Source organism: Nocardia sp. NPDC050717 (genome assembly GCF_040654275.1).
Classification (GTDB): Bacteria; Actinomycetota; Actinomycetes; order Mycobacteriales; family Mycobacteriaceae; genus Nocardia.
The window spans coordinates 170541-282828 of the sequence record NZ_JBFAHR010000005.1 but is presented as its reverse complement, the minus strand read 5'-3'; the positions used below and the strand labels follow the sequence as shown (position 1 = coordinate 282828).

Below are 112288 nucleotides of genomic sequence, written 5' to 3'. Positions count from 1 at the left end.
CTCGCGGGGCGCGTTGGTGGCCGACTTGCGCGCGGCCGCCCGATCCCGGACGGCGCCGCGGTCATCGGCGGCCGGACCACGCCGGCCCGCCGGGCGATGGCCGCGTCCGCGGCCGGCGCCGCGCGGGGTGCCCGGTCTGCCACCGGCCTGCGCCGTGTCGGGCACGGCGGCCAGTTCCACGATGTGGCGCACACCGTCGCCGTCGACCGCGACGACCAGATCGGAGCCGGGAGTCCAGCGCCGATCGGCGACACCGTCGAGCGCGCCGGCCACCGGCTGCGGGCAGCGCAGATCCGGGAGCACGGCGGTGCTGCGGAACCGGTGCACCCCGGCGCGGCCGTCGCCGTCGACCACCAGCCGAACCCTGGTACGCCAGCCGCCGGTCTCGGCGGCGTCGCCGATCGGCTCGACCGTCACCTCGCGCTCCACCCCGGCGAGCCTGCGCAGCTGCTCGGCCACCACCGTGGCCTTCAGCGCCCGCTGCGCGGCGGGCGTGGCGAAGGAGAAGTCACAGCAGCCGGCACCGCCGGGCCCGGAGACCGGGCAGGTCGCGGGCACCCGATCCGGGGACGCCTCGATGATCTCGACGGCGTCGGCCCGGCAGAACGAGCCGCCACGGTCCTCGGTGACCAGGGCGCGCACCAGCTCGCCGGGCAGTCCGTGCCGCACGAACACCACACGGCCCTCGTGACGACCGACACAGAATCCGCCGTGCCCGGGTGGCCCGAGCCGGATCTCGAATTCCTGTCCGCGCCACTCGCTCATCGCCGGCGTCCCGGTTGTTCGAAGCCGCGCCGCACCGAACCGGGCGCGTTCACGTCGGCGGGCTGCTTGGCCCGCGTCGAGGAACTCAGCTGCCACGGCACGCTGGTGACCATCACACCGGGCTCGAACAGCAGCCTGCCCTTGAGCCGCAGCGCCGACTGGTTGTGCAGCACCTGCTCCCACCAGTGGCCGACCACGTATTCGGGGATGAACACGGTGACGACATCGCGCGGAGAGTCCTTGCGCACCCGCTTGACGTATTCGAGGACCGGCTTGGTGATCTCGCGGTACGGCGATTCGACCACCTTCAACGGCACGTTGATCTCGCTGTTCTCCCACTCGCGCACCAGCTTGCGGGTGTCGGCGTCGTCGACGTTGACCGTCACCGCCTCGAGCGTGTCGGGCCGGGTCGCGCGGGCGTAGGCCAGCGCGCGCCGGGTCGGCAGGTGCAGCTTGGAGACCAGCACGATGGAATGGGTTCGGCTGGGCAGCACGCCGTCCCAATCGGATTCGTCGAGCTCGCGCGAGACCGAGTCGTAGTGCTTGCGGATGAGCTTCATCACGATGAAGATCGCCACCATCGTCAGGATCGCGATCCAGGCACCCGCGAAGAACTTGGTGATCAGCACGATGATCAGCACGGTGCCGGTCGCGGTGAGACCGATCGCGTTGATCACCCGCGAGCGCTGCATCTTCGACCGCTGCGCCGGATCGGTCTCGGTGCGCAGCAGGCGCGTCCAGTGCCGCAGCATGCCGGTCTGGCTCAGCACGAACGAGACGAACACGCCGACGATGTAGAGCTGGATGAGCTTGGTCACCTCGGCGCCGAACAGCACCACGAACGCGATGGCCGCGCCGGACAGGAACAGGATGCCGTTGGAGAAGGCCAGCCGGTCGCCACGGGTGTGCAGCTGACGCGGCAGGTACCGGTCCTGCGCCAGGATCGAGCCGAGCACCGGGAAACCGTTGAACGCGGTGTTGGCGGCCAGCACCAGGATCAGCGCGGTGACGATGGTGATGAAGAAGAAGCCGATCGGGAAGCCGTGGAAGACGGCCTCGGCGATCTGCGCGATCAGCGTCTTCTGGTGGTAGTCGGCGGGCGCGCCGACCAGATTCGACGCGTCGTGGGCGTACACGACGCCGATCTTCTGGGCCAGGATGATGATGCCCATCAGCAGCACGATCGCGATGCTGCCCAGCAGCAACAGCGTGGTCGCGGCATTGCGGGACTTGGGCTTACGGAACGCGGGCACGCCGTTGCTGATCGCCTCGACACCGGTCAGCGCGGCACAGCCGGAGGAGAAGGCCCGCGCGATCAGGAAAGCGAAGGCGATGCCGTAGAGGTGTTCGTCCTCGGCCTCGAGCCCGAATCCGGCCGAGGCCGCCTGGATGTCGTCCCCGAGCACGTACGTCCGGAACAGGCCCCAGCCGAGCATCACCGCCATGCCGATGATGAAGGCGTAGGTCGGGATCGCGAAGGCGGTGCCCGACTCGCGCACGCCGCGCAGGTTGATGGCGGTGAGCACCGCGATCGCCACCACCGCGAACAACACCTTGTGCGTGGCGACGAACGGAACGGCCGAGCCGATGTTGGAGGCCGCCGAGGAGATCGACACCGCCACCGTGAGCACATAGTCGACCAGCAACGCGCTGCCGACGGTCAGACCCGCGGTGGGGCCGAGATTCTTCGTCGCGACCTCGTAGTCGCCACCGCCCGACGGATAGGCGTGCACGTTCTGCCGGTAGCTGGCGACCACGACCGCCATCACGAACGCCACGGCCAAGCCGACCCACGGGGCGTACAGGTAGGCCGAGATGCCCGCCGCGGACAGGACGAGGAAGATCTCCTCCGGCGCGTACGCCACCGAGGACATCGCGTCGGAGGCGAACACCGGCAGGGCGATCCGCTTGGGCAGCAGGGTATGGCCGAGCGAATCGCTGCGGAACGGCCTGCCGAGCAGCAAACGCTTCGCTGCCGTCGTCAACTTGGACACCGGGCTGAGCATAGAGGAGTTCATCGGCCGGTTCGCGTCCACGTTCGGCGCACCGGCGCGGGTGTCGTGATTGTTTGTCCGGGCCCGGCGAGGGGAAAATGGCCGAGGGGACCTCCGGCGGGTACGGTCCATGCCGGGATGCCACGGCCAGGAACGAGGGTGCACGGTGTACGTAGTGATCATGGGGTGCGGACGAGTGGGCTCGTCGCTGGCGCGCGCCCTGGTCCGGGTCGGCCACGAGGTCACGGTGATCGACCGCGATCCCAGCGCGTTCCGCCGGCTGGGTGAGGGGTTCACCGGGCAGGAAGTGGTGGGCGTCGGATTCGACCGGGATGTGTTGACCCGCGCGGGAATCGAGCGCGCCGACGCCTTCGCGGCGGTGTCCTCCGGGGACAACTCCAACATCATCTCGGCCAGGGTGGCCAGGGAGATGTTCGGCGTCGAGCGGGTGGTCGCGCGGATCTACGACGCCAAACGCGCCGAGGTGTACGAACGCCTCGGCATCCCGACCATCGCGACCGTGCCGTGGACCACCGACCGGTTCCTGCGCAGCCTCATCGGCGACAACTCCACCACCACCTGGCGCGACCCGACCGGCGCGGTGGCGATCACCCAGCTCACCCTGCACGAGGACTGGTCCGGTCGCACGGTCCGGGACCTGGAACGGGCGCTCGGGGTGCGGGTGGCGTTCCTGCTGCGCTTCGGCCAGGGCCTGCTGCCCGAGGCCAAGACCATCGTGCAGGCCGACGACGTGGTGTACGTCGCGGCGACATCGGGCAGTGTCGGCGAGACGGTCGCGCTGGCCGCCAAGCCCCCGGCGAGCGAGGACTGATCGAGATGAAGGTTGCCATCGCCGGAGCGGGCGCCGTGGGGCGCTCGATCGCCAGGGAACTGCTGCGGGGCGGGCATCGGGTGATGCTGCTCGAGCGTCAGCTCGATCACATCGACCCCGCCGCCATCCCCGACGCGGTCTGGGTGCACGCCGACGCCTGCGAGCTGTCGCTGCTGGAGAACGCTGAACTCGAGACCTACGAGGTGGTCATCGCGGCCACCGGGGACGACAAGGCCAATCTCGTGCACAGCCTGCTCGCCAAGACCGAGTTCGGCGTGCGCCGGGTGGTCGCGCGGGTCAACGATCCGCGCAACGAATGGCTCTTCGACGATTCCTGGGGCGTCGATGTGGCGGTCTCCACGCCACGTCTGCTGGCCTCCCTGGTGGAGGAGGCCGTCTCGGTGGGTGATCTGGTGCGGCTGATGACGCTGCGGCAGGGCCAGGCCAACCTGGTGGAGATCACGCTGCCCACCGACACCCAGCTCGCGGGCAAACCCGTGCGCACGCTGGCGATGCCGCGCGACACCGCGCTGGTGACGATCCTGCGCGGCGGGCGGGTGATCGTGCCGCAGCCCGACGACCCGTTCGAGGGCGAGGACGAACTGCTGTTCGTCACGTCGGTGGAAGCCGAGGAAGACCTGCGCCTGACCCTGGCCACCCACGGGATCAAGCCGTAGTTCAGGCCGCCTTCAGCTGCGCGCGCAGCTTGTTCAGCGCGCGGTGCTGCATCACCCGCACCACGCCGGGGCTGGTGCCGATGGCCTCGGCGGTCTGCGCCGCGCTCCAGCCGAGCACGATCCGCATGACCAGCACCTCGCGATGGTTCGGGGCCAGTCCCGACATCAGCTCGTGGGTCGCCGCGCGCCGCTCCATGGCCAGCGCCCAGTCCTCCGGCCCCGCGGCGCCGGAGGCCGTGTCGGGCACCTCGGCCACCGGGTAGGCGGTGTGCTTGGCGCGCCGGAACGCGTCGGAGACCTTGTTGGCGGCGATGCCGTAGACGAACGCCAGGAACGACTTGCCCTGGTCCCGGTAACGCGGGATGGCGGTGACCGTGGCCATGAGCACTTCCTGGGCGACGTCGTCGGCGGTGACGGTCAGGTGCCCGGTGGCGCCCATCCTGGACGAGCAGTAGCGCCGCACCAGCGGGTGCACCAGGCGCACGATCTCGGCGATGGCCTCGCGATCACCGGCCGCGGCGGGCGCGATGAGAGCGTCGAGTTCGGCCCCGATGCGCTTGCTCTCCGACAGCACGGCGGCGGTCGTGTTCTTCGATGCGCCGCGGGGGCGATGCTCGGTAGCCATCATGGTCGCCGGTCCTCTCACGATCACTGCGATTTCTGTTACGCATTGATCGTGCGACGATCCGGACCGGGCGACCAGGCACCCCAGGGTGGGTACTTCCCCACCTCCGGCGCCCCCGCGCTCACCCTTCAGGCGCGCGCGGAATCCGTTCCGGCAGCGGCGGAATCACTCTTCTCGGCGGGCAGGTGCCCGGCGCGGCGGACCGCCCACACCGTGATCACCAGGGCCACCGCCGTCAGCGGCCAGCCCATGCCGATCCTGGCCACCGCCAGCCAGGTGGTGTGGTCGGTGTCGTAGAGCTGGGACTGCACCAGGTAGCGCGCGCCGAACACGACCACCCACACCACGGTGGCCAGATCGTAGAGTTTGCGGATGCGCCGATCGGCACGCCAGCTCGTGCCGTGCCCGTTGAGCGCGCCCCAGATGACCCCGACCAGCGGCCGCCGGAACAGGATCGACAGCGCGAACACACCGGCGTACACCAGGCTGGTGTAGATGCCGAACAGGAAGAACCCCTTGGCCTCCCCCATCCGGTAGGCGATGAACGCGCACACGCCGACCCCGAGGAAACCGGAGATCGCGGGCTGCACGGGGCTGCGCCGGTACAGGCGCCACACGAGCACGCCCGCGGCCACCCCCAGTGCCGCCCAGATGGCCGCGGTGAGCCCGGCCACGGTGTTCACGGGGACGAACACCAGCACGGGCAGGGTGGAGTAGATCAGGCCGCTGAAGCCACCCATCTGCTCGAGCAGGGTCTGCTCGGTGCGTGCCACCTCACCGTCGACGGCGGGGTCGACAGGGTCGGCCGGGAGATCGGTCGCCACCGGGAGCACCACGGTGGGTTCGGAGTCCGCGGCGGGGTGGTACTCGTCGCTGGTGGGCATACGTCAGCTGTTCCCGCGCAATTCGTAGTAGGGGTTGAAGATCACCTTGCGGCCGTCGCGGTCACCCACGCGGCCACGGACCATGATGCGCCGGCCCGGTTCGATTCCGGGAATCCGCCTGCGCCCGATCCAGACGAGCGTGATGGCGTCGGTGCCGTCGAAGAACTCGGCCTGCACGGTGGCGCCCGCCGACTTCGGGCACGCCTCGACGCTGCGGAGCCTGCCGAGGATGGTGGCCTCCTCGCCGCGACAACAGTCGGCGGCGCGCCGGGCGCCGGAGGCGTCGGCGGTCTCCGCCAGTTCCTCGGCGTCGAGCTGATCGATGTCGGCGGTCAGACGGCGACCGAGTCGACGAAAATATCCCGAGTCCGGACCCGATCCCGACTTGCGTCCGCCCGTGGATGACGACATGGCACGCTTCTCCCGCTAGTTGGCCGTACACCGCCACTGTAGTTGGGCAAACACCTCGGCCGCTACGCTCGGTCCGTGATGTGCACCCCACCCCAGGTCACCGTGGTCGCCCTGCCCGGAACCGGCTCCGATGCCGATTTCGCCGCACGGGCTTTCGGTCCCGCGGCGGCCGCCGCCGGTCTGGCGTTCCAGGCCGTCGAGCCGGATCCGCGGGCCGTGATCGCGAGCTGTACCGCGGCTTTGGACGCCGCGGCGGCACGCGGTCCGGTCCTGGCCGCAGGCATTTCCCTCGGTGCCGCGATCGCGCTCGACTGGGCTGCCGGGCGCCGCACCGCGGTGGTCGGTGTCATCACAGCATTACCCGCGTGGACCGGCGCCGAAACCGCCGACTGCCCTGCCGCGTCGAGCGCCTCGGTTACCGCCGGGCAATTGCGTGCCGACGGGCTGGAGGCAGTGATCGCCCGGATGCGCGCGTCGAGCCCGCCGTGGCTGGCCGACGCGCTCACCCAGTCCTGGCGCGGCCAGTGGCCACACCTGCCCGACGCGCTCGAGGAGGCGGCGGCCTACGCCTGGCCGACGCCCGAGCTGCTCGCGCGCGTCGAGACGCCGGTGGCCGTGGTCGGCGCGAGCGACGACCCGGTGCACCCGATCGCGGTGGCCGAACAGTGGGCGGCCACGCTGCCGCAGGCCCGGCTGCACAAGGTGACGCTGGCCGAACTCGGCGCCGATCCGGCGGTGCTCGGCCGGGCCGGGTTCGCCGAACTCGCCGCGGCCGGCGGCGCCTGGTAGGCGGCACCGGCCGCGCGCGGTCCTAGTTCAGGCCGAGCTGCTGCATGGCCGAGCCGTCGGCGCCGCGCCGCGGCTCGTCGGGCAGCTTCGGCGGCAGCGCCGAGGTGGGCGCCGCCTGCGCGGCGATGGCCTGCGCGGCGATGGCCTGCTGCTGTGCCTGCACCTGCTGCTGGTGGGCGGCCGCGAGCTGCTCGGCCAGTTCCTGGGGCAGCACCACCGGCAGCGGATCACGCACCGGCAGCGGCTCGGTGCCGCGGCGCACCACGGCGTCGGCGAGGACCGCGCGCGCCGCGGTGATCAGCGGGCTGCGGTCGTCGACCGCGCCCGAGGGGCCCGCCGCGACGAGCCGGATCATCCACCGCGGCCCGTCGACACCGATGAAGCGCAGGTCGGCGCCCTCCGTGATCGCCTTCACCTCGCGACCCCACGGACCCTTCTCCACCGCGACGCTCGCGCCGTCGGCGCGCAGCGACTCGGCCAGGTCGGCGGCCACAGTGCGCCACTGCCCGGCCGACTTCGGCGCGGCGTAGGCGGAGACGGTGAGCCGGCCGTGTTCGGTGGCCAGGTGCACCGCCTGCGGGGTGCCGTCCGGGCTCATCTCCACCTGCAGCTGGCCGCCCGGCGGCAACGGGATGACGACCGAGCCGAGGTCGAGCCGCTGGGCGATGACCTCGTCGGAGACCTCACTGATGTCGTAGGGACCGGCGGCGGCGTCGGGCTGGTGATCGAAGTTGCCGTAGATCCGCTCGTCGGTGGGCGCGTCGTCGAAGTCCAGGCGCGCGAAGTCGGGGCGCGGGAACTCGTCGGTGTCGTACTCGTCGTCGTAGCCGTCGAGTTCGTCGTAGTCCTCGGCGTCGTCGTAGCGGGGTTCGTCGTAGTCGACGACCTCCTCGTCGTGCCGCCGATTCTTCTTGCCGAACAGACCCATTACGCCTCCTCGCCGGCCAGGCTCGCGTGCCCGCCGCTCGACCCGTATCCACCGGTACCGCGCGCGGTGTCGTCGAGATCGTCGACCTCGGCGAACTCGACCAGCTCCACCCGCTGCACCAGCAGCTGGGCGATCCGGTCGCCGCGGCGCAGTTCGATCGCGGTGCGCGGGTCGTGGTTGATCAGGCACACCTTGATCTCGCCGCGATAGCCCGCGTCGACCGTGCCGGGGGTGTTGACCACCGACAGGCCCGCCTTCGCGGCCAGCCCGGACCGGGGATGGATCAACCCGACGGTCCCCACGGGCAGCGCGATCGCGATTCCGGTGCCGACCAGCACCCGCTCGCCCGGTTCGATGATCACGTCCTCGGTGGTACAGAGATCGACGCCCGCGTCGCCTTCATGGGCACGCGTCGGCACAGGGATGCCGGGATCGAGCCGCCGCAGCGGAATCGGTGCAAGTGCGTTCACATCGGTCGAGCCTACGCGCTCGAGGGCCCGACCTTGCGGTCACCGCCCCGGCTCGGTGGCCTACTCTGGACAGGTGCCCGACCAGCCCCGTTCGACGACCACCGACAGCACCGACACCGACCACCGCGAGCCGGTGACACGCGCCGCCTCGCCCTACCGCGAGCGGCTGTGGGTGCCGCTGTGGTGGTGGCCGATCGGGTTCGCCATCGCGGGCCTGCTGGCCGCGGAGATCCACATGGGCGCGCCCGGCCTGCGCGCGTGGCTGCCCTATGTGCTGCTCGCGCCGGTGCCGGTCTGGATCCTGCTGTGGATGAGCAGGCATCGGCTGGAGGTCACCGTCGCGCCCGACGGTGCCGCGGAACTGCGCGTCGACCGCGCCCACCTGCCGGTGAGCTTCGTCGCGCGCGCGGCGGCCGTCGCACCGACGGCCAAGAGCGCGGCGCTGGGTCGTCAGCTCGACCCCGCCGCGTATGTCCAGCACCGCGCCTGGATCGGGCCGATGGCCCTGCTGGTGCTCGACGACCCGGACGACCCGACGCCGTACTGGTTGATCAGCACGCGCAGGCCCGAACGGGTCCTGGCCGCGCTCGGACTCCCGAGCGCGGGCTGACCCTCGTCTCTTCTCGTTATGCGGCGCAATCCATGCAGATCAGCTGGCCGCCCTTCTCGCTGGCCAAGCGGCTGCGATGGTGCACGAGGAAGCAGCTCGAACAGGTGAATTCGTCCGCCTGCTTCGGGATCACCCGAACGCTGAGTACTTCCTCGGACAGGTCCGCGCCGGGAAGCTCGAACGATTCCGCCGTATCGGACTCGTCGATGTCCACGACGGCGGACTGCGCCTCGTTGCGGCGGGCCTTCAGCTCCTCGAGCGAATCCTCCGACACTTCGTCGGATTCGGTACGCCGCGGTGCGTCATAGTCGGTTGCCATGTCGTCTTCCCCTCAGTCCTTACTCCGTATATCCCGGATCGGTTCGCCGACCGAGACCCCGTAGGGATTCGGCCTTCGTCCCGCCCCGCCGGTGGTGCACCTCACACGTACACCGACTCGCCTATCAGGGTCGATCGGCGAAGATCTACTCCGACAGCGTTCGGTTAACGCAGGACATGCCCTGGTTGTTCCCGCGACCGTGCACCGTTTCACCGGTGTTTATTCGATCTGGGCGGGCAGACAATAGCGGACCTACGGACAAATGTCGCAATCAAATCCCGGCCGAGTCGAAACCGACGACGAATCTTCACCTGGCGGGAAACTCGCCGAGACCTCCGGCGCGGGCGTGTGGCCGCCGAACTCGTAGAGTGAGCGCGTGGTTTCACTGATCACCGAAGGCAGCGCGACCGATCGCGACGGCAACCCTTATCCGCGGCGGCGGCCCGAGCTCTGGCTCGCGCTCGTCCTCGTGCTGGCTCTGGTGAGCCTGTTCGTCTGGATCACGGCGTTTCGCACCCATGACGACAGCAATGAGCCCATGGCCTGCAACGCGCCGAGCACCCCGACGGCCACCAACGCGGCCCAGCCCGCGCCGCTGGGTACCCGGGTCGGCCCTTCCCGCCTCGACGAGGTGGATCCGGCGGCCCTGTCGGAGTCGAAGGTGCGCGTCTTCAACGCCAACGGCAAGAGCGGGCAGGCGGGCAACATCGCCACCGCGCTGGGCGACCTCGGCTTCGCGAGCGCGCCGGGGACACAAGTCGGTAACGATCCGGTCTACGTCAACGGCGACCTCAACTGCACCGGCCAGATCCGCTTCGGCGTGAACGGCCGGCCGGCCGCGGCCTCGGTGCAGCTGGCCGCGCCGTGCGCCGAGCTGATCGAGGATCCGCGCACCGACGACAGCGTCGACCTGGTGCTCGGCCTCGGTTTCGGCGAGTCGCTGCGTCCCGGCGCCGACGCGGAGGCCGTGCTGCGGGCACTGAAGAATCTCGCGCCGGGGGCGAGCTCGTCCTCGATCGATCCCGACCTGCTCGAGGCCGCCCGCACCGTCCAGTGCTGACGGCCCGCGGGCACTAGTCGGGCAGCGCGGTGGTCGCGCCGACCCGCGTCAACAGCGCGGACAGGTCGGCGGCCACACCGGGCGCCGCCACGACCGTCAGCTCCCCGGCGGCCCCGCCCACGGTGACGTCGGGGACGCGCACCACCGCGCCCGCCTCGGCGGCGATCAGCGCGCCCGCGGCCCAGTCCCAGGCGTTGAGCCCGTGTTCGTAGTAGCCGTCGAGTTCGCCCGCCGCGACGTGGCACAGGTCCATCGCGGCCGCGCCGAGCCTGCGGATGTCGCGGATCTCGGGCAGCACCGCCGCCAGCAGCTCGGCCTGCTTCGCGCGGCGCGCGGCCCCGTAGGCGAAGCCGGTGCCGATCAGCGCCACGGCGAGCGAATCCTCGCGCGCGCACCGCAGTCGGGTGCGGGTGCCGTCGGCGCGCACGGCGTGGGCGCCACCGCCGAGCGCGGCGCTGTAGGTCGTCGCGGTGGCCACGTCGACGACCGCGCCCGCCACCGGGCTGCCGTCGCGCACGGCGGCCACCGACACGGCGTAGCCGGGCAGCCCGTAGAGGAAATTGACGGTGCCGTCGATCGGGTCGACGACCCACGTGACGGCCCCCGCCGCACTCGCGCCGACGTCACCACCGCCCTCCTCCCCCAGGATCGGGTCGGCGGGCCTGCGCTCGGCCAGCAGCGCGCGGATGAGCTGTTCGGACTCGGTGTCGACGACGGTGACCGGGTCGGTGACGTGTCCCTTGGTCGCGACGGCGCCCGCGGCGGGACCGTCCGCGGCGAACACCTGCGGTCTGCGGGCCCGCACGTGCGCGGCCGCGGCCTCGGCGAGTTCCACGGCGAGCGAACGCAATTCGTCGTGCTCGGCGGCGACGGTGGGGGCGATGGTCTCGGAGCTCGTGTGTTCGGGCACCACTCCATGCCATCACATGCCGGGTCGACTCGCCCGGAACGTGACACCCGCTACTCTTTGTCAGGCACATCGACCGGACCAGCGAGGGGTTGAACCATGTCTGCTCGAGGGCACGCCTTCGGCATCGATATCGGCGGTAGCGGGGTCAAGGGAGCGCTGGTGGATCTGTCCACCGGTCTGTTGACCCACGACCGGATCAAGATCGCCACACCGCAGCCGTCGACCCCGGACGCCGTCGCCGGCGCGGTCGCCGAACTGGTCGCCCAGGCGGGCTGGGACGGCCCGGTCGGCCTGACCATGCCGTGCGTGGTCCTCGACGGCCACGCCAGGACCGCCGCCAACATCGATCCGGGCTGGATCGGCACCGACGCGCGCGCCCTGTTCGCCAAGGCACTGGGCGGGCGCGAGGTGACGGTGCTCAACGACGCCGACGCGGCGGGCCTGGCCGAGGACACCTACGGCGCCGCGCGCGAGCTCGACGGCCTCACCCTGCTGCTCACCTTCGGGACCGGCATCGGCTCGGCGCTGCTCTACAACGGCACCCTGGTGCCCAACTCGGAGCTGGGCCATCTGGTGGTCGAGGGCGACGAGGCCGAGCACCTGGCCGCCGCGTCGGTGAAGGACCGCGAGGAGCTGAGCTACCCGCAGTGGGCGCAGCGCGTGAGCACGGTCCTGCGCCACCTCGAGGACCTGTTCTGGCCGAAGGTGATCGTCGCGGGCGGCGGCATCAGCCGCGATCACGAGCAGTGGATTCCGTTGCTCACCAACCGAACTCCGGTGATTCCGGCCGTTCTGAAGAACACCGCGGGTATCGTCGGCGCGGCGATGGCCATCGAGGGAGGCATCGCACCGTAGCCCGGCACGCGGGGCGACGCAACGCCTCGGTGGCATCGTGCCATGAGTACCCTGGTTGGATCGTTACAATGGAACACGTCCGGCGGTGAGCCGGTGAAACCTTCCGGCCGCAGCCGGTCGCCCGCCGACCGACGCACCGCCGGTGCAACCCGACCGACCGCTCCGCCGGAACATCACTCTGGCGTGACGCCGCACGAGACCGTCACGAAAGGGCGTACGTGGTAGCCACGAATACCCGTCAGACCGCCGACTCGGCCGACGCCGACGCCGACGCCACCACCCCGGCCAAGAAGGCTCCGGCCAAGAAGGCCGCCGCCAAGAAGGCCCCGGCGAAGAAGGCCGCTGCCAAGAAGGCTCCGGCGAAGAAGGCTGCCGCCAAGAAGGCTCCGGCCAAGAAGACCGCCGCCAAGAAGGCGACCGCGGCCGAGGGTGGCGCCGAGCAGCTCGACGACGAGTCGATCGAACTCGACGATCTCGGCGATCTCGAGGTCTCCGAGGACGAACTCACCGACGGCGACGCGCTCGTCGAAGAGGTGGCCGAGGACACCGCCGAGGAAGCCGAGACCGAGGAGCCGTCCGAGAAGGACAAGGCCTCCGGCGATTTCGTGTGGGACGAGGAGGAGTCCGAGGCGCTGCGGCAGGCCCGCAAGGACGCCGAGCTCACCGCCTCCGCCGACTCGGTGCGTGCCTACCTCAAGCAGATCGGCAAGGTCGCGCTGCTCAACGCGGAGGAGGAGGTCGAACTCGCCAAGCGGATCGAGGCCGGCCTGTTCGCCGCGGAGAAGATGCGCGAGTTCGCCGAGGCGGGCGAGAAGCTCTCGGTCACCACCCGCCGCGATTTCAACTGGATCGTGCGCGACGGCAACCGGGCCAAGAACCACCTACTCGAGGCCAACCTCCGCCTGGTCGTCTCGCTGGCCAAGCGCTACACCGGCCGCGGCATGGCGTTCCTGGATCTGATCCAGGAGGGCAACCTGGGTCTGATCCGCGCGGTCGAGAAGTTCGACTACACCAAGGGCTACAAGTTCTCGACCTACGCGACGTGGTGGATCCGTCAGGCCATCACCCGCGCCATGGCCGACCAGGCCCGCACCATCCGCATCCCGGTGCACATGGTCGAGGTCATCAACAAGCTCGGTCGCATCCAGCGCGAGCTGCTCCAGGATCTGGGCCGTGAGCCCACGCCGGAGGAGCTGGCCAAGGAAATGGACATCACGCCGGAGAAGGTGCTGGAGATCCAGCAGTACGCGCGTGAGCCCATCTCGCTGGACCAGACCATCGGCGACGAGGGCGACAGCCAGCTCGGCGACTTCATCGAGGACTCCGAGGCCGTCGTCGCGGTCGACGCGGTGAGCTTCACCCTGCTGCAGGATCAGCTGCAGTCGGTGCTGGAGACCCTGTCCGAGCGCGAGGCGGGCGTGGTCCGGCTGCGCTTCGGCCTGACCGACGGTCAGCCGCGCACCCTCGACGAGATCGGCCAGGTCTACGGCGTGACGCGTGAGCGCATCCGGCAGATCGAGTCGAAGACGATGAGCAAGCTGCGCCACCCGAGCCGTTCGCAGGTCCTGCGCGACTACCTCGACTAGCGCCCAGCGCGCGAGGCCCGGTTCCATCCCCGGATGGAACCGGGCCTCTTTTTGTTTCCGAATGAGAATGCCGATCGGTTGGTATTCCCAATAAACCGGACGCGGTAACCGTTTCGTGATCAAACCCACACCGTCGAATCGCACTGCGAACACTCCGAATTCACGATCCGGCCCGTATCGTCGGGCACCAAGCTTTTCGTTCTACCGCCGCCCGGCTGCGGTAATCGGCATTGAGGGTTTCGCGGCGTGCTCGACATCTATCACTTCAGCTACGGCTGGATCACCCCTGTTCTCGCGTATTTCATGTCCGTCACCGGCTGTCTGCTGGGTCTGCAGTGCGCCGCCCGCGGCCGCAACGCGGTGGAGGGCCGCGCCGGCTGGTTGATCGGCGCGGCGATCGCGATCGGTGGAACCGGCATCTGGGTCATGCATTTCATCGCGATGCTCGGATTCACCATTCGCGGCAGCGAGATCCGCTACGACATCCCGCTCACGCTCTTCAGCGCGATCACCGCGATGGTGGTCGTCGGGATCGGGCTGTTCATGGTCAACAAGCCCCAGCCCACGTTGCGTTCGCTGCTGGCGGGCGGCACGATCACCGGCCTCGGCGTCGGCACCATGCACTACACCGGCATGTACGCGATGAAGTCGACGGCGACGGTGTCCTACGACGCGGGCCTGGTGACGCTGTCGATGGTGATCGCGGTGGTGGCCTCGATCGTGGCGCTCTGGTTCACCTTGCGCGTCAAGGGTTTTCTCGCCACCGTCGGCGCAGCGATCATCATGGGCGTCGCCGTCACCGGCATGCACTACACCGGCATGGCCGCCATGCACGCCCACGCCAATCACCATGCCGCACCGCCCTCGGGCTCGGGCGCGATGGATCTGCTGGCGCCGCTGATCGGCGTGAGCAGCATCGTCACCATGCTGGTGCTGATCAGTGTGAGCCTCACCGAGATCGAGAACGAGGAGGCACTGCCGCGGATGTGGCTGACCTCCCGGCACCAGCCGAAGCCGCGGGACCGGGCAACTCGGACCGCGCCTCCTGCCGTCGCGCCGATGCCGGTGCCGCCGCTGCCCGCCGCGCCCGTGCGGGCCGAGCAGCCGGCGCATGCCACGCCGATGCCCGTCCGGCAGCCGGCGCACGGTGCGCCGATGCCCGTTCCGCTCCCGGGCGAGCGGGTCGAGTACCGCACCGAGCAGTTGGCCTACGAGGGTGTCGGCGCCTGGCCGCGGCGCGTCGTCGACTGATCAGCTCGTCGCCAGACCGGTTCGGCCCCTGCCGAACTCGACGACCGGCTCGACGATCCTGGCCGCGATCGGCCCGAGAATCGCCATCAGCAGCACATAGGCCGAGGCGAGGGCGGCCAGGCGCGCGTCGGCCTTGCCGTAGGCGACCGCGAGACCGGCGATGACGATGGAGAATTCGCCGCGCGCCACCAGCGCGGCGCCCGCCCTGGCCCGGCCAAGCCGCCGGATCCCCTGCCTGCTCGCCGCCCACCAGCCGACGGCGATCTTGGTCCCGGTGGTGACCACGGCCAGCGCCACCGCCCAGCCGAACACCGGCGGCACCGCGGCCGGGTCGATGGACAGGCCGAAGGCGACGAAGAAGATCGCGGCGAACAGATCGCGCAGCGGTTCCAGCAGCCGGGCGGCCTCGTGCGCGGTGGACCCGGAGATCGCGATGCCGAGCAGGAACGCGCCGACCGCCGCCGAGACGTTCAGCGCGGACGCGGCCCCGGCGACCAGCAACGCGGCGCCGAGCAGTTGCAGCAGGAACACCTCGCGGTCGGCGCTGTCGAGCACCGCCGAGACGAAACGGCCGAACCGCAGCGCCACGATCAGCACCGCCGAGATGGTGGCCAGCGCGATCGCCAGCGACACCAGTCCGCTGAGCAGGCTCAACCCGGCCAGCATCATCGTCAGAATCGGCAGGTACACCGCCATCGCCAGATCCTCGAACACCAGGATCGACAGCACCACCGGCGTCTCGCGGTTACCGAGGCGGCCCAGGTCGTCGAGCACCTTCGCGACGATCCCCGAGGACGAGATGTAGGTGACGCCGCCGAGCACGACGGCCCCCACCGCCCCCCAGCCGAGGATCAGCGCAACCACGGCGCCGGGCAGCGCGTTGGCGACCAGGTCGAGCACGCCCGCCGCCCAGGACCGCCGCAGACCCGTCATCAGCTCGGGTGCGGTGTATTCCAGCCCGAGCAGCAACAGCAGCAGGACGACGCCGATCTCCCCCGCCAGATGCCCGAACTCGGTGGCCACCTCGAGCTCGAAGAACCCGCCGCGCCCGAACGCCAGCCCGCCGAGCAGGTACAACGGGATCGGTGACATGCCGAACCGGCCGGCCACCCGCGCGCAGATCCCGAGCGCGAACAAGATCACGCCGAGTTCGAGCAGAGCGAGCGCCTGCGACGTCACGGCGGTCAGCCGTGCGTGAGGATCTTCGCGGCCGCGTCGAGGCCGTCCGGGGTGCCGACGACCACGAGCAGATCACCCTCGGTGAAGGTGAAGTCCGGGCCCGGCGACGGGTGCAGCTGACCGGCGCGCATCACCGCGACGATCGAGGTCTTGGTGCGGGTGCGCATGGCGGTCTCGCCGAGGGTGCGGCCCGCGTAGGGGGAATCGTCGAGGACGGCGAGCTGGCGGGTGGTGATCCCGGGCAGGTCGCGGTGGTCGTCGTTGAGTTTGGCGACCAGCTGCGGGGCACCGAGCAGGTTCGCCAGCACCGATGCCTCGTCGGTCGAGAGCGGGATCTGGGCGGCGATCGCGTCCGGGTCGTCGGACTTGGACACGATCAGGTCGATATCGCCGTCGCGGTGGGCCACCACGCCGACGCGGCGGCCCGACCTGACTTCGAAATCCTTGCGCACTCCGATCCCCGGTAGCGCTGTGACGTCGACGTTCACCCTGCCCAGGGTAGTCCCGCGAGGTCCGCCGATTGTGGTCTAAGCCACGTCGCCACGCCGGGGCGTGCCGAACGCGCCGTCGGGTCCCGGCGGATACGGCTCGGCCGCGAGCACCGCGGCGATCGGGAGCGGCCCGTACAGATGCGGGAAGAGCATCGACGCCGGATCGCTCGGCACGCCCGGTTCCCATCGCACCTCGGCGGCGAGCCGGGCGGGGTCGAGCCAGAGCACCACCATGTCGGTGCGTCCGGCGTAGAGCCGGTTGGCGGGCAGGTGGACCTGGGCCGGTGTCGACAGGTGCACGAAGCCGCTCTCGGCCAGCGACGGCGGCCTGCGTTCCCCGGCGGCGCGGGCCTGCTCCCATTCTTGGGAAGAACACAGATGAACAAGCGTGTGGGTGTCGGATATCACGGGTAATCTCCCGGTAGACAACAGGTTCGGACGAACAAGACCCTGTCACAAGATCGCGCGTAACGAGCAACACCGCAGCGAGCGATCACACCCATGAGTGACAGGAGTGACTAGGAGGTGGGACAGACGGCGCCACGGGTGATCGGCGAGTGCTCGAGACGGTGACCAGCGACTGTTCGCTTTCCGCGAAACCGCAGGTCGTGTTATCGAAAACACAAAGATTCACTTCCGGGAACAAAGCCCGAACCCCGATCGTCTGACAAAGTAGTCGTACCACTGCTGGGAAGTAGCGGACGCGAGCCACGTGGAGTGACCACGGGGCCCACACCTAGGCGAACGGCCACGCAGCGCCGGGAGCCGGGACGGAGGAGTCATGCCAGGAACCCTGACCAGCACCCCACTGACCGCGGTCGATCGTTGCGATCGTTGCGGGGCGGCTGCCCGAGTGCGTGCCGTTCTTCCCGCGGGTGGCGAGTTGCTCTTCTGCCAGCACCACGCGAATGAACACATGGACCGTTTGCGCGAGCTCGAAGCCGTGATCGACACGGAATCGGCCCCCGCTCTCTGACCACTCCTCGCGTCCGAAACAACAACATCTGACAACAGAACATCCCGACAGCGGGCGACCGGATTCCGGCGCCCGCTGTTCGTGTGTCCGGGGTGCCCCGCTCAGGCGCGCGCGTCGGCCAGGATGCCGTCGACCAGGGTGGCCACCCCGTAGGCGAAGGCGCCGTCGGGGTCGGCGGGCGCCTGGTAGTGCTCGCCGACGGCGGTACCGACCCGCCCGGCCAGCGGGAAGTCCTCGGCGGGCATCACCCGGGCCAGCAGCGGGCCGTGGACCTGCCACCAGTCGGCGTCGCTGAGCTGGGCGGCCGCGCCCGCCGCCGCGACGGCGAGGCGGGCGTTGCCGGTGGCGAAGTCGGTGAGCACCGCGATCGCCCGGTCCATCGCGAGGTCGGACAAGCCGGTGTCCTCGATCGCGCGCAGCTGGTTCTCGTAGCGGCGCATCCTGGCCGGACCGAGCACCTGCCGCCACGGCGACACCTCGAGCAGCCAGGGGTGCGCGAGCAGTTCGGCGCGGACGCCCGCGGCGATCGCGATCATCCGGTCCCGGACCGGCAGCGTGGCCGGGATAGGCGGGTCGCCCGCGGCGACGGCGTCGACCATGAGCACGACCAGCGCATCCTTGCTCGGCACATAGGTGTAGAGGCTCATCGCGCGCATGCCCAGTTCGGCGGCGACCGCGCGGATGGTCAGTTTCTCGATGCCGTCGCGGTCCGCCAGGGCGATGCCCGCGGCGACCACCGCGTCGACCGAGAGCGCGGGTTTCGGTCCCCGCGCGCCGGGCTTGGCGGGCAGGGCGTGGCGCCACAGCAGCTCCACGATCCGGGTGGCCTGCGCGGTGGGGCTCTCGTCGCCGTGGGTGGGCACCGGTCCCGTCCTTTCTGGCACTCGGGAACAAACTCAGTACAGTGTACGTTGTTCGGTTGTTCGTGTTGCCCGTTCAGAGGAGAACGCCCTGCCCGCCACCCAGGCCACCTACCTCCCCGACCGTCACCTGTTCGCGCTGTGGACCTGGACCGGGCACGGCGCCGGCCCCGCGCCCGCCGAGATCGGCGACCCCGAACTGCTGACCCTGGCCCTGCCGGTCGGCGAGCGCGGCGCGATCGAGCCGATCGAGATCCCGGCCGCGGTGGCGACCCCCGCCGAGCTGGCCTTGGTGCCCGACGCCGACCTCGCCCCCTCGGCGCGCGCCTGGCGCACCCTGTTCGCGGCCGCGGCCCGGTCCCATGGGCAGCCCCGCGGCGAGTCCGCGCGGCGATCGGCCGACGCGTCCGCGACTCGCACGGACCACCGCAGCGCCGCCGCGCCGGACACCAACAGGATCGATCGTGCGGCCGCCGCGGCGTCGGTCGCTGCCGACCCGACGGTGCTGCCGATCGCGGCGCACGCCGTGCCCGATGCCGTCGGCAGCGCGATCGTCTCGGCCGAGCGGGCCGTGCGCGTCCTGAGCGAGACCGAGGCCGTCGCCGCCGAGCTGGCCGGCGTCCTCGATGCCACGTTGCGGCCCTATCAGGTGCGCGGTGTCAGCTGGCTGCGCGAGACGGTCGACGCGTACGGCGGTGCCGTCCTGGCCGACGAGATGGGCCTGGGCAAGACCGTGCAGACCATCGGGTTCCTCACCGGGCGCGCGGCGGACGGTCCGCAGCTGGTGGTGTGCCCGACGTCGCTGGTGGGCAACTGGGTGCACGAGATCACGCGCTTCGCCCCCGGCCTGACAGCGGTGTCCTGGCGGGGCGGCGAGGTGCAGGCCGAGCCGGGGACCGTTGTCGTGACCGGATATCCGACGCTGCGGCTGCACGGAGCGGCGCTCACCGAACAGCGGTGGACCACCGTGGTCTTCGACGAGGCGCAAGCGCTGAAGAACCCGCGCACCCAGGTGTCGAAGGCCGCGCGCGCCCTGCCCGCCGCGGCCAAGGTGGCCCTCACCGGCACGCCGGTCGAGAACCATCTCGACGAGCTGTTCGCGCTGCTGAATCTCACGGTGCCGCGACTGTTCGCGCACCGGACCCAGTTCCGGCGCCGGTTCGTCAAACCGATCGAGGAGGGTTCGGCCAGTGCGGCCGCCCGGCTGCGCGACGCGGTGGAGCCGGTCGTGCTCGGCCGCAAGAAGATCCACGTGGCGGCATCGCTACCCGCCAAGATCCACAGCGATCTGCTGTGCGATCTGACCGCCGAGCAGGAACGGGTCTACGACGCGGTGCTGGCCGAGGCGCTCGACGAGGGCTTCGGCTCCGGCCTGCAACGACAGGGCCGAGTGCTCGCGGCGCTCACCCACCTCAAACAGGTGTGCAACCACCCCGGCCTGGTCTCCGGCGACCTGGGCGAACTCGCGGGCCGCTCCGGCAAACTCGACCTGTGCGCCGACATCGTCGGCACGAACCTCGACACCGGCGACCCGACACTGATCTTCACCCAGTACCGGCAGACCGGCGAGCTGCTGGTGCGCCACCTCGCCGAACAGTTCGGGATCGAGGCGCCGTTCTTCCACGGCGGGCTCGACGCCGACCGGCGCGCCGGGATCGTCACCGCCTTCCAGGCACCGGACGGCCCACCGGTGCTGGTGCTGAGCCTGCGCGCCGCGGGCACCGGGCTCACGCTCACCCGCGCCGCCGACGTGATCCACTTCGACCGCTGGTGGAATCCGGCAGTGGAGGCGCAGGCCTCCGACCGGGCCCACCGGATCGGGCAGACCCGCACCGTCACCGTCACCACGCTCACCAGCGCCACCACCGTCGAGGAACACATCGCGGCGATGCACACCCGCAAGTCGGCGCTGACCGACCTGTCCGACGCGGCCGGCATCGCCGAACTGGCCCGGCTCGACGACGACGCCCTCGTCGACATCCTGCGACGGAAGCGAGAGAACTGATGCCGGACAACGAATTCGGCTACTCCCCCTGGGGCAAGGACTGGGTGCGCCTGGCCGAACCGCTGCGCCAGACCCGCCCCGAACCACTGCTCCCCCGTGCCCGCAGCATCGCCCGCAACGACGGCGTGCGCACCGAGATCGAGGCGCGCGTGGTCCGCGCGCACCTGCACCGCGGCGGCCAGGCCTCGGTGGCCCACGTCGAGGTGGCGCCGCTGAGCCGGGCAGCGGTCACCGCGATCGCCGCGGTGATCCCCGACCCGTCGGTGCTCACCGACGAGATGCACCGCGCCCTCGTCGACGCCGGGCACTCGCCCGCCCCGACGCTGGTGAGCACCGACTGTTCCTGTTCGGCGCGGACCGCGCGGTGCGTGCACGTGCTCGCGGTGCTGTACGCGATCGCCCGGCAGGTGGACGAGAATCCCCGGCTCGCACTGGAACTGCAGGGCTTCTTCGAGGCCACCGCCGAGGACGCGACACCCGCTCAGGTGCCGCGCTGGACCAGCATCAACAGCCTCGACCCGGGTCAGTTCTTCGCGCGAACACTCTGAGCCCCGTGAGGCCGCCGACGACGGCGTCGCCAGCGGCACCGCACTCAGGCGTTGGTGCCGCCGTCGACGGTGATGATCGCGCCGGTGACGCTGCGTCCGGACGGCCCGGCCAGGAACGCGACCAGATCGGCCACGTCCTCGGGCGCGCCGAATCGCCCGAGCGCGTTGAACTCCCGCTGGGTGGGCGCGTGGTCGCCGACGGCGGGATTCATGTCGGTGTCGGTCGGGCCGGGCTGGACGAGGTTGACCGTGATCCCGCGCGGCCCGAGCTCCCTGGCCAGGGCCTTGGTGTAGCCGTTGAGCGCCGACTTGCTCAGGTTGTAGAGGGCGATCCCACCGAAGAGCGCGCGGTCGGTCAGGTTGGAGCCGATCGAGATGATCCGCCCGCCCTCGCCCAGATGTGCGAGCGCGGCCTGGCCCGCGACGAAGGGCGCGCGGGCGTGGATGTTCAGCGCGCGGTCGATCTCCTCGACGCCGAACTCCTCGTACGGCTTGGCCGGGAAGATGCCCGCGTTGTTCACCAGCACGTCGAGGCGGCCGAGGTCGCGCGCGGTCCGCTCGACGGCCGCGACCACCTCGGCGGCGTCGGCGCTGTCGGCCCGCAGCGGTAGCGCCCGCCTGCCCAGCGCCTCGACCTCGGCGGCCACGGCCTTCGCCGCGACCTCGTCGCGCTGGTAGGTGAACGCCACGTCGGCGCCGGCGCCGGCCAGCTTGCGGACGATGGCGGCGCCGATCCCCCTGCTGCCGCCCGTCACCAGGGCCACGGTGTTGCTCGTCATCAGTGCTCGCTCCAATTCTGTAGTGATCAATACACAAAGAGCCAAGCGCATGGTCCTGACTTCCGTCAAGAGTTTCTTATCGATCAGTACAGAAATATCTGACCGGGGTATATTCATCGATCGGCACAGAAAGGTTCCCCATGGCAGAACGTGGCCGCCCGCGCGGCTTCGACCGCGACGTCGCGCTGCGGCGCGCGATGGAGGTGTTCTGGGAACGCGGCTACGACGGCGCGTCCATGAGCGACCTCACCACCGCCATGGGCATCAACTCCCCCAGCCTCTACGCGGCGTTCGGCGACAAGGAGGCCCTGTTCCGGGCCGCCATCGAGCTCTACGGCCGCACCGAGGGCTCGCGCACCGCACGGGCACTGCGCGAGGAGCCAACGGCCTACGACGCTATCGCGGCCATGCTGCGCGACAACATCACCACCTACACCGACCCCGACCTACCGCACGGCTGCATGGTGGTGCTGGCGGGCGCGACGTACACGACCAGGACCGCCTCGGTCCGCGACTTCCTCGTCGAGGCCCGGCGCCACACCACCGCCGACATCCGGGCCCGTCTTGACCGCGGTGTCCGCGAGGGCGATCTGCGACCCGGCACCGATACGGCGGCGCTGGCCGCGCTGTTCAGCACCGTGCTGTTCGGGCTGTCGATCCAGGCCAGGGACGGCGTCGGCCACGCCGAACTCAGCGCGGCCGTCGACAGCGCGCTGGAGGTGCTCGCACCCGCGGTGACAGCGCGCGCCTCCCACGACTGACGACCTCGGGTCCTGGCGCCACGATGCCGCGCGTAGCGCGAACCGCTATTGGCGGCGCAGGGCGGCGATGCGCTCGCTCAGCTGGTCGGCAGTCGCCAGGGCCGTCGGCGGACCGCCGCATTCCCGGCGCAGCTCACCGTGGATCACGCCGTGCGGCTTGCCCGTGCGGTGATGGTGCATCGCGACCAGGCTGTTGAGTTCGCGGCGCAGCTCCCCGAGTTTGTCGGAGGTGGCGATACGTTCGGCGACCGCGGCGGGCGCGGGCGCGGCCTCCTGCGCGCTGCGATCGGCGAGCTGACGAGTCTGCCGTTCCCGCAGCAGCGCGCGCATCTGGTCGGCGTCGAGCAGGCCGGGGATGCCCAGGTAGTCGGCCTCCTCGTCGCTGCCTGCGAAGGTGGCGGTGCCGAAGGAGGAGCCGTCGTAGATCACCTGGTCGAGCTCGGCGTCGGCGGCCAGCGCGACGAAGGACTTCTCCTCCTCGCCCGGCTCGTCCTTGGTCTTGTTCGCGTCGATCAGCAGCTCGTCGTCGAGCGCGTTCTTCTCCCGGTGCGGCTTGCCGATGACGTGATCGCGCTGCAGTTCCAGCTGGGCGGCCAGATCGAGCAGCACCGGCACCGAGGGCAGGAACACACTCGCGGTCTCCCCCGGCCTGCGCGCACGCACGAAACGGCCGATGGCCTGGGCGAAGTACAGCGGTGTCGACGCGCTCGTCGCGTACACGCCGACCGCGAGGCGCGGCACGTCGACACCCTCGGACACCATGCGCACCGCGACCATCCACGGCTGGGTGCCCTCGGCGAACTCGCCGATCCGGCTCGACGACTGCGGATCGTCGGAGAGCACCACGGCGGGCTTCTCCCCCGAGATGTGTTCCAGCAGTTCGGCATAGTCGCGGGCGCGTTCCTGGTCGGTGGCGATCACCAGGCCGCCCGCGTCGGGAATGCCGGAGGCGCGCAGCTGCCGCAGCCGGACGTCGGCGGCGCGCAGCACGGCGGAGATCCAGTCGCCCGCCGGGTCGAGCGCGGTGCGCCAGGCGCGGGCGGTCTGTTCGGCGTTGAGCGGTTCGCCGAGCCGGGCGGTGTGTTCCTCGCCCGCGCTGTCGCGCCAGTGCGCGTCCCCGGAGTAGGCCAGGAAGACCACCGGGCGCACGACCCCGTCGGCGAGGGCGTCGGCGTAGCCGTAGGAGTGATCGGCGCGCGAACGCGGGAAGCCCGCCTCGTCGGGTTCGTAGGTGACGAAGGGGATCTTGGAATCGTCGCTGCGGAACGGGGTTCCGGTGAGCGCGAGGCGACGGGTGGCGTCGCCGAAGGCCTCCTCGGTGGCCTCGCCCCAGCTCTTCGCGTCACCGGCGTGGTGGATCTCGTCGAGGATCACCAGGGTGCGGCGGTTCTCGGTGCGCACCCGATGCCGGGTGGGATGGGCCGCGACCTGCGCGTAGGTCACCACCACGCCGTGGTAGTCGCCCGAGGTGCCGCCGGTGGAGTTGGAGAAGCGGGAGTCGAGCTGGATGCCCGAGCGGGCGGCCGAGGCGGCCCACTGGTGCTTGAGGTGCTCGGTCGGCGCGACGACGGTGATCTGGTCGACCGTGCGGTCGGCCAGCAACTCCGCGGCAACGCGCAGGGCGAAGGTGGTCTTACCGGCGCCGGGCGTCGCGACCGCGAGGAAGTCGCGTGGCTTGGTGGCCAGGTATTTCGTCAGGGCTCGGCGCTGCCAGGCGCGCAGGGTTCCCCCCGACACACCCCCCGTCGCCGTATCGCCCGGTGTACCCGCATCCTTCGCCGCAGCGGCGCCACCCGACCCAGTCACGCACACGACCCTAGCCGCCCGGTACGGCGTGTCGCCAAACCGACGCGGGGTGGGCGACAGGCATCACAACCGCGTGCGAGGTCACCGGCCATTTACCTGTTACCCGCCGACACGATGCCCGGCCCGTCCCCCATCGTCGCGTTTCGTGCGGGATGCTGGACACGACATGAGCAACGACCAGGCCAGGGCAGCCGATGCGGCGCACCCACCGCGGACGCACGAGTCCGGCGGTGCGACAGCGCTGCCCCTCGACGACGGCGGAACCACCGGGCAACGCTCCCGCGAACATCGCTGGTGGACGCGCTGGCTGGTGACGGCGTGGCGGCTCGTGGTCCGGGTGTCGGTGAAGGCCTGGAACGACTCGATCTTCGCGAAGTCGGCGGCGGCCGCGTTCTGGCAGACCCTGTCGCTGGCGCCCCTGCTGCTGGGCCTGCTCGGCAGCCTCGGCTATGTGGGCGGGCTGTTCGGGCCGGACACCGTGCAGATCGTGGAGGCGAAGATCATCGCCTTCAGCCGTGATTTCTTCAGTCCGTCGGTGGTCACCGACCTGATCGAACCGACCGTCGACGACGTGCTCGGCCGCGGGCGCGGCGCGGTGGTGTCGGTCGGTTTCGTGCTGTCGCTGTGGGCGGGTTCCTCCGCGATGGCGACCTTCGTCGACGCGATCACCGAGGCCCACGACCAGCAGGACGCCCGGCATCCGGTGTGGCAGCGGATCTTCGCGCTGCTGCTGTACGTGCAGTTCCTGGTGGCGGCGGTGCTGATCCTGCCGGTGATCGCGCTTGGCCCCACCCGCATCGGCCGGGTGCTGCCCGACGCCTGGCGCGAGCCGGGGCTACGCCTGATCGACACCTTCTACTACCCGATCGTCGGCCTGCTGCTCATCGTCGGGCTCACCACGCTCTACAAGCTGGCGCTGCACAAGTCGCTGCCGTGGCATCGGCTGTTCGGGGGCGCGCTGGTGGCCGGCGTGTTCTTCATGGGCGCCAGCGACCTGCTGCGGCGGTATCTGTCCTGGATCACCGCGACCGGCGTCAGTTACGGCGCGCTGGCCACCCCGATCGCGTTCCTGCTGTTCACCTATTTCCTCGGCTTCGCGCTCATCCTCGGCGCGGAGTTCAACGCCGCGGTGCAGGAGTTCTGGCCCGCGCGAGCGACCAGGATGGAACAGGTGAAGGAGTGGCTGAGCAGCCAGGTGCGCGGTGACGACGAGCGTGCGGACACCGCCGACGCCGCCGCAGCGGCGCCGGTCACCGAGGCCGCTCAGTCGCCCTTGCGCAAACCGTCGTAGATCTTCTTGCAGTCCGGGCAGACGGGCGAGCCGGGCTTGGGCGAGCGCGTCACCGGGAAGACCTCACCGCACAGCGCGACGACCATCGTGCCCATCACGGCACTCTCGGCGATCCGGTCCTTCTTCACGTAGTGGAAGAACTTGGGGACGTCGTCGCCGGTCGTCTCGTCGGTCGTGGTGTCCGGGCGTACCAGAGTGTCTGTACTCACGCCTTCCATGATGCCGCATCCGGCGGCCGCCTCGCTGACCAGCCGCGTGTGCGCTCGTCGGCGGCGAGTGGAAGACTCGGGGTATGCAGTCCTACGGCGAGCCCTCCGGCGCCGACGAGCCGACACCGGACCCGGAGGTGACGATGCCCGCCGCGCCCACCTCGCGCGGCTATTTCCCCGGCGCCGACGCCAAGCACCCCGTGCTGATCACCGAGGCCGCGCCGTCGCTCGACGAGCAGCATCGCGCCAGGGTGCGCCGCTACACGTTCATCATGGCCTTCCGCATCCCGTGCCTGATCCTGGCCGCGGTGGCCTACAGCATGTTCGAGAATCCGCTGCTGTCGATCCTGATCATCGTGGCCTCGGTGCCGCTGCCGTGGATCGCGGTGCTCATCGCCAACGACCGGCCCCCGCGCACCAAGGACGAACCGAGCCGCTGGGACGGGCGCCGCAATCAGGCCGCCCTCGACTCACGTCCGCACCGGGCCATCGACGGCTGACCGGTCCGGCCTGCGCACCAGCACCGACATCACCGCCGCGATCCCGCAGAGCCCGCCCGCCACATACCAGGCCAGGTCGTAGGAGCCCTGCAGATCGCGGATCAGCCCCGCGCCGGTGGCCGCGATCGCCGCGCCCACCTGATGGGCGGCGAAGACCCAGCCGAAGGCGATCGGCCCGTCGGCGCCGAACAGTTCCCGGCACAGCAGCACCGTCGGCGGCACGGTCGCGATCCAGTCCAGGCCGTAGAAGATGATGAACACCCACATGCTCGGCTCGGCGTGCGGGGCGAGCAGCGAGGGCAGGATCAGCAGCGACAGGCCGCGCAGCGAGTAGTAGCCCAGCAGAAGATAGCGCGGGTCGACGCGGTCGGAGAGCCAGCCGGAGGCGATCGTGCCCGCCACGTCGAAGACCCCGATCAGGGCCAGCAGGCCGGCCGCGGTGGTCGGCGGCATGCCGTGATCGTGGGCGGCGCTGACGAAATGGGTGCCGACCAGCCCGTTGGTCGACGCACCGCACACCGCGAAACCGCCGGCCAGCAGCCAGAATCCCGGCCTGCGCGCCGCGCCGGCCAGCACCCGCAGCGCCCGGCCCGCGCCGCCGGTGCTCGGCACGCGCTTACCGGCTTCGGAGCCGGGCGGTGCGCCGTAGGCACCGACACCCGCGTCGCTGGGGTAGTCGCGCACGAACAGCCACACCAGCGGCACCACCGCCAGCGCGACACCGGACACGATCAGCGACGGCACCCGCCAGCCGTGCTCGTGCGCCAGCATCGACACCAGCGGCAGGAAGATCAACTGCCCGGTCGCGCCCGCCGCGGTGAGCACGCCGGTGACCAGGCCGCGGCTGCGCACGAACCAGCGGCCGGTGATGGTCGCGACGAACGGCATGGACATCGACCCGACGCCCACCCCGACCAGCAGCCCCCAGGTCGCCACCAGCTGCCAGGCCTGGGTCATGAACACGGTGAGCCCGCTGCCCGCGGCGATCAGCGCCAGCGCGGCGCAGACCACCCGGCGGATGCCGAAGCGATCCATCAGCGCCGCCGCGAACGGCGAGATCAGGCCGTACAGCAGCATGTTCAGCGAGACGGCCGTCGAGATGGTGGCGTGCGACCAGCCGAACTCGGCGTGCAGCGGGTCGATCAGCACGCTGGGCACCGAGCGGAACGCGGCGGCGCCGAGCAGGGCGACGAATCCGACGCCCGCGACGATCCAGGCGGGGTGCAGGCGGGGCCGATCCTCGATCGCGAGCTCGTCTGTGAACTCCGGTCTCGGGGTGCCGAGGTCGACCGGCTCGTCACCGGGCAAGCTCGAAGGGGCGCGCAAGTCGGTCATCGGAGTAGCGTCCCGGATCCACCACCGAGTGATCGAGTGGCCGTGATGCCATCTTTCATCGATATCCTGCCAATCTGCGCGGGTGTCAGGCCCGGTGCCCCCCCCGGCGGCCCGCCCGGCCCGCACGAGCCGGGCGGTGACCCCCTCGAACGGAACCGTTCGGTGCCGCGACGCGGTGCGGCCGGCGGGCGCATCGGCGCATCGGCGCATCGGCGCATCGGCGCATCGGCGCATCGAGACGCTGATCGACCTTGTGAACGACACCACCGCCGGGACCGGCACAGAAACGGGTCGACAGCCCGGGGCACCGTGACCTAGCGTTCGTTGGGGCGCGACCGCTCGCACGGGCCACCACGGGCCCCAGGCAGCGCGGAAAACGCTGTGCGCGTGCGTACTTCGATCGAGGCCGGCGCCGCGAGGCGAGAACCGACTCGTCCCGCCGATGGGAGGCAAGATGATTCGCTGGATGTGGGCTTTCCTGGATCGGCCCGCCGACCTGTTCGACGACAGCGTGCGATTCTGGGCGACCGTGACCGGCTCGACGGTGTCGCCGCCGCGCGGAGAGCACAGCGAATTCGTCACGCTGCAGCCCGCTTCCGGCCCGGCCTGGGTGAAGATGCAGGCCGTCGGGGACCGCGGCGGCATCCATCTCGACCTCGATGTCGACGACGTCTCCGCCGCCGTCATCGGCGCCACCGCGCTCGGCGGCCGTGTCCGTACCACGGCGCCGGACTACACGGTGCTGGAAACGCCCGCCGGGCAGACCTTCTGCTTCACTCCGTCCCGGCGCGACAGCGGCGATCCGGTCACCGTGCACACCGCGCCCGACGGGACCCGCACCCGCCTCGACCAGATCTGCCTCGACCTGTCCGCCGCGGACCTGGGTGTCGACATGGCGTTCTGGCGGGCCATCACCGGCTGGGCGACGCTGCAGACCCGGCGCCCCGAGTTCGCCCGCCTCCGCGGCGACGGCGAACCCCTCCAGTTCCTGCTGCAACGGCTCGACGAGCCCCGCCCCGCGAGCGCGCACGTCGACCTGGCCTCCACCGACATCGCCGCCACCGCCGCCTGGCACGAATCCCTCGGCGCCACCCGCGTCACCACCGAACAGCACTGGATCGTCCTGCGCGACCCCGGCGACAGCCTCTACTGCGTCACCGCCCGCGATCCCCACACCGGACTCCTCGCTCCGAAGCCCTGACCCGCCCGGTCGCCGGTCACGCGGCTGGATCGTGTCGGCGGCGCATCCCGGCCGTGTCGCCGCACACGCCCGGTCGTGCCGACCCGTCGCCCACCTGGCCCCGGCGGCACACAGTGCCGGTCGTCCACTCCCTGCGTGCCGGCACCTGGGGCCCGCGACACACAGTCCCGAGCTGGTCGTTCCGGGCCCGACCCGCCCTGGCAGAGTGATCGGGTGCCTACGAAGCCCACCACCACCGGTTCCCTGCTCACCGCACTGTGCCCGGACCTGCGCACCGCGCTGACCCGGGTCGGCTACGACGCCGACACCCTGCTGGACGCGCTCGGCGCCGACGCGCACGCCGCCCTGGGCCGCTCGGAGCCGGTACCGGCGCGCAGGGCGGCCCGCGCGGCAGGCGAGCTGGGCACCCTGGTCCGGTTGCTGCTGCTCGGCGACGCGCTGCCCGAACGCGCGGTGGCGGCGGCGCTGGCGCCGGTGCGGATCGACGACGCGGTCGCGGCCGGTCTGCTGGCGCGCGACGGCGACGAGATCAGGGCCGCACTGGATCTGCGTCCGCTCGACACCGGGACGGGCACCCGCTGGATCCTGTCCGACCTCGACGACTCGATGCGCAGGCGCACCCTCACCGAGGACCACGTGCTCGGCGTCGGCCACGCGTCGCTGTCGCTGCTGCGGGCCACCCCGACCGAACCCGTCGGCACGGTGCTCGACCTCGGCACCGGCTGCGGCGTGCAGGCCGTGCACGCGGCGGGCTACGCGGGGCGCGTCACCGCGACCGACGTCAACGCGCGGGCGCTGTGGCTGGCCGAGGCCACCGCCGCGCTCAACGAGCTCGACATCGAGCTGCTCGAAGGCTCCTGGTTCGAGCCGGTGGCGGGCCGCCGGTTCGATCAGATCGTGGCCAATCCGCCGTTCGTGGTCGGACCCGCCCGGATCGAGCACACCTATCGCGACTCCGGGCTCGCCCTCGACGGCGCCAGCGAGCTGGTCGTCGGGCAGGCGCCGGACCTGCTCGCACCCGGCGGCACCGCGGCCATGCTCGCGGCGTGGGTGCACCTCGACGGGCAGGACTGGCGACAGCGGGTGTCCTCGTGGCTGCCCGCCCACGGCGTCGACGCCTGGGTCGTGCAGCGCGATGTCGCCGATCCCGCCCTCTATGTCGGCACCTGGCTGCGCGACGCCGGCCTCGATCCCCGCGATCCGGCGGCTCAGGAACGCGCCGACCAGTGGCTGGCGGCCTTCGAGGCCGCCGACGTCGAGGGCATCGGCTTCGGGTTCGTCTACCTGCACGCCATCGACGGGCCCACGGAGCTGATGGCCGAGGACCTCACGCACGGCTTCGACGACCCGCTCGGCGGCGAGGTGGCACCCTATTTCGCCCGCTCGGCCTGGCTGCGCGCCGTCGCCGACGACGAGACCCTCGCCTGGAGTTCCCGGTTCGCGCCGAGCCCGGCCACCGCGCTGGAACGGATCTACCTGCCCGGCGAGAACGGCTGGGACGAGCGGGTGACGCGGCTGCATCGCGGCGACGGACCCCGCTGGCAGCACGAGGTCGACGACGCCACGGCAGCCCTGGTCGCGGGAATGCGACCGGATGGTCTGCCGTTGTACGAACTGCTCGAACTGCTGGCCCTCGCCGACGGTGCGGAGCAGGTCACCCCCGAATTCGCCGCCGAGGCGCTGGGCGTGGTGGCCGGGTTGGTCCGCCACGGACTGGTGCGACCCGTCTGAGCCACCACGTCGGTGGTGGCCGGTTCCGATACCGCGAGCTTCTCAGGAACTTCTCAGCCGTCGAGGTGGGAACCCGCAGCTCAGAGCGGTTTATCGCCGATCGGATCGGGAACTTTCTCTAAGTCGGGTCCGTTGATCGGAGTGAGACACCACCGACAGGAGGCAAGTCATGACAAGCCCCGCCACTACTCGTGTGCGCCCCAGCGAGTCCGATATCGACGCCCAGAGCCCGGCCGCCGACCTGGTACGCGTGTACCTGAACGGAATCGGCCGCACGGCACTGCTCACGGCGGCCGACGAGGTCGAACTGGCCAAGCGTATCGAGGCGGGCCTGTATGCCCAGCACCTGCTCGAGACCGGCAAGCGGTTATCCGCGACCCGCAAGCGTGACCTGGCGATTCTGGTCCGCGAGGGGCAATCGGCCCGCTCGCATCTGCTCGAGGCCAACCTGCGCCTGGTCGTGTCGCTGGCGAAGCGCTACACCGGCCGCGGCATGCCGTTGCTCGATCTGATCCAGGAGGGCAACCTCGGACTCATCCGAGCGATGGAGAAGTTCGATTACGCCAAGGGCTTCAAGTTCTCCACCTATGCCACCTGGTGGATCCGCCAGGCCATCACCCGCGGTATGGCCGACCAGAGCCGCACCATCCGGCTGCCCGTGCACCTGGTCGAGCAGGTCAACAAGCTCGCCAGGATCAAGCGTGAACTGCACCAGCAGCTCGGCCGCGAGGCCACCGACGCCGAACTCGCCGCCGAGTCGGGCATCCCGGTCGAGAAGATCGCCGATCTGCTCGATCACAGCCGCGATCCGGTGAGCCTGGACATGCCCGTCGGCAACGACGAGGAAGCCCCGCTGGGCGACTTCATCGAGGACTCCGAGGCCACCTCCGCCGAGAGCGCCGTGATCGCCGGGCTGCTGCACCACGACGTGCGCAGCGTCCTGGCCACCCTCGACGAGCGCGAGCAGCAGGTCATCCGCCTGCGCTTCGGCCTCGACGACGGCCAGCCGCGCACCCTCGACCAGATCGGCAAGCTGTTCGGCCTGTCCCGCGAGCGGGTCCGCCAGATCGAGCGCGAGGTCATGTCCAAGCTGCGCAAGGGTGAGCGCGCCGATCGGCTGCGCGCCTACGCCAGCTGACCCCAGACCCGACGGCCCTTGTACGGGGGTCGTCTTCCGAAACGCCGACCGGTGTCCGCGACCCCTCCCCTCCGGGGTCGCGAGCCGGTCGGCGTTGTTCGTCCGTCCGGCCTGATCACGCCAGCCGGCGGGGACCGGTGTCGAACCGGCTCGGTTCCGGGCCGATCCGGGCACGGGCGTAGATGATCTCCGCCGAGGACGGCGCGGCGAGCACCGGATCACACGAGAGTTCGCGCATCTCCGGAAGATCGTCGAACAGCGCCGAAATGCGTTGCGCCAGTTCGGCCAGCGCCGCCTTGTCGACGGCCGGTCCCGCCGGTCCGCCCGAGAGCAGCGGTGCGGCGCGCGGCGCGTCGATCAGGGCGGTCGCCTCCGCCTCGGTCAGCGGCAGCGCCCGGTAGGCGCGGTCGCCCAGCAGGTCGATGATCAGGCCCGACAGGCCGAACTCGATCACCGATCCGAACGAGGGATCGTCGGTCACCCGCAGCACACAGCCCACGCCCTTGGTCGCCATCTTCTGCACATGCAACAACGGATCACCGCAGATCGCCACCAGATCGGTGTAGGCCTGGCGGACCGCGTCGGGCCCCCACAGGTCCAGCCGCACCCCGATCAGGTCGGGACGGCGCCGCCACAGCTCGCCGGTGGCCTTCGCCGCGACCGGATAGCCGAGTTCCGCCGCGGCCGCCACCGCCTGCTCCGCGTCGCGCACGGCACGGAACTCCACCACCTCGATGCCGTAGCACCCGAGCAGTCGCACCGCCTCCTCGTCGGTGAGCCACCGGCCACCGGACTCGGCCAGCCAGCCCTGCACCAGTGCCGCGGCGGCCGCGGTGTCGATGCCGGGCGGCCGGACCACCGGCGAGACCGGCCGGTCGCGCCAGCGCCCGTATCGCTCGACCCTCGCCAGCGCCCTGGCCGCGCGTTCGGGATCCGGATAGGACGGGATCGACCCCCGGGCAGGCGCGGCGCCGGTGGAGCGCACCGCCAGCAGCTTCGGAATGCCCGCTTCGGCGACGAAGGTGGTGAGCACGGGCTTGCCGCGATCGGGCGCGGCCGCCGCGGCCGCCCGCAGCGCGTCGGCGAAGCCGCCCATCGGGACCGGCACCGGTGGGGCGACGACGACGATCACCGCGTCCACCTCGTCGCTGCGCAACGCGGCCAGCACGGCCTCGCGGTAGTCGGCCGGGGTGGCCTCCGGTCCCAGGTCCACCGGGCCACCCACCGTGGCGCCGAGCGGGCCGCGCTCGGTCGGGCGCGCGCCGGGGCCGCGGTCGACGGCGGTCACGGGCCGGTGCACCAGCAGACCCTCGCTCTGCGCGGCATCGATGGCGAGCCAGTTCAGCGCGGCGCTGTTGCCGACCACCGCGACCCGGGGTCCGCGCGGCAGCGGCTGACAGGCCAGCAGCGCGGCGCAGTCGAACAGTTCGGAGATGGAGTCGACCTGGATCACCCCGGCCTGGGTGAACAGGTCGCGCACCACGGTGCGGTCCATGTCGGTCCCGGCCGCGAGCCTGCCGCTGCTCACCGCCACGATCGGCTTGCCGCGCGCCACCCGCCGGGCCAGCCGGGAGAACTTGCGCGGATTACCGAAGCTCTCCAGGTAGAGCAGGATCACTTCGGTGTCGGCGGCGGTGTCCCAGAACTGCAGCAGATCGTTGCCGGAGACGTCGGCGCGATTGCCCGCCGAGACGAAGGTCGACAGGCCGAGATTGCGGGCGGCGGCCTCGCCGAGGATCGCCGCGCCCAGCGGTCCGGACTGGCAGAAGAAGCCGATCCGGCCGCGCTCGGGGAGCACGGGCGCCAGCGTGGCGTTCAGGCCGACGGCCGGGTCGGTGTTGGCGATGCCGAGCGCACTCGGCCCGACCACGCGCATGCCGTGTCCGCGCGCGGCGACGACGAGGTCGTGCTCGGCGGCCAAGCCCGCCGGTCCGGTCTCGCCGAAGCCCGCGGTCAGCACCACCAGGCCCTTGACGCCCTTGGCCATACAGTCGTCGAGCACCGAGCCGATCGCCGCGGGCGGCACGGCCACGACCGCCAGGTCCACCTCGTCGGGGATCTCGCGCACGGTCGCGTAGGCGCGCACCCCGCGGACCGAGCGCCGATGCGGGTTGACCGGGAACACCGGTCCGCTGAAGCCGCCGGCGAGCAGGTTCGCCAGCACGGCCCCGCCCACCCTGGTCCGCTCCGGGGACGCGCCGATCACCGCCACCGAGCCGGGCGCCAGCAGATTGCCGACACTGCGCGCCTCCGAGGCCGCTTCCCGCGAATCCCGCACCGTGCGCAGCGCTTCGGTGGGGTCGATGGCGAATTCCAGGTGGACCTCGGCGCCGTCGCGGCTGCGCTGGAGCTGATAGCCCGCTTCCCGGAACACCGTCACCATCGCCTCGTTCTCGGCGAGCACCTCGGCGACGAACGCCACCACCTCGTTCTCGGCCGCGGCCCCGGCGAGGTGCTCGAGCAGTACCGAGCCCAGCCCCCGTCCCTGGTGCTCGTCGGCGACGACGAAGGCCACCTCGGCGGCGCGTGGGCCCGCCCGATCCAGCAGCTCGTACCGGGCCACCCCGATGATCGCGTCACCGAGCAGCGCGACCAGCCCGACCCGGTCGTGGTAGTCGACATGGGTCGTGCGGTACATGTCCTTGGCCGAGATGCGTGGGTACGGACCGAAATAGCGCAGATACCGCGTGCGATCGGAGAGCCCGGTGTGGAAGGTCGCCAGCGCGGCGTCGTCGGTGGGCATGATCGGGCGCACCCGCACCACGCCGCCGTCGGCGGCGAGCACATCGGCGTTCCAATGCTGCGGCGGCGCGGGCGGATTCGCCGGGGTGTCGGGGGTGTCGGGCAGCAGCGGCTCAGTCACGAGGATCCTCCGGGTCGAGGCCGAGCAGGCCGAAACTCGCCCGCCGGGTGGCCGTGATGGCGGTGTCGACCGCGCGCTGGGCGCGGATCTGGCCTGCGTCGCCGATCTCGGGTGTGCCGCCGGGACCGTCCCACGGCCGGTAGGCGGTGTCACCACCGTCGCTCATGCTGGCCGGCGGCTGCACGCGCGGGGCCGCGGCGCGCACCTGGTCGATCCAGTCGGCGGGTACCGGCGTCTCGGGCGGCAGTGGGCGGTCCAGTGCCGCCGCGAGCAGGTGGGTCCAGGCGCGGGGCACCACCCGCACCACGCCGTATCCGCCGCCGCCGACGGCCAGCCACCGGCCCTCGGCATGGCGGTCGGCGAGATCGCGCATGGCCAGGAACGCCGCGCGCTGGCCGTCGACCGTGAGTTCCAGATCGGCGAGGGGGTCTTCGCGATGGGTGTCCACCCCGCACTGGCTGACGATGATCTGCGGCCGGAACGCCGCCACCGCGCCGGGCACCACGGCGTGGAAAGCCCGCAGCCACTGCGCATCCCGGGTGCCGGGCAGCAGCGGCAGGTTGATAGAGGTGCCCTCGGCGGCGCCGTGCCCGGTCTCGGTCGGCCAGCCGGTGTTGGGCCACAGGGTCGCCGGATGCTGGTGCAGCGAGACGGTGAGCACGCGCGGATCGGCGTAGAAGGCGCGCTGCACGCCGTCGCCGTGGTGGACGTCGACGTCGAGATAGGCGATGCGGTCGAAGCCGTTGTCGAGCAGCCAGGAGATCGCGATCGCGGCGTCGTTGTACACGCAGAACCCCGCCGCCGAATCGGGCATGGCGTGGTGCATCCCGCCGCCGATGCTCACCGCCCGCCTGGTGCGTCCCGCGGCGATCTCGCGCGCGGCGGCCAGCGTTCCCCCCACGATGACCGAGGCCGCCTCGTGCATGTGCGGGAAGACCGGGTTGTCGGCCGTCCCCAGGCCGTACCCGGCGTCCTCCGGCGTCGGCGGGCCCTCGCCCGCGCGTCGCACCGCCTCGATGTAGGCCCCGCTGTGCACGCGCAGCAGGTCGGTCTCGGTGGCCGCGTCGGGTGAGAGCCGCTCGACACCGTCGAGCACGCCCAGACTTTCGGCCAGCGACATGGTGAACTTCAAGCGCGCCGGTTTCATCGGATGCTCCGGCGTCCAGGTGTAACCGAGGAATCGCTCGGTCCACACGACGGTGCCCGGCTCAGTGCTGCGCGGCGGCGTGACCATGGTCGCCACGCTAGCCGGAAGCAGCGGGCCCCGTGTGGCGTTGACATGCAGTAGAAATAGGGCCGCTGGTCCGACGGGCGGACCGGCGTTCGCGCGTGGGTAGAATCGTGCCGACGAAGGGGTAACAGGTGAAGGATCTGGTCGACACCACGGAGATGTATCTCCGTACCATCTACGACCTCGAGGAAGAGGGCGTGGTGCCGCTGCGGGCGCGCATCGCCGAGCGGCTCGAGCAGAGTGGTCCGACCGTGAGCCAGACGGTCGCCCGGATGGAACGCGACGGCTTGCTCCTCGTCGCCGGCGACCGCCACCTCGAGCTGACCGACAAGGGCCGCGCGATGGCGGTCGCGGTCATGCGCAAGCACCGGCTCGCCGAGCGCTTGCTCGTCGACATCATCGGCCTCGACTGGCAGAACGTGCACGCCGAGGCGTGTCGCTGGGAGCACGTGATGAGCGAGGAGGTGGAGCGGCGCCTGATCGAGGTGCTCAACCACCCGACCACCTCGCCCTACGGCAACCCCATCCCCGGCCTGGACGAACTCGGTCTCGGCGAGGTCCCCGCCGCCGAGGAGAAGCTCGTCCGGCTCTCCGATCTGCCCAACGGCACACTGCACGCCGTGGTGGTGCGCCGGCTCGCCGAGCACATCCAGACCGATCCGGAGGTCATCGGACGGCTGCGTGAGGCCGGTGTGGTGCCCGACGCGCGCGTCAGCGTGGAGACCAAGCCGGGTGCGGTGCTCATCACGGTGCCGGGGCACGCCGGCGGTTTCGAACTGTCCGAGGAGATGGCGCACGCCGTCCAGGTGAGGCTGGTCTGAGTCGTGAAACTTCTGGTCACCGGCGGCGCCGGATACGTGGGTGGCGTGTGCGCCGCCGTCCTGCTCGAACAGGGTCACGAGGTGGTCGTCGTCGACGACCTCTCCACCGGTAACGCCGACGGCGTCCCGGCGGGCGCGCGCTTCGTCGACGGCGACATCGCCGAGGCGGCCCCGGCCCTGCTGCGGGCCGAATCCTTCGACGGCGTCCTGCATTTCGCGGCGCAATCGCTGGTGGGCGAGTCGGTGGAGAAGCCGGAGAAGTACTGGCACGGCAATGTGGTGAAGACCCTCACCCTGCTCGAGGCGATCCGCGAGACCGGGACACCGCGACTGGTCTTCTCCTCCACCGCGGCCGTCTACGGCGAGCCCGAGCAGGTGCCGATCACCGAGGACTCCCCCACCCGCCCCACCAACCCCTACGGCGCGAGCAAGCTGGCGATCGACCATGCGATCACCTCCTACGCGGTCGCGCACGGCCTGGCCGCGACGAGCCTGCGCTATTTCAACGTGGCGGGCGCCTACGCCGGTCTCGGCGAGAACCGCGTGGTGGAAACGCATCTGATCCCCCTCGTGTTGCAGGTGGCGCTGGGCCACCGCAAGGCCATCTCCGTGTACGGCACCGACTGGCCGACGCCGGACGGTACGTGCGTGCGTGACTACATCCACATCCGCGATCTGGCGCAGGCACACCTGCTGGCGCTGTCGTCGGCGCAGCCAGGCACCCACCGGATCCTCAATCTGGGTTCGGGCACGGGTTTCTCGGTGCGCGAGGTCATCTCGGCCTGCGAGCGCGTCACCGGGCTGCCGATCGAGGCGATCGACGCGCCGCGCCGCGCGGGCGATCCGGCCGTGCTCATCGCCTCGAGCGAGCGCGCGATCGGCGAACTGGGCTGGCGCCCCGAGCACAACGACCTGGACGAGATCGTCACCGACGCCTGGGAATTCCTGCGTTCCCTGGGCGACAAGGCGCACAGCGCCCGCTGACCCGCGGCCCGGATCGACTGTCTCACAGGTCGATCGGGCCCAGGTCGACGCCGAGATCGGCCGCCACCTGGCGGCCGCACAGCGCCAGGGTGTGCAACCGTTCCGGGCGCAGCCCGCTCTGCAGCGAGGTCTCCAGCAGCATCGCCATCGCGTGCTCGGCGTCGGCTTCGATGCCGGCGGCGAGGGCGATCCCGGCGAACGGGCCGTCCCCGCGGACGTAGGCGCTGAATCCCAGCAGGGCCGCGGCCTCGGCGCGGTCGCCGCCCTGCGTCGCGCGGGCGAGCTGGGCCCACAGCTGTTCGGCGGCCTCGGCGTGATCGCCCAGCGCCAGGCCGTACATGGCGTCGCGGATCGGGCGGTCGCGCAGGGTCGCGGCCAGCCGCGCCAGTTCGCGAGCGGCGCGCGGCACGCCGGATTCGGTGTCGGCGATCTGCCACAGCACCCACTCCAGGGCGCGCCGCCGGAACACCGGGCCGCGTCCGGCCCGTTCGGCGGCCGCCAGTCCCCGGCGATACCGGGTCACCGCCGGGCGCAGCGAGGTGCGGACCTGTGCGGACAGCGCGGGGTCGGGCACGACGAGCGCCGTCAGCTCACCGCGGGACCGCCGGATCTGCCTGCCGTCGAGCACATGGGACAGCGCGACCGGCGACGCCGCCGGATCACCCACCACTCCGCCCGCCGTCCGGTCGAAGAGGCTGTGGAACCGCGCGCCCGCCACGATCCCGGGCACCGTCCACGCGCCGCGCACCGCGATCCCCGCGCCACCGAACGCCTCGAGCAGGGACGCGGCGCGCAGGGCCTGGACCGCCCTGGCCTCGACGCGCTCGTCGATGAACATCGCGAGCACGGTGTTCGCCCGCTCGCGCACACAGATCGACCCGACGCACGCCGTGAACTGCTCGACGCGCCGCGGATCGCCGACCCCGTCCAAATCGAACCGCACGATCGCCTCGATCGCTGCCGCGCCGGTGCGGCCCGGTTCGTGCAGCACCGCGACCACCAGGGAGCGTTCGGGGACGAACCCGAGCATCGCGGGCAGGGCGGCGATGAGCTCGCCGGGATCGTCCACCCGCAGCGGTCGCCGCGGCCGCTCGGCCGGGTAGGCGGGGGTGGCTTCGGCGCAGGCGAGCGCGCGGGGGAACAGACCGGTGCGGTGGGTGCGGCGGGGCGAGTTCGTCGAAGGCGTCATGGCTCCACGGTGCCCGGCGGCTGTGCCCGCGCCGCAGCGGCGACCTGGGCTTTTCACCGCCCTGTTGACACCGCGCGACCTGTGGAGCGATGCCGGTCGCGGCGCGGCGGCCGCGGCGAAGATGTCACCGCCGCGTGGTAAGCGCCTCAGCCGCCGCGAACCCCGCGCACCGCCGTCGCGAACAGCTCGTCGACCGCGGCCCGGTCGGGCTCACCGGCGCCGAAGGTCATCGACGTCACCGTGATCCGCACGTCTCCGATCTGGCCGATCGAGGTCTGCATCGTCTGGGTCAGCCCGGCGCCGCCGATGTCGGGAGTCACGGTGCGCCGCAACGAGATCGCGTCGTCGGCACCGACCGGGACCGCGGTGTCGACGGCGGTCGTGACCGTGGCGGCGGCGCCCGCGCGATCGACCCTGATCCGCTCACAGCCGGCGAGCCGGTCGCGCAGCCGGGCGAGCTGCTCGCTGGTCCTGGCCAGTTCGACGGTCAGGGTGGCCCGGTGCGCGTCGTCGTTGCCGACGGCGACCGAAGCCGGTTCGCCGTCGGCGTCGGCGTCGGGCGGCGTGCAGTTCGCCGGCTCGACGGTGGCGCCCGCCCCGACCCCGTCCAGATCCCCCGCCGCCGCGGCCGCCGCCTGCGGGGGCAGCACGACCGCCGGATACCGGGCGGGGAAGCGCTGCGGAGTGGGCAGCAGATCGGCCAGCGCGCCGTCGACGTGCCGCACGACCGTCGCGCTCTGGGCCACCGGCGTCCCGCTGATCCGCTCCCCACAGCCGGTCAGCGCCAGGACCGACAGCGCCATCACGCCGACGAGCGCCCGGGCAGTGGCCCCGGGCGGTGCCGATTCCGCCACGTTCACCCCACCCACTGTGCCGCACCGGAGCGGGGGCGGGCGGGACCGCCACGCCGCGCGGGAATGCCGGGGCGGGCGGAGCTGTTGTGTAGCAGGACGAGCCGTCCTCCGGCCGTGTGCGTGGCGTCTGCTCGCGTGGGGGACAATGGAGGCCGCTTCCCCCGCCGCGAGCGTTGGTGGACCGCGCAGGAAGGAGTACGCGATGGACGATCAGTCGCACATGTACGAGCTGGAGTTCCCGGCACCGCAGCTGTCGGCGGACGACGGCGCAGGCCCCGTGCTGGTGCACGGGCTGGAGGGCTTCACCGACGCCGGGCACGCCGTGCGCCTGGCCACCACGCATCTGCGCGAGAGCCTGGAATCCGAACTCGTCGCCTCCTTCGACGTCGACGAGCTGCTCGACTACCGCTCGCGCCGCCCGCTGATGACGTTCAAGACCGATCACTTCTCCGATTACGCCGAGCCGGAGCTGAACCTGTGGGCGCTGCGCGACACCGCGGGCACGCCGTTCCTGCTGCTGGCGGGCCTGGAACCGGATCTGCGCTGGGAGAAGTTCACCACCGCGGTGCGGTTGCTGGCCGAGCAGCTCGGTGTGCGCCGCACGATCGGGCTTTCGGCGATCCCGATGGCGATCCCGCACACCCGTCCGCTCGGCGTCACCGCGCATTCCTCGGATCGGACGCTGATCGGCGAGCACCAGCGCTGGCCGGGCGAACTGCAGGTGCCGGGCAGCGCGTCCTCGCTGCTCGAGTTCCGGATGGCACAGCACGGTCACGAGTCGCTCGGGTTCTCCGTGCACGTGCCGCACTACCTGGCCCAGACCGATTACCCCGAGGCGGCCCAGACGCTGCTGGAGAACGTCGCCGACAACGCGGGCCTCGAGCTGCCGCTCGCGGCGCTGGGTGAGGCGGCGGCGCGGGTGCGCGAGCAGGTGGCCGAGCACATCGCGGGCAACGAGGAGGTCGAGACGGTCGTCACGGCGCTGGAACGCCAGTACGACAGCTTCGTCACCGCCCAGGAGCGCCAGTCCAGCCTGCTCGCCGGCGACGGTGAGCTGCCCAGCGGGGAGGAGCTCGGCGCCGAATTCGAGCGTTTCCTGGCCGAACAGGGCGGTTACGGCGACACCTCCGCCGACGGCGAGGACTGAACCACCGACCCACTAGGGTGGTCGGAGTGGATCTGACCGACCTGCTCGAGATACCAGGGACCGACGCCGACGCGCTCTACGAGTCGTTCGCGGCGTGGGCCGCCGAGCAGGGCACTCCCCTGTATCCGGCGCAGGACGAGGCGCTGATGGAGCTGGCCTCGGGGTCCAACGTCATCCTGGCGACGCCGACCGGGTCGGGCAAGTCGCTCGTCGCGGTCGGCGCGCATCTGTTCGCGATGACCAACGGTCAGCGCAGCTACTACACCGCGCCGATCAAGGCGCTGGTGAGCGAGAAGTTCTTCGCGCTGTGCGAGGTGTTCGGCGCCGAGAACGTCGGCATGGTCACCGGTGACGCGGCGGTCAACGCCGACGCCCCGATCATCTGCGCCACCGCCGAGATCCTGGCGAACATGGCGCTGCGCGAGGGCGCCGACGCCGAGGTCGGTCAGGTGGTGATGGACGAGTTCCACTTCTACGCCGATCCCGATCGCGGCTGGGCCTGGCAGGTGCCGATCGTCGAGCTGCCGCGCGCGCAGTTCCTGCTGATGTCGGCGACGCTGGGCGAGGTCGACTTCTTCGCCACCGACCTCGAACGCCGCACCGGCCGGCCCACCGCCGTCGTCGCGGGCAGTGAGCGCCCGGTCCCGCTGACCTTCTCCTACGTGCGCACCCCGATCACCGAGACCATCGAGGAACTGGTGACCACCCACCAGGCGCCGGTCTATGTCGTGCATTTCACCCAGGCCGCCGCGCTCGAACGCGCGCAGGCGCTGACGAGCGTGAACTTCGCCAGCCGCGCCGAGAAGGACGCGATCGCCGCCGCGATCGGCGAGTTCCGGTTCGCCTCCGGCTTCGGCAAGACGCTGTCGCGGCTGATCCGGCACGGTATCGGCGTGCACCACGCGGGCATGCTGCCCAAGTACCGCAGGCTGGTGGAGAAGCTGGCCCAGGACGGGCTGCTGAAGGTGGTGTGCGGCACCGACACCCTCGGCGTCGGCATCAACGTGCCGATCCGGACGGTGCTGCTGACCGGGCTCACCAAGTACGACGGGGTGCGCACCCGCAGGCTCAAGGCGCGTGAGTTCCATCAGATCGCGGGCCGGGCGGGCCGCGCGGGCTTCGACACCATGGGCACCGTCGTGGTGCAGGCGCCCGAGCACGAGGTGGAGAACGCGCGCCTGATCGCGAAGGCGGGCGACGATCCTAAGAAACAGCGAAAGGTGCAGCGCCGCAAGCCGCCCGAGGGCTTCGTGTCCTGGAGCGAGGAGACCTTCGACCGGCTCGTGGCGGCCCAGCCGGAGCCGATGGTCTCGCGGTTCTCGGTGACCAACGCGATGCTGCTCAACGTGATCGCCCGCCCCGGCAACTGTTTCCACGCGATGCGGCACCTGCTCGAGGACAATCACGAGCCGCGCGCCGCCCAGCGCAAGCACATCCTGCGCGCGATCCGGCTCTACCGCGCGCTGCGCGATGCCGGTGTGGTGCAACAGCTCACCGAACCCGACGCCAAGGGCCGGATGGCCCGGCTGACCGTCGACCTGCAACGCGATTTCGCGCTCGACCAGCCGCTGTCACCGTTCGCGCTGGCCGCCTTCGAGCTGCTCGACCGCGAAAGCCCCACCTACACCCTCGATGTCGTGTCGCTGATCGAGGCGACCCTCGAGGACCCGCGCCAGCTGCTGATGGCCCAGCAGCACAAGGCACGTGGCGCCGCCGTCGCCGAGATGAAGGCCGACGGCATCGAATACGAGGAGCGGATGGAGCTCCTGGAAGAGGTCACCTGGCCCAAGCCGCTGGCCGAGCTGATCGAGCCCGCGTTCGAGACCTACCGGGCCGGGCATCCGTGGGTCTCGGAGTTCGCCCCGTCGCCGAAGTCGGTGGTGCGCGACATGATCGAGCGCGCCATGACCTTCGCCGAGCTGATCTCCTTCTACGAGCTGGCCCGCTCGGAGGGCGTGGTGCTGCGGTACCTGGCCGACGCCTACCGGGCGCTGCGCCGCACGGTGCCCGACGCGGCGCGCACCGAGGAACTCGACGACCTCACCGAGTGGCTGGGCGAGCTGATCCGCCAGGTGGACTCGAGCCTGCTCGACGAATGGGAACAGCTGACCAACCCCGGCGCGGAGAACGACGCCGAGCAGATCGCCTTCGGCGCGGAGTCGGTGCGGCCCATCTCGGCCAATGAGCGCGCCTTCAAGGTGATGGTGCGCAACGCGATGTTCCGCCGGGTCGAACTGGCGGCCAGGCAGCGCTGGGACGAACTCGACGACCTCGGCACCGGCCCCGACTGGGCCGAGGAGCTGGCGCCCTACTTCGCGGAGTACACCGCGATCGGCACCGGCCCCGACGCGCGCGGTCCGCAGCTGTTCCAGGTGGAGAAGCGGCCCGGGTTCTGGCACGTCCGGCAGGTGCTCGACGACCCGGCGGGCGACCACGGCTGGGCGCTGACGGCGATCGTGGATCTCGAGGAGTCCGATGCCGCGGGCGAGGTGGTGTTCGACGAGGTCACAGTCACGGCGGGGTGACTATGACGAATGTTTGACGGATTCGTTGTTGGGTAGGCGCCGCTGATACTCTCTCCCGGCCGCCGACCGAAAGTTCAACTATGCCCGAATCCCCGTACCTTGTCATCTACCCCGAGCGGGTACGTGCCAATTACCGAGCCCTCGCCGCCGCCGTGTCGGCACGACGCAGCCAGGGCACCCGGATCAGGTACGCGGTGAAGGCGGCGCCGGTCGACGAGCTGCTCACCCTGCTCGACGCCGAGGGCGCGGAGTTCGATGTGGCCAGCATCGGCGAGATCGACCAGGCGCTGCGCCTCGGCATCGCCCCGGCGAAGCTGTGCTACGGCAATCCGATCAAGAAGAGCGCCCATACCGCGCGCGCCTTCGCCCTCGGCGTGCGCCGCTACGCCTTCGACACCGAGGACGACCTGCTGCGCATCGCCGAGCACGCGCCCGGGTCGGAGGTCGAGTGCCGGTTCCTGTCCTCGGCGCCGGAGTCGCGGACCCCGTTCGGCACCAAGTTCGGCTGCGCGCCGGACGAGGCGCTGCGGCTACTGGTGCGCGCCCGCGATCTGGGCCTGGTCGTCGGCGGCCCGTACTTCCACGTCGGCTCCCAGCAGCTGGACCCCACCGCATGGCGGATCGGTATCCGGCAGGCGGGAGAGATCGTGACGGCCTTGGCGGACAAGGACATTCACGTCACCGCGGTCAATGTGGGCGGCGGTCTGCCGATCTCCTACGTCGACGCGGCGCCCGAACTCGACGCGATCGCCGCCGCGATGACCGCGGCCGCCGCGGAGTTCCTGCCCGAGTCCACCGGCCTGGTCGTCGAGCCGGGCCGTGCGCTGGTGGGCAACGCGGGCACGATTCACGCCGAGGTCGTCGGGGTGCGTGTCGCGCCGGACGGCCGGCGCTGGGTGTATCTCGACATCGGCCGCTACAACGGCATGGCCGAGACCGAGAACGAGTACATCGCCTACCGTTTCGTCACCGATCGCGACGGCGATCCGGTGGCCGAGGCGGTGGTCGCGGGTCCGACCTGCGACGGCGACGATGTACTGTATCAACGCACGAAGGTCCTTCTGCCGACCACGTTGCGAGCCGGTGATCAGATCCAGATCCTCGACACCGGCGCCTATACCGCGAGTTATTCGTCGGTGTCCTTCAATGGTTTTCCGCCCTTGACCGTTCATGTCTCGGGCGCTGAGCGAGAGTGAGTTTGCCCATGACGGCGGAATTCACCGGCTGGCATGTGCTGGCCGAGTTCGGTGGTGTCGACACAGACCTGTGTGACGATCTCGAACGACTCGAATCGGCGTTGCGTGAGTCTCTGATCGCGGCGGGCGTCACCATCTGCGATGTCGTTCACAAGAAGTTCGAACCGCAGGGGGTGACCGTCCTCGCCCTGTTGTCGGAGTCCCACGCCTCGATTCACACCTATCCGGAGTCCGGCGACATCTTCGTCGACGTCTTCACCTGCGGCAGCATCGGCGCCGGTGCGACGAAGGCGGTCGAACTCCTGCGAGACAAGTTGTCTCCCAAGGATGTTCGGATGCAGGTCGTCCAGCGCGGCCACGGCGCCGAGAAGATCTACGAACCGGTGGGCGACGGCCTGACCCGGATCTGGGATCTGCACGAGGTGATAGTCGACACCCACACCCCCTTCCAGCACATGGTGATCGCGCGGACCGATCAGGGCATCTCCCTGTTCTCCGACGACGATCGCCAGTCCACCGAGTTCTCCCAGCTCACCTACCACGAGGCCATGATGGTCCCGGCGTTCGTGCTGGCCGAGAAGCTGGACCGGGTGCTGATCATCGGTTCCGGCGAGGGTGTGGCCTCGCAGATGTCGGTGGCGGCGGGCGCGACCCTGGTCGATCACGTCGACATCGACCAGCGCGAGGTCGAGCTGTGCGCGCGGCACCTGCCCTACGGCTACACCAGCGAGGAGCTGGCCGCGGCCGTGGCGGGCGAGGGCCCGATCCACGTGCACTACGCCGACGGCTGGGACTTCCTGGCCAAGGCGCAGGAGGCGGGCACCCGCTACGACGTGATCGTCATCGATCTGCCGGACGAGCGCGTCGAGGACGCCCAGCACAACCGCCTCTACGAGTCGGAGTTCCTGTCCCGATGTAAGGCACTGCTGGCGCCCGGCGGCGTGCTGACGGCCCAGGCCGGCTGCGCGACGATGTGGCGCAACGAGACGCTCAAGCGGTCGTGGGGCCGGTTCACCGAGCAGTTCGCCACCGTGGTGCCCTACGGCAGCGACGAGCACGAGTGGACCTTCCTGTTCGGCCTGAACGAGAAGATCGAGAACCCGGTGCGCGGCATGGCCGACCGGCTGGCACTGCTGCCCTACCGGGCCGAGACCATCGACGCCCGCGCGCTCGAGCGCGGCGCGATCGAGCCGTACTCCCTGCGCGCCTGAGCTCGCTCCGGCGACAGCCACCGAAGGCGGTGACCCGGCATCCGGGTCACCGCCTTCGTCGTCCGGTCAGCCGAGCAGCACGGCGCAGGCCCGCGGCTTCGGCCGCGGAGTCCGGTCCGGCGATTCCGGTGCCATCGGCGGCGAACGTTGGCACTATGCAACATGCACAGCATCGACAGAATCGAGTCCGCCCATGACGCCGACACCGTTGTCCGCCGACGGCCTGATGCCGGTCCGCGCCCCATCGGGCCACCGCCCCCGCTTGGACGCGCTGTCGCGGGCCGGTCTCGCCGAGTTCGGCGGACTGTTCGCCTCCGCGCCCGACGTGACGGCGCGCGACTTCGCCCGGCTGGACGGCGATGTGACGATGCGATCGTTTCCCGGATCGGGTGAGCGGGTGCTCGGGCCGGTGATGTCCCGGCCGTCGTACTTCTGGGTGGCGAAATCGTTTCGTCACGTGGCTGGTGGGATAGCGCTCGGCCACAACGCCTTCCGCCTCCTCGGCGGCATGCGGGCGCTGAATTTCGTGGCGACCGTGGGCGATTCGGTGATCGACGGGCGTCCGGCCGTGCTGTTCGACTACGACGACCCACGCGCCGGTTCGCGCAGGCCTGCCCGGCGGATCTACGACGAACTGCGCGAGATCGAACCGGATCTGTGGCTGGGACCGAGCTACTTCCTCGCCAGGGGCAAGCGCTTCCCGATGGGCTGGTTCGCCCTCGACGCCTCGGTGCCCTTCGACGGCCCGGCCTGACACGACCCGAGCCGGGCGCAGGTCGTCCCCGCACCCGGCTCGGCGCGGCTCACTCGGCCTGGCGTCGCGCCCGATACTCGGCGACGTTCATCCCACCCACTCCCCAATCCGTCAGCGGCACTTCGTCGATCACCACATAGGTGGTCTCGGGCGCCTTGCCGAGTACCTCGAACAGCAGATCGGTGACGCCCTTGATCAGCTGCCCCTTCTGCTCCGGGGTGACCCCTTCGTCGGTGACCTTGATATTCACGTACGGCATGGTGGTTGTCCTTTCTACGCCGCTCTACCTGAGATGAACCCGCCGTCGACGGGGAGAATGTGGCCGGTGACGAACTCGGCGTCGGTCAGATACAGCACGGCCGCGGTGGTGTCGGCGACCTCGCCGATCCGGCCGAGCAGCGCGGCGCCCGCGGCGGCGCGTTCGTCGCCGTCCCCGAACAGCGGGGTGCGGATGATGCCGGGGGCGACCGCGTTCACCCGGATCCGGGCGGGCGCGAGTTCGGCGGCCAGGCTGGTGGTCAGCGCGTGCACGCCGCCCTTGCTGATCAGCGCGGCCGAGGCGGGCAGACCGGTCATCGCGTGGTCGATGAGGACGGTGCCGATGTTGACGACGCTACCGCCCGCACCCTGGGTCAGCAGCTGGCGCACCACCGCCTGGGTGGTGAAGTAGGTGCCCTTGAGGTTGCCGCCCAGGTAGCGGTCGAGCTCGGCCTCGGTGACGTCGACGAACGGGGTCGCGCCGAAGACCCCGGCGCTGTTGATCAGCGCGTCGACCCGGCCGAACCGGTCGAGCGCGGCCGCCACATACGCCGAACCCGTTGCGGGCGAACCGATATCACCGACCACCGTGGCCACCCGGTCCGGGGCGGCGAGGTCGGCCGCCACCTCGGCGAGCTTGGCCGCGTCGCGCCCACCGAGCACGACCGCGTCGCCACGGGCGACGAAGGCGCGGGCGACGTCCCGTCCGATCCCACTGGATGCTCCGGTCACGACGACCGTCTTCGGAGTCGACATTCGACTGATCCTTTCACAGTTGATACGACCGGTCGTCTTGGAACGGGCGACCGGGACGAGGGAAGCCGAGCACGAGGGCGTTCCGGCTCAGGGACGGAAGTAGTCGTCGAGCAGGCGCCGCAGACACTTCTCCAGCGGTTCGACGGTGCGGTCGATCTTCATCCGGATGACCGCGCCCTCCCAGGATTCGAGCAGCAGGTCGGCCAGCTCGACCGGGTCGATATCGGCACGGACCGTGCCCTCGGCCTGCGCGGTCCGCAGCGCCTCGGCGACGCCGTCGCGCCAGCGGGCCCAGGCACTCGACAGCGCGGTACGCAGCAGCTCACTGCCCTCCAGTTCGCCGCCGAGATTGCCGATCAGGCAGCCGCCGGTGTAATCGGCGGCGACGAAATCCTCGGTCAGCGCGGCGAAGAAGCGGCGCAGGCCGGTGAGCGCGTCGGGCGCGCCGGCGAACGCCTCGGCGAGCGAGCGCTGCACGCACAGCGAATGATGCTCGATCACCGCGCGCGCGAAACTCTCCTTGCTGTCGAAGTAGTTGTAGAACGAGCCCTTGGGCACCCCGACCTTGTCGAGCACCTGCTTGATGCCGGTGCCGTGATAGCCGTTGGCCAGCAGCCCGATCGCGCCCTCCTCGATGAGGAGCGCTCGCGTGTCGTCGCTGCGCCGTGGTCGTGCCATGCGAGGAACTATACGACCGGTCGTCTTGGAATGGCAAGCGGTAGCGGTCAGTCGTCGTCGACACCGCGGGCGGCCAGCGCCTCGCCCATCGCGTCGGCGGTCCGCAAGGCGCGCACCAGCACCGGCGTGACCAGCGCCGTCGCCGACCACGAGACCCCGCGGGCCCGGCGTGCCTCGGCCACGTCGTGCACGATCTGGGCGAGCAGGGGCACACACCGGATGGCCAGCGCGAGCAGCAGACCCACGCGTTCCGGATTCACCCCGACGTGACGCAGCGGGGCCAGCCCGCGCAGCAGGGCGTCGAGGAGGTCGGTGACCCGGGTCGTCACCGTCACCAGCGCGGCCAGCGCGACCGAGGCGAGCAGCACGCCGCAGACGACCACCGCCCGCACGGGCGTGGTGGTGAGCAGCTGGAAGACGCCGATGATCGCCGTCATCCACAGCACCGGGCGCACCTGGGCCACGGCCACCCGCCACGGAATGCGCGCCAGTGCGAACAGCCCCGCGACGACCACCACGACGCAGGCCATACCGGGCAGCCCGCGCACCCACACCGTCATCGCGACGATGGCGACGATCAGCAGCGCCAGCTTCACCCCGGCGGGCGCGCGGTGCAGCAGCGAGTCGCCGGGGTGGTAGAGGCCGATCATTCGACCAGGGCCCGGTAGGCGCCGACCGCGTCCGCCGGGGTGCCGTCGAAGGCGACGGAACCGTTGTCCAGCACCACGACCCGATCGAAGCCGTCGAGCAGCGCCAGCTGGTGGGTCACCACCACGACCTGCTGGTCCAGCGAGTTCAGCGCCTCGGACACGCGCCGGGCGTTGCGCAGATCGAGCAGCGTGGTCGGCTCGTCGGCCACGATCACCTCTGGCTCGCGGATCAGCGCGGAGCCGATCGCGAGCAGCTGCTTCTGGCCGCCCGAGAGCAGGTGCGCGGGATGATCGGCGTGCGCGGACAGCCCGAACCGCTCCAGCATCCGCGCCACCCGCTCCGCGACAGCGGCCCGGTCCAGCCCGCTGCGGCGCAGCGAGAACGCGAGGTCCTCGGCCACGGTCGGCATCACGATCTGGGTGTCGGGATCGGTGAAGACGAACCCCACCTTGCGACGCACCTGCGCGCCCTTGCGCGCGGCGTCGACACCGTCGACGGTGACGGTGCCCTCGGTGGGCTTCAGCAGGCCGTTGAGCATGCGCGCCAGCGTCGACTTCCCCGAGCCGTTGGCGCCGATCAGGCCGACGCGGCGTTCGGTGATCCGCAGATCGATCTCGCGCAACACGACGCGCTCACCGAAGCGATGACCGACGCCCGTCAGCACGATCTCACTCATCGAACCCACTCACCGCGCGATCAGCCCGGGATAGGCGCGGTGCACGCCCTTGGCCACGACCGTCGCGATGACGACCTTGGCCAGATCACCGGGCACGAACGCGAAGTTCGACGAGATCGCCGCCCACACACCCAGATCGGTGCGGACGAGCAGGCCCGCGGTCCCGAACAGGTAGATGACCACGATCCCGCCGAGCGCGTTGATCAGCAGGCCGGGCACGAGCGGGTATTTCGGCAGGATCAGCGTGGTCAGCCACCCGATGACCAGCGTCGCGGGGATCCAGCCGATCAGATAGCCCGCGGTCGGCGAGGCCAGCGCGGTCAGCCCTGTGCGCCCGCCGGAGAGCAGCGGCAGGCCGATCATCGTCAGCGCGATGAAGACGGCTACCGCGGCGGCACCCTTGCGCGGGCCGAGAATCGCGCCGGTGAGGATCACGCCGAGGGTCTGCAGGGTGATGGGCACGCCGCTGAACCCGACCGTGACGGCGCCCGGCAGCCCCAGCGCGGCGATCAGGGCCGCGAACACCGCGACCTGCGCCAACTCACGCGCGGCGAATCCGGCCGCGGGCTTGGGGGACTTCTCGACTTCGGGCACGACGGACATCCTCTACACACTGACTTGAACGACGTTCAAAGTTAGCAGGTGAGGTGCTCGCGGGCGCAGCCGGAGCAGCCCTCGGCCATTCCGCCGTACCGGAAGATCGATTAGGATTCTGAGTTGGGTTCCGCACGTCCAGCCGTCGCCGCACGAGGGCGACGCGCCGACTGCCCGTGGCCGGAAGGGCCATCATGTCGATTGCGCTACAACGTTTTTCGAACTTGATCGCCGCGATCTACGGCGCGGGGAGCGACCCGGATCGCTGGGACGCGGTGATCCGGGAGATCACCGACACCTTCGGCGCGGCGCACGGCATCCTCGTCCTCGCCGACCCCGATACCCGGAGGTGGGCCGTGCGCACCGCGGGCAACGGCGCGGCCGAACTCCCCGCGCCGCTGGACCTGGTCGCCGACCACCTGCACCGGCTCCCTCCCGGCACGGCCACCACCAGCGACCTGTTGCTCGGCGCCGAGGCGGACGGCCTGGCGAACAGTTTCCTGGCCCGGCTCAGCGACGAACAGCCGTCCTCGTGGATCTGTCTCACCATGCCCGATCACGCCGCCATCGCCGGTCATCCCGCGCAGCTCACGCTGCTGCGCGCGCTCGTGCCGCACCTGCGCGGGGCGCTGCGGACCCAGTCGAGGCTGGTCGAGCTGTCCCGCGAGCGTGCCTTCGCGCTCGCGACCCTGGAGAAGGCGCACTACGGGGTCCTGATCGTCACCGCCGACGCGGCGCTGGTCTTCGCCAACTCCATGGCCGAACGACTCATCCACAGCGGCAACGGGCTGACCGTCGACACCGCCGGACGCCTGCACGCCACCCCGGCCGCGGTCCACAGGCGATTGCGCCGGTTGATCGAACAGGCCGCGGCGGAGGAGGACGGCGGCAATGTCGCGCTCGCCCGGCCCTCGGGCAGGCGGCCGCTGGCCGTGCGGGTCTCGCCGCTGGACGGGCTGTCCGGCGACAGTCCGTGGCATCGCGCGGCGCTGCTGCTGATCGTCGACCCCGAGCACGATCCGGAGCCGCAGCCGGAGGCCTTGCACGACCTGTACGGCCTCACCGAGGCGGAGACACTGGTCGCCCTCGGCGTGCTGCGTGGCGACGGATTACCGGCCGTCGCCGATCAGCTCTCGGTCTCGGTATTCACGGCCCGCACGCATCTGCAACACATCTTCGCGAAAACGAAAACGCATCGGCAGGCCGAATTGGTTCGCTTGTTGTTGACCACTGCGGTTTCCGCGCCGTGAATTCGGCGGATCAAATCGGATGGAATCCCACCCCCGGCCCGCCGCGCGCATTCACGTCATCCATAATTCTGGTGAAATTGGCGCCCACATGGGGGCCGAGGCACGGCACCGCGAGGTAGCCGTTGACGATCGCCACCAGCGTCGAGCCGACGACGACCGGGCCGCCGGAGTCACCGACCGCCACGCAGATCTGCGTCAGCGTCCAGGTGGCACCGCCGAAGACGTCGCCGTAGACCAGACCGCACGTCTGTCCCGTCGTCCGCCCCTCCTTGCAGGCGACGACCGGGAACTGCGCGGGCAGCCCGATCCCGGTGATCGAGGTCGAACCGACCCGGTTCACCGGATGCACCAGGCCCGCGTCGAACCCGATGACGGCGTAGTCGAGATCGCTGTTGACGAAAGCGACCGTGCCGACGTTCCCGGCCTCCTGGTCGGCCTCCGCCGCGACTCCCGTGCCGGCCTCCGCGCAGTGTGCCGCGGTGAAGCCGACGAGCTGACCTGCGCCGTCGTAGCCGATCGTGGTGAGTGTGCATGTCGCGCCACCGTCGAAGACGATGCCCGAACCACCACCGAGCGTCACCGGCGCGGCCGCGTTCGCGGTCCCGGCGCTCGCCCATACCAGCATCAGCGCGGCCGCGAGGAGCCACCCGCGAGCCCATGCCCTCGGGGCACTCTCGCACGAGGGTGCGGGAGTGCCTCGATTACTCCTTGTCTTGATCATCGGCGTGTCAGACCACGCACACCGGGTAGAGGATGGGCAGTGTCACCAGCAGCGGGACACAGGTCAGCAGCGCGCCGGGGATGGTGATGAACGGCGACAACACGGCGGGCTCGACCTGCACGGGCACCGGTGCGGCGGGGACGGGGGCAGGATCCGCCGCGGGTGCTGCGCCGGCTACGCCGGCACCGAGAGCGATCAGCGGCGCACACGCGAGCACCGCGATGGTTGAACGAAACTTGTACATGGCCATTCCTAACAGACTGTACTTTTTCGACGTGCCGATCCCATGGCGGGATCGTCACCGTATTCACCAAAGCACTCGGGGCCAGGAATGGCGTCGTGCGAACAGATGATATCTAGAACGGGCGCTTCGAACGAATGACCGCGGCCAGATATTCGTAATCCTCGGCGCGCGCGGAGGACGCGCGGTAGGCCAGCCCGATCGTGCGGCCCGGCGCCGGGTCGGCGAAGCGCGCGGTGTCGAGGGTGCCGCGCGCGGTCTCGGCGGCCACGGCCATCTCCGGCACCAGCGTGACGCCGAGTCCGCCCGCGACGCATTGGACGACGGTCGTGAGCGAGGCGGCCCTGGTGTCGCCGACGGCGCCGGGATGCACCTCGGCGGTGCGGCACACCTCCAGTGTCTGATCGCGCAGGCAGTGGCCCTCGTCGAGCAGCAGCAGGGGCAGGTCGGCCAGCGCGGGGACGGACAGGTCGGTGCGGCCTGCCAATTCGTGCCCGCGCGGGGTGACGAGCACGAATTCCTCGGAGTAGAGCGGGATCTCGACGAGGCCGGGCGCCTCGGTGGGCAGCGCGAGCAGGGCGACGTCGAGGACGCCGGTGCGCAGCCCGTCGAGCAGCCGGGCGGTCTGGTCCTCGACGACCTGGGGCACCAGGCTCGGCAGCTTGCGGCGTAACTCGGGCAGCAGCTCGGGTAACACGTACGGCGCGACGGTGGGGATGATGCCGAGGCGCAGCACGCCGCCGAGCCCGTCGCCGGTGGCCGAGGCGACGAACCGGTCGGCCGCCTCCAGGGTCGCCATCGCCTGCGGCAGCAGCCGCATCCCCGCCGCGGTGACGAGCACCCGCCGCGTGCTGCGCTCGATCAGCTGCAGCCCGAGTCCGTTTTCCAGTGATGCCAGAGCCTGCGATAACGTGGGTTGGCTCACAGTCAAACGCGCTGCGGCGGTGCCGAAATGCCGGTATTCGGCGACGGCCACGAACGCACGCAGCTGCGAGAGGGTTGGCTGATAAGTCTGATCAGTCACGCCTATCAGTGTACGACGAGCGATCGGCTTTACCTTTCAGTACGCTTTCGGCAAGATCACCACGAGCTCACACGATGAGCGCCAACACCACGAATGAGGAGACGCGTAATGGCTCTGCTGACCATCGGCGACCAGTTCCCGGCATACAACCTCAAGGCCGTCATCGGAGGTGACCTGTCGAAGGTCGACGCGCAGCAGCCCGACGACTACTTCACCCAGATCACCAGCGACGACCACGCGGGCAAGTGGCGCGTGGTGTTCTTCTGGCCCAAGGACTTCACCTTCGTGTGCCCCACCGAGATCGCGGCGTTCGGCAAGCTGAACGACGAGTTCGCCGACCGCGACACCCAGGTCCTCGGCGCCTCGGTGGACAACGAGTTCGTGCACTTCCAGTGGCGTGCCCAGCACGAGGATCTGAAGACCCTGCCCTTCCCGATGCTGTCGGACCTCAAGCGTGAACTGGCCACCGCCACCGGCGTTCTCAACGCCGACGGCGTCGCCGACCGCGCCACGTTCATCGTCGACCCGAACAACGAGGTGCAGTTCGTCTCCGTGACCGCCGGTTCGGTCGGCCGCAACGTCGACGAGGTGCTGCGGGTGCTCGACGCCCTGCAGTCCGACGAGCTGTGCGCCTGCAACTGGAAGAAGGGCGACCCGACCATCAACGCCGGCGAGCTGCTCTCCGCCAGCGTCTGATCAGGTCCCCTTCTCCCCCATCACATCTCAGATCCCGGAGGTAGTCCCCACATGAGCATCGAGAACCTGAAGAACTCGCTGCCCGAGTACGCCAAGGACCTCAAGCTCAACCTGTCCTCGCTCGCGCGCACCACGGTGCTCACCGAGCAGCAGCTGTGGGGCACCTTGCTCGCGTCGGCCGCGGCCACCCGCTCGGCCACCACGCTGCGCGAGATCGCCGAGGAAGCGGCCGACACGCTGTCGGCCGAGGCGTACGACGCGGCGCTGGGCGCGGCCTCGATCATGGGCATGAACAATGTGTTCTACCGGGGCAAGGCCTTCCTGGACGGTCGCTACGACGACCTGCGCGCCGGGCTGCGGATGAACATCATCGGCAACCCCGGTGTCGACAAGGCCGACTTCGAGCTGTGGTCGTTCGCGGTGTCCTCGATCAACGGCTGCGCGCACTGCCTCGAGGCGCACGAGAAGACGCTGCGCGAGGCCGGTGTGTCGCGCGAGGTGATCTTCGAGTCGCTGCGCGCCGCGGCGATCGTCGCCGGTGTCGGCCAGGCGGTGCAGTCCACCGAGGCGCTGGCCGCGGCCGCCGTCTGATCCACCGCAACACTCGGCCCCGATCGGCTCCACCGGTCGGGGCCGAGGTCGTTTCCCACGGTCACGACCCGCGCGAAAACGCTGCCGCCGGGGCCCGGACCCGGCCGGTAGGCTCATGATCATGAACGCACACGATGCGCCAGAAGCCCCCGATGTGCAGGTCGAGGTCGTCCGGGTGTTCACCGATGCCGCGGGCGGGCTCGGCAACGCGCTCGGCATCGCTCGCGCGGGTGACGTCGTCGCGCTCGACAAGCAGGAACTGGCCGCACGGCTGGGATTCAGCGAGACCACCGTGGTCGAGGACCCCGTCGACGGGGTGGCCCGGGTCCGCATCTACACCCCCACCGTGGAGCTGCCCTTCGCCGGGCATCCGAGCGTCGGCACCGCCTGGTGGCTCGCGGCCCAGCGCATGCCGGTGCACACGTTGCAGGTGCCCGCTGGACCGGTCGCGGTCGACCAGACCGACGGCATCACCTGGATCACCGCCCGCGCGGAATGGGCACCGGACTTCGCTTTCCACCAGCTGGAGACGGCCGAGGAACTGGCACTGTTGCGCCCGGACGACTTCAACGAGGGCCAGCACTACTTCTGGACCTGGACCGACGAGACCCGCGGCGCCCTGCGCTCGCGCATGTTCGCCCCCGCCATGGGGATCGCCGAGGACGAGGCGACCGGCGCGGCGGCGGTCGCGCTCACCGGGCAGCTGCGCCGCGGTCTGGTGGTGACCCAGGGGCAGGGCTCGCAGCTCTACACCGAATGGGATTCCGACGGCTGGGTGCGCCTGGGCGGGCGGGTCGCCGAGGACCACACCGTCGTGCTCTGACGGTCACTCCCCCGTGCCGCCGAGCCTGCGCAGCCACGGCGGCCGGTTCGGCCAGTGCGCGCGCCGGGCCGGCTCGGCGGTGCCGAGATCGGCGAGGACCCGCGCCTCCAGGTGCCGTGGCGGGGTGCGCTGGTCGTCGACGGCCAGCCGGGCGAGGACCTCGTGCACGCCGGTGACCCTGGCGGCGAAGCGGTCGACGCGCTGCGGCGGCATCGCGGCGAGCTTGTTCTCGATGTGGTGGTGTTCGAGCTCGGCGACCGCGTCGAGGGCATAGGCGTCGGCGAGCGCGAGCGGCGAGCCGGGCGGCGCCGAGGCCTGCGGGACCGCGAACCCGGTGGCGCGCTGTTCGGCGAGGCGTTCGACGCCGTCGGCCAGCAGCCGGGTGACCACGGGTACCCGCAGGCCCAGTTCCCTGCCGATCGCCCGGTAGGTGCGGCCCCCGTAGTAGGCGAGCACGAACACCTCGCAGTGACTGTCGAGCGGATCGGCGAAGCCGAGACGGGCCGAGGCCGCGAGCCAGGGCAGGTCGTCGGTGTCGTGCCGGTCCAGGCGCAGCCGCCGCACCGCCAGGCGGTGGACCTGCGCGAGCAACCAGCAGTGCTCGCTGTCGACCGCCTCCTCGGCAGCGGGCTGGCCGGCCGTGGGCCGCGGCGCGGTCGTGCCGAGACCGGCCACGAATGCCGAACGGCCCCACGGTGTTCCGAGGTCGGGGACCGCTGCGGTCGCGGTGGACGCCGGCGCCGGTGCGTCGTCCTTCGGCTCCCCGCGCCGCGGCGCCGCACGCAGACACCGATAGGCCTCGCGGACAACGTCTTCGGCGGAGCCGCGGCGGTGCAGGACGCGCAACGCGAGCCCGAAGGCCGCGGCGCCGGTGGCGCGGTAGAGCTCGCGCATCGCGTCGCGATCCTCGGCGCCGCAGGACGACTCGGCGGCGGGCGGCACGGCGCCCGGCACCGGGTCGGGTCGGCGGTGCCGGTTCATCGTCGAATTCCTGTCCGCACAAAGGCAATTCGCAGCCCGGGCGGTTGTGGATCGGTATTCACCGCCCGATCGCGGCGATCAGCATGAACGCGGTGCCGATGTCCATGACCACGTGCGGCACCAGCGCCGAGGTCAACGGGTGGGCGCCGACGGGGTGCGCGAACCGGTGCCAGCGCCCGCCGTGACGCGCGGTACCCACGGCAAGCACCGCGTCCAGCGTGAACAACACGGCCAGCGTGGCGGCGGGCCAGCTCGGCGTGTCGGCCGCGTGTCCGGAGTCGTGGCCTGCCATCGCGTAGAGCATGGCCGCCGCGGCCAGGGTGTGATAGCCCAGCGCCGCGACCCCGTCGCCCGTGGCGCTCCCCGCGCGCAGGCCGAGGACACGTTCGGCCAGCAGCACCGCGAACGCCACGGTGAGCGCGGTGAGCAGGCCGCGCACGGCGTGCGGGTGCGTGGCGGCGGGGAAGAGCAGCATCGCCAGCATCACCAGGCACATGAGCAGATGCGCGCTGTCGGCGGCGGCGTCGGCCCGGCGGTCGTCGGTGTGCCCGCGAGCGAGCCGGACCGCGACGATGCCCAGCGCGAGCAGGAACGCCGCGACGACCGGCCAGCGCACGAGTGCGTACTGCTGCACGAATTCGGCCACACCCCACCACCTTCGACTCGCCCACCCACGCATCTCCATGCTCGCACCGAGGCCGCGTCCGCGGGCGTGATTCCCCCAGCCGCGCGGTCGCGGCCGCCGTGACCGATCATGGAACGATGCCCGACACCCCGACCCGCGCCGCGGTGCGCGTCACCGTCGACGATCTCGCCGGTGCCGCGATCCGCGACCTGCTGACCGGCCACCACACCGAGATGGCCGCCAACTCCCCCGCCTGCAGCATGCACGCCCTCGACCTGACCGCCCTGCGCGACCCGGCGGTCACCGTGTGGAGCGCCTGGGTGGGCACGGATCTGGCCGGGTGCGGGGCGCTGAAAGAACTCGACGCCGGGCACGGCGAGGTCAAGTCGATGCGCACCGCCGACGGGTTCACCGGGCGCGGGGTCGCGGCCACGGTCCTCGCGGCGATCGTCACCGAGGCGCGCGGGCGCGGCTACACCCGGCTGAGCCTCGAGACCGGATCCGACGACTTCTTCGCCCCCGCGCGGCGGCTGTACCTGCGGCACGGGTTCACCGAGTGCGGTCCGTTCGCGGACTACGTCCTCGATCCGTACAGCCGGTTCTTCACCCGCGAGCTCGATCCGGCCTGAGTCCCGGCGGCGATGTCGACATCGCCGCCGCGGCTCCGACGTTCTGGGTGAGGATGGGTCGACCGGACGCATCCGCGAAGGCGAAGGAGCCGTGATGAAGTACGTGATCCTCATCCACTCGAACCCGCGGCCGTGGGGTCATCCCACCTCCGACTACCTGCCCGAGTACCAGGAGATGTCGCGGGCGGAGCGGGACCGGGTCGACGCCGACTTCGCGCAACTGCTCGGCGAGCTGCAGGAGCGGGGCGAACTGGTGGGCGGCGAGGCGCTGGCGGCGCCCGAGTCGGCGCGGCTCTACCGCTGGGCCGACGGCGAGCCGCTGGTCAGCGACGGACCGTATTCGGAGGCCAAGGAACATCTGGCCGGGTTCTTCCTGATCGACGTGGAGAGCCGGACACGCGCCGAGCAGATCGTGGCCCGGTTCGCCGGGCCCGGCGAGACGGTGGAGCTGCGGCCGACGATGTGGCCGGGCGGCGAGGACCAGTGACGGCGCGGGTGGTCGCGGACGTGTGGCGGCGCGAGGCGCCCTACGTCCTGGCCGCCCTGCTGCGCAGGCACGGCGATCTCGGCGACTGCGAGGACGCCGCGCAGGAGGCCGCGGCGGCCGCGCTCACGCAGTGGGCCCGCGACGGTACGCCCGCCGATCCGCGGGGCTGGTTGATCACCGTGGCCTCGCGGCGGCTGATCGACCGCGTGCGGGCCGATCGGGCACGGTCGGGTCGCGAGGAGGCGGTGGCGACCGCGAGCCCCGCCGACACGCTCATGGCCCCGGCCGCCGACGCGGAGCGGGCGGAGTACGACGACACCCTGCGGCTGCTCCTGCTGTGCTGCCATCCGAGCCTGAGCCGCCCGTCGCAGGTCGCGCTGACCCTGCACGCCGTCGGCGGGCTGGCGACGGCGCGGATCGCGGCGGCCTACCTCGTCCCGGAACGGACCATGACCCAGCGGTTGACCAGGGCGCGCGCGACCCTGCGGGCAGCCGGCGCCCGGTTCACGATGCCCGCGCCCGCCGAACTGCCCGCGCGGATCGCGGCCGTGCTCGACGTGTGCCACCTGATGTTCGTGGCGGGCCACACCCGCTCGGCGGGAGACGCGCTGGTGGATCGGGAGCTGTCCACCGAGGCGATCCGCCTCACCCGGACCCTGCGCGCGGCGATCCCCGAGCACGACGAGGTGGCGGGCGCGCTGGCGCTGATGCTGCTCACCCACGCGAGGTCGGCGACGCGGCTGCGCGCCGGCGAGCTGGTCCCGCTGGCCGAGCAGGAGCGCGACCGCTGGGATCGGGCGGCGATCGCCGAGGGCGTGGCGATCCTGGAGCGGGTGCTGCCACGCGGGCCCGTCGGCCGGTACCAGCTGCAGGCCGCGATCGCGGCGGTCCACGCCGAGGCCGCGACCTGGGTGGACACGGACTGGGCGCAGATCGCCGTGCTGTACGCGATGCTCGACCGAGTGGCGCCGAGTCCGGTGGTCACCCTCAATCGCGCCGTCGCGGTCGGCATGGCCGAGGGCCCCGAGCGCGGTCTCGCGCTGGTGACGCCCCTGCTCGACGATCCCGCGATGGCCCGCCACCACCGCACCCATGCCGTCCGCGCGCATCTGCTGGAGATGACCGGCGACCACGAGCGGGCACTCGACAGTTACCGGCGCGCCGCCCAGCTCACCGCGAGTGTGCCCGAACAGCGCTATCTCAACGCGCGGGCGGCCCGCCTGACCCGGGGCCTGCCGCACGGCGACTGACCCCGGGTCGCGCGGGCGGCGCCTGATCCGGGACCTGCCGCCCTGCGGCTGACCCCGGGTCGGTCAGCCCAGCGCGCGGGTGAAGCCCTCGACGAGCTCGGCGACCTGCGCGTCGGTCATCACGAACGACGGCGAGATCTGCATCGCGCCCTGCCCGGCCGCGCGGCCCGAGATGCCGTGCTCGCGCAGGGTTTTCACGAGGCCGGGGCCCTCGGCCGGGTCAGCCAGCTGCACCGCGGCGACGGCACCGAGCCCGCTGCGCACCTCGGCCACCCGCGGATGCTCGGCCAGCGGGGCCAGTGCCACGTGCAGCGTGTTCTCCAGGCGCGCCGCCTCTTCCAGCAGACCCTCCCGCTCCACGATGGCGAGGTTGGCCAGTGCCGCCGCGGCCGCGCCCGCATGCCCGCCGTAGGTGTAGCCGTGCCGCCACCAGACCCCGCCCGCGAAGAACGGCTCCGCCAGGCGCGGCGCGATGAACACCGCGCCCATCGGGACGTAGCCCGAGGTCAAGCCCTTGGCGGTGGTGACAAGATCGGGTTCGAGACCGAACCGGGTGGAGGCGAACCAGGAACCGCCGATCCGGCCGAATCCGGTGACGACCTCGTCGGCGACGAACAGGATGTCGTTGTCGCGGCAGATCTGCCTGACCTCGGCCAGGTAGCCCTCCGGCGGCAGGTACACCCCGCCCGCGCCGATGATCGGCTCGCAGAAGAAGGCCGCGATCTGCTCGGCGCCGATCTCCTCGATCAGGGCGAGCAGCGATTTCGCGTCGTCCCATTCGACGGTGCGGGTGTCGGCGACCAGCTCGCCGTAGCCCTCACGGTTACCGGCCAGACCACCGATGGAGGTGCCCGCGTAGTGCATGCCGTGATAGGCCAGGCGACGGCCGACGAGGATCTTCTTGGCGGGGCGGCCGAGCTCGTGCCAGTACCGGCGGGCCAGCTTGGCGGCGGTCTCCACCGAGTCCGAGCCGCCGGAGGTGAAGAAGATCTTGCTGCCCGGCACGGGCGCGATCGCCGACAGCTTCTCGGCGAGTTCCTGGGTCGCCGGCTCGGTGAGGTCACCGAAGTTGGAGTAGTGGGCGATGGTCCGCAACTGCGCGGCGACCGCGTCGGCGATCTCCGCGCGACCGTGGCCGACGTTGGCGAACCAGAGCCCGGCGGTGGCGTCGAGGTACCGCGTGCCCGCGGTGTCGTAGACGTAGGCACCGTCGCCGCGGGCGACGACGAACGCACCGTCACGGTTGACGGCACCCATATCGGCGAATCCATGCCAGAGCGCATTCATGGCTCCACACTTACCCCAACCGCTCCGGGCGCGCTCGCCGGACCCGCCGATGTCTCAGTCCGCGGTCCGGCGATCCCGCCACCACGCGGGCAGATCGGCCAGCGACGCCATGGCTACCGCCAGCACCGCGAACACCAGGGTCAACACCACCAGCCCGATCGCCATCGAGAGATAGCCCTGTTCGCGCGGATCCAGGAACGGGTACGGATACCAGTCGACGATGGGTCCGCGGATCAGGCTGTAGACGCCGTAGGCCAGCGGGAACAGCAGCCACTGCCCGATCAGCGCGGGACTGGGCCGCAACCGCTCGGGCATCGCAACCAGCACCCAGTCCAGCACCAGCACCAGCGGGATGTAGCGGTGCATGGTGTCGTTGATCCACTTGTCGTTGAGCATCACGTCCAGATGCGCGAGCAGCACCGCATAGACCACCATCGTGATGAGCATGTACAGCGTCGCCGCGCCCCGGAACAGCTGCCAGCCACGGCTCTGCGGGGCGAACAACCCACCGACCAGCAGCGCGATCACGCCGAGGACGTTCGACTCCACGGTGAAGTAGCTCAGGTAGTTCGCCAGCGAGAAGGTGTCCGAGCCGATGTTGCGCACGGGAATCCACAGCAGGGCCACCGCGCCGAGCACGCCGAACCCGACCCGCAGGACCCTGACCCACCACGCCGTCCCCGTCACTGTGCTCATCGCCGGATCATCGCACGTCGATGCCCGGAAAACGCCGATCCGGACCTCGCGTCGCGACCCGATCGCCGACCCGCCCGGGGTGTGCGGGGCGCACTCCGGTGTGTCGTCGGTCTCCACCGCCCGGCCCCGCGACGGCGCCGACGGAAAACCGGTGGCGGGCTTCGCTACGCTGGTACACGCAATGACCAGGACAGCTAGCACCGGAACCCGCGCGCTGCGCACCCGCCTGGCGGAGGTCTCGCTGCGCGACGAACACCGGCTCCGGCGCAAGCTCGACCGGGCGCGCCCCGACGACCTGCCCGCACTGGACGCCGAGATCGCCGCCGCCGAGACCCGCGTGGCCAATCGCCGCGCGGCGGTTCCGGCCATCCGCTATCCGGAGCAGTTGCCGGTCTCCGCGCGCCGCGACGACATCGCGGCCGCCATCGCAGCGCATCAGGTGGTGATCGTCGCCGGCGAGACCGGCTCGGGCAAGACCACCCAGATCCCCAAGATCTGCCTGGAGCTCGGGCGTGGGATCCGCGGCACCATCGGGCACACCCAGCCGCGCAGGCTGGCGGCGCGCACCGTCGCCGAGCGCATCGCCGAGGAACTCGGCACCGAATTGGGTGATGTGGTCGGCTATACCGTCCGCTTCACCGATCAAGCCTCCGACCGCACCCTGGTCAAGCTGATGACCGATGGCATCCTGCTCGCCGAGATCCAGCGCGACCGGCTGCTGCGCCGCTACGACACGATCATCATCGACGAGGCCCACGAGCGCAGCCTCAACATCGACTTCCTGCTGGGCTACCTCAAACAACTGCTGCCGCGGCGCCCCGATCTCAAGGTGATCATCACCTCGGCCACCATCGATCCGGAGCTGTTCGCCCGCCACTTCGCCGACGCGCAGGGCACGCCTGCCCCGATCGTGGAGGTGTCGGGCCGATCGTATCCGGTCGAATTGCGGTATCGCCCACTGTCGTTGGAGCTGCCTGGCGCCGACGAGGACGACGAGGACGCGACCCGCGTCGTCGACCGCGACCCCACCGACGCCATCGCCGACGCCGTCACCGAACTGTTCGCCGAGGGCGACGGCGACGTGCTGGTGTTCCTGTCGGGCGAACGCGAGATCCGCGACACCGCCGACGCCCTGCGCGATGTGAAACTCGCGCGCACCGAGATCGTGCCGCTCTACGCCCGGCTGTCGGCCGCCGAGCAGCACAAGGTGTTCGCGCCGCACACCGGGCGCCGGGTGGTGCTGGCCACCAACGTCGCGGAGACCTCGCTGACCGTGCCGGGGATCCGGTACGTCATCGATCCCGGCACCGCCAGGATCTCCCGCTATTCGATGCGCACCAAGGTGCAGCGGCTGCCGATCGAACCGATCTCGCAGGCCTCGGCGCGGCAGCGCTCCGGCCGCTGCGGCCGCGTGGCCGACGGCATCTGCATCCGCCTGTACGCCGAGGACGATTTCGAGTCGCGGCCCGCGTTCACCGAACCGGAGATCCTGCGCACGAATCTGGCCGCGGTCATCCTGCAGATGACCGCGCTCGGCCTGGGCGACATCGAGAGCTTCCCGTTCGTCGAGGCCCCCGATCGCCGCGCCATCCGCGACGGCATCGCCCTGCTGGAGGAACTCGGCGCCCTCGCCCACGGGAGTTCGAAAACCGTTGACGCCGAAGCGGACTCGCGGGGCCACCTCACACTCACCGCCATCGGCCGGGAGATGTCCCAACTGCCGGTGGACCCGCGCATGGCGCGCATGCTCGTCGAGGCGCACCGCAACGGCTGCCTGGACGAGGTGCTGGTGATCGTCGCGGCCCTGTCGATCCAGGACGTGCGCGAGCGGCCGGTCGAGCACCAGCAGGCCGCCGACGCCCAGCACGCGCGGTTCACCGTCGACGGCTCGGACTTCCTGGCCTACCTGCGCCTGTGGGACTACCTGACCGAACAGCGCAAGTCCCTGTCGTCCAACCAGTTCCGGCGGATGTGCCGGGAGGAGTTCCTGCACTACCTGCGCATCAGGGAGTGGCAGGACCTGCACGGCCAGCTGCGCACCATCACCCGCGGCCTCGGCTGGAACCAGCCCGGCGATCTCCGGGCCGACGGCGAGGACGACCAGCGGCCGAGCCGGTCCCGGCGCGGTCGCGGCAATGCGAAACCGCAACGCGTGCGGGCGGATTCGACCCATTCCGACTCCGCCGAGGTGGCGGACGAGACGCGCACGGGCGGGACCTCCGGCGAGTCGGGGTCCGCGCGTTCCGGCGGTCATGGCCGATCCGGTGCGGCGGGCAGCGCGGGTCGTGCGGACGCCGACAGATCCCGGCGCGAGGACCGGACCGGCGGCAGACGGGGTCGCGGCCTCCCGCGCGAGGACCGGGCCCGTGGCGGGCGAGACACCGGCGCCCGGGCCGAGCAGCCCGCCGAGGCCGCCGAGGCGGCGATGCCGTGGCCGAGTGCGCAGATCCATCAGGCGCTGCTGGCCGGAATGCTGTCGCACATCGGCGTGCGGGAGGCCGAGTCGCGCGAGTTCCTCGGGGCGCGCAACGCCAAGTTCATGATCTTCCCCGGGTCGTCGCTGGCCAAGAAGCCGCCGCGCTGGGTGATGGCCGCCGAACTGGTGGAGACCTCGCGGCTGTGGGGCCGGATCACCGCGAAGATCGAGCCGGAATGGGCCGAGCGGCTCGCGGGCGATCTGGTGAAACGCACCTACTCCGAACCACACTGGTCGTCCAAGCGGGGCGCGGCGCGTGCCTACGAGCGCGCCACGCTCTACGGTGTGCCGCTGGTGACCGGACGCCCGGTCGATTTCGGGCGCATCGACCCGGAACTGTCCCGGGAGCTGTTCCTACGGCACGCGCTGGTGCAGGGCGAATGGCAGACCAGGCACGGCTTCTTCGCCCGCAACCGCGCCCTGATCGACGACGTCGCCGACCTCGAGCACCGGGCCCGGCGCCGCGACATCCTCGTCGACGACGAGGTGCTGTTCGAGTTCTACGACCGGCGCATCCCCGCCGACATCGTCTCGGTCCGGCATTTCGACAGCTGGTGGCGCAAGGCCGAGCGCCAGGATCCCACCCTGCTGGACTTCTCGACCGACACCGTGGTCAACGCCGGGGCGGCGGCCTTGGATCCCACCGATTTCCCCGACGCCTGGCGCCAGGGCGAACTGAGCTTCCCGCTGACCTACCAGTTCGAGCCGGGCCGCGACGATGACGGCGTGACCGTGCGGATCCCGGTCGAACAGCTCGCGCACGTGCGCGCCGTCGGTTTCGACTGGCTGGTGCCCGGCATGCGCGAGGAACTGGCCGCCGCGTTCATCAAGACGCTGCCGAAGACCCTGCGCCGCACCGTCGTTCCCGCCCCCGACTTCGCCGCCGCCGCGCTGCGCGAGCTGACGCCGCGGGCCGAGCCGCTGCGCACCGGCCTGGCCAGGGAACTCTCGCGCCTCGGCGCGGTCACCATCACCGCCGAGGATCTCGCCCCGACGGCACTGCCGGATCACCTGCGCATGACCTTCGCCGCCGTCGACCGGCACGGCAAGGTGCTCGCCAAGAACAAGAACCTCACCCAGCTCAAAACGCAGCTGGCCGACCAGGTTTCGGCATCGGTCGCCCGCGCTACCGCGGGCGCCGAACGCGCGCCCGCGACCGTGTGGACCTCGGAGTCGCTGGGGTCGGTGGCGCCGACGGTGCGGCGCGAGGTCGCCGGGCAGACGGTGACCGGATATCCGGCGCTGGTCCCCGAGGGCGAGGGCGTGGCCGTGCGGGTGCTCAGCTCCCCCGCCGCGCAGGCCGCCGCCATGCGCGCCGGGGTGCGCACCCTGCTGCTGGCCGCCGTGCCGACCTCCAGCAAAGCCGTCACCGCCGGGCTCCCCGCGGCCGACCGGCTGTCGCTGAGCCAGAATCCCGACGGCTCCTTGGACAAGCTCGTCGAGGACTGCCGGGTCGCTGCCGCCGACGAGCTGATCGCCGCCGCGGGCGGCCCGGTGCGCACACCCGAGGAGTTCGACCGGCTCGTCGCCACCGTCCGGCCGCAGCTGACGGGCGCCGTCACCGGCCTGATCCGCGCGGTGGTCCCGGTGCTGGCGGCGGCGCACCGCGCCCGCGCCGCCCTGGCCGACACCGTCGAATCCGATATCGCCGACGATGTCCGCCAGCAGCTCGACGACCTGCTGTTCCCCGGTTTCGTCGCCGAATGGGGCCGGGTCCGGCTGCGCGAGCTCCCCCGCTATCTGCTCGCCGCCGCGCAACGCCTCGAATCGCTGCCCGGCTCCGCGGTCCGCGATCGGCAGGGCATGGTCGAGGTCGACCGCATGCTCGCCGCCTACGACAAGCTCGTCCGCGGCCTGCCCGAAGGCCGCCGCCACGCCCGCGACGTCACCGAGATCTGGTGGATGATCGAGGAATTGCGGGTGAGCCTGTTCGCTCAGAAGCTGGGCACGCCGTATCCGGTCTCCGCCAAGCGGATCGAGAAGGCGATCGGCGCGATCCGCCGCTGAGTGACCCGCTCAGTCCGCGACGGCGGCGGTCCGCGCCTTGCGCATCTCGGTGATCTCGCGTTCGAAATCGGCTGCGCTGGTGAAGGATCGGTACACCGAGGCGAAGCGCAGATACGCCACCTCGTCGAGATCGCGCAGCGGGCCGAGGATGGCAAGGCCCACCTCGTGACTGGGCACCTCGGGCGAGCCCTTGGCGCGCACCGCGTCCTCGACCTGCTGGGCCAGCAGGTTCAGGGCGTCGTCGTCGACCTCGCGGCCCTGGCAGGCGCGCCGCACACCGACGATCACCTTCTCCCGGCTGAACGGCTCGGTGACGCCGCTGCGCTTGACCACCGACAGGATCGCGGTCTCGACGGTGGTGAACCGGCGACCGCAGGACGGACACGACCGCCGACGGCGGATCGCCGTGCCCTCCTCGACTTCCCGCGAGTCGACGACTCGCGAGTCAGGGTGTCGGCAATACGGGCAATGCATCCGAGGGTTCCTTCGTCGATGCGACGCTACTCCATGGCACTTGACAGAATACCTGTCACTACTGCACCACCTGCCACTGCGTGGTGAGATCGGTGATCAACTCCGGCAGCCGCGCGACCATCCGCCCCCTGGCGAGCTTGGCCTGGAACGGCTCGCGGAACACCGACAGTGCCCGCGCCCGGTCGAGGCACAGGTCGAGGTGCCGCGGCAGCAGGTCGTCGACGATGTAGGCCCAGCGGGTGTCGCGGTCGGCCCAGTTGAAGTCGGGCAGCGGCGCCCGCAGGCCGAGACCGCCCGCGCGCACCGTCACCGGGTCGTACTGCCCGGGCGCGCGGGTGCCCGGCACCGCCGCCTTGCCGCCGACCGTGGTCACATACGTCATGACCCGGCCCATGCCCGCGCGGCCGGCCGCGGTCACGTCCCACTGATCGGCGATGATCTCGTTCTGTTCGCGGTCGGCCATCCGGACCAGCGCGTCGGCCAGGCCCTCGTCGGTCCCGCTGTCGATGCCCACCCACGCGGTGCGGATGTCGTCGCCGATCACCCCCGCGGCGCGCATTTCGTCGATCCCGGCCATGCCGTCGGCGAGGTAGGCCTCGTGCATCGGCACCAGATCGAGGAAGATGTGTTTCTGCATGATCATCAACCGCGTCTGGTACCAGGCCAGATCGGCGGCGCTCAGCCGCGGACCCAGGGTGGCCAGCGCACCGATGTCGGCGGGCAGCGCGGCGACGAGTTCGGGCGGGGTGACGCGCAGCAGGTCGGCGACCGCGCTCCCGAGTTCGTGGATGCCGCCGACCGAGAGCAGCCCGCCGATGTCGCCGAGATCGAAGAAGCCCGAGGCGAAGGAACCGCCCGCCAACCCGGCCAGCCCGGCCCAGTAGAAGTCGGGGCGCGCGGCGGCGATGCGGAAGTAGTTCACATACACCTGCGGGAAGGTCGCCGAGTTGGCGGCGACGCCACGAAAGGGCTCCCAGCCCGCCAGGTCGATGCCCGCGTTGTCGGTGGCCACGACGAGCCAGTACTGGTGCAGCAGTGTGCCGTACCTGGTCGGCGCGATCCCGTCGGCCCTGGCTTCCTCCAGCGCCGCGAGCAGCGGCGGGGCACTCAGCGGCAGCGCCGGGTGCAGACCACCACCGAACTCACCGTCGGCGTTGACCGCCGGGAGGTCGAGATAGTCCGCGTACGCGGGCTCCGCGCGGGCGGCGGGCGCCAGCAGCGCGCCGAGGATCAGGCTGAGCAACAGGGCGATCGTGCAGCGGCGCACCGTGACCTCGCATCCGGTTCGGCCGCGGCCCCTAGCTGCCCCGGCTCAGAATGCCCGTCACCGTAGCAACGTGTTCTAGTTCTGCGCGTGCTTTTCGATCAGTTCGATCTTCGATCAGTTCTCGAAACCGGCGCGAAAACCGGTCTTGTGCAGGGATTTTGACGCTAGCGAACTGTCCCGGACAGTCCCGTCGACGAAGCGCCCTCCAGCTGCGAGATCGACGATCCCGCCGGTTCGACGCGATCACCGAAACTCCCCGCCCGCACGTGCGCGAGGCCGAGGAAGGCCATCACCACCAGCGCGGTCGCCAGCGCGACGACCGCCAGGGTGGCGAACCCGATCTGCGCGCGCTCGACGCGGCGCACCGGGTGCGCGCCGCGCGCGGGCCCGACACCGGAGACCCGGCCGTACACGGCGCCCGCCGCAGGCCGTGCCGTCCGGGGGCCACGGTCGGTACGCGCCGGGCGCGCGACCCGGGGCGCGGGCGAATCCGTGCGCGGCACCGTGGCGAAGGCGACGTCCAGCGCCGCGTCCGCCGGCCTGTGCGACGCTTCGGCGAGCACCGCGCGCGCGGCGGCCGGACCGGCAGTGCCGTAGCCGGCGAACACCTCGGCGGCCGGACCACGCGAGATCTCGGGGAGCGCCCGCTCTGGCCGCGATTCCCGTGCGGGACGCGGAAGTTCCCGTGTCGTGCGGCGCGGTACGGCATCGCCGCCGCGCACGAGCGAGAAGGGGCGCCGCGCGCGGACCGGGCGACGCCGCCGGACGACGGGCTCGGGGTAGGCGGTGTGGTCGTAGGACTGCAGGGCGCCGGTCGCTGTGCTCATCGGAAGAACCTCCGGGGTGGTGTGCCATTCGAACATCTGTGCGACGAACTGATGTTCGATTTCTACCACGCGAGAACGGCGATGTCAGCACGAAACGCCCGACATGCTCGAACAGATGTTTGATAGTTCGGCGTGGCGCGACTAACCTCGGAACAGCGAATTCGACCAGCGAAAGGGCGGGACACGGTGACCCACACAGACGACACGGGTGACGAAAGCGCTACCGGCACCGTCACATCGGGATCCGGAGCGGATCTCACCGTGCGTCAGCGCACGGTCCTCGAGGTCATCCGGACCTCGGTCACCGAGCGCGGCTATCCGCCCAGCATCCGCGAGATCGGCGACGCGGTCGGTCTCACCTCCACCTCCTCGGTGGCGCATCAGCTGCGGGCCCTCGAACGCAAGGGGTACCTACGCCGCGATCCGAATCGGCCACGCGCGGTGAACGTCCGCGGCCTGGACGAGGCGGTCCGGTCCGTGACCGCGCTCCCGGTGGAGTCCGTCGACGAGGTCGACGCGAACCGGCCCACACCCACCTTCGTCCCGGTCCTCGGCCGCATCGCCGCCGGTGGACCGATCCTGGCCGAGCAGGCCGTGGAAGACGTGTTCCCGCTGCCGCGCGAGCTGGTCGGCGACGGATCACTGTTCCTGCTCAAGGTCGTCGGCCAGTCGATGGTCGACGCGGCCATCTGCGACGGCGACTGGGTCGTGGTCCGCCAGCAGAACGTGGCCGAGGGCGGCGACATCGTGGCCGCGATGATCGACGGCGAGGCCACCGTCAAGACGTTCAAGCGCAGCGGCAAGGACGTGTGGCTGATGCCGCACAACCCGCATTTCGAACCGATCCCGGGCAACGACGCGCAAATCCTGGGCAAGGTCGTCACGGTCATCCGCAAGGTCTGATCGGTCAGCGCACGCCTGCGTCCATCTCCCAGATCAGGAGTTCGGCGGGCGTCACCGCGGTGACGCGGTGGCCGCCTGCCGCGGTCAGCCGCACCGCGTCGCCCTGAGCCAGGGTGCCGTGGTCCTCGAAGTCGACACTGCCGCGGGCCACGAACACGTGCCCGTAGGGCGCGTCCGGAACGGTGATCGAGTGGCCAGGATCCAGGCGAGCCACATGGAAGGTGGCGTGCCGGTTGCCCAGTCCGATCGCGGCCGCGCCGCGGTGGCGCGGCATTCCGGAGGCCACGGGCACCAGTTCGTTGCCGCGCAGGTCGCCGTCGATGTCGAGCTCCTGATAGCTCGGCGTGACGCCCTGCGTGTCCGGCGGGATCCACATCTGCACCACGTGCAGGCTGTCGCGTTCTCGATAGCCCGCCCCGTTGCGCTCGGAGTGCCTGATGCCGGTGCCCGCGCTCATCCGCTGGGCCAGCCCGGGCCGGATGACGCCGGAGTGGCCCGCCGAATCCTGGTGCACCACAGTGCCTTCCAGAACCCAGGTGAGGATCTCGGTGTCACGGTGCTGATGGGTGTCGAAACCCTCGCCCGGCGCCACGGTGTCCTCGTTGTGCACCAGCAGCAGTCCGTGCGCGTGGTCCTCGAGGACGAAATTGCCGGTCGCCGGAAACGATTGACGGGAGTCGAGCCAGGCGTTCCACCAGTGCGCACGATCGCCACCCGGTATCACCCGTACCTGCGCTGTCGTCATCGCCGTCCGCCTTCCCACTATCCGGACTCGGGTCCGTATAGCGGGTAACGCGGAGCGGACCGGCGGCATTCCGGCCCGGTGACGATCAGAAGGGCAGTGCCCCGCGCAGGCGCCCGACCAGGGTGCGGCCGGAATCGTGCTCGCGCTCGGAGAACAGGAACTGCAGTTCCTCCTCCAGGCTCTTGCGCACGACGTCGCGCAGATCGGCCGCCGCGGTGTCCAGATCCTCGGCCTCGAGCCACGGCGCCGGGTCGATCGGCGTGCCCGCCGAGTAGTAGAAGCGTTCCGGGCGCGGCAACGGAGTCGGACCGATGCCCTTGACCATCGGCGGGTTGAGCTCGGGGTTGATGCCGAGCAGGCTGCACGTCCAGCGCAGCGGGCGCATCACCGGATGCTGCCCGTCGAAGACGATGTCGAACGCGTCGTCCACACCGATCATCGCCAGCGGCACGATCGGCACGCCCGCCTGGATGGCCATCCGCGCGAAGCCGGTGCGGTTGTCCCACTTGAGCGCGTACTTCTCCCCCTTGCGACGGATCGCCTCGCGCCCGCCGCCGGGGAACACCACCACCGCCTCGCCACGCTCGAGCAGCGCCAGGCAGTTCGACCTGGTCCCGCGCACCGCGCCGAAGCGGTGCAGCAGGTGCCGAACGCCCGGCACCATCAGCACGTGCTCGGCGAGACCGCGGACCAGCCTGCCCCTGGCCCGCAGGATCTCCGGCATGAGCAGCGGCGCGTCGATCCCGCCGAGCAGGTTGTGATTGGCCACGATCAGCACCGGCCCCTCGGCCGGAATGTTCTCCAGGCCGTAGAAGCGCGGGCTCGCCCAGGCCCGCACCGGCGCGAAGACCGCCTCGAACGCGCGGATCTCCCATTCGCTCGGCGACGGATTCAGCGGCGCGTTGTCGGAGAGGATCCGGTCGCCCTGCCCGACCGATCCCCCGCTGTTGTTCTCACTCACATTCTCTGGACCCCGCTGGTCGTTCGACATAACACCCTCCTGCTGTCGACCATCGACCATAGCGCCCGAAAATGACTGTGTCGCATTGATCTTGACAGCGACGATGTGGCAAATCCCACTGGCCGGATCAGTTCGGGACGACCTCCGCCGGACCCGAATGCGCGTATTCCGACAGCGCGGCGGCCAGCGCGTGCGGTACCCGGGCGCGCACCCTCGTGCCGCCTTCCTCGTGGTCGGAGGAGATGATCCGGCCGTCCGCGTGGATGCGCGCGAGCAGATCACCGCGGCTGTAGGGCAACAGCACACTGATGTCGACATCGAGCCCGCCGAGCACCTCCGACAGCCGCTCGCGCAGCTGCTCCACGCCGGCGCCGGTGTGCGCGGAGACGAACGCCGCCTCCGGCAGCAGCCCGCGCAACCGGGTGAGCTCGTTCGGGTCGGCCGCGTCGATCTTGTTGATCACCAGCAGTTCCGGCGGCGCCGCGGTGCCCTGCTCCTTGATCACGTCGGTGATCACCTCGCGCACGGCCCTGATCTGTTCCAGCGGCAGCGGATCGGAACCGTCGACCACGTGCAGCAGCAGGTCGGCGCCGGTGACCTCCTCCAGCGTCGAGCGGAACGCCTCGACCAGCTGCGTCGGCAGGTGCCGGACGAAACCGACGGTGTCGGTGAACACCATCTCGCGGCCGTCGTCGAGGGCGGCCCGGCGGGTGGTCGGGTCCAGGGTGGCGAACAGCGCGTCCTGCACCAACAGGCCGGCGCCGGTGAGGGCGTTCATCAGGCTGGACTTGCCCGCGTTGGTGTAGCCGACGATCGCGACCGCGGGCACGCCGCTGCCCGCCCGCTTGGCGCGCATGGTGTCGCGGGCGGTCTTCATCTCCCGGATCTCGCGGCGCAGTTTGGCCATCCGCTCGCGGATGCGGCGGCGATCGGTCTCGATCTTGGTCTCACCGGGGCCGCGCAGACCCACACCGCCGTTGCTGCCCGCGCGACCACCGGCCTGCCGGGACATGGACTCACCCCAGCCGCGCAGTCGCGGCAGCATGTACTCCATCTGCGCGAGGGCGACCTGGGCCTTGCCCTCGCGGGAGGTGGCGTGCTGGGCGAAGATGTCGAGGATCAGCGCGGTGCGGTCGATGACCTTCACCTTCACGACCTTCTCCAGCGCGGTCAGCTGGGCCGGGGTGAGTTCACCGTCGCAGATCACGGTGTCGGCGCCGGTCTCGAGCACGATCGTGCGCAGTTCCTCGGCCTTGCCGGAGCCGATGTAGGTGGCCGGGTCGGGCTTGTCGCGGCGCTGGATCAGGCCCTCGAGGACCTCCGAGCCCGCGGTTTCGGCGAGCGCGGCCAGCTCGACCATGCTCGCGTCGGCCTGGGCGGCGCTGCCGGTGGTCCAGACACCCACCAGCACGACCCGTTCCAGGCGCAGCTGGCGGTATTCGACCTCGGTGATGTCGGTCAGTTCGGTGGACAGACCGGCGACGCGGCGTAGCGAGGAGCGCTCGTCGAGCTGCATCTCGCCGACGGTCGGTTCGGCCGACCAGCCGGGGCGCTGCATGCGGGCCGCGTGCCGCGCCAGCGCGTCGTCGACGTCACCGCGATCGGCGGCCACGTCGGGCTCGACCGCGTCGGTGTACTCGGTCGAGGTGGGTTCTGTGGGGTTCTCAGATGTCGTCATACAACCTCCATGCTGCCACGTCACGGTGACAGGACGCATCCGGTTATCCCGCTACCGCCCGTTCCACCACTCCCGGCCGATCGTGCCGCCCGCCACCAGCACCGACGGGCCGCGCAGGCTCGCCCGACCCGCGGCGATGCCGACCAGCACCTGCCCGCCGGGCACGCGCACCGTCACCTCGCCCGACCCGGTGCTCGGAGCGATGCCCGCAGCGGTGAGGGCGGCCGCCGCGGCCGCGACGGTGCCCGTCCCGCACGACCGGGTCTCCCCGACCCCGCGTTCGTAGACACGCATGTCGACGGCGTTGCCCGCGTCGAGCGGGGTGAGGATCTCGACATTGACCCCGTGCGGGAACAGGTCGGGATCGAAGCCGGGCGCGGCGGTGAGGTCCAGCTTCGCCAGCGCCTCGGCGGTGAGCGTGTCGTCGACGCAGGCCAGATGCGGATTGCCCACGTCGATGCCGATGCCTGCCAGCGCCCAGCCACCCAGGGTCGCGGTGGAGGGGCCGAGTTCGCGGACCACGCCCATGTCGACGGTCACCTCGCCCTCGACCGGTCCCGCGGCGTGCACGACCACCGGCCGGGCACCGGCGCGGCTGCCGACGACGAACTCGGTGCGCGACTCCATCCCGGACGCCACCAGATAGTGCGCGAAGACCCGCACGCCGTTGCCGCACATCTCCGCGATCGACCCGTCGGCGTTGCGGTAGTCCATGAACCAGTCGTCGGCGCCCACACCCTCGGGCAGGGCGTCGAGCACGCCCGCGGTGCGCAGCGCCCCCGCGCGGGCCACGCGCAGCACTCCGTCGGCGCCGAGCCCGCGCCGCCGATCACAGAGCGCGGCGACGCGCTCGACGGTCAGGTCGAGCTGGACCTGCGGGTCGGGCAGCACGACGAAGTCGTTCTCGGTGCCGTGGCCCTTGCTGAATTCGATGTCGGACACGCCGACCATTGTCCTCCTCGCCGGCGGCCGGCTCGCTACCGGGCGAAGGTGCGCCGCTGCCTGGCGATCTCGTAGAGGCTGATCGCCCCGGCCGAGGGCGCGCCGAGCGAGCTGGCGGTGCCGCCCATCGGAATGGTCACCAGGTCGTCGCAGGCCTCGGCCCAGGCCGCGCTCATCCCGGAGGTCTCGTTGCCGACCACCAGGATCGTGGCCTCGGTGAAGTCGTGGTCGTAGATCGTGCTCGGCGCGTGCTCGTCGGTGCCGACGATGCGGGTGGGGATGCCGCGCGCGACCTGCCGGTCCCGGAACTCGAGCACCTGGCCGGGCCCGGGGGCGCGCAGGACGGGCACGGCGAACAGCGAACCGGTGGAGGCGCGCACGGCCTGCGGGTCGAACTGGTCGGCGCCGTGCCCGGTGACGATCACCCCGGAGGCCCCGAAGGCGTCGGCCGAACGGATCAGGGTGCCGAGGTTGCCCGGCGAATTGGGGCGGTCGAACACCACGACGACGGGGGCGTCCTCGCCCGGCTCGCCCGGCGCGTAGTCGGCCAGCTCGGGTTGCCGCGAGACCGCGACGGCGACGATCTCCGGCACGCCTGCCGCCTTCTCCCCCAGCTCGGCCATGAGCTCGGGCACCAGCCCGACCTGCGGTACCTCGGCGGTGTCGAGCACCTCGCGCGCCCAGCTCGACAGATCCTGCCCGCCGAGCCGGTAGAGCAGCGTTTCCAGCGGCCAGTCGTTGGCCAGCGCCTGGGTGATCGGGCGCACGCCCTGCACGAGGAACCGGCCGTCGCGATGCCGTTTGGTCCGGTTGCTCAGGTAGGCCTGCCACACCTGCACCGAGGCGTTGCGGGTGCTCACTCGTCGCGTCACTGCGCTGTCTGTCCCATCTGGTCGTCGAGCAGTGCCAGCGCGGTCGCGGCGAGCTCGGGATCGGCGCCGTCGACCCAGGTCACCCGGGGATCGCGGCGGAACCACGACCGCTGCCTGCGCACGTACCGGCGGGTGCCGATCAGGGTGCGCTCGCGGGCGTGGGCGAGGTCGTACTCGCCGTCGAGATGGGCCAGCACCTGGGCGTAGCCGATCGCGCGGCGGGCGGTCTGGCCGTCGCGCAACCCGATCTCGAGCAGGCCGCGCACCTCCTCGACCAGGCCGGTGTCGAACATCAGGGCGGTGCGGCGCTCGATGCGAGCGTCCAGCTCGGCGGTCTCGCGGTCGACACCGAGGATGACGGTGTCCCAGCGCGGCGTGCCGATGGTCGGCGCCGACGCCGCGAAGGGCTGCCCGGTCAGCTCGACCACCTCGAGCGCGCGCACCATCCGTCTGCCGTCGGTGGGCAGGATGGTGGCCGCGGCGACCGGATCGGCCTGCTTCAGCGCCGCGTGGACCGCGTGCACGCCGCCCTCGGCGAGCAACTGCTCCCAGCGGGCCCTGACCTGCGGATCGGTCGCGGGGAAGTCCCACTGATCCAGCAGCGCCTGGACGTACATCATCGAGCCGCCCACGATGACCGGGGTGCGGCCGCGGGCCAGCAGGTCTTCGACGACCGCGCTCGCGGCGCTCTGATAGGCGGCGACGGTCGCGGTCTCGGTGACGTCGAGGACGTCGAGCAGGTGGTGGGTGATCCCGCGCCGCTGCGCGACCGGCAGTTTCGCGGTGCCCACGTCCATCCCGCGGTAGAGCTGCATCGCGTCGATGTTGACGATCTCGCCGTCGAGCCGCTGCGCGAGATCCAGCGCCAGATCGGACTTCCCGGTGGCCGTCGGTCCGACGACCGCGACGGGACGCACCTGCCGGCTCGTCACTGCTCGATCCCTTCCCGTCCACCCGGTTGCCACACGCTCACGTCGTAGCCGACCCCGAAGGGCGCGCCCTGATAGAGGGTACGCACCCGCGGATCGGCCGGATCGGCGGCGAACAGTCCGGCCAGCGCCTGATAGGCGGCCCTGCCCTCGATGAGCAGATCCGCGCACAGCGCCGGGTCGAGCGCGGCGAGCCCGGCCCGCGCACCGCTGCGCAGCGCGGCCTCGAGGCGTTCCTGCGCCGGGGCCGCGCGCTCGTCGAGGTAGCCGGGCGCTTTCAGCGTGAGGGTGGCGGCACCGTCCCCGACGACCAGCACCGCGTGCGGGGTGGGGTCGGCGTCGAGTTCGGCGCGCAGCGCGGCGCCGATGCGGGCGCACGCGGCGGGCGCGGTCCCGGCGGCGAGCAGCCGCGCGGTGACCTCGACAGCGGGTGCCACCTGGTCCCGCAACCAGCCGGCGATCAGTACCGGGAGCGGAAGCTGGGCGTCTGCCGGCGCCGGTTCGCGCGGCGCGGGGCCCAGCCCGACGACGACGTCGGCGCCGAAGCCGCGGAAGGTCCCTCTGGTCGTGGACGGGAAGTTCTGGTCGTGCGCGCCGACGCCGAGGACGGTCCAGCGCGCGGCCGACGCGGCGAGGGCGGCGGCCGCGTCGAGTGCGGCGGCGCGCAGCACCGCGACGGGGTCGTCGGGATCGCCGCCCGGCGCGCCGGGACGCCCACACAGTTGGGGCACCAGCAACGGCGGCGACGGGACCAGGGCCGCTATCGAGAACACGCCGTAACCGTAGCCGTAACGCGCGCATCGTCCGGCATCCACCGCACTCCGGCGGGGGTGCGCTCCGCGAGTGTCCGGCGCGGCGATGCCCGCCGAGATTGCTAGTGTTTTCTGGTGCGACCACCCCCGCCGTTCGGGATGAAATCCCAGGAAATCCGGCATCCGATCCCTCGGATCGATGGTTTCCTCGGCCCGGACCGGGTTCAATGGGATGTGCTAGGGCGTAACCAGGCAGCCGTGACGCGCGGCAGGGACGGAGAGCAATGACCGACAGCAACGGAACCGCGAAGCCCACCCCCGGTCCGGGCCCGCGACCGTCCGGTACCCCCAAGCCCGGCGGCAAGCCCGCGCGCGCGCCGAAACCGCACGCCGTGAAACCGGCGCCGGGCCCCGACCAACCGCACCCGCACCCCGTCGTCGTGCCGACCGTCACCGACCCGAGCAAATGGGGCCGCGTCGACGAGGACGGCACCGCCTGGGTGAAGACCGCCGACGGCGAACGCGTCGTCGGGTCCTGGCAGGCGGGCGACGCCGCCGAGGGACTGCAGCACTTCGGCCGCCGCTTCGACGACCTGGCCACCGAGGTCGCCCTGCTCGAGGCCAGGCTGGCCGCGGGAGCCGACGCGCGCAAGACCAAGGCCGCCGCGCTCGCGCTGGCCGAGTCCCTGCCCACCGCGGCCGTCATCGGCGACATCGAGGGCCTGGCCGCCCGGCTGCAGGCGATCACCGAGCACTCCGAGGAAGCCGCCGCGCACGCCAAGGAGGAGAAGGAACGCGCCAGGCACGAGCACACCGAGCGCAAGGAGGCGCTCGCGGCCGAGGCCGAGCAGATCGCCGCCGAGTCCACCCAGTGGAAGGCAGCGGGCGACCGGCTGCGCGAGATCCTCGACGAGTGGAAGTCCATCCGGGGCGTCGATCGCAAGGTCGACGACGCGCTGTGGAAGCGCTACTCCAAGGCCCGCGAGGCGTTCAACCGCCGCCGCGGCGCCCACTTCGCCGAGCTCGACCGGGAACGCGCCTCGGCGAAGACCCGCAAGGAAGAGCTGTGCGTGCGGGCCGAGGAGCTGTCCGGCTCCACCGACTGGTCCGGCACCGCCGCGGTGTTCCGCGACCTGCTCAGCGAGTGGAAGGCCGCCGGGCGCGCCCCCCGCGAGGCCGACGAGGCGCTGTGGCGCCGGTTCAAGAGCGCGCAGGACGTGTTCTTCGCCGCCCGCAACGCGGCGGTGTCCGAACGCGACGCCGAGTTCGAGCACAACGCCACCGCCAAGGAAGAACTGCTGCGCGCCTACGAGCACATCGACCCGGCCACCGGGCTCGACGCCGCCCGCGCCGCGCTGCGCGAACTGCAGGACAAGTGGGACGCGATCGGCAAGGTGCCGCGCGAGCGGATGCAGGAGCTCGAGGGCAAGCTGCGCGCGATCGAGAAGCGCGTGCGCGATGCCGCCGACCAGCAGTGGCGGCGCACCGATCCCGAGGCCGTCGCGCGGGCCGCGCAGTTCCGGGAGCGGGTCGCCCAGTTCGAGGAGCAGGCCGCCAAGGCCACCGCGGCGGGCAAGAAGCGCGACGCGGAGAAGGCGCTCGAGCAGGCCAAGCAGTGGCGTGAATGGGCCGAGGCCGCCGAGGGCGCCGTCAGCAACAGGTAGCGGGCAGACACGAAACCCCCGACCGATCCGGTCGGGGGTTTCGTCGTACTCGGGGGACCTATTCGCCGGTCAGGCGCTTGCGGTCGCGTTCCTCGGCCGCGCGGGCGGCGTTGCGGCGCTGTTCCTCGGCCGCCAGCTGGACCGCCGTGCGGCTCCACACCACGCGCACCCAGTGGAAGGTGAGGACCATGATCGCGATGGTGCCGAGGATCAGGCCGATGCCGGGGCCTGCGCCCTCGTAGTTGCCCAGGCCCGGCGTCTGCCGATGCCAGATCGAGAGCACGCCGAAGACGCTGCCGACGGCCGAGCCCGCGCAGGCCAGCCAGGCCAGCGCCCAGCGGCGGGTGGTCAGGGCCAGCAGCGAGAAGCCGACGCCGAAGACGATGACCAGCCACACGAAGATCCGGGACGGCAGCCCGATGTGCTCGACACCCGCGGCGTCGGTGTTGAGCAGGACGTCGAATCCGCGCGCGGTGCCCGCGGTCGGCAGCACCAGCGAGATCAGCAGCGCGAACACCGCGCCCGCCACCACCAGCGCTCGGGCGCCGGGGTCGATCTCCCCGGCGATGCGGCGTTCCACCGCGTCGAGTTCGCCGCGGAACTGTTCGAATTCCTGGTCCTCGTCCACCCGGTTCACCGCGTTGTCACTCCTGTCGGCAGGCTGGTCGTCGCTGGGCGCGGGCGCGCCGGGTTCCACTGTGCCATCACCGGGAACCGCGCTCGCGTCCGACCCACTACTCCCGGTAGTAGATTCGGGCTCCTGGTCCGGGGAGGTCACGCCGAGCATCCCGTGGAGCAGCCGCTGACGGCCGGCTCGACGGTGACCGGCGCGCCGATCTTCGGCAGCCCGAGGCCGACGCCGATCGGCTCGGTCTTGGGCGTCACGCCGCGTTCGTGCGCGTCACCGGCCCTGGTGCGCCGGTGTGCCTTGACCGCGCCGTCGGCGATGAGGTGGTGCGGCGCCGCCGCGGTGATGTCGACGGTGACGAGGTCGCCGGGCCGGATGCCCGCCGCGTCGCCGGGCCGGAAGTGCACCAGCCTGCCGTCGCGGGCGCGGCCGCTCATCCGGGCGGTGGCCGCGTTCTTCTTGCCTGCGCCCTCGGCCACCAGCAGCTCGACCTCGATGCCGATCAGGGCCTGGTTCGCCTCCAGCGACACCTGCTCCTGCAGGGCGATCAGCCGGTCGTAGCGCTCCTGCACGACCGCCTTGGGCAGCTGATCGGGCAGTTCGGCGGCGGGCGTGCCCGGCCGCTTGGAGTACTGGAAGGTGTAGGCGCTGGTGAAACGCGCGCGGCGCACCACGTCCAGGGTCTCCTGGAAGTCCTCCTCGGTCTCGCCGGGGAAGCCGACGATGATGTCGGTGGTGATCGAGGCGTGCGGCATGGCGGCCCGCACCTTGTCGATGATGCCGAGGAAGCGCTCCTTGCGGTAGGAGCGGCGCATCGCCTTGAGCACCCGGTCCGAGCCGGACTGCAGCGGCATGTGCAGCTGCGGGCAGACGTTCGGGGTCTCGGCCATCGCCTCGATGACGTCGTCGGTGAACTCGGCCGGGTGCGGCGAGGTGAAGCGCACGCGTTCGAGGCCATCGATCCGCCCCGTCGCGCGCAGCAGCTGGGCGAAGGCGCCGCGATCGCGCGGCTGGTCCGGGTCGACGAAGTTCACGCCGTAGGAGTTCACGTTCTGGCCGAGCAGCGTCACCTCGAGCACGCCCTGGTCGACCAGCGCCTGCACCTCGGCGAGCACGTCACCGGGGCGGCGGTCGACCTCCTTGCCGCGCAGCGCGGGCACGATGCAGAAGGTGCAGGTGTTGTTGCAGCCCACCGAGATCGACACCCAGCCCGCGTAGGCCGATTCGCGCTTGGCGGGCAGCGTCGACGGGAAGGCCTCGAGCGATTCGAGGATCTCGACCTGGGCCTGTTCGTTGTGCCTGGCCCGCTCCAGCAACACCGGCAGCGAGCCGATGTTGTGGGTGCCGAACACCACGTCGACCCACGGCGCCTTGCGCACGACGGTCTCGCGGTCCTTCTGCGCCAGGCAGCCGCCGACGGCGATCTGCATACCCGGGCGGCCCTGCTTGACCGGCGCCAGGTGCCCGAGGGTGCCGTAGAGCTTGTTGTCGGCGTTCTCGCGCACGGCGCAGGTGTTGAACACCACCAGATCGGGGGTCTGGTCCGGGTCGGCCTTCACATAGCCCGCGTCCTCGAGCAGGCCGGACAAGCGCTCGGAATCGTGCACGTTCATCTGGCAGCCGAAGGTGCGGACCTCGTAACTGCGCGCCTGGGTCACCGTGCGCTCCGTCGCGTCCTGTCCGTTCGAATCCACCCGTCCAGGGTACGGCCACCACCCGGTGTGGTCTGCGTCGCGGTCGGGGGTCCGCCAGGTTACCGGGCGGTGTCATCTCGGCGTGCCGCGACGGCGAGTCACGGAAAGCGGGGCAAATCTCCGAAGAACGCCTAAGGTTTCTGACCATGACCGACGACGCCGCACCCGCGACCGGGAAGGCCGACGCCGCAGCCACTGCCGGCGCGCCGCCGATGATCTCGATGCGCAACGTGGACAAACACTTCGGTGAGCTCCACGTTCTGCGCGACATCAACCTGGACGTGCCCCGCGGGCAGGTCGTGATCGTCCTCGGCCCTTCGGGCTCGGGGAAGTCCACGCTGTGCCGCACCATCAACCGACTCGAACCGATCGACTCCGGCGACATCGCCATCGACGGCGTCGCGCTGCCCGCCGAGGGCAAGGCGCTGGCCGCGCTGCGCGCCGAGGTGGGCATGGTGTTCCAGTCGTTCAATCTCTTCGCGCACAAGACGATTCTCGAGAACGTGATGCTCGCGCCGCTGAAGGTGCGCGGCGTCAAGAAGGACGAGGCGCGCAAGAAGGCCCTCGCCCTGCTCGACCGCGTCGGCATCGCCAACCAGGCCGACAAGTATCCCGCGCAGCTGTCCGGTGGCCAGCAGCAGCGTGTCGCCATCGCCCGCTCGCTGGCGATGGACCCCAAGGTGATGCTGTTCGACGAGCCGACCTCGGCGCTGGACCCGGAGATGGTCAACGAGGTGCTCGAAGTGATGGTCTCCCTGGCCAAGGAGGGCATGACCATGCTCGTCGTCACCCACGAGATGGGCTTCGCCCGCCGGGCAGGCGACCGGGTGCTGTTCATGGCCGACGGCGAGGTCGTCGAGGACACCGCGCCGGAGACCTTCTTCACCGCACCCACCTCGGACCGCGCCAAGGACTTCCTCGGCAAAATTCTCAGTCACTGAGCCCACTCACACCATCACCAGGAGAAGGACACTCGATGAGGATCAATCGTGCGATGCGGGTCGGAATCGGCGCCGCGGCACTGGCATTGGCGGCCACGCTCACCGCTTGCGGCGGCGGCGACGAGGGCTCGGTGCTCGACCACGCCAAGGAAGGCAAGCTGACCGTCGGCATCAAGTTCGACCAGCCCGGTCTCGGCCTGCGCAACACCGACGGCACCTACAGCGGTCTCGATGTCGAGGTCTCCAAGTACGTCGCCGAGAAGCTGGGCGTCAAGCCGGAGAACATCGAATTCAAGGAAGCGCCCTCGGGCCAGCGCGAGACGCTGATCGAGAACGGTCAGGTCGACTTCATCGTCGCCACCTACTCGATCACCGATTCCCGTAAGCAGAAGGTCGATTTCGCCGGCCCGTACTACGTCGCCGGTCAGGACCTGCTGGTGCGCGCCGACAACACCGACATCACCGGCCCGGATTCGCTGGCGGGCAAGAAGGTGTGCTCGGTGAAGGGTTCCACCCCGGCCCAGAACATCCAGAAGAACTACCCGCAGGCGCAGCTGCAGACCTACGACACGTACTCGCTGTGCATCGAGGCGCTGCGTGGCGGCGCGATCGACGCGGTCACCACCGACAACGTGATCCTGGCCGGCTACGCCGCGCAGTCGCCGGGTACCTACAAGCTGGTGAACAAGACCTTCACCACCGAGAACTACGGCATCGGCCTGAAGAAGGGCGATTCGGAGAGCCGGGGCAAGATCAACGACGCGATCGAGGCGATGATCGCCGACGGCGCGTGGAAGGCGGCGCTGGAGAAGTCCTTCGCCGGCACCGGTTTCGCGATTCCGCAGCCGCCCACCGTCGACCGCTACTGATCGACTCCGCCGCGGTGGCCCGGATGCCACCGCGGCGGTGACCTCCCGCTTGCCCTATCACATCGATCGGAGGACGCGCGTCCGTGTTCGACCTGATCTCGAGGTATGACTCCGAAATCCTCGACGCCTTCTGGGTGACCATCAAGCTGACGTTCTTCTCGGCGATCGGCGCCCTGGTCATCGGCACCCTCGTCGCGGCCATGCGCGTGTCCCCGATCCCGGTGGCCCGCTGGATCGGCACCGCCTACGTGTCGATCTTCCGCAACACCCCGCTGACCCTGATCATCGTGTTCTGCTCGCTGGGCCTCTACACCACGCTCGGCTGGAAGCTGGCCGGTGATTCGCTGGCGGACAACAACTACCGCTGGGCGATCGTCGGCCTCAGCGTCTACACCGCGGCGTTCGTCTGCGAATCGCTGCGCTCGGGCATCAACACCGTCCCGCTGGGCCAGTCCGAGGCCGGGCGCTCGCTGGGCTTCGGGTTCGCCCAGAACCTGCGCCTGGTGGTGCTGCCGCAGGCCTTCCGCGCGGTCATCGCGCCGCTGGGCAGCGTCCTGATCGCGCTGACGAAGAACTCCACGATCGCCTCGGCGATCGGCGTCGGCGAGGCCGCCCTGCTGATGAGCACGATGAACGAGAACGAGGCCGCGGTGCTCGCGATCGGTGCGATCTTCGCGCTCGGCTTCGTCATTCTCACCCTGCCGACCGGCCTGTTCTTCGGCTGGCTGGCCAAGCGATACGAGGTGGCCCGATGAGTGCGAGCGCTTCGGTTCTCTTCGACGCGCCCGGTCCCAAGGCCCGGGTCAGGCACGGCATCTACTCGGTGCTCGTGCTCCTGGCGCTGGTCGCCTTCGGCTGGGTGCTGTTCGACGCCTTCGACGAGAAGGGTCAGTTCACCGCGGCCAAGTGGGAACCGTTCCTGGACTCGGGTGTCTGGGAGACCTACCTGCTGCCCGGTCTGCAGGGCACGTTGACGGCGGCGGCGATCTCGATCGTCGGCGCGCTGATCTTCGGCATGATCTTCGGCATCCTGCGGCTGTCGGATCACCGGTGGGTGCGCTGGACCGCGGGCGCGATCGTCGAACTGGCGCGCGCGATCCCGGTGCTGATCCTGATGATCTTCCTGTTCGCGGTGTTCGGCGACTACAAGGTGTTCCGGTCCGATGACCTGGCCCTGGCGGCCGTGGTCATCGCGCTGATCATCTACAACGCCTCGGTCATCGCCGAGATCGTGCGGGCCGGTATCCGCTCGCTGCCCAAGGGGCAGACCGAGGCCGCGGTGGCGCTGGGTCTGCGCAAGTCGCAGCTGATGCGGCTGATCCTGCTGCCGCAGGCCGTCACGGCGATGCTGCCCGCGCTGGTCTCGCAGATGGTGGTCGTGCTCAAGGACACCGCGCTCGGCTACCAGATCACCTATGTGGAGCTGGTGCGTTCGGCGCAGCAGGAGGGCGCGTCGCAGCAGAACACGATTCCCGCGCTGATGGTCGTCGCGGTGATCATGATCTCGCTCAACATCGCGCTGACCTTCCTGGCGACCACGCTGGAGAAGCGCCTGCGGTCGCGGCGCAAGAAGGGCGGCGCCGTGCTGGCCGCCGATTCGATCGTCACCGACGCGGCGCCCGGCGTCGACATCGGCAAGAAGTAGAACGAGATGACTGTGGCCCGGTCCGTGCGGACCGGGCCACAGTAGTGTCCGCGCCCGGCTACTTCGGGTAGGTGTAGAACCCCTCCCCCGTGGCGGCGCCGAGCTTGCCCTTGTCGATGTAGTTCTCCTTGAGCCAGGCCGCGAGCTTCTTGTGGGCCTCACTACCGTTGACCAGGATGTTGTACGGAGTGGTCAGCCCGACGATGTCGAGGATCTGGAACGGCCCCATCGGCGCGCCGGTCGCGATGCGCCAGGTCTCGTCGACCGCCGCCGGTTCGGCGTAGCCGCCCGCGGCGAGTTCGATACCGGAGTTGAGGAAGGGCACCAGCAGCGAGTTGAGGACGTACCCCGCCTTCTCCTTGTGCAGTTCGATCGGCACCATGCCGATGGCCTTCGCGAACGCCACCACCGCCGTGAACACCGCCGGATCGGTCCGCTCGGTGCCCATCACCTCCGCGGTGTTGAACTTCCACACGTGGTTGGCGAAGTGCAGCGCCAGGAAGCGATCGGGCCGTCCGGTGTAGTCGGCGATGTCGCTGGGCAGCAGCGTCGAGGAGTTGGTGGCGAACACGGTGCGCGCGGGAGCGAGCGTGCCGAGCTTCTCGTAGAGATCGCGTTTGATGTCGAGCACCTCGGGGACGGCCTCGATGATCAGGTCGGCCTCGCCCGCGGCGGTCGCGAGGTCGGTGGTGAGGGTGATCCCGGCCGCGGTCGACGCCGTGTTGTCCGCGTCGGCGCCGTCCACGTCCTGCTGATACACCTGGGCCAGGCCGTCGAAACGTTTCCTGGCGGCCGTGACGGCCTCGTCATTGATGTCGTAGGCGGTGACGTCGAACCCGTGGAACGCGGTCTGGAAGGCGATCTGGGAACCGAGCACCCCCGTTCCGAGGACCGTCACCTTGCGGAATTCGTTGGCCATGCGTCTCCTCCCGTTCGGGAAGCGGATTCCCCGTGCCGCTCCGCTGCAGACGGTGGCCGGTCGCGGCCACCGCTGTCCATCATGGCCTCGCCCGCCGCCACCCGGCCATCACCGACCCGCGCGATTCGGGCATCTCGGGCGGCGCGGTGGTCACGGTTCGGCCACCGACCGCGGGCGGGTCGCGCTCAGCCGACGGTGACGAGGCCTTCGGCGACCATCCAGTCGCGCGCGACATCGGCGGGCTCGCGGCCCTCGATGTCGACCTGGCGGTTGAGTTCGGTGATCACCTCGTTGGTCAGGCGCGCCGAGATCGGCGCCATGATCTCGGCCACCCGCGGATGCGCCTCGGCGAAGTCGCGGTGCATCACCACGGCGGCGTTGTACTTCGGGAAGAAGCCGCGATCGTCGACCAGCAGCACCAGGTCGAGGGCGGGGATGCGCCCGTCGGTGGCCGCGACCGAGCCGAACCGGCACTGATTCGCGTCGGCCGTGGCCTGGTAGACCAGGGCGTCCTGGACGATCTGCTTCTGGACCTTGGGCACGTCGATGCCGTATTTGCGGGCCATCCCCGGGTAGCCGTCCTGGCGGACGTTGAACTCGGTGCCCACACAGGTGGCGGCCGCGGCGGGATCCCTGGCGATCAGCGCCGCGTAGTCCGAGAGGGTGCGCACCCCGGTCTCCTCGGCGGTGCGGCGGCTGGTGACGAGGGCGTAGGTGTTGTTCATCGGCGCCATGGCCGTCCACACCATGTTGTGCTGGGCGAGGTCGGCGTCGCGCACGAGTTCGAACTGGCGGCGCTCGTCCGGTTCGGGTGTCTCGTTGCCCAGGTAGTTGATCCAGCCGGTGCCGGTGTAGTCGTAGGCGATGTCGACCTGGCCGAGCAGCTGGGCGTCACGCAGGCTGTTGGAGCCCTGGATGTTGGTCAGGTCGCGCACGTTCGCGCCGGCGGCGGTGAGGGCGAATTCGATCAGATAGCCGTGGATGTTGGCCTCGGTGAAGTCCTTGGAGCCCACCGTCACCGCGACGCCGTCGAGTTCGGGGACCGGCCGGATGCTGCCGGGGCCCACCGGCAGCGGCACCGAACCACCGGACTGCAGGCCACAGCTGGCCAGCAGCACGACACCGACCACCGGGACCAGCCCACGTAGCCATCGGGTGATCCTCACCGCAACCCCCTCGGTCCGAGGAACTGTTCGGCCAGCGCGCCGAGCCAGTCGACGAACAGCGCCAGCGCGACGGCGAGCACCGCGCCCAGCGTGAGCGTCACGGTGTCGCGCAGCTTGTAGCCGGTATCGATCAGGATGCCGAGCCCGCCCGCGCTCACCAGGAACGACAGGGTCGCGGTGCCGACCGCCAGCACCAGCGCGGTGCGCAGACCCGCCAGGATGTAGGGCACGGCGAGCGGGAACTCGATGCGCCGCAACACCTGTGCCGCCGACATCCCCTGGCCGCGCCCGGCGTCGATGAGCGCCGGATCCACTTCCTGATAGCCCAGGATCGTGTTGCGCAGCACCGGCAGCAGCGAGCAGAACGCGATGGGCGCGACGCCCACCCAGAAACCGGTGGTCCGGGTGACCAGGTAGCACAGCACGATCAGGCCGATGGCCGGCGCGGAGGCCCCGATATTGGCGAGGCCGACGAAAAGCGGTGCGAGACGGCGGAATCGGGGCCGGGTGAGCAGCGTGCCCAGCGGCACCGCCACCGCGACCACGATCAGCACCACGGCCGCGGTGATCAGGATGTGCTGCCATGTCACCGTCGCGACATTGCCGACGTTGATACTGGCCTGCTGGGTGAGAGTGAGGTCGCGCCGGAACGCCCACACCAGCACCCCGACGGTGAGGACGAGCACGATCACCGGCTGCACCAGCAGCCGCAGGAATTCGGCACGACGCTGCGCGGCGGGCCCCGCGACGGTGGGCCGGTCGGCCATCGTCTTCGGTGCGGTGGTGGCGGGATTCGTCACGATGCACCTCGTCCCGATGTGGTCTGCCTGACCTGGGACAGCACCGGGGCCGCCCTTCCGTCGCACACGACCTCACTCGCCGAGCATGGATGGAGAGCACACGCGCCGCTTCCCGGTGACGCGGGCTTGCCCCCGCACGGCGTGGACACCACGGAGGTCCCTGCGAGCACCTGCCGCAGCTGCGCACGACCGCCCCGGTACGCCACGGAGACACGCCGACGCCACCCCGGCCTGTCAGAGGGCGTCGCGAACTCGCCGGAGTACCGGACAGGCAGATCTGAGCGCGGCGCACGCATCGCGGAGCGCGGATGGGGAGCGTACGCGCCGACGCCCCCCGAAGCGGGCATGCCCCGGCGCGACGCTGGCACGCCCGAGTGCGCCACGGACATACCGCGCCGTCGCACCGGCACGCCGGAGAGCGGTGGGAGCATGCCGGAGAGCGGCGTATGCGTACCCCGGCACCGTACAGATAGGTTCGAGCGCGGTGCGGGCAACGCCCAGTCCCCAGCACGCGCCCAGCGAGACGCGGGCAACGCCGGGCACCGAGCACGCATCCCCGAGCGCGATGTCGGCGTGCGCCGGTGCTGCGCGGGTGGGGCCGGGTGCGGGGTGGCGGTCATGACGGGACCGGGGCGGTGGGGCTGGCGGTGGCCAGGTGTTGGACGAGGGTGTCGACGGTGACCACGCCCGCGTAGGCGCCGGTGGCGTCGACGACGACGGCCGATGCGGTGTGCTCGGTCAGCAGGACGGCGAGGGCGTCCTGGAGTGTCGCGTCGGCGGGCACCGTGGTGGTGATCGGGGTGCCGAGGTCGCCGAGCGCGGTGGCCCCGGCCGGCTCGGTCGCGGTGACGCGGCGCAGCGGGCGGCGGTGCTCGTCGAGGAGCACCGCCCAATCGTGGTCGGCGGCAGCGAGTTCGGCCGCCAGTTCGGCCGGTGCGGTGCCGGTGGTGGCGGTGACCCCCTGGTCCAGCGTGAGGTCGGCGAGCACGGCCAGGCCGAGGCGGTCGATGGTGGCGGTGGCGCCGACGAATCCGGCGACGGTGTCGTCGGCGGGGTCGGCCAGGATCGCGGCCGGGGTGTCGTATTGCAGGATGCGGGAGCGGTCGCCGAGGACAGCGATCCGGTCGCCCAGTTTGACGGCTTCGCCGAAATCGTGGGTGACGAAGACGATGGTCTTGCCGAGTTCGCCCTGCAGGCGCAGCAATTCGTCCTGGAGCAGCGCGCGGGTGATCGGGTCGACGGCGCCGAACGGTTCGTCCATCAGCAGCACCGGCGGGTCGGCGGCCAACGCGCGCGCGACGCCGACGCGCTGCTGCTGACCGCCGGAGAGCTGGCGCGGGTAGCGATTCCGGTACACGCCCGGGTCGAGTCCGACCAGCTCGAGCATCTCGTCCACGCGGGCGGTGGTGCGCTTGCGATCCCAGCCGAGCAGCCCGGGCACCGTGGCGATGTTCTTGGCCACGGTCAGGTGCGGGAACAGCCCGGCCTGCTGGATGGAGTAGCCGATGCCGCGGCGCAGTTCGTCGGCATCGATCGAGGCGGCGTCGCGCCCGCCGATGGTGACGGTGCCCGAGGTGGGTTCGATCAGCCGGTTGATCATCCGCATCGTGGTGGTCTTGCCGCAGCCCGAGGGGCCGACCAGGACGACGATCTCGCCGGCCGGGATGGTCATGGAGACCTCGTCGACCGCCGGATCGGTTTGTTCCGGATAGCGTTTGGTGACGCGGTCGAGGACGATCTCGACGCCGGAGACCGCGCCGGGCCCGCTCTCGATGCTGGTTTCGGTGTCAGTCACGGATTCCCCTCGAGATGGTGAGCCGGCCGAGCAGAAGCAGGACGCCGTCGAGCGCGAGTGCGAGCACGACGATGAGGACGGTGCCGGTGAGTGCCTGCGGCACCGCGTTGGGGCTGCCGAGCCGCGAGAGCCCCGAGAAGATCAGATTGCCGAGCCCGGGGCCTTTCGCGTACGCCGCCAGGGCCAGGATGCCCATGATCATCTGGGTGCTGACCCGCATGCCGGCCAGGATCGATGGCCACGCCAGCGGCAACTCGACGGCGGTGAGCAACCGCAGCCGGTTCATCCCGACGCCGCGCGCCGCGTCGACGACGGCCGGGTCGACGGCGGAGAGTCCGAGCACGGTGTTGCGCAGGATCGGTAGCAGGGCGTAGAGCACCAGCGCCACGATCGTCGGCCCGACGCCGAGCCCCAGGAACGGGATCAGCAGACCGAGCAGCGCGAACGACGGGACCGTGAGGATCGCGCCCGCGGTGGCCGTCGCGGCGGCGGACCCGAGCGGGCTCCGGTACACCAGCACGCCGACGAGCACCGCGACGAGCGTCGCCAGCACCAACGACTGCACCACGGCCGACACATGCAGATACGAATCGACCAGCAACTGTTCCCGCCGGTTCACCACGAACGTCCACAACGCGTCCAGGGTCCACCTCCCCGTCGTCCGGCGGCCGCACGCGGCCCTGTCCCGGAATGCCCACCCGACCACCGGGCGAAACACCCCACCCCCGCACCTCGCCGCCTGGCGCGGCACCCCAATCCGCCTGCGTACAACCAGGTTTCATCGGCGCCGAGTCATCCTACGCCGCGTTCCGCCCCCGCGCGGCGGTTCACTTCTCTCACCCCGCGCCGGGCTCAACGCACAAACCGAGCGAGTCCCCGGTACCCACCGCACCGGCCGACGACAGCGAACCACCCACCCCGGCCCAGTGGCTACAGTCGCGAGGTGCCTGACCTGATCACACCGACCACGCGGTTGTACCGCGCTTGGCTCGACGCTCATGCCGAATGGGGGCCGGGCACGCATGAGGACGGGTTCGGGCTGACATCGACCGACGACGTCGGCTCACGCGCCGGGTTCGCCTCGTGGGTGCGGCGGCTGGGCGACGAATCGGCTCGGACGACCTGTCGGTGGATCATCGAGGACCGTCAGGTTCTCGGCGGGATCGCGCTGCGCCACCACCTCGACGAGTACGTGCGGTGGGCAGGTCACGTCGGCTTCGGTGTCCGCCCGTCCGCGCGCGGACGTGGACTCGCCGGTTGGGCGTTGGGCCGCATGCTGGACCATGCCCGCCTGCTGGGCATCGAGCAGCTCCTGCTCGTCTGCGCCGCCGACAACATGGCGTCCGCCACGACGATCCAGCGTCAGGGCGGCGTCCTCGAAGGGATCCGCGACACCCCGCTCGGCCCGGCCCGACGCTACTGGATCACGCTGACGCCACCGATCGGTTGACATTCGGCCCGCCTGGCCGACCGCAATCATCGGACTTTCCGTCGCGGCCGCGCGCGACGTGCTCAGCGGCCCCGTTCGGCCAGTTCGGCTTTCACGACGGCATAGGCGGTGGAGGGGTCGTAGCCGCGCCGCGCGAGCATGTCGACCAGGCGACGGGCGGCCTTGACACGGTCGAGGTCAGCGGGCATGGTGCGAAGTTTGCGGCGAACCAGGTCGATCGCGTCCTGTTCGTCCCCGGGTACCGGCCGCGCGCGGCGTCGGCGCCCGGAGTCATCGGACTCGTCGGCGCCGAGGTCCACGTCGGCGGTGGACGGCGCGGCGCCGAGCCCACCGGCGCGAGACAAGCTCCCGCCACGCCTACGTGCCGATCCGGCGCCCTGACGCCCTGCCGCATCCCGGCGCCCACCGACATCCCGGCGCCCGTCGTCGTCCTGGCACCCGTCATCGTCCTGGCACCCGGGGTCGTCCCGGTACCCGCCGATGTCCCGACTCCCGTCGGCGTCGCCCACGGCGTCGGCGTCGTCGGCGTCGCCCACGGCGTCGGCGTCGTCGGCGTCGCCCGCGGCGTCGGCGTCGCCCGCGGCCGGTATGTCCGTGGGCGACGAATCGGGGCGGCGGGCTTGCGTGTACGCCCGGACGAACCCCGCGTCGGCGAGTTCGGCGGTGACCACCGCGAACGCGGTCGACTGGTCATACCCACGCCTGGCCAGCATGCCGACGAGACGGCGAACCGCTTTGTCGCGGTCCAGGTCTCGGGAGAGGGTGGCGAGTTTGCGGCGGACGAGGTCGGTCGCGCGAGCGCGTTCGGCGTCGTCGGTGACGACCGCCAGCGCGTTCTCGGCCTCGGCCGGGGCCACGCCCTTGTCGCGGAGTTCGCGCTGCAGCGCGCGCTTGCCCCGACCGGAGTACGTGTGCCGTTCGTGCACCCACTGTTCGGCGAAGGAGCTGTCGTCGACGAGGCCGACCTCGGCGAGCCGATCGAGCGCGGCCTCGGTCACCTCGACCCGGAAACCCTTCTCCCCGAGCCGCTTCGCCAGTTCGGCGCGGCTGCGCGCGCGGACGGCCAACAGATTCAGGCAGGCGTCCTTGGCCTGGTCGACCGTCGCCTTCGGGCGGTCACCCGGGGCGAGCCGGCGTGTGCCGGCTCGCCGGTCGGGCTCTCCCGGCTGGGATCCGGCCGCCACCGGATCCACCTGTCGTCCCTTGTCACCACCGACGCCGGTCGACAGGGAGTCTTCTTCGCGCCGCGCGGATCTGCGTCCGCGGCGGGCACGGCGAGGTCGTGCCTCGCTCCCCCACTCTTCATGATCATCCACAGGCCGCGCAGCGGAATCGGGTGAATGATCACCTTCGGCGAATCCGGTCGGGTGCGCGCGCTGCGGATCGCCCGCACCCGACCGAATTCCCTTCGCGTCCGGGACGGCTCGTTCGTCACGAGCCGATCGGACGAGTTCGGTGTCCGTCTCTCGCCCGCGCTGCTCCGCGAGCGACGGTGGCGGCACCTCGATCCCGAGGCGGGCCAGCTGTCGTCGCATGTCCTCGACCGGATCGGCCGAGTCGCGGGGCGCGCGGCCGGGATTCGGCGTGCGCATCGACTCAGAAGTCGGCGGGCGCGTCGGCCTCGGCGGTCAGGTCGGCGCCGATGCCCAGCTTCTCCTTGATCTTCTTCTCGATCTCGTCGCGCACATCGGTGTTCTCCAGCAGGAACTTGCGGGCGTTCTCCTTGCCCTGGCCCAGCTGATCGCCCTCGTAGGTGTACCAGGAGCCCGACTTGCGGATGAAGCCGTGCTCGACGCCCATGTCGATGAGCGAGCCCTCCTTGGAGATGCCCTGGCCGTAGAGGATGTCGAACTCGGCCTGCTTGAACGGCGGGCTCACCTTGTTCTTGACGACCTTCACGCGGGTACGGTTGCCGACCGCGTCGCTGCCGTCCTTGAGGGTCTCGATGCGGCGCACGTCCAGGCGCACGGAGGCGTAGAACTTCAGCGCCTTACCACCGGTGGTGGTCTCGGGCGAGCCGAACATCACGCCGATCTTCTCGCGCAGCTGGTTGATGAAGATGGCGGTGGTGCCCGAGCTGTTGAGCGCGCCGGTCATCTTGCGCAGCGCCTGGCTCATGAGGCGGGCCTGCAGGCCGACGTGGCTGTCGCCCATCTCGCCCTCGATCTCGGCGCGCGGCACCAGGGCCGCGACGGAGTCGATGACGATGATGTCGATGGCGCCGGAACGCACCAGCATGTCGGCAATCTCGAGCGCCTGCTCACCGGTGTCGGGCTGGGAGACCAGCAGGGCGTCGGTGTCGACGCCCAGCTTGCGGGCGTAGTCGGGGTCGAGCGCGTGCTCGGCGTCGATGAAGGCGGCGACACCGCCCGCGGCCTGGGCGTTGGCCACCGCGTGCAGGGCGACGGTGGTCTTACCCGAGGATTCCGGGCCGTAGATCTCGACGACGCGACCGCGCGGCAAACCGCCGATGCCGAGCGCGACGTCGAGCGCGATGGAGCCGGTCGGGATGACGGAGATGGGCTGGCGGGCCTCCTCGCCCAGGCGCATGACCGCGCCCTTGCCGAAGCTCTTCTCCACCTGCGCCAGTGCCAGCTCCAGCGCTTTGTCGCGATCGTAGGCCTGCGGTGCCATGATGTGGTCCCCTTCTCGAGGTGAGTGTCTCTCTGGTTGGCGCCCACAGTAGAGGCCGGCACCGACAAGTTCTGGCGCCCAGATTAGTCGAACACCCATTCGAGTCAAGCGACGCGCCCAGGGACACGCACGACACCGGCCACGACCCCGCGATCGACCGCCCCGGCGCTACCGCTGAGGCAGGACCGAGTCGTCACCCTCGGCGCGGGGGCCGAAGATCCGGCGCTCCGTTTCCGCGATACGGACGTCGTTGATGCTGGCCTCGCGACGGGCCATCCGGCCGTCGGGCGCGAATTCCCACTGCTCGTTGCCGTAGCTGCGCCACCACTGACCGGCCTCGTCGTGCCATTCGTACTGGAAGCGCACGGCGATGTGATTGTCGTGGAAGGCCCACAGGTCCTTGCGCAGCGCGTAGCCGTTCTCGACCGACCACTTGCGGGTGAGGAACTCGACGATGGCGGCGTGGCCGGTGAAGAACTCGTCGCGGTTGCGCCAGACCGAGTCCTCGGTGTACGCGGCGGCGACGCGTTCGGGATCCCTGGTGTTCCAGGCGTTTTCGGCGGCCAGCACCTTGGCGCGCGCGGAGTCGAGGTCGAACGGGGGCAGTGGCGGTCGCACGGGGAACCCTCCCGGAATTTTAACTATCTAACCATTGTTTACAGGTTAGACAGTAGGGTGGCCGGGCACGGCCGTCAACCCGTGCGGGCACGACAGTGGTCAGGAGTCGAGTTGGTAGCCTCAGGCATGCGCGATCCCCGTCCGCACACCGGCGAACCGCCGGCGCTGGACCTGCTCAACACCCGGTGGGCGGGCGCGGCGCCGGGCGATCTGCTCACCGATCTCGACGGGCTGCGGCTGTGGCTCGAACTCACCGATCTCGCCGACCACGTCCCCGTCGACGAACACACGCTCAACGCCCTGCACGCCGCGCGGGACGCCGTGCACGCGGCGGTGACCAGCGGCGAGCACACCGCACTGAACCGCGTGCTCGACCACGGACGGCTGCGCCGCGAACTCACCGGCGAGGGCCCCCGCTCGATCCCGGAGGTCACCGATCCGGCCTGGTTGCCCGGCTGGCTGGCCGCCGACAACCTGCTGCACCTGATCGCCGAGGCGCCGCACCGGATCCGCCAGTGCGCCCACCCCGACTGCGTGCTGTTCTTCTACGACACCTCCAAGAACGGCACCCGCCGGTGGCATTCCATGGCGACCTGCGGCAATCGCACCAAAGCGGCCCGCCACTACGCCAAGACGAGCTGAGCGGCCTCAGAACAATTCGTCGAGCAGCCGGTAGTACTCGAGTTTCGCACGCTCGGGCGCTGTCAGCCCGTAGGCGGTGAAGAAGGCCACCACCGCCTCGACGCCGAAGTCACCGGACAGGTCGCGTTCGGCCAGCGCGAGATCGCGGTAGCGATCGGCCCTGCCCAGCGCGCCGACATCGATCAGGGTCCCGCCCGCCAGCACATTGCCCGGCGTGAAGTCGCCGTGGGTGACGACCAGATCCTCCTGGTCCGGGCGCTGGGTGACCAGGCGCTCGTGGACGGTCTCGGGCGCGAGATCACGGTGGTCACCGTCGAAATCGGCGGTGTCGACGAAACCCTCCACGACGTTGCGGCGCGCCTGGGCGAGCGTCACCTCGAGGCGGGCGTCGAACGGGCAGTCCGCGACGGGCAGCGCGTGCAACGCGCGCAGAGTCCGGCCGAGCAGGGCACCCACCTCGGCGGCGTCACCGGGGGAATCGGTGAGTGAGCGCGTACCCGTGTCGGCGAGCACGAGGACGTCCTCGGCGAAGGCGGCGACCGCGGGCACGGCGATGCCCTTGTCCCGCAGCCAGTTCAGGCGCTCGTATTCGGCCACGGCGCGCGGTCCGCGCTTGATCCAGTACCCCTCGGCGCGGACGAGGTTGCCGCCGCGCCCGTCGTGGTCGTCGGACCAGACCGGGGTCTCGCCGAGCAGGGCGGTGATCTCCGGCGGCAGGGGCAGGGCCAGCTCCGCGAGGTGGTCGAGCGCCGCGCGGGTGGACTCGATGAGTTCGGAATCGCCCTCGGCCACCCGCAGCCGCATGGCCACCTTGAGCATGTCGCGCGCCTCCGCGGTCCGGTGCTGTTCGGCCAGCGATTTGCCCAGGTGGTGGGCGGCGAAGGAGACGAGTTCGGGGTCGTCGAGGGCGCGACTGGCCTCGAGGGCGCGCCGGTACAGGATCTCGGCACGGGTGGATTCGCCCTGGTAGCGGTACACGTCGGCGAGATTGATCCAGACGGTGATCCGGCGGCCCTCGGTGTCGGCCAGTTCCAGCGCCTGGTCGAGCCGGTCCAATGCCTCGGCGTGGCGGCCGAGCAGCATCAGCGCGATGCCGAGCCTGCGCAGCCCGCCGAAGTCGTCGGGGTCGGCCACCGCGACCCTGGCCGCGAGGGTCTCGGGATCGGCCGGGATCATCCGCAGCCGCTCGTCGAACCGGTAGGGCCGCTCGGTGCCCGGATTCCGTGCTGTCACGGCCATGTGCTGCTCACCATCGTGATCGGGGAACATCGAATTCGGCGCAGAGCGCGCGCCACACGTCGCGGGGATCGACGCCTGCCTCGATAGCGGCGGCGCCGGTGCGCCCCAGAGCCGGAATGACATGATCGGCGAGCATCGCGTCGGCCCGGTGAACGCCGAACTCGGTGTGCATCAGCTCGTTGAACTCGGTCAATCGCACGATTCCCAACATACCCGCGCCCGGCGACCCGCGTCACCGTGCGGTGAGCGGGCCTCTCCGGCCGTCCGCCCGCTGCCGGATGCCGAGCACCCGCTCCCCCGACCATCGACTCGCGGCCGAACGGGCTGACGACGCCGGCCTACCAATCAGCGGGGCCCCACGGTCACGTTCACCCGCGGAGCCCTCGCTCGCCGCGCGCTCGACCCCAACGATCACCTCCCCCAGCTGTGCACAGACAAAATCTGTCCCGGCAGCCCCCTGGCACAGGAACTCACGTCCAGGTCCTCGTCGCCGCACGGTTCAGCGCAACCGGCGCAAGGCCCGCTCGGCGGCATTGGCCCCGCACATCCCGTGCGCGCCGGGGCCGGGTGGGGTGGCCGCCGAGCACAGATAGTGGCCGGGCACACCGATGTCATAGGGCTGCAGGGTCTTTCGCGGCCCGAACACCAGCTGGGGGATGTCCTTGGCGCCGGTCATGATGTTGCCCCCGACGTAATTGGGATTGTACGAGGCGAATTCGGTGGTGGAGCGGACGGCCATGCCGACCACCCGCTCGCGGAAACCGGGCGCGAATCGCTCGAGCTGGGCGATGATCGCGGCGGTGGCGTCGCCGGTGTAGCCGTTCGGCACGTGCGCGTAGGTCCACACCGGGTGCACGTCACCGACCGAACGTCCCGGGTCGGCGAGGTATTGCTGGCCGACCAGGACGAAGGGCCGCTCCGGCATCCGCCCGGCGTGGATGTCGCGCTCCCCCGCCGCGATCTCGGCGAAGGTGCCGCCCAGGTGGACGGTGCCCGCGCGCCGTGCCGCCTCGGCCGTCCACGGCACCCCGCCCTGGACGGCGAAATCCACCTTGAAGGCGCCGGGCCCGTACCGGAATCGGCGGTAGGCCCTTGCGACGCGGGCGGGCAGCCGGTCGCCCAGGATCCGGGCGACGGCGGTCGGCGCGAGGTCCCAGACGACGACATCCGACGCCGGCAGGTCGGCGAGCGAGTCCACCCGCACGCCGGTCTCGATCTTGCCCCCGTACTCGCCCAGTGCCGCCGCCATGGCGCCGGCGATCCGCTGCGATCCGCCCTCGGCCACCGCCCACCCGTACCGATGCCCCGCGGTGAGGATGCCGAGGCCGATGCTGGCGCTCAGCGGGCGGTTCAGCGGATGGAAGGCGTGGGCGGCGACGCCGCCGAACAGCGCCCGGCCCTGCTCGCCCCGGAAAGCCGCCGCCAGCCAGGTGGCCGGTGCGGTGGCGGGAATCCCGAAGCGGGCCAGCCGCACCGGATGTCGTGGGATCCGCAGCAGCGGTCGCATGATGTCCGCGCCGGTCTGCTCGTATCCGGCGACCGGCCCCGCGAACAGCCGCCGCCATAGGCGTTCGTCGGCGCCGAGGCCGTCGGCGGTCGCGGCGACCGAGCGGTGCAGTACGCCGGCGCTGCCGTCGTCGAGCGGGTGCACGCAGTCGAGTTCGGCGTGCGCCCAGCGCAATCCGTAACGCCCCGGATCGATCCCACGCAGGAAGGGCGAGCCGACGGCCATCGGATGGATGGCCGAACAGTGGTCGTGCAGCAGGCCGGGCACGATCGCCTCGCTCGATCGGGTGCCGCCGCCGATGGTGTCGGCCGCTTCCAGCACCGTCACCGTCAGCCCGGCCCTGGCCAGGGTGACCGCCGCCGCGAGCCCGTTGGGTCCGCTGCCGACCACTGTCGCCGTTGTCATCGACTCGTCCTTCGTTCGTCGGAACCGGAACTGGTACCAGGCTATTCGGCGGGCTGGACCGCGGGGCGCGTCACCGGCGCCACCGCCGCGCCCACGTCCTCGCGCCGCCAGGTGACCCGCAACGGGATCGGGCCGTCGGGCAGCCACGGCTGCGCCTCGACCGCGTCGGCGACCTTCCACGTCCCCCGCTCGATCACCCCCAGCGCGGCATCGATCACCATGTACTCCTGCGTGCCCTTGTGGATGGGCTGCGATTCCACCCAGACCACGATCCATTCGCCGGGTGCGAAGCCCACCCGCGCCTGGACGGCCGCGATGAGGTCGGGACCGTGCAGGTGGCCGTCACCGAAGTTGAACCCGATCAGCGAGTTGCAGGCGAACTCCGCCTCGCGCACGGTCCAGCGGTCGAGCTCGGGAATGTGCTTGTACAGCAGCGAGAACAGGCCGCGCCCCTGGCTGTGCATCGAACGCCAGCCGATGGTCTGCTGCATGGTGATCTCGGCGACCGCGGGCTCGTAGCCCATGCCGATCAGCTGATCGAGCTGGTTGACGGTCGGGCGATGCTCGATGGTGTTGAGCTTGGCTTCGGCGCCGGGTGCGAACGCCCACAGCGCCGAGGCCCAGTTGCCCGCGTACTGGCGCATGGACGGCAGGAACGAGACCAGGTCGGGACGCAGATTGCCCAGCACGGGGAAGAAGGCCAGCGCGGCGGTGATGGCCAGGGTCAGCCATGGCGAGGACATGTCGAACACGCCGTATCCGTCGGCATTCGGAAAGCCGAGGAACAGGAACACCGTCAGGTAGGCGAACAGGATGTTCCATTCCAGCGGGACCGCCAGGGGGAACGTGGAGGTGATGAACAGGTGGAACACCACCATCATCACGACCCCGGCCAGCGTCAGCCAGTAGTTCGTCGAGAACAGCAACACCAGTGGTGTGATCACCTCGACCGTGGTCCCACCGACGTGAGCCATGAACGAGGCCACCCCGGACGGGCGGATATCGCGCGGGAAATCGAGGTAGTGCGCCCGCTTGATCGACGTGAACGGCATGGAGGGGCTGTTGGAGACCATCGGCGGCACCACATTGGTGAAGTGCTTGCCGAATTTCGAGACGCCCGCGCCGACCCACACGATCACGATCAGCAATTTGGCCGCGACGATCATGTCGGTGAACGGCAGGACCGCGAAGAACACCAGCGCGGGCAGATACTGCTCGCCGCGCGCGGCCAGGAAGATCGTCTTGTCCCGCAGTCCGCACAGGATGTACAGCACGATCGGGGCGATCAGCAGGGCGGGCCGCACCAGTCCGGACGTGTTGTCGGGCAGGCGTTCCAGCAGGGCGGCGGTGGTCCGGCCGGGTGCGAGCAGGGCGATGGTCAAGGTAGCCAGGAAGCCGACGTACAGGAGCACGTCCAGCACGGTGCGGCTGTCACCGTCGGTGAACGGCACCCGACGCCACGGCCGCAGCCGGATGGTGCCGGGGCGGGCGAAGAACAGCAGGCCACCGGTCATCGGCTTGAACTTGCCCGCCAGCGGTCCCCATGAGCCGGCGACACCGATCGCCTCCAGCAGCACCGTCCACAACACCAGCTTCTGGTAGACGATCGGCTCGTTCCACCAGGCGCCGACAGCCCAGAAGGGCCCGGCACCCGAGGTCGCCGTGGCGATGAGGACGCCGCCGAAGATATAGAGCACCAGCAGTTTCAGCACATAGACCGTGTGGATCATCTTCGGCGAACCGAAGCCGTATTCGACCCAGTGCAGTGCGAGCGTCCGAACCCGTTCCCGCAGTGGTAGATCCAGAAATGTCGCCGTGTCCACCGGCGGGAAATCAGCCGTTTTGAACCCCATTGTCCGTTCCTTTCCTCGACCGATCGCGGGCGCGCGCGACCGCAACCGAAATGTGTTCGTCGTCGTCGGTGAATTACTCGGCGAGCGCGCGCAAACGCTTCTTGTCGATCTTTCCGACCGGGTTGCGCGGCAATTCCGGCGTGAGCACGATGGCCGCGGGAATCTTGAACGCCGCCAGCAGTTCCCGGCAGTGCGCGGTCAATTCCTCGGCGCTGACCCGGGATTCCGGTGCGGCCACCACATGGGCGACGGGCACCTCGCCCAGCACCGCGTCCGGCCGGCCGACCACCGCCGCTTCGTGGACGGCGGGGTGGCGGTAGAGGGCGTTCTCGATCTCCTTGGGGTAGAGGTTCTCCCCGCCGCGGATGATCATGTCCTTGATCCGGTCGACCAGCACCAGGTAGCCGTCGGCGTCGAGATAGCCGACGTCACCGGTGTGCAGGCGGCCATCGATCACCGTCTTCGCCGTCTCCTCGGGCCTGCCCAGGTAGCCGCGCATGATGTTCGGGCCGCTGATCACCACCTCACCCGGGGTGCCGTCCGGCACCGGGTTCCCGTCGACGTCGACGATGGTGACCGTCTGACCGGGCAGCGGCAGGCCGACGGTGCCGGGCTTGCGCGGTCCCGCGACGGGATTGAGCGTCGAGGCGCACGTGCCCTCCGACAGACCGTAGCCCTCCACGACGGGCACCCCGAAACGGTCCTCGAAGCGGTCGATCAGCTCGGCGGGCATGGGCGCGGCGCCGCAGATCACCCGCCGCAGCGAGGACAGGTCGGGTCGCACCTCGGCGGGCTGGGCCACGAGCATCGCGTAGATGGCGGGGACGCCGGAGAAGTAGGTGGGACGCACCCGTTCGACCAGCCCGAAGAACTGGGTGGCCGAGAACTTTCCGGCGATCGTGGTGCGTCCGCCGGCCAGCAGCGGCGACAGCACGCTGACCACGATCCCGTTCACGTGGAACAGTGGCAGGACGAGCAGGCTGTGCTCGGTCTCGTCGAGGCCGACGGCGTCGATGATCATCGCGCACATCGCGGCGAGATTGTCGTGACCGAGCAGCACGCCCTTGGGCCGCCCGGTGGTGCCGCTGGTGTAGATGATCAGGGCGAGCCCATCCGCGGGGGTGGCCGCGGCGACGGGGCCGGCGGGCGCCGCGAGTGCGGCGACGTCCAGGGTGACACCGGCCCGCTCCGGTGCGCCGATGACCACGTCGGCGCCGGAATCGTCGAGTTGGTAGCGGATGTCGTCGTCGGTCAGGCCCGGATTCACCGGGGTCACCGCGGCGCCCAGGCGCCAGGCGGCGAACAGCGCGACCACCAGGTCCACCTGGTTGGGCAGCACCACGGCCACCACGTCGCCGGGGCGCACGCCCGCACGGTGCAGCACGGCGGCCGCAGCGTGCACCCGATCGCGGAATCCCGCGTTCGACAACGCGGTGTGGTCGTCGGCCACGCACGGCGCGTCGGGCGCGAAAGCCGCTCGGGCATCGGGTAGTTCGGCGATGTGTCGCATGATTCCTCACCGGGCAGGTTGTGATCTGAGTTACATCACCACGGTAGGTTCGGGTCCCGGCACCGGCTACGGGCCGGGAGACCAGCGTTGTCCGCCGGTGTTGTGCCACGAGTACAAACACCGTGGTGACGGCGTCGGCAGGAGGTACTGTTCGCGCCCATGGCCCATGACAACGATGCTCTCGTCCGCGCGGTGGCGGGCCGGATCAAGGCCGATCTGGACCGGCTCACCCCGGCGATGACCACGATGTTCGCCGAGATGATCCCCGAGTTCCGGCACGACGACGAGATCCGCAGGCTCATGGTCGCCAGCACCGAGGCCAACCTCACCGCGATCCTGGACATGCTCACCCTCGGCATCGCCCCCGACGACGTCACCGTGCCGCCGGCCGCGGCCGAGTACGCCCGGCTCTTCGCCCAGCGGGAGCTGTCGCTCGAGGCGCTGCTGCGCGCCTACCGGCTCGGCGAGCACATGTTCGTGCAGCGCGCCATCGCCGTGCTGGCCGAGCTGGCGCCGCCGACCGAGGACGCGCTGGCCTCGGCGGCACGGGTGGCCGACGTGGTCAACGGCTACATCGACCAGGTGATCGAGGGTCTCATCGACATCTTCGAGAGCGAGCGGCGGCGCTGGGACGCGCGCACCGATGCCGCGCGCGCCGCGCAGGTCCGCGCGGTGCTCGATGCCGACGACCTCGATCTGGCCTCGGCCGAGCAGATGCTGTCGGCCTCGCTGCGCGGCTGGCACCAGTTCGTGCTGCTGTGGACGCCGCCCGGCACCGCCGATCCCGTCACCGCGCTGCGCGCCGGCACCGGTGTGCTGGCCGCGGTGTGGGGCCGCGCGCAGATGGCGGTCGAGGTCGACGAGCACACGCGCTGGATCTGGCTGGCCTCGACCGCGCGCCCTGTCCTCGACACCGTGCGCCTGGCCACGGAACTGCGGGTGCTCCCGAATCTGTCCATGGCCGTGGGTGATCCGGCCCCCGGGCTCGACGGATTCCGGCAGAGTTTCCGCGATGCGCAGCTCGCCCGCGCGGTGGCGGTGGCCGCGCGGGCGCGCGGGGTGACCAGGCACGCCGACGTGGCGCTGGCCGGGTTGCTCGCCGACCGCGTCCCGGACGTGCAGCGCTGGGCCGAACGTGTGCTCGGCGGGCTGATGGGCGAGGACGAGACGGCCGCCCGGCTACGCGAGACCGTGCGGGTCTTCCTCGATGCGCGCGGCAGCTACACCGATGCCGCCGCGCGTCTGCACGTGCACAAGAACACCGTGCACTACCGGGTGCGCAGGGCCGAGGAGGTGCTCGGTCATCCGCTCACCGAGCACCGTCTCGACATCGAGGTGGCCCTGCTCGCCTGTGCTCAGCTGGGGTTGCCGAGGTCCTGAGCGGCGCGGGTGGCGGCCGCGGCGTGACAGATGGCCACCGGGTCGGCCACGTCCGAGGCACCCAGGGCCGCCGCTCGCGCCGCCTCGGTGAAGTGGGGTTCCGCCAGGATCCGCGCGACGGCCGCCCCGACGGCCGCGGCCGTCAGTGGTCGCACGAGCAGCGAACTGCCTTGGCGAGCGGCGCGATTGGCCAGTTCCCACTGGTCGCCGCCGCCGGGGACGGTCACCACGGGCACCCCCGCCGAGAGCGACTTGGCGAGCAGACCGTGCCCGCCGCCACCGACGACCACCGCGGCCTGTTCGAGCAGCACGTCCTGGCGGCCGAGCCCCGCGGTGGCCCAGTCCGGCAGCTCGGCGGGCGGGGTGTCCAGCGTCGACACGGCGGCGCGGACGCCGAGTCCGGCCAGTCCCTCGAGCACGGTTTCGGCCATGCCCGCGACGCCGGTGTGCGCCGTCGAGGGCGCCACCATCACCAGCGGCTCGGTGCCCGGCGGGAGCGGCAGGATCTCGTCGGTCGGCTCCCACACCAGCGGCCCGATGACATGGGTGTCGGCGGGCCAGTCCGGCCGGTCGACTTCCAGCGCGGGCAGCGTCGCGACGAGCCGTGCCGCCGGGCCGGGGTCCTCGGCGGGCAGGCCGATGGATTCCCGTGCTGCCCCGCGCTGCCGGTTGCCCGCCTTGACGGCGCGGGCGGTCATCGTGCGCAGCACGCCGTCCCGGACCCGACCGCGCACCCCCTCCCCCGGCGCCAGGCCACTGCCGATCGGCGGCAACGCTTTCGACGGCAGGTACAGCGGATGCGGGGAGAGTTCGACCCAGGGCAGGCTCAGCCGTTCGGCCGCCATGCCGCCGCCCGCGGTGAGCACGTCCGAGACGATCAGGTCCGGCAGCATGGCGCTGAGCTCGGGCAGGTTCTCGGTGGCGATGTGGGCGGCGCGCTCGTGGATCCGCGCGCCCGCGTCGGTGTCGTCGTCGGTGGGGCGCGGGGCAAGTCCCTTGAGTCTGCGCACGCTGATCCCCGCGGCTCTGGCCGCGTCCAGCCAGCGTGGACCGGTGAACAGCACCGGATCGTCCCCGGCCGCCAGCAATCGCAGGCACAGCGCGATCGCGGGAAACGCATGCCCTGGATCGGGCCCTGCCACCACAGCTACTCGCATGCGGCCAGCCTGCCACATCCGATCCGGCCCGGGGTCGTGGCGGTCGCGCGCTCAGCCTGCGAAGGTGAACAGTTCGAAGCCGACGGCGTGCGCGGCCGGGAAACCCTCCTTGGGACCCGTTGCCATGGTGACTATTTCGTCCACCTGCTGGTCGACCGGCACCGCACTCAGCACCTGCAGATACCGCCGGTGGGCGGCCAGGGAGGCCCGTGCCTTGTCCAGCTGCGCGCTGACGTCGACGGCGTGGGTGGCCACGGGACCGACCACCGCGGCCCAGCGCGCCGACCACGGCTCGAGCTGGGCGATCTCGGGGAAGATCCACTCGTTGCCCGCGTCGGAGATGGCGTCCATCGCCGAGCGGCCCACCGCCCGGTGGTCGGCGCTGTTGACGAAGCCGGGCGCCCACGTGTCGCCGAAGTTGAACAGCACCACCATCTCCGGGCGGTGCCTGCGGATCGCGGCGGCGATGTCGCGGCGCAGGGCGAGTCCTTCCTCGACCCGGCCGTCGGGATGGTCCAGGAATTCGACGGTGTGCACGCCGACTTCGCGTGCGCCCGAGATCTCCTCGACCTCCCGCAGCGGGCCCGCCTGGGCGGGCGGCATTCCCGCGATCCCGGCCTCGCCCCTGGTGGCGAGCAGATAGCGGATGTCCTTGCCCTGCCCGGTCCACCGGGCAACGGCCGCGGCCGCGCCGTATTCGATGTCGTCGGGATGCGCGACGATCACCAGTCCGCGCTGCCAGTCCTCGGGTAGCTGCTCCACCCGGCCCATGCTAGGCCGCGACTCACACCTTGGTGAGTGGACCGTTGTCGTTGGATCCCGAGATCGCCTTGTACAGCAGGTACACCCCGGTACCGATCGCGGCGATGACCAGAACCGGCAGCAGCGCCTTGATCAGCGCGCTGACGATCCAGAACGCGATCAGACCGACCACGACGATGCCGATGACTTTGAAGACCATGATGATGTGCTCCTCGCCTGTGCTCCCGGCCGCCGTCCGGCGATCCGACACCTCCGATGCTGCCATCGCGGGGTTGATAAATCACCAGGTCAGCGCGGATATCCGGGTGTAGTTCAGGGTTCACCCCGAGTCCGGGAGGCCACACGTCGCGACCCGTCATCGGCCGCCGCGCCCGTGCGGCGCCGACTCGCGGGCACCGCAGGCTCCCCGGCCTGCCGCACCGAAACGGCCGCGCCGACGGGGCTCAGATCCCATAATCGGGGCGTCGACGCAAGGAGGACCATGGAACCCATCGTCACGATCGCGAGTGGCGCGATCCGCGGCCGGACCGAGGCGGGCGTCACCCGGTTCCTCGGGGTGCCCTACGCGGCGGCCCCGGTCGGCCCCCGGCGATTCCGGTTGCCCGGACCCGCGCCGGCCTGGACCGGCGTGCGCGAGGCCACGGAAATGGGAGCGACCTGCGCGCAGTCACCCTATCCGGCGCCGATCCACGCGCTGATCGGCAGCGACGGAATCCCCGGCGACGAGTACCTCAACGCGAACGTGTGGACGCCCGACCCGACGGCGAGCGGCCTGCCGGTGCTGGTGTGGATCCACGGCGGCGCGTTCGTGCGCGGGTCCAACGCCAGGGCGATCTACGACGGTTCGGCGTTCGCGCGAGACGGCGTGGTGCTGGTGTCGATCAACTACCGGCTCGGGATCTCGGGGTTCGCCGCGCTCGACGGCGCCCCGCTCAACCGCGGTCTGCACGACCAGATCTTCGCGCTGGAGTGGGTGCGCGACAACATCGCCGCGTTCGGTGGCGATCCGGACAATGTGACCGTCTTCGGCGAATCGGCGGGCGGGATGAGCGTGGCGGCGCTGATGGCCGCGCCGCGCGCCACCGGGCTGTTCCGCCGGGCCATCGTGCAGAGCGGCAACGGCGCGGTCGGCGCCGACCCGCAGGACGCGCGCCTGGTCGCGGCAGCGCTGGCCGCCGAGCTCGACATCGCGCCGACCGCCGCCGCCTTCGGCGAACTCGGTCCCGATCAGCTGCGGACCGCGCAGAACGCGGTGGCGCTGGCGATGATGACCGACCCCGACCCGCGCCGCTGGGGCGCCTCGGTGATCCAGCAGGGCATGGGCATCATGAGCCTGTTCCCGGTGATCGACGACGACATCGTGCCCGGCCCGCCCACCGAGGTCCTGGCCGCGCATCCCGAACGGGCGGTCCCGCTGATCGCGGGCACCACCGCCGACGAGTTCCGCTTCTTCACGGTGCCGACCGGCATCACCGCGGCCGTCACCGCCGAGACGCTGCCGCTGGTCCTCACCCGCTACGGCATCGATCCCGCGGTGGCGCGGACGTATTCGACGCACCGGCCCGACGCGTCCCCGGCGGAGATCTTCAACGCGATCCTCACCGACTGGTGCTTCCGGGCGGGCACGGTCGACTTCGCCACGGCCAACGCCGCCGCCGCGCCGACGCACGTGTACGAATTCGCCTGGCCCACCGGGCTTCCCGACCTGGGCGCCTGCCATGTGCTCGAGGTGCCGTTCGTCTTCGACGTCCTCGCCGACGCGCACTCGATCACCGGGCCGAACCCGCCACAGGCGCTGGCGGACGAGATCCACACGGCCTGGGTGCGTTTCGCGACCGACGGCGATCCCGGGTGGGCGGCGTTCGAGCCCGACACCAAGCTGGTGCGGATCTTCGACACCCCGGAGTCCTCGACGGTCGCCGATCCGCGGGCGGCCGAACTCGACGCCCTGCGCCAGACAATCGCCTGACACGACACCGGCCCCGTCGCGCGGGCGACGGGGCCGGATGTGGGTGCGCGCGTGGCGCTATCGCGGGCCGACGGGACGATCGGCGAGATCGGTCAGGGCCTGTGCCCAGCCGTCGAGCCGGTCGGCGGCTTCGCGCAGGTCGGCGACGATGCCGTGGAACTGGTAGGCGACCACCGTGTCTTCGGGGACGGCCAGGATCCGGGCCGCGGCCGCGACCAGCTGTTCGTATTCGACGACCCCGGTCTCGAGCCGGGCGAGAACTCCGGAGATCGTGGTCTTCAGCGCCGTGACGGTCTCCGGGTTGGCACGGCCGACGGTGTCGGCGGCCTGTTCCATCGCGACGATGTCGGTGGCCAGCGCGTGCAGGGCGGCCGCGCCGGAGCGGGCGGTGTCGAGCAGGTCGCGCAGTTCGTCCTCGGGGAGGCGGCGGGTGGCCGCGATCTGGGTGCCGAGGCCGTGCAGTGCGCGTTCGGCCCTGATCAAGCGCTGGATCGGGCCGCGGGCGGCCGAGCGGAGACCGGGTGACTTGCGGGCCACGAAGGCCGCCTGCGGCAGCGGCTGCCCCCGCAATTGCAGATAGCGGCGGGCGCTCAGAGCGGTTCCGGTGACGAAAGCGACCGCGCCGCCGCCGATCACCACGACCGCCCACGCCGGCGCCGACACCACGGCCAGCCCCACCGCGCCGACGGTGGTGATGCCCGAGGCCGTGCCGAGCTGGAAGCTGCGCCTGCGCACCCGGCGCCTACGGCGCAGTTCCCGCTCACGCGGGTCGGCCCAGCGGCGCACCGCGACCATCGCCTGTTCGCCGACTTCCCGCAGCGTCGCGGGAACCCCGCCGGACGCGGTCGACCGTACGAGCGCCGCCGGATCGACGATCTCGGCCCGCTCGCGCCGTGTTCTCCCGCTCATGTCCTCATCCTTCCGCCGCTTCGGAACACCCGCAGCGCCCCCAGGTTTACCACCGACCCCTGACAAGCGCCGCCGCCCGAGCCGAGCGCCGGGAGCCACGATCGGCAGCCACAGACGCGAGGCCTCCCACACGACCCGACCTCGAGGAGGGTCCGCCGACGTAGTCGGCGGTACGCGGCCGTCCCGTCGATAAGGTGCCGATGCGTAGGCGAAGGAGCAAGCATCGGTGCCTGATCGACGGGACTGGAGGGCCGCGAACTCGAGCGCGCCGGCGCTCCGAAACTACTGCTGCGCGGCCTGACCCTTGTTGATCTGCGGGGCCTGGGCGGGCTGCTGCTTGGCCGGGTCGATCGCCGCGGCGTTGTTGCCGGTGGGCAGCGCGTCACCACGCATGGAGGCGCGGATCTGCTCGAGCTTGCTGTGGCCTGCCATCTGGATGCTGGCCTGCTGGACCTCCAGCATGCGACCCTGCACCGAGTTCTGCGCCAGCTCGGCCGAACCGAGCGCGTTGGCGTAGCGGCGCTCGATCTTGTCCCGCACCGCGTCCAGGCTGGGCGTGGAGCCCGGCGCGGCCAGGGTGGAGTCCATCTGCTGCAGCGAGGCCGAGACCTGCTCCTGCATCTTGGCCTGCTCGAGCTGGCTGAGCAGCTTGGTGCGCTCGGCGACCTTCTGCTGCAACATCATCGCGTTCTGCTCGACCGCCTTCTTGGCCTGCGCGGCGGCCTGCAGGGACTGGTCGTGCAGCACCTTGAGGTCTTCCACCGACTGCTCGGCGGTGACCAGCTGGGCGGCGAACGCCTCGGCGGCGTTGGTGTACTGGATCGCCTTCTCGGTGTCGCCCGCGGCGGACGCCTGATCGGCCAGCGTGACGGCCTGACGGGCGTTGGCGTTGAGCTTCTCGACCTCGTCGAGCTGACGGTTCAGCTTCATCTCCAGCTGACGCTGGTTACCGATCACCGATGCCGCCTGCTGCGACAGCGCCTGGTGCTGACGCTGCGCCTCCTCGATAGCCTGCTGAATCTGGACCTTCGGATCCGCATGCTCTTCGATCTTGGAGTCGAAGAGGGCCATCATGTACTTCCAGGCCTTCACGAACGGATTAGCCATCGATTGATCCCGCCTCCATCTGTGCGTCGCTCGTGCGACTGGTGGTGCGCGACCGTCACGCACCAGATATGTGCTTATCCTTCACCATGCGGCACCCGGACCGGTGTGACCGGCCCACTCGACGCCTGATGAGAATCTATCCGTTCTCACCAGCGGTGTGCAGCGTCTCGCGCGTCCGGCACGTGGTTCGCCGCGTCACATTCCCTTCACCAGTACCAGCATCTCGGCCCTCGGCGCCGGGATGACGATGCGGGTGTCTTCGGCGATGCCGATCCGGGGGCCCTCGGCGGACGCGCTCGCCGAGGCCGTCTCCGGCGCCGCGGCGGGTTCGGCGGCGGCCGGTTCGGCCTCGTGCTCGGTGGCCGGGCCGGTCAGCGCGGGCTCGCGCGGCGCCGAGCCGTCGGCGCCCGCCATGATGGTGCTCACGTCCCACAGCACCCGCGACAGCGGCACGTCCAGTGCCTCGCAAATGGCGGCGAGCAGCTCACTGGAGGCTTCCTTGCGGCCGCGCTCCACTTCCGACAGATAGCCGAGGCTCACGCGCGCCGAGGTGGACACCTCGCGCAGCGTTCGATGCTGGGCGAGACGTGCACGCCGCAGACTGTCCCCGATTGCCTCCCGCAGCAGCGTCATCTCGTTCTCCTCCACCTCGTGTCACCGCCGGAACGGTGTTCACCTCTTTCTGGCACAACGTCGAGCATCGGCCGGTGGTTCCCGGCCGCGGCTAGTTCGTCGTCACACAGCGCAGCAACTCCCGCACGGCGCTGTGTACCGCACCGATTCTGATCGTCCACCGGTCGCCGTGCAGTTTCAACCGGACTACCTCGCTGTGCCGTGGACCGGCCAATCCGAGGTATACCGTCCCGACGGGGTGCCCGTCCTGGGAATCGGGTCCGGCGACCCCGGTCAGCCCGACACCCCAGTCGGCGCCGCAGCACTGCCGGGCCCCCACCGCGAGCTGTTCGGCGGTGGACGCGGCGACGGGTCCGTCCAGGCGGAGCGTGTCGGCGTCGACGCAGGCCAGACGGCTCTTGAGGTCGGTCGCGTAGACGATCAGGCCGCCGCGCAGCACCGCGCTGGCGCCGGGGATCCCGGCCATCGTGGCGGCGAGCAGACCCGCGGTCAGCGATTCCGCGGTGGCGACCGTCTGGCCGGCCGTGTTCATGGCCCTGACCAGTTCAGCGACCGGCGCGCCGTCGACGAGCGGGTCGCTCATCCGCGGGACTCACCGCGGGCGCGGCCGCCGGCGAACCACAGCCGGGCAGCCTGGCCGACATAATCGAGGCCGGTGAGCACCGTGAGCGCGACGGCGGCGTACATCAGCCACATCCCCGCGGTCTCGAACGCCCCCGACAGCGGCAGCAACAGCAGCGCGATGGCGACAGACTGCACCAGGGTCTTGAGCTTGCCGCCCCGGCCAGCCGGAATGACCCCGCGCCGGACGACCACCAGCCGCAGCAGCGTGATGCCGAGTTCCCGGCCGACGATGACCAGGGTGATCCACCAGGGCAGATCGCCGAGGACGGACAGGCCGATCAGCGCCGAACCGATCAGCGCCTTGTCCGCGATGGGGTCGGCGAGCTTGCCGAAATCGGTGACCAGACCGTATTTGCGCGCGAGTTGCCCGTCGAAGCGGTCGGTGATCGCGGCCAGCCCGAACACGGCCGCGGCGACAACCCGCCAGCGAGTGTCGTGACCCCCCTCGGCGAACAGCGCGAGCACGAACAGCGGCACCAGCACGATCCGCGCGATGGTCAGCACATTCGCGATGTTGAGCAGCGGAACGTGCCCCTCGGCACGCTCCGGCGCGGGACGCAGCGGCGCCGCCGCCTCCCAACCACGATCGATCTCCTCGGGTCGCACACTCATCCTGCGCACATTCGGCATGCTCGGGCGCCCTCCGTGGTTACACACGCTGCCGCCTCCAGGCGCTGACCTCTCATGCCCTGCCCTCTCGGCATTCACCGGCACTGCGCCGAAACCCACACGTTTCGCCCGCGGTTTGCTCGCGCGGGCAGCGCCGCGCGATCCGGTCGACGAGCCCGGCGCGATGCGGTGAGCGGATCGACAGGATGTGCGGCACACGTTCAGACTATCGGTAACCCGGCCGACTACTGTGCACCCCATGACCTCACGGGGACCACTGGGTGGTTCGACAAGCGACGCGCATCCCGTCGCGCCCACTGCGGCGCCTGTTCCGGGTGTGGTCGTCCGACGAGCGCGAACCAGCGACGTCCCGGAGATCAAGCGTCTGGTCGACGAGTACGCGGGCCGCATCCTGCTCGAGAAGAACCTGGTGACGCTGTACGAATCCGTCCAGGAGTTCTGGGTCGCCGAACTCGACGGCGCGGTCGTCGGCTGCGGCGCGCTGCACGTGCTGTGGGCCGATCTGGGCGAGGTGCGCACGGTCGCCGTCGACCCGGTGGTGAAGGGTCGCGGGGTGGGCGGCGCGGTGGTGGACCGGCTGGTCGCCGTCGCGCGCGAGCTGCAGCTGCAACGGCTGTTCGTGCTGACCTTCGAGGTGGACTTCTTCGGCAGGCACGGTTTCGTCGAGATCGACGGCACGCCCGTCACGGCGGAGGTGTACGCCGAGATGTGCCGGTCCTACGACACCGGTGTCGCCGAGTTCCTCGACCTGAGCTACGTGAAGCCGAACACCCTCGGCAACACCCGCATGCTGCTGACCCTCTGAAATTCCGCACTCACCAGGAAGCGATACCGCCGTGCCGATCTTCGCCGTGCACTACACCTACACCGAGGCCACCGCCGCCGACCGCGCCACCCATCGCCCCGAACACCGGGCCTTCCTCAACGCGCTCGTCGACGCGGGCACCGTGCTCACCAGCGGGCCCTACCCGGACGGCACCGGCGCACTGCTGATCTTCCGTGCCGAGGACGCGCCATCGCTGACCGCGCTGCTGGCCGAGGACCCGTTCGCGAAGCTGGGGCTGATCGAGGCGGTCCGCGCCGTCGAGTGGCTGCCGGTGATGGGTGCCTTCAGCGAGTGACCCCACGCTGACACAGCGCTGCCCCGGAACCGTCGCGGTTTCCGGGGCAGCGTGCCGTCAGGAGGACGTGGTGCGGCGGGTCTTCAGCAGGCTCGCCACCGTGGCGATCACCAGGATGCCGATGATCACGCTCAGCGAGAGCGGGGTCGAGATCTCCGGCACACTCACGTGCTCACCGCCGTTGATGAACGGCAGCGTGTTCTCGTGCAGCGCGTGCAGCACCAGCTTGATGCCGATGAACGCCAGGATCGCGGCCAGGCCGTAGGACAGATACACCAGGCGGTCGAGCAGGCCGCCGATGAGGAAGTACAGCTGCCGCAGGCCCATCAGGGCGAAGGCGTTGGCGGTGAACACCAGATACGGCTGCTCGGTGAGGCCGTAGATGGCGGGAATCGAGTCCAGCGCGAACAGCAGGTCGGCGAAGCCGATGGCCAGCAGGGCCAGCAGCAGCGGGGTCACCACCCGTTTGCCGTCGATCGTGGTGACGAGCTTGTCGCCGTCGTACTTGTCGGTGGTGGGCAGGATCCGCTTGGCCAGCGCGACGATGCGGCTGTCGCGTTGCTCCTCGTGTTCGACCTCGTGCCCGCTCTCGCGCAGCAGCTTGATCGCGGTGTAGATCAGGAACGCGCCGAACAGGTAGAACACCCAGCTGAACGCGCTGATCGCGGCCGCGCCGACGGCGATGAAGACACCGCGCATCACCAGGGCCAGCACGATGCCGATCAGCAGCACCTTCTGCTGGTAGATCCGCGGCACGGCGAAGGTGCTCATGATGATGAGGAAGATGAACAGGTTGTCCACCGAGAGCGCCTTCTCGGTGACGAAGCCCGCGTAGTACTCCCCCGCGAAGGTGCCGCCCCATTTCCAGGCCACGTACAGGCCGAACACCAGCGCGAGGCCGATGTAGACCGCCGACCAGAAGCCGGATTCCTTGAACGTGGGTTCGTGCGGGGTCCGCACGTGGGCGAAGAAGTCGAAGACGAACAAGCCGAGGATCACCAGGCCGGTGATCACCCACTCGAGCGTGGTCACCTGCATGTGGTGGTCCGATCGATAGAGTTCATGCCGTCCATCATGCCCGAAATGTCCGTTTCAGTAGGCTTTGCGGAACGCTTGCCCTGCATGATTTCACACACAGGCACCCTGACCTGCGCACGGGCCGGTCGGCGCGTCGGGAAAATCCGTTTCGCGCGGGGCGCGGCGCTGTTACCGTCGACGCATCGTCATCCCACCGGTACCCACGAGAGGAGCTGGCCGTGAACGGATCCACCGCGAAGTACGAACGCCGTGTCGAGATGCACCGCCTATCCCTGGGTGCCGTGCAGCCGCAGCGCTTCTCGAGCGTTCGCGGCGACTGCTGACCGGCGTCGTCCGGCGCTAGGCCGCCGGCACCCCTTCCCACCGCGCGAGCGACCGCTCGCTGTCACTGTCACGCACCCCAGCCGCCGCGCGGTCCGGGGCGATCACCCATTCCCTCGTAGCCCAACTGGCAGAGGCACCGGTCTCAGGTACCGGCAAGTGCGAGTTCGACTCTCGCCGAGGGAACCCCGGCTCACGCAGGCGCCGGCGGGCTCTCATAAGGCCCGTACGCGCGGTTCGACTCCGCGGTGAGCCACGGTCCCTCCTCGTTCGTCGCCGGCTCGCCCCGGCACGGTCAGAGCAAACCAGCGACGCGTGCCGACCGGCGCGCGGACTCAGTCGTCCTCGGCGCCGCCGGGG

The 112288-nt window shown here is 70.8% G+C and carries 111 protein-coding genes, 1 tRNA gene and 2 pseudogenes (2 of these 114 only partly in view); 45 read left to right on the top strand and 69 right to left on the bottom strand.

Annotated features, from left to right (window positions below):
* A protein-coding gene (locus AB0H56_RS13870) for a TRAM domain-containing protein (protein ID WP_357161873.1) crosses the window boundary here: on the bottom strand, window positions 1-765 show its 5' portion. 582 nt of this gene lie to the left of the window's left edge; 765 of the gene's 1347 nt are visible here — the first part of the coding sequence; it begins with the start codon at window positions 763-765; the stop codon falls past the left edge of the window.
* On the bottom strand, window positions 762-2759 hold the full coding sequence (locus AB0H56_RS13865; protein WP_357161870.1) for an APC family permease: 1998 nt from the start codon (window positions 2757-2759) through the stop codon (window positions 762-764). Before AB0H56_RS13865 ends, AB0H56_RS13870 begins: the two co-directional genes overlap by 4 nt.
* 166 nt (window positions 2760-2925) lie before the next feature.
* Here AB0H56_RS13865 and AB0H56_RS13860 point away from each other — a divergent pair, with 166 nt between their 5' ends.
* Complete coding sequence (locus tag AB0H56_RS13860; protein ID WP_357161867.1) at window positions 2926-3591, top strand: TrkA family potassium uptake protein; 666 nt, start codon at window positions 2926-2928, stop codon at window positions 3589-3591.
* A 5-nt stretch (window positions 3592-3596) separates the two neighbouring features.
* Window positions 3597-4268, top strand: a complete 672-nt coding sequence (locus AB0H56_RS13855) for a TrkA family potassium uptake protein (protein WP_357161864.1) — start codon at window positions 3597-3599, stop codon at window positions 4266-4268.
* Between the two features lies 1 nt (window position 4269).
* Here the strand turns inward: AB0H56_RS13855 and shbA are convergent, their stop codons facing one another.
* From shbA to AB0H56_RS13840, 3 genes are all read right to left on the bottom strand, one after another.
* Window positions 4270-4893: an RNA polymerase sigma factor ShbA gene (gene shbA, locus AB0H56_RS13850; RefSeq protein WP_357162091.1), complete on the bottom strand. Its 624-nt coding sequence runs from the start codon at window positions 4891-4893 to the stop codon at window positions 4270-4272.
* A gap of 128 nt (window positions 4894-5021) precedes the next feature.
* The gene (locus AB0H56_RS13845) at window positions 5022-5666 is read right to left on the bottom strand and encodes a DUF3159 domain-containing protein (RefSeq protein WP_357162088.1); all 645 of its coding nucleotides are present in this window, start codon (window positions 5664-5666) and stop codon (window positions 5022-5024) included.
* Window positions 5667-5780: 114 nt separating this feature from the next.
* Window positions 5781-6188, bottom strand: coding sequence for an OB-fold nucleic acid binding domain-containing protein (locus AB0H56_RS13840; RefSeq protein ID WP_110035692.1), 408 nt, complete (start codon window positions 6186-6188; stop codon window positions 5781-5783).
* A gap of 78 nt (window positions 6189-6266) precedes the next feature.
* Between AB0H56_RS13840 and AB0H56_RS13835 the strand changes: the two genes are divergently transcribed.
* Window positions 6267-6977, top strand: coding sequence for an alpha/beta hydrolase (locus AB0H56_RS13835; protein ID WP_357162085.1), 711 nt, complete (start codon window positions 6267-6269; stop codon window positions 6975-6977).
* A gap of 22 nt (window positions 6978-6999) precedes the next feature.
* Here AB0H56_RS13835 and AB0H56_RS13830 read toward each other — a convergent pair whose 3' ends face one another.
* The gene (locus AB0H56_RS13830) at window positions 7000-7905 is read right to left on the bottom strand and encodes a DUF3710 domain-containing protein (protein ID WP_357161861.1); all 906 of its coding nucleotides are present in this window, start codon (window positions 7903-7905) and stop codon (window positions 7000-7002) included.
* A complete protein-coding gene (gene dut / locus AB0H56_RS13825; protein ID WP_110035694.1) occupies window positions 7905-8375 on the bottom strand; it encodes a dUTP diphosphatase in 471 nt (156 codons plus the stop codon). Before dut ends, AB0H56_RS13830 begins: the two co-directional genes overlap by 1 nt.
* 133 nt (window positions 8376-8508) lie before the next feature.
* Here dut and AB0H56_RS13820 point away from each other — a divergent pair, with 133 nt between their 5' ends.
* Window positions 8509-8985, top strand: a complete 477-nt coding sequence (locus tag AB0H56_RS13820; RefSeq protein ID WP_110036094.1) for a DUF3093 domain-containing protein — start codon at window positions 8509-8511, stop codon at window positions 8983-8985.
* A 16-nt stretch (window positions 8986-9001) separates the two neighbouring features.
* Here AB0H56_RS13820 and AB0H56_RS13815 read toward each other — a convergent pair whose 3' ends face one another.
* Window positions 9002-9304 carry a DUF4193 domain-containing protein gene (locus tag AB0H56_RS13815; RefSeq protein WP_110035695.1) on the bottom strand — a complete coding sequence of 101 codons (303 nt, stop codon included), beginning with the start codon at window positions 9302-9304 and terminating at the stop codon, window positions 9002-9004.
* 376 nt (window positions 9305-9680) lie between these two features.
* Here AB0H56_RS13815 and cei point away from each other — a divergent pair, with 376 nt between their 5' ends.
* On the top strand, window positions 9681-10364 hold the full coding sequence (cei, locus tag AB0H56_RS13810) for an envelope integrity protein Cei (protein ID WP_110035696.1): 684 nt from the start codon (window positions 9681-9683) through the stop codon (window positions 10362-10364).
* Window positions 10365-10377: 13 nt separating this feature from the next.
* On the opposite strand, the gene AB0H56_RS13805 is transcribed toward cei, so the two are convergent.
* The gene (locus tag AB0H56_RS13805; protein ID WP_357161856.1) at window positions 10378-11274 is read right to left on the bottom strand and encodes an inositol monophosphatase family protein; all 897 of its coding nucleotides are present in this window, start codon (window positions 11272-11274) and stop codon (window positions 10378-10380) included.
* A 96-nt stretch (window positions 11275-11370) separates the two neighbouring features.
* On the opposite strand from AB0H56_RS13805, the gene ppgK reads away from it, so the two are divergent.
* From ppgK to AB0H56_RS13790, 3 genes and pseudogenes are all read left to right on the top strand, one after another.
* Window positions 11371-12129, top strand: a complete 759-nt coding sequence (gene ppgK, locus AB0H56_RS13800; protein ID WP_357161853.1) for a polyphosphate--glucose phosphotransferase — start codon at window positions 11371-11373, stop codon at window positions 12127-12129.
* Window positions 12130-12305: 176 nt separating this feature from the next.
* Window positions 12306-13715, top strand: a pseudogene (locus AB0H56_RS13795) (RNA polymerase sigma factor); the annotation flags it as partial.
* Window positions 13716-13961: 246 nt separating this feature from the next.
* The gene (locus tag AB0H56_RS13790) at window positions 13962-14966 is read left to right on the top strand and encodes an MHYT domain-containing protein (RefSeq protein WP_357161850.1); all 1005 of its coding nucleotides are present in this window, start codon (window positions 13962-13964) and stop codon (window positions 14964-14966) included.
* Here AB0H56_RS13790 and AB0H56_RS13785 read toward each other — a convergent pair whose 3' ends face one another.
* From AB0H56_RS13785 to AB0H56_RS13775, 3 genes are read right to left on the bottom strand one after another with little or no spacing between them, the layout of a single operon-like run.
* Window positions 14967-16145, bottom strand: coding sequence for a cation:proton antiporter (locus AB0H56_RS13785; RefSeq protein ID WP_357161847.1), 1179 nt, complete (start codon window positions 16143-16145; stop codon window positions 14967-14969). It abuts the gene before it with no gap.
* 5 nt (window positions 16146-16150) lie between these two features.
* Window positions 16151-16633 (bottom strand): cation:proton antiporter regulatory subunit, encoded by a 483-nt coding sequence (locus AB0H56_RS13780; protein ID WP_110035701.1) that lies wholly within the window; start codon window positions 16631-16633, stop codon window positions 16151-16153.
* Between the two features lie 39 nt (window positions 16634-16672).
* Window positions 16673-17044 carry a DUF952 domain-containing protein gene (locus AB0H56_RS13775; RefSeq protein WP_357161844.1) on the bottom strand — a complete coding sequence of 124 codons (372 nt, stop codon included), beginning with the start codon at window positions 17042-17044 and terminating at the stop codon, window positions 16673-16675.
* Between the two features lie 373 nt (window positions 17045-17417).
* On the opposite strand from AB0H56_RS13775, the gene AB0H56_RS13770 reads away from it, so the two are divergent.
* Window positions 17418-17612, top strand: coding sequence for a hypothetical protein (locus tag AB0H56_RS13770; protein ID WP_029903635.1), 195 nt, complete (start codon window positions 17418-17420; stop codon window positions 17610-17612).
* A 101-nt stretch (window positions 17613-17713) separates the two neighbouring features.
* Here AB0H56_RS13770 and AB0H56_RS13765 read toward each other — a convergent pair whose 3' ends face one another.
* The gene (locus AB0H56_RS13765; protein WP_357161841.1) at window positions 17714-18475 is read right to left on the bottom strand and encodes a TetR/AcrR family transcriptional regulator C-terminal domain-containing protein; all 762 of its coding nucleotides are present in this window, start codon (window positions 18473-18475) and stop codon (window positions 17714-17716) included.
* 127 nt (window positions 18476-18602) lie between these two features.
* Here AB0H56_RS13765 and AB0H56_RS13760 point away from each other — a divergent pair, with 127 nt between their 5' ends.
* Both AB0H56_RS13760 and AB0H56_RS13755 read left to right on the top strand, forming a co-directional pair.
* Window positions 18603-20477: a DEAD/DEAH box helicase gene (locus tag AB0H56_RS13760; protein ID WP_357162082.1), complete on the top strand. Its 1875-nt coding sequence runs from the start codon at window positions 18603-18605 to the stop codon at window positions 20475-20477.
* On the top strand, window positions 20477-21025 hold the full coding sequence (locus AB0H56_RS13755) for a hypothetical protein (protein ID WP_357161838.1): 549 nt from the start codon (window positions 20477-20479) through the stop codon (window positions 21023-21025). The genes AB0H56_RS13760 and AB0H56_RS13755 overlap by 1 nt, the downstream gene beginning before the upstream one ends.
* 44 nt (window positions 21026-21069) lie before the next feature.
* Here the strand turns inward: AB0H56_RS13755 and AB0H56_RS13750 are convergent, their stop codons facing one another.
* Window positions 21070-21804, bottom strand: coding sequence for an SDR family oxidoreductase (locus AB0H56_RS13750; protein ID WP_357161835.1), 735 nt, complete (start codon window positions 21802-21804; stop codon window positions 21070-21072).
* A gap of 140 nt (window positions 21805-21944) precedes the next feature.
* Here AB0H56_RS13750 and AB0H56_RS13745 point away from each other — a divergent pair, with 140 nt between their 5' ends.
* Complete coding sequence (locus tag AB0H56_RS13745) at window positions 21945-22565, top strand: TetR/AcrR family transcriptional regulator (RefSeq protein ID WP_357161832.1); 621 nt, start codon at window positions 21945-21947, stop codon at window positions 22563-22565.
* A gap of 45 nt (window positions 22566-22610) precedes the next feature.
* On the opposite strand, the gene AB0H56_RS13740 is transcribed toward AB0H56_RS13745, so the two are convergent.
* A complete protein-coding gene (locus AB0H56_RS13740) occupies window positions 22611-24302 on the bottom strand; it encodes a DEAD/DEAH box helicase (RefSeq protein ID WP_280221973.1) in 1692 nt (563 codons plus the stop codon).
* Window positions 24303-24537: 235 nt separating this feature from the next.
* Between AB0H56_RS13740 and AB0H56_RS13735 the strand changes: the two genes are divergently transcribed.
* Window positions 24538-25662 (top strand): YihY/virulence factor BrkB family protein, encoded by a 1125-nt coding sequence (locus AB0H56_RS13735; protein WP_357161828.1) that lies wholly within the window; start codon window positions 24538-24540, stop codon window positions 25660-25662.
* Here AB0H56_RS13735 and AB0H56_RS13730 read toward each other — a convergent pair.
* Complete coding sequence (locus AB0H56_RS13730) at window positions 25635-25871, bottom strand: DUF3039 domain-containing protein (protein ID WP_110036099.1); 237 nt, start codon at window positions 25869-25871, stop codon at window positions 25635-25637. The two genes, AB0H56_RS13735 and AB0H56_RS13730, sit on opposite strands and share 28 nt — an antisense overlap.
* A gap of 143 nt (window positions 25872-26014) precedes the next feature.
* Here AB0H56_RS13730 and AB0H56_RS13725 point away from each other — a divergent pair, with 143 nt between their 5' ends.
* Entirely contained in the window at window positions 26015-26371 is a 357-nt protein-coding gene (locus tag AB0H56_RS13725; RefSeq protein ID WP_233001435.1) for a DUF3099 domain-containing protein, read from the top strand.
* On the opposite strand, the gene AB0H56_RS13720 is transcribed toward AB0H56_RS13725, so the two are convergent.
* The gene (locus AB0H56_RS13720; RefSeq protein ID WP_357161824.1) at window positions 26342-27706 is read right to left on the bottom strand and encodes an MFS transporter; all 1365 of its coding nucleotides are present in this window, start codon (window positions 27704-27706) and stop codon (window positions 26342-26344) included. The genes AB0H56_RS13725 and AB0H56_RS13720 overlap by 30 nt on opposite strands.
* Before the next feature lie 454 nt (window positions 27707-28160).
* Between AB0H56_RS13720 and AB0H56_RS13715 the strand changes: the two genes are divergently transcribed.
* The 3 genes from AB0H56_RS13715 (at window position 28161) to AB0H56_RS13705 (ending at window position 31776) form a co-directional block, all read left to right on the top strand.
* Window positions 28161-28907, top strand: a complete 747-nt coding sequence (locus AB0H56_RS13715; protein WP_357161821.1) for a VOC family protein — start codon at window positions 28161-28163, stop codon at window positions 28905-28907.
* A 213-nt stretch (window positions 28908-29120) separates the two neighbouring features.
* Window positions 29121-30638 (top strand): methyltransferase, encoded by a 1518-nt coding sequence (locus tag AB0H56_RS13710; protein WP_357161818.1) that lies wholly within the window; start codon window positions 29121-29123, stop codon window positions 30636-30638.
* Window positions 30639-30807: 169 nt separating this feature from the next.
* Entirely contained in the window at window positions 30808-31776 is a 969-nt protein-coding gene (locus AB0H56_RS13705) for a sigma-70 family RNA polymerase sigma factor (RefSeq protein WP_110035709.1), read from the top strand.
* A gap of 115 nt (window positions 31777-31891) precedes the next feature.
* On the opposite strand, the gene AB0H56_RS13700 is transcribed toward AB0H56_RS13705, so the two are convergent.
* Both AB0H56_RS13700 and AB0H56_RS13695 read right to left on the bottom strand, forming a co-directional pair.
* A complete protein-coding gene (locus AB0H56_RS13700; RefSeq protein ID WP_357161815.1) occupies window positions 31892-34639 on the bottom strand; it encodes a GNAT family N-acetyltransferase in 2748 nt (915 codons plus the stop codon).
* Entirely contained in the window at window positions 34632-35873 is a 1242-nt protein-coding gene (locus AB0H56_RS13695; RefSeq protein ID WP_357161812.1) for an acetoin utilization protein AcuC, read from the bottom strand. Before AB0H56_RS13695 ends, AB0H56_RS13700 begins: the two co-directional genes overlap by 8 nt.
* A 128-nt stretch (window positions 35874-36001) precedes the next feature.
* Here AB0H56_RS13695 and AB0H56_RS13690 point away from each other — a divergent pair, with 128 nt between their 5' ends.
* Together AB0H56_RS13690 and galE are read left to right on the top strand one after the other, a co-directional pair.
* On the top strand, window positions 36002-36691 hold the full coding sequence (locus tag AB0H56_RS13690) for a metal-dependent transcriptional regulator (protein ID WP_110035711.1): 690 nt from the start codon (window positions 36002-36004) through the stop codon (window positions 36689-36691).
* A gap of 3 nt (window positions 36692-36694) precedes the next feature.
* Window positions 36695-37675 carry a UDP-glucose 4-epimerase GalE gene (gene galE, locus AB0H56_RS13685; RefSeq protein WP_357161809.1) on the top strand — a complete coding sequence of 327 codons (981 nt, stop codon included), beginning with the start codon at window positions 36695-36697 and terminating at the stop codon, window positions 37673-37675.
* A 22-nt stretch (window positions 37676-37697) separates the two neighbouring features.
* Here the strand turns inward: galE and AB0H56_RS13680 are convergent, their stop codons facing one another.
* On the bottom strand, window positions 37698-38864 hold the full coding sequence (locus AB0H56_RS13680) for a DUF4192 domain-containing protein (protein WP_357161806.1): 1167 nt from the start codon (window positions 38862-38864) through the stop codon (window positions 37698-37700).
* A gap of 146 nt (window positions 38865-39010) precedes the next feature.
* The gene (locus AB0H56_RS13675) at window positions 39011-39724 is read right to left on the bottom strand and encodes a sensor domain-containing protein (protein WP_357161803.1); all 714 of its coding nucleotides are present in this window, start codon (window positions 39722-39724) and stop codon (window positions 39011-39013) included.
* Window positions 39725-39920: 196 nt separating this feature from the next.
* On the opposite strand from AB0H56_RS13675, the gene AB0H56_RS13670 reads away from it, so the two are divergent.
* The 5 genes from AB0H56_RS13670 to AB0H56_RS13650 all read left to right on the top strand — a co-directional run bounded on the left by AB0H56_RS13670 (window position 39921) and on the right by AB0H56_RS13650 (window position 46551).
* The gene (locus AB0H56_RS13670) at window positions 39921-40865 is read left to right on the top strand and encodes a PAC2 family protein (RefSeq protein WP_357161800.1); all 945 of its coding nucleotides are present in this window, start codon (window positions 39921-39923) and stop codon (window positions 40863-40865) included.
* A gap of 26 nt (window positions 40866-40891) precedes the next feature.
* Complete coding sequence (locus AB0H56_RS13665; protein ID WP_357161797.1) at window positions 40892-43390, top strand: DUF3516 domain-containing protein; 2499 nt, start codon at window positions 40892-40894, stop codon at window positions 43388-43390.
* Window positions 43391-43470: 80 nt separating this feature from the next.
* Window positions 43471-44586 carry a type III PLP-dependent enzyme gene (locus tag AB0H56_RS13660; protein WP_357161794.1) on the top strand — a complete coding sequence of 372 codons (1116 nt, stop codon included), beginning with the start codon at window positions 43471-43473 and terminating at the stop codon, window positions 44584-44586.
* 8 nt (window positions 44587-44594) lie between these two features.
* Window positions 44595-45797 carry an adenosylmethionine decarboxylase gene (speD, locus tag AB0H56_RS13655; protein ID WP_357161791.1) on the top strand — a complete coding sequence of 401 codons (1203 nt, stop codon included), beginning with the start codon at window positions 44595-44597 and terminating at the stop codon, window positions 45795-45797.
* A 193-nt stretch (window positions 45798-45990) separates the two neighbouring features.
* Window positions 45991-46551 (top strand): hypothetical protein, encoded by a 561-nt coding sequence (locus AB0H56_RS13650; RefSeq protein ID WP_357161788.1) that lies wholly within the window; start codon window positions 45991-45993, stop codon window positions 46549-46551.
* Between the two features lie 49 nt (window positions 46552-46600).
* Here AB0H56_RS13650 and AB0H56_RS13645 read toward each other — a convergent pair whose 3' ends face one another.
* The 6 genes from AB0H56_RS13645 to AB0H56_RS13620 all read right to left on the bottom strand — a co-directional run bounded on the left by AB0H56_RS13645 (window position 46601) and on the right by AB0H56_RS13620 (window position 50173).
* A complete protein-coding gene (locus AB0H56_RS13645; protein WP_357161785.1) occupies window positions 46601-46810 on the bottom strand; it encodes a 4-oxalocrotonate tautomerase family protein in 210 nt (69 codons plus the stop codon).
* A 14-nt stretch (window positions 46811-46824) separates the two neighbouring features.
* The gene (locus AB0H56_RS13640) at window positions 46825-47565 is read right to left on the bottom strand and encodes an SDR family NAD(P)-dependent oxidoreductase (RefSeq protein WP_357161782.1); all 741 of its coding nucleotides are present in this window, start codon (window positions 47563-47565) and stop codon (window positions 46825-46827) included.
* Between the two features lie 87 nt (window positions 47566-47652).
* The gene (locus AB0H56_RS13635) at window positions 47653-48243 is read right to left on the bottom strand and encodes a TetR family transcriptional regulator C-terminal domain-containing protein (RefSeq protein WP_357161779.1); all 591 of its coding nucleotides are present in this window, start codon (window positions 48241-48243) and stop codon (window positions 47653-47655) included.
* A gap of 47 nt (window positions 48244-48290) precedes the next feature.
* Window positions 48291-48893: an energy-coupling factor transporter transmembrane protein EcfT gene (locus AB0H56_RS13630; protein WP_357161776.1), complete on the bottom strand. Its 603-nt coding sequence runs from the start codon at window positions 48891-48893 to the stop codon at window positions 48291-48293.
* The gene (locus AB0H56_RS13625; protein ID WP_357161773.1) at window positions 48890-49570 is read right to left on the bottom strand and encodes an ABC transporter ATP-binding protein; all 681 of its coding nucleotides are present in this window, start codon (window positions 49568-49570) and stop codon (window positions 48890-48892) included. Before AB0H56_RS13625 ends, AB0H56_RS13630 begins: the two co-directional genes overlap by 4 nt.
* Before the next feature lie 9 nt (window positions 49571-49579).
* Complete coding sequence (locus AB0H56_RS13620; RefSeq protein WP_357161770.1) at window positions 49580-50173, bottom strand: biotin transporter BioY; 594 nt, start codon at window positions 50171-50173, stop codon at window positions 49580-49582.
* Window positions 50174-50388: 215 nt separating this feature from the next.
* Here AB0H56_RS13620 and AB0H56_RS13615 point away from each other — a divergent pair, with 215 nt between their 5' ends.
* Window positions 50389-51414: a LuxR family transcriptional regulator gene (locus tag AB0H56_RS13615; RefSeq protein ID WP_357161767.1), complete on the top strand. Its 1026-nt coding sequence runs from the start codon at window positions 50389-50391 to the stop codon at window positions 51412-51414.
* Window positions 51415-51424: 10 nt separating this feature from the next.
* Here AB0H56_RS13615 and AB0H56_RS13610 read toward each other — a convergent pair whose 3' ends face one another.
* The 3 genes from AB0H56_RS13610 to AB0H56_RS13600 form a co-directional block, all read right to left on the bottom strand.
* Complete coding sequence (locus AB0H56_RS13610; protein ID WP_357161764.1) at window positions 51425-52039, bottom strand: serine protease; 615 nt, start codon at window positions 52037-52039, stop codon at window positions 51425-51427.
* Between the two features lie 103 nt (window positions 52040-52142).
* Window positions 52143-52379 (bottom strand): hypothetical protein, encoded by a 237-nt coding sequence (locus AB0H56_RS13605; RefSeq protein ID WP_357161762.1) that lies wholly within the window; start codon window positions 52377-52379, stop codon window positions 52143-52145.
* 112 nt (window positions 52380-52491) lie between these two features.
* The gene (locus tag AB0H56_RS13600; protein WP_357161759.1) at window positions 52492-53400 is read right to left on the bottom strand and encodes a hydrogen peroxide-inducible genes activator; all 909 of its coding nucleotides are present in this window, start codon (window positions 53398-53400) and stop codon (window positions 52492-52494) included.
* Window positions 53401-53508: 108 nt separating this feature from the next.
* Between AB0H56_RS13600 and AB0H56_RS13595 the strand changes: the two genes are divergently transcribed.
* The 3 genes from AB0H56_RS13595 to AB0H56_RS13585 all read left to right on the top strand — a co-directional run bounded on the left by AB0H56_RS13595 (window position 53509) and on the right by AB0H56_RS13585 (window position 55510).
* Window positions 53509-54096: a peroxiredoxin gene (locus tag AB0H56_RS13595; RefSeq protein ID WP_110035729.1), complete on the top strand. Its 588-nt coding sequence runs from the start codon at window positions 53509-53511 to the stop codon at window positions 54094-54096.
* A 51-nt stretch (window positions 54097-54147) separates the two neighbouring features.
* The gene (locus tag AB0H56_RS13590; RefSeq protein ID WP_280347536.1) at window positions 54148-54687 is read left to right on the top strand and encodes a carboxymuconolactone decarboxylase family protein; all 540 of its coding nucleotides are present in this window, start codon (window positions 54148-54150) and stop codon (window positions 54685-54687) included.
* Window positions 54688-54808: 121 nt separating this feature from the next.
* Window positions 54809-55510: a PhzF family phenazine biosynthesis protein gene (locus AB0H56_RS13585; RefSeq protein WP_357161756.1), complete on the top strand. Its 702-nt coding sequence runs from the start codon at window positions 54809-54811 to the stop codon at window positions 55508-55510.
* Window positions 55511-55513: 3 nt separating this feature from the next.
* On the opposite strand, the gene AB0H56_RS13580 is transcribed toward AB0H56_RS13585, so the two are convergent.
* Complete coding sequence (locus tag AB0H56_RS13580) at window positions 55514-56491, bottom strand: hypothetical protein (protein WP_357161753.1); 978 nt, start codon at window positions 56489-56491, stop codon at window positions 55514-55516.
* Window positions 56492-56549: 58 nt separating this feature from the next.
* Window positions 56550-57137: a DUF5134 domain-containing protein gene (locus AB0H56_RS13575; RefSeq protein WP_357161750.1), complete on the bottom strand. Its 588-nt coding sequence runs from the start codon at window positions 57135-57137 to the stop codon at window positions 56550-56552.
* Window positions 57138-57253: 116 nt separating this feature from the next.
* Here AB0H56_RS13575 and AB0H56_RS13570 point away from each other — a divergent pair, with 116 nt between their 5' ends.
* The 3 genes from AB0H56_RS13570 (at window position 57254) to AB0H56_RS13560 (ending at window position 59482) form a co-directional block, all read left to right on the top strand.
* Complete coding sequence (locus AB0H56_RS13570) at window positions 57254-57745, top strand: GNAT family N-acetyltransferase (RefSeq protein WP_357161747.1); 492 nt, start codon at window positions 57254-57256, stop codon at window positions 57743-57745.
* A gap of 94 nt (window positions 57746-57839) precedes the next feature.
* Window positions 57840-58232, top strand: a complete 393-nt coding sequence (locus AB0H56_RS13565) for a YciI family protein (protein WP_357161744.1) — start codon at window positions 57840-57842, stop codon at window positions 58230-58232.
* Complete coding sequence (locus tag AB0H56_RS13560) at window positions 58229-59482, top strand: sigma-70 family RNA polymerase sigma factor (protein WP_357161741.1); 1254 nt, start codon at window positions 58229-58231, stop codon at window positions 59480-59482. Before AB0H56_RS13565 ends, AB0H56_RS13560 begins: the two co-directional genes overlap by 4 nt.
* Before the next feature lie 63 nt (window positions 59483-59545).
* Here AB0H56_RS13560 and AB0H56_RS13555 read toward each other — a convergent pair whose 3' ends face one another.
* Window positions 59546-60769, bottom strand: coding sequence for an aminotransferase class III-fold pyridoxal phosphate-dependent enzyme (locus AB0H56_RS13555; protein ID WP_357161738.1), 1224 nt, complete (start codon window positions 60767-60769; stop codon window positions 59546-59548).
* Between the two features lie 54 nt (window positions 60770-60823).
* A complete protein-coding gene (locus AB0H56_RS13550) occupies window positions 60824-61465 on the bottom strand; it encodes a Pr6Pr family membrane protein (RefSeq protein WP_357161735.1) in 642 nt (213 codons plus the stop codon).
* Window positions 61466-61646: 181 nt separating this feature from the next.
* Between AB0H56_RS13550 and hrpA the strand changes: the two genes are divergently transcribed.
* Window positions 61647-65948, top strand: coding sequence for an ATP-dependent RNA helicase HrpA (hrpA, locus tag AB0H56_RS13545; RefSeq protein ID WP_357161732.1), 4302 nt, complete (start codon window positions 61647-61649; stop codon window positions 65946-65948).
* Between the two features lie 9 nt (window positions 65949-65957).
* Here hrpA and nrdR read toward each other — a convergent pair whose 3' ends face one another.
* The 3 genes from nrdR to AB0H56_RS13530 all read right to left on the bottom strand — a co-directional run bounded on the left by nrdR (window position 65958) and on the right by AB0H56_RS13530 (window position 68516).
* Entirely contained in the window at window positions 65958-66422 is a 465-nt protein-coding gene (nrdR, locus tag AB0H56_RS13540) for a transcriptional regulator NrdR (protein WP_110035738.1), read from the bottom strand.
* Window positions 66423-66480: 58 nt separating this feature from the next.
* Window positions 66481-67665 carry a hypothetical protein gene (locus tag AB0H56_RS13535; RefSeq protein ID WP_357161729.1) on the bottom strand — a complete coding sequence of 395 codons (1185 nt, stop codon included), beginning with the start codon at window positions 67663-67665 and terminating at the stop codon, window positions 66481-66483.
* A 188-nt stretch (window positions 67666-67853) separates the two neighbouring features.
* Window positions 67854-68516 (bottom strand): hypothetical protein, encoded by a 663-nt coding sequence (locus tag AB0H56_RS13530; RefSeq protein WP_357161726.1) that lies wholly within the window; start codon window positions 68514-68516, stop codon window positions 67854-67856.
* 186 nt (window positions 68517-68702) lie between these two features.
* Here AB0H56_RS13530 and lexA point away from each other — a divergent pair, with 186 nt between their 5' ends.
* Window positions 68703-69419: a transcriptional repressor LexA gene (lexA, locus tag AB0H56_RS13525; protein ID WP_110035741.1), complete on the top strand. Its 717-nt coding sequence runs from the start codon at window positions 68703-68705 to the stop codon at window positions 69417-69419.
* Between the two features lie 4 nt (window positions 69420-69423).
* On the opposite strand, the gene AB0H56_RS13520 is transcribed toward lexA, so the two are convergent.
* The 7 genes from AB0H56_RS13520 to AB0H56_RS13490 all read right to left on the bottom strand — a co-directional run bounded on the left by AB0H56_RS13520 (window position 69424) and on the right by AB0H56_RS13490 (window position 76319).
* On the bottom strand, window positions 69424-70164 hold the full coding sequence (locus AB0H56_RS13520) for a pirin family protein (RefSeq protein ID WP_357161723.1): 741 nt from the start codon (window positions 70162-70164) through the stop codon (window positions 69424-69426).
* An 85-nt stretch (window positions 70165-70249) separates the two neighbouring features.
* Window positions 70250-71125 carry a lysophospholipid acyltransferase family protein gene (locus AB0H56_RS13515; protein WP_357161720.1) on the bottom strand — a complete coding sequence of 292 codons (876 nt, stop codon included), beginning with the start codon at window positions 71123-71125 and terminating at the stop codon, window positions 70250-70252.
* A gap of 127 nt (window positions 71126-71252) precedes the next feature.
* Window positions 71253-72683, bottom strand: a complete 1431-nt coding sequence (gene hflX / locus AB0H56_RS13510) for a GTPase HflX (RefSeq protein ID WP_357162079.1) — start codon at window positions 72681-72683, stop codon at window positions 71253-71255.
* A 171-nt stretch (window positions 72684-72854) separates the two neighbouring features.
* Complete coding sequence (gene dapF, locus AB0H56_RS13505; RefSeq protein ID WP_357162076.1) at window positions 72855-73736, bottom strand: diaminopimelate epimerase; 882 nt, start codon at window positions 73734-73736, stop codon at window positions 72855-72857.
* A 44-nt stretch (window positions 73737-73780) separates the two neighbouring features.
* Window positions 73781-74617, bottom strand: coding sequence for a TrmH family RNA methyltransferase (locus AB0H56_RS13500; RefSeq protein ID WP_357161717.1), 837 nt, complete (start codon window positions 74615-74617; stop codon window positions 73781-73783).
* On the bottom strand, window positions 74614-75549 hold the full coding sequence (miaA, locus tag AB0H56_RS13495; RefSeq protein ID WP_357161714.1) for a tRNA (adenosine(37)-N6)-dimethylallyltransferase MiaA: 936 nt from the start codon (window positions 75547-75549) through the stop codon (window positions 74614-74616). Before miaA ends, AB0H56_RS13500 begins: the two co-directional genes overlap by 4 nt.
* A complete protein-coding gene (locus AB0H56_RS13490; RefSeq protein WP_357161712.1) occupies window positions 75546-76319 on the bottom strand; it encodes a hypothetical protein in 774 nt (257 codons plus the stop codon). The genes miaA and AB0H56_RS13490 overlap by 4 nt, the downstream gene beginning before the upstream one ends.
* Before the next feature lie 263 nt (window positions 76320-76582).
* Here AB0H56_RS13490 and AB0H56_RS13485 point away from each other — a divergent pair, with 263 nt between their 5' ends.
* Window positions 76583-77962 carry a DUF349 domain-containing protein gene (locus AB0H56_RS13485; protein ID WP_357161710.1) on the top strand — a complete coding sequence of 460 codons (1380 nt, stop codon included), beginning with the start codon at window positions 76583-76585 and terminating at the stop codon, window positions 77960-77962.
* A 58-nt stretch (window positions 77963-78020) separates the two neighbouring features.
* Here AB0H56_RS13485 and AB0H56_RS13480 read toward each other — a convergent pair whose 3' ends face one another.
* Together AB0H56_RS13480 and miaB are read right to left on the bottom strand one after the other, a co-directional pair.
* The gene (locus AB0H56_RS13480; RefSeq protein ID WP_357161707.1) at window positions 78021-78599 is read right to left on the bottom strand and encodes a hypothetical protein; all 579 of its coding nucleotides are present in this window, start codon (window positions 78597-78599) and stop codon (window positions 78021-78023) included.
* Window positions 78600-78736: 137 nt separating this feature from the next.
* Complete coding sequence (gene miaB / locus AB0H56_RS13475; RefSeq protein ID WP_357162073.1) at window positions 78737-80248, bottom strand: tRNA (N6-isopentenyl adenosine(37)-C2)-methylthiotransferase MiaB; 1512 nt, start codon at window positions 80246-80248, stop codon at window positions 78737-78739.
* Window positions 80249-80496: 248 nt separating this feature from the next.
* On the opposite strand from miaB, the gene AB0H56_RS13470 reads away from it, so the two are divergent.
* From AB0H56_RS13470 to AB0H56_RS13455, 4 genes are all read left to right on the top strand, one after another.
* Complete coding sequence (locus AB0H56_RS13470; RefSeq protein WP_110036108.1) at window positions 80497-81225, top strand: amino acid ABC transporter ATP-binding protein; 729 nt, start codon at window positions 80497-80499, stop codon at window positions 81223-81225.
* A 35-nt stretch (window positions 81226-81260) separates the two neighbouring features.
* A complete protein-coding gene (locus AB0H56_RS13465; RefSeq protein WP_357161704.1) occupies window positions 81261-82094 on the top strand; it encodes a glutamate ABC transporter substrate-binding protein in 834 nt (277 codons plus the stop codon).
* Between the two features lie 83 nt (window positions 82095-82177).
* The gene (locus AB0H56_RS13460; protein WP_110035751.1) at window positions 82178-82849 is read left to right on the top strand and encodes an amino acid ABC transporter permease; all 672 of its coding nucleotides are present in this window, start codon (window positions 82178-82180) and stop codon (window positions 82847-82849) included.
* Window positions 82846-83739: an amino acid ABC transporter permease gene (locus AB0H56_RS13455; RefSeq protein ID WP_357161700.1), complete on the top strand. Its 894-nt coding sequence runs from the start codon at window positions 82846-82848 to the stop codon at window positions 83737-83739. The genes AB0H56_RS13460 and AB0H56_RS13455 overlap by 4 nt, the downstream gene beginning before the upstream one ends.
* A 58-nt stretch (window positions 83740-83797) precedes the next feature.
* On the opposite strand, the gene AB0H56_RS13450 is transcribed toward AB0H56_RS13455, so the two are convergent.
* The 5 genes from AB0H56_RS13450 to AB0H56_RS13430 form a co-directional block, all read right to left on the bottom strand.
* Window positions 83798-84658 (bottom strand): 3-hydroxyacyl-CoA dehydrogenase, encoded by an 861-nt coding sequence (locus AB0H56_RS13450; RefSeq protein ID WP_357161698.1) that lies wholly within the window; start codon window positions 84656-84658, stop codon window positions 83798-83800.
* Window positions 84659-84843: 185 nt separating this feature from the next.
* Complete coding sequence (locus tag AB0H56_RS13445; RefSeq protein ID WP_357161695.1) at window positions 84844-85824, bottom strand: glycine betaine ABC transporter substrate-binding protein; 981 nt, start codon at window positions 85822-85824, stop codon at window positions 84844-84846.
* A complete protein-coding gene (locus AB0H56_RS13440; RefSeq protein ID WP_357162069.1) occupies window positions 85821-86591 on the bottom strand; it encodes an ABC transporter permease in 771 nt (256 codons plus the stop codon). Before AB0H56_RS13440 ends, AB0H56_RS13445 begins: the two co-directional genes overlap by 4 nt.
* A gap of 649 nt (window positions 86592-87240) precedes the next feature.
* Window positions 87241-88419 carry an ATP-binding cassette domain-containing protein gene (locus tag AB0H56_RS13435; RefSeq protein WP_357161692.1) on the bottom strand — a complete coding sequence of 393 codons (1179 nt, stop codon included), beginning with the start codon at window positions 88417-88419 and terminating at the stop codon, window positions 87241-87243.
* Window positions 88412-89062 (bottom strand): ABC transporter permease, encoded by a 651-nt coding sequence (locus AB0H56_RS13430; protein WP_357162066.1) that lies wholly within the window; start codon window positions 89060-89062, stop codon window positions 88412-88414. The genes AB0H56_RS13435 and AB0H56_RS13430 overlap by 8 nt, the downstream gene beginning before the upstream one ends.
* 300 nt (window positions 89063-89362) lie before the next feature.
* Between AB0H56_RS13430 and AB0H56_RS13425 the strand changes: the two genes are divergently transcribed.
* Window positions 89363-89869: a GNAT family N-acetyltransferase gene (locus AB0H56_RS13425; protein WP_357161689.1), complete on the top strand. Its 507-nt coding sequence runs from the start codon at window positions 89363-89365 to the stop codon at window positions 89867-89869.
* 641 nt (window positions 89870-90510) lie between these two features.
* On the opposite strand, the pseudogene AB0H56_RS13420 reads toward AB0H56_RS13425, so the two are convergent.
* The 3 genes and pseudogenes from AB0H56_RS13420 to AB0H56_RS13410 all read right to left on the bottom strand — a co-directional run.
* Window positions 90511-90945 (bottom strand): annotated as a pseudogene (locus AB0H56_RS13420) (regulatory protein RecX); the annotation flags it as partial.
* A gap of 520 nt (window positions 90946-91465) precedes the next feature.
* On the bottom strand, window positions 91466-92503 hold the full coding sequence (gene recA, locus AB0H56_RS13415; protein WP_019048052.1) for a recombinase RecA: 1038 nt from the start codon (window positions 92501-92503) through the stop codon (window positions 91466-91468).
* A gap of 168 nt (window positions 92504-92671) precedes the next feature.
* A complete protein-coding gene (locus AB0H56_RS13410; protein ID WP_357161685.1) occupies window positions 92672-93121 on the bottom strand; it encodes a nuclear transport factor 2 family protein in 450 nt (149 codons plus the stop codon).
* A gap of 126 nt (window positions 93122-93247) precedes the next feature.
* On the opposite strand from AB0H56_RS13410, the gene AB0H56_RS13405 reads away from it, so the two are divergent.
* Window positions 93248-93763 carry a CGNR zinc finger domain-containing protein gene (locus AB0H56_RS13405; protein WP_357161682.1) on the top strand — a complete coding sequence of 172 codons (516 nt, stop codon included), beginning with the start codon at window positions 93248-93250 and terminating at the stop codon, window positions 93761-93763.
* Window positions 93764-93769: 6 nt separating this feature from the next.
* Here the strand turns inward: AB0H56_RS13405 and AB0H56_RS13400 are convergent, their stop codons facing one another.
* The 5 genes from AB0H56_RS13400 to AB0H56_RS13380 all read right to left on the bottom strand — a co-directional run bounded on the left by AB0H56_RS13400 (window position 93770) and on the right by AB0H56_RS13380 (window position 100277).
* Window positions 93770-95002 carry a tetratricopeptide repeat protein gene (locus AB0H56_RS13400; protein WP_357161679.1) on the bottom strand — a complete coding sequence of 411 codons (1233 nt, stop codon included), beginning with the start codon at window positions 95000-95002 and terminating at the stop codon, window positions 93770-93772.
* A gap of 7 nt (window positions 95003-95009) precedes the next feature.
* Window positions 95010-95201 (bottom strand): DUF3046 domain-containing protein, encoded by a 192-nt coding sequence (locus AB0H56_RS13395; RefSeq protein ID WP_357161676.1) that lies wholly within the window; start codon window positions 95199-95201, stop codon window positions 95010-95012.
* Window positions 95202-95501: 300 nt separating this feature from the next.
* Window positions 95502-96914, bottom strand: coding sequence for an NAD(P)/FAD-dependent oxidoreductase (locus AB0H56_RS13390; protein ID WP_357161673.1), 1413 nt, complete (start codon window positions 96912-96914; stop codon window positions 95502-95504).
* A 41-nt stretch (window positions 96915-96955) separates the two neighbouring features.
* A complete protein-coding gene (locus AB0H56_RS13385) occupies window positions 96956-98767 on the bottom strand; it encodes a DUF3556 domain-containing protein (RefSeq protein ID WP_357161670.1) in 1812 nt (603 codons plus the stop codon).
* Between the two features lie 73 nt (window positions 98768-98840).
* The gene (locus AB0H56_RS13380) at window positions 98841-100277 is read right to left on the bottom strand and encodes an AMP-binding protein (protein ID WP_357161667.1); all 1437 of its coding nucleotides are present in this window, start codon (window positions 100275-100277) and stop codon (window positions 98841-98843) included.
* A 159-nt stretch (window positions 100278-100436) separates the two neighbouring features.
* On the opposite strand from AB0H56_RS13380, the gene AB0H56_RS13375 reads away from it, so the two are divergent.
* The gene (locus AB0H56_RS13375; protein WP_357161664.1) at window positions 100437-101657 is read left to right on the top strand and encodes a helix-turn-helix domain-containing protein; all 1221 of its coding nucleotides are present in this window, start codon (window positions 100437-100439) and stop codon (window positions 101655-101657) included.
* Here AB0H56_RS13375 and AB0H56_RS13370 read toward each other — a convergent pair.
* From AB0H56_RS13370 to AB0H56_RS13360, 3 genes are read right to left on the bottom strand one after another with little or no spacing between them, the layout of a single operon-like run.
* Window positions 101633-102814 (bottom strand): nucleotide disphospho-sugar-binding domain-containing protein, encoded by a 1182-nt coding sequence (locus tag AB0H56_RS13370; protein ID WP_357161661.1) that lies wholly within the window; start codon window positions 102812-102814, stop codon window positions 101633-101635. The genes AB0H56_RS13375 and AB0H56_RS13370 overlap by 25 nt on opposite strands.
* Before the next feature lie 51 nt (window positions 102815-102865).
* Complete coding sequence (locus AB0H56_RS13365) at window positions 102866-103576, bottom strand: PIG-L deacetylase family protein (protein WP_357161658.1); 711 nt, start codon at window positions 103574-103576, stop codon at window positions 102866-102868.
* A 22-nt stretch (window positions 103577-103598) separates the two neighbouring features.
* Window positions 103599-103841 carry a hypothetical protein gene (locus AB0H56_RS13360; RefSeq protein WP_357161655.1) on the bottom strand — a complete coding sequence of 81 codons (243 nt, stop codon included), beginning with the start codon at window positions 103839-103841 and terminating at the stop codon, window positions 103599-103601.
* A gap of 216 nt (window positions 103842-104057) precedes the next feature.
* Between AB0H56_RS13360 and AB0H56_RS13355 the strand changes: the two genes are divergently transcribed.
* The gene (locus tag AB0H56_RS13355) at window positions 104058-105545 is read left to right on the top strand and encodes a carboxylesterase family protein (RefSeq protein WP_357161652.1); all 1488 of its coding nucleotides are present in this window, start codon (window positions 104058-104060) and stop codon (window positions 105543-105545) included.
* Window positions 105546-105602: 57 nt separating this feature from the next.
* On the opposite strand, the gene AB0H56_RS13350 is transcribed toward AB0H56_RS13355, so the two are convergent.
* From AB0H56_RS13350 to pgsA, 5 genes are all read right to left on the bottom strand, one after another.
* Window positions 105603-106454, bottom strand: coding sequence for a hypothetical protein (locus AB0H56_RS13350; RefSeq protein WP_357161649.1), 852 nt, complete (start codon window positions 106452-106454; stop codon window positions 105603-105605).
* Between the two features lie 282 nt (window positions 106455-106736).
* A complete protein-coding gene (pspA, locus tag AB0H56_RS13345) occupies window positions 106737-107561 on the bottom strand; it encodes a phage shock protein PspA (RefSeq protein WP_280306732.1) in 825 nt (274 codons plus the stop codon).
* Window positions 107562-107756: 195 nt separating this feature from the next.
* A complete protein-coding gene (locus tag AB0H56_RS13340) occupies window positions 107757-108194 on the bottom strand; it encodes a helix-turn-helix transcriptional regulator (RefSeq protein WP_357161644.1) in 438 nt (145 codons plus the stop codon).
* Between the two features lie 91 nt (window positions 108195-108285).
* Window positions 108286-108777 (bottom strand): nicotinamide-nucleotide amidohydrolase family protein, encoded by a 492-nt coding sequence (locus AB0H56_RS13335; RefSeq protein WP_110035765.1) that lies wholly within the window; start codon window positions 108775-108777, stop codon window positions 108286-108288.
* Complete coding sequence (pgsA, locus tag AB0H56_RS13330) at window positions 108774-109430, bottom strand: CDP-diacylglycerol--glycerol-3-phosphate 3-phosphatidyltransferase (RefSeq protein ID WP_357161640.1); 657 nt, start codon at window positions 109428-109430, stop codon at window positions 108774-108776. The genes AB0H56_RS13335 and pgsA overlap by 4 nt, the downstream gene beginning before the upstream one ends.
* A 256-nt stretch (window positions 109431-109686) precedes the next feature.
* Here pgsA and AB0H56_RS13325 point away from each other — a divergent pair, with 256 nt between their 5' ends.
* Window positions 109687-110253, top strand: a complete 567-nt coding sequence (locus tag AB0H56_RS13325; RefSeq protein ID WP_357161637.1) for an amino-acid N-acetyltransferase — start codon at window positions 109687-109689, stop codon at window positions 110251-110253.
* Window positions 110254-110284: 31 nt separating this feature from the next.
* Window positions 110285-110569: a YciI family protein gene (locus AB0H56_RS13320; RefSeq protein WP_357161634.1), complete on the top strand. Its 285-nt coding sequence runs from the start codon at window positions 110285-110287 to the stop codon at window positions 110567-110569.
* Window positions 110570-110626: 57 nt separating this feature from the next.
* Here the strand turns inward: AB0H56_RS13320 and AB0H56_RS13315 are convergent, their stop codons facing one another.
* Complete coding sequence (locus AB0H56_RS13315; RefSeq protein WP_357161631.1) at window positions 110627-111607, bottom strand: TerC family protein; 981 nt, start codon at window positions 111605-111607, stop codon at window positions 110627-110629.
* Between the two features lie 433 nt (window positions 111608-112040).
* On the opposite strand from AB0H56_RS13315, the gene AB0H56_RS13310 reads away from it, so the two are divergent.
* Window positions 112041-112114, top strand: a tRNA-Leu gene (locus AB0H56_RS13310).
* Between the two features lie 149 nt (window positions 112115-112263).
* Here the strand turns inward: AB0H56_RS13310 and AB0H56_RS13305 are convergent.
* Window positions 112264-112288 carry the final stretch of a DNA translocase FtsK gene (locus tag AB0H56_RS13305; protein WP_357161628.1) on the bottom strand. 2540 nt of this gene lie beyond the right edge of the window, so 25 of the gene's 2565 nt are visible here — the last part of the coding sequence; its start codon lies beyond the right edge, outside the window; it ends in the stop codon at window positions 112264-112266.

What these genes read in the sequence shown, in the direction of transcription:
- AB0H56_RS13855 (WP_357161864.1), top strand. Translation starts at nt 3,597, where the DNA reads ATGAAGGTTGCCATCGCCGGAGCGGGCGCCGTGGGGCGCTCGATCGCC.
- shbA (WP_357162091.1), bottom strand. Translation starts at nt 4,893, where the DNA reads ATGGCTACCGAGCATCGCCCCCGCGGCGCATCGAAGAACACGACCGCC.
- AB0H56_RS13840 (WP_110035692.1), bottom strand. Translation starts at nt 6,188, where the DNA reads ATGTCGTCATCCACGGGCGGACGCAAGTCGGGATCGGGTCCGGACTCG.
- AB0H56_RS13835 (WP_357162085.1), top strand. Translation starts at nt 6,267, where the DNA reads ATGTGCACCCCACCCCAGGTCACCGTGGTCGCCCTGCCCGGAACCGGC.
- AB0H56_RS13830 (WP_357161861.1), bottom strand. Translation starts at nt 7,905, where the DNA reads ATGGGTCTGTTCGGCAAGAAGAATCGGCGGCACGACGAGGAGGTCGTC.
- AB0H56_RS13815 (WP_110035695.1), bottom strand. Translation starts at nt 9,304, where the DNA reads ATGGCAACCGACTATGACGCACCGCGGCGTACCGAATCCGACGAAGTG.
- ppgK (WP_357161853.1), top strand. Translation starts at nt 11,371, where the DNA reads ATGTCTGCTCGAGGGCACGCCTTCGGCATCGATATCGGCGGTAGCGGG.
- AB0H56_RS13770 (WP_029903635.1), top strand. Translation starts at nt 17,418, where the DNA reads ATGCCAGGAACCCTGACCAGCACCCCACTGACCGCGGTCGATCGTTGC.
- AB0H56_RS13755 (WP_357161838.1), top strand. Translation starts at nt 20,477, where the DNA reads ATGCCGGACAACGAATTCGGCTACTCCCCCTGGGGCAAGGACTGGGTG.
- AB0H56_RS13750 (WP_357161835.1), bottom strand. Translation starts at nt 21,804, where the DNA reads ATGACGAGCAACACCGTGGCCCTGGTGACGGGCGGCAGCAGGGGGATC.
- AB0H56_RS13745 (WP_357161832.1), top strand. Translation starts at nt 21,945, where the DNA reads ATGGCAGAACGTGGCCGCCCGCGCGGCTTCGACCGCGACGTCGCGCTG.
- AB0H56_RS13735 (WP_357161828.1), top strand. Translation starts at nt 24,538, where the DNA reads ATGAGCAACGACCAGGCCAGGGCAGCCGATGCGGCGCACCCACCGCGG.
- AB0H56_RS13725 (WP_233001435.1), top strand. Translation starts at nt 26,015, where the DNA reads ATGCCCGCCGCGCCCACCTCGCGCGGCTATTTCCCCGGCGCCGACGCC.
- AB0H56_RS13720 (WP_357161824.1), bottom strand. Translation starts at nt 27,706, where the DNA reads ATGACCGACTTGCGCGCCCCTTCGAGCTTGCCCGGTGACGAGCCGGTC.
- AB0H56_RS13715 (WP_357161821.1), top strand. Translation starts at nt 28,161, where the DNA reads ATGATTCGCTGGATGTGGGCTTTCCTGGATCGGCCCGCCGACCTGTTC.
- AB0H56_RS13705 (WP_110035709.1), top strand. Translation starts at nt 30,808, where the DNA reads ATGACAAGCCCCGCCACTACTCGTGTGCGCCCCAGCGAGTCCGATATC.
- AB0H56_RS13695 (WP_357161812.1), bottom strand. Translation starts at nt 35,873, where the DNA reads ATGGTCACGCCGCCGCGCAGCACTGAGCCGGGCACCGTCGTGTGGACC.
- AB0H56_RS13680 (WP_357161806.1), bottom strand. Translation starts at nt 38,864, where the DNA reads ATGACGCCTTCGACGAACTCGCCCCGCCGCACCCACCGCACCGGTCTG.
- AB0H56_RS13670 (WP_357161800.1), top strand. Translation starts at nt 39,921, where the DNA reads ATGGACGATCAGTCGCACATGTACGAGCTGGAGTTCCCGGCACCGCAG.
- AB0H56_RS13660 (WP_357161794.1), top strand. Translation starts at nt 43,471, where the DNA reads ATGCCCGAATCCCCGTACCTTGTCATCTACCCCGAGCGGGTACGTGCC.
- speD (WP_357161791.1), top strand. Translation starts at nt 44,595, where the DNA reads ATGACGGCGGAATTCACCGGCTGGCATGTGCTGGCCGAGTTCGGTGGT.
- AB0H56_RS13650 (WP_357161788.1), top strand. Translation starts at nt 45,991, where the DNA reads ATGACGCCGACACCGTTGTCCGCCGACGGCCTGATGCCGGTCCGCGCC.
- AB0H56_RS13645 (WP_357161785.1), bottom strand. Translation starts at nt 46,810, where the DNA reads ATGCCGTACGTGAATATCAAGGTCACCGACGAAGGGGTCACCCCGGAG.
- AB0H56_RS13640 (WP_357161782.1), bottom strand. Translation starts at nt 47,565, where the DNA reads ATGTCGACTCCGAAGACGGTCGTCGTGACCGGAGCATCCAGTGGGATC.
- AB0H56_RS13635 (WP_357161779.1), bottom strand. Translation starts at nt 48,243, where the DNA reads ATGGCACGACCACGGCGCAGCGACGACACGCGAGCGCTCCTCATCGAG.
- AB0H56_RS13630 (WP_357161776.1), bottom strand. Translation starts at nt 48,893, where the DNA reads ATGATCGGCCTCTACCACCCCGGCGACTCGCTGCTGCACCGCGCGCCC.
- AB0H56_RS13625 (WP_357161773.1), bottom strand. Translation starts at nt 49,570, where the DNA reads ATGAGTGAGATCGTGCTGACGGGCGTCGGTCATCGCTTCGGTGAGCGC.
- AB0H56_RS13620 (WP_357161770.1), bottom strand. Translation starts at nt 50,173, where the DNA reads ATGTCCGTCGTGCCCGAAGTCGAGAAGTCCCCCAAGCCCGCGGCCGGA.
- AB0H56_RS13610 (WP_357161764.1), bottom strand. Translation starts at nt 52,039, where the DNA reads ATGCTGGTATGGGCGAGCGCCGGGACCGCGAACGCGGCCGCGCCGGTG.
- AB0H56_RS13605 (WP_357161762.1), bottom strand. Translation starts at nt 52,379, where the DNA reads ATGTACAAGTTTCGTTCAACCATCGCGGTGCTCGCGTGTGCGCCGCTG.
- AB0H56_RS13595 (WP_110035729.1), top strand. Translation starts at nt 53,509, where the DNA reads ATGGCTCTGCTGACCATCGGCGACCAGTTCCCGGCATACAACCTCAAG.
- AB0H56_RS13590 (WP_280347536.1), top strand. Translation starts at nt 54,148, where the DNA reads ATGAGCATCGAGAACCTGAAGAACTCGCTGCCCGAGTACGCCAAGGAC.
- AB0H56_RS13585 (WP_357161756.1), top strand. Translation starts at nt 54,809, where the DNA reads ATGAACGCACACGATGCGCCAGAAGCCCCCGATGTGCAGGTCGAGGTC.
- AB0H56_RS13580 (WP_357161753.1), bottom strand. Translation starts at nt 56,491, where the DNA reads ATGAACCGGCACCGCCGACCCGACCCGGTGCCGGGCGCCGTGCCGCCC.
- AB0H56_RS13570 (WP_357161747.1), top strand. Translation starts at nt 57,254, where the DNA reads ATGCCCGACACCCCGACCCGCGCCGCGGTGCGCGTCACCGTCGACGAT.
- AB0H56_RS13565 (WP_357161744.1), top strand. Translation starts at nt 57,840, where the DNA reads ATGAAGTACGTGATCCTCATCCACTCGAACCCGCGGCCGTGGGGTCAT.
- AB0H56_RS13555 (WP_357161738.1), bottom strand. Translation starts at nt 60,769, where the DNA reads ATGAATGCGCTCTGGCATGGATTCGCCGATATGGGTGCCGTCAACCGT.
- AB0H56_RS13550 (WP_357161735.1), bottom strand. Translation starts at nt 61,465, where the DNA reads ATGAGCACAGTGACGGGGACGGCGTGGTGGGTCAGGGTCCTGCGGGTC.
- hrpA (WP_357161732.1), top strand. Translation starts at nt 61,647, where the DNA reads ATGACCAGGACAGCTAGCACCGGAACCCGCGCGCTGCGCACCCGCCTG.
- nrdR (WP_110035738.1), bottom strand. Translation starts at nt 66,422, where the DNA reads ATGCATTGCCCGTATTGCCGACACCCTGACTCGCGAGTCGTCGACTCG.
- AB0H56_RS13530 (WP_357161726.1), bottom strand. Translation starts at nt 68,516, where the DNA reads ATGAGCACAGCGACCGGCGCCCTGCAGTCCTACGACCACACCGCCTAC.
- AB0H56_RS13520 (WP_357161723.1), bottom strand. Translation starts at nt 70,164, where the DNA reads ATGACGACAGCGCAGGTACGGGTGATACCGGGTGGCGATCGTGCGCAC.
- hflX (WP_357162079.1), bottom strand. Translation starts at nt 72,683, where the DNA reads ATGCAGCGCCCCGGCTGGTCGGCCGAACCGACCGTCGGCGAGATGCAG.
- AB0H56_RS13485 (WP_357161710.1), top strand. Translation starts at nt 76,583, where the DNA reads ATGACCGACAGCAACGGAACCGCGAAGCCCACCCCCGGTCCGGGCCCG.
- AB0H56_RS13470 (WP_110036108.1), top strand. Translation starts at nt 80,497, where the DNA reads ATGATCTCGATGCGCAACGTGGACAAACACTTCGGTGAGCTCCACGTT.
- AB0H56_RS13465 (WP_357161704.1), top strand. Translation starts at nt 81,261, where the DNA reads ATGAGGATCAATCGTGCGATGCGGGTCGGAATCGGCGCCGCGGCACTG.
- AB0H56_RS13455 (WP_357161700.1), top strand. Translation starts at nt 82,846, where the DNA reads ATGAGTGCGAGCGCTTCGGTTCTCTTCGACGCGCCCGGTCCCAAGGCC.
- AB0H56_RS13450 (WP_357161698.1), bottom strand. Translation starts at nt 84,658, where the DNA reads ATGGCCAACGAATTCCGCAAGGTGACGGTCCTCGGAACGGGGGTGCTC.
- AB0H56_RS13440 (WP_357162069.1), bottom strand. Translation starts at nt 86,591, where the DNA reads ATGGCCGACCGGCCCACCGTCGCGGGGCCCGCCGCGCAGCGTCGTGCC.
- recA (WP_019048052.1), bottom strand. Translation starts at nt 92,503, where the DNA reads ATGGCACCGCAGGCCTACGATCGCGACAAAGCGCTGGAGCTGGCACTG.
- AB0H56_RS13405 (WP_357161682.1), top strand. Translation starts at nt 93,248, where the DNA reads ATGCGCGATCCCCGTCCGCACACCGGCGAACCGCCGGCGCTGGACCTG.
- AB0H56_RS13400 (WP_357161679.1), bottom strand. Translation starts at nt 95,002, where the DNA reads ATGGCCGTGACAGCACGGAATCCGGGCACCGAGCGGCCCTACCGGTTC.
- AB0H56_RS13390 (WP_357161673.1), bottom strand. Translation starts at nt 96,914, where the DNA reads ATGACAACGGCGACAGTGGTCGGCAGCGGACCCAACGGGCTCGCGGCG.
- AB0H56_RS13385 (WP_357161670.1), bottom strand. Translation starts at nt 98,767, where the DNA reads ATGGGGTTCAAAACGGCTGATTTCCCGCCGGTGGACACGGCGACATTT.
- AB0H56_RS13380 (WP_357161667.1), bottom strand. Translation starts at nt 100,277, where the DNA reads ATGCGACACATCGCCGAACTACCCGATGCCCGAGCGGCTTTCGCGCCC.
- AB0H56_RS13375 (WP_357161664.1), top strand. Translation starts at nt 100,437, where the DNA reads ATGGCCCATGACAACGATGCTCTCGTCCGCGCGGTGGCGGGCCGGATC.
- AB0H56_RS13370 (WP_357161661.1), bottom strand. Translation starts at nt 102,814, where the DNA reads ATGCGAGTAGCTGTGGTGGCAGGGCCCGATCCAGGGCATGCGTTTCCC.
- AB0H56_RS13360 (WP_357161655.1), bottom strand. Translation starts at nt 103,841, where the DNA reads ATGGCAGCATCGGAGGTGTCGGATCGCCGGACGGCGGCCGGGAGCACA.
- AB0H56_RS13355 (WP_357161652.1), top strand. Translation starts at nt 104,058, where the DNA reads ATGGAACCCATCGTCACGATCGCGAGTGGCGCGATCCGCGGCCGGACC.
- AB0H56_RS13350 (WP_357161649.1), bottom strand. Translation starts at nt 106,454, where the DNA reads ATGAGCGGGAGAACACGGCGCGAGCGGGCCGAGATCGTCGATCCGGCG.
- pspA (WP_280306732.1), bottom strand. Translation starts at nt 107,561, where the DNA reads ATGGCTAATCCGTTCGTGAAGGCCTGGAAGTACATGATGGCCCTCTTC.
- AB0H56_RS13340 (WP_357161644.1), bottom strand. Translation starts at nt 108,194, where the DNA reads ATGACGCTGCTGCGGGAGGCAATCGGGGACAGTCTGCGGCGTGCACGT.
- AB0H56_RS13335 (WP_110035765.1), bottom strand. Translation starts at nt 108,777, where the DNA reads ATGAGCGACCCGCTCGTCGACGGCGCGCCGGTCGCTGAACTGGTCAGG.
- pgsA (WP_357161640.1), bottom strand. Translation starts at nt 109,430, where the DNA reads ATGAGTGTGCGACCCGAGGAGATCGATCGTGGTTGGGAGGCGGCGGCG.
- AB0H56_RS13325 (WP_357161637.1), top strand. Translation starts at nt 109,687, where the DNA reads ATGACCTCACGGGGACCACTGGGTGGTTCGACAAGCGACGCGCATCCC.
- AB0H56_RS13315 (WP_357161631.1), bottom strand. Translation starts at nt 111,607, where the DNA reads ATGCAGGTGACCACGCTCGAGTGGGTGATCACCGGCCTGGTGATCCTC.